The sequence below is a fragment of the Marisediminicola sp. LYQ134 genome (assembly GCF_046599635.1).
Classification (GTDB): Bacteria; Actinomycetota; Actinomycetes; order Actinomycetales; family Microbacteriaceae; genus Marisediminicola.
In genome coordinates this window covers 840,686-938,326 of record NZ_JBKIWP010000002.1, presented here as the reverse complement: position 1 = coordinate 938,326, position 97,641 = coordinate 840,686, and the positions used below count along the sequence as shown (strand labels likewise).

Genomic DNA, 97,641 nt, shown 5'->3' with positions numbered 1-97,641 from the left:
TGGGGACTTCTCCCCATGGTGTGTGGTGTGGTGCGACCGTAGGGTCATCGTGGAGGTGGTGCGACCGTGGGAATGATGTTGCCGAACGAGCTCGTCTGGGTCATGGAAAAACTCGGATTCGAGTGGCCCGACGTCGACGAGGACGAGGTGCGCAAAGGCGCCGTGCTCGTGCGCACCCTCGGATCCGACCTCGAGGGTGTCGTGCAAGCCGTCGACCGGAAAGTCAACGGGGATGTCGCCGGAGCGATGCGCGGCCAAACAGGACCCTCGACCATGAGCGCCTGGAACACCAACCGGTCGCAGAACCTCCAACAACTCATCGACATCATGCCGCCGGCCGCGACCGCGATGGACATCGGAGCGGACGCGATCTTCGCACTGAAGATGAAAGTCATCGTCGATGTCACGACGACGATGATCACCCTGGCCGCGATGCTCACCAACCCGGTCACCGCGGCCGGAGCCGGACCGATGCTGCTGATCAAGAAGAAACTGTTGAACGCCGCGGTCGATATCGCCGTCGAGCAACTGATCATGCAGTTGGCGCCGATGGCCATCGAGCCGCTCGCGGAACAACTGCCCGCCATCATCGACGCGATCCTCGACGCACCGATGGTCGAGGGTCAGGTCGGTGACTCCGACGAGTTCTACGCCGACCTCGAAGCGCTCGAGGATGCCCGCACCGAGATGAAGATCCACGGGGCAGACATCCAAACCATCACCTCGACGTTCTTCACCGAGTTCTCCGCCCTCGACTTCGGAGGCGACGCCTGATGTCCGCAATCAAACCGGTATTCCGCGAACTGAGAGAGGCCGCCCTCAACGGCGGTGTTCACGCGAAAGACAAACTGCACCAGCTCACCGAGAGACTCGACGGCCACTTCGACACGGTCATCCGACAGGTCAAGAACAACGACAGGTACGACGGCCCCGGCGGCAACGGTGGTTCTGGTTCGGGCCCTTCGAATGGCCCGCCGTACAGCCATGGCGTGCGATTCTTCGGAGGCGATCAACTGCACTATTACACGGACTCCAACGCGACCCTCGGTCGGAAGGGTAGCGCCGTGTTCATGATGCCTTCGGAGGACGCCGTCAATGTGGGCAGCCACATGGATGCGGCCATCGAGAGTGGGTTGGCACCGAATGTCACGGAAGCTGTACTGCGGCGTGAACCCGTCTACGGCGCGATGATTCCCGTCGACCACCTGCCCCAGAGGCTGCCCACTGCACAGGACGCGGGCGGATTCACGCACTTCCACCCCGGAGGCTATACAGCGGTCAACGTCGACGGAGTGCACTATGTCAACTCCACTCGCGAGTTCGTCGTCGACGGCGGCACACCGCTTCCCTCCGGGACGGTCGTCTTCGAACTGACCCCGGACGGAGCTTGGGATATCTTGGGGATCTATGAGTGACGACACAGCGCCGGAGTCTTCGCCAGTCGAGCTACTGGCCCTCAAGGCGCAAACCGGCGGGCAGCCTGAACATGATGCGCTGATCAGCGCATTCCTTGACGCCGTTGCCGTCGTGCCGAGTGGGAGTGATCCGGCGAAGGGTGCGTTCGAGCCCGTCCTGGTCGAGATCGACGGCGTCACCCACATGCTCGTCTGCGACTCTCTCGCTGCAGTTCGTGGCGCAACGAACCTCGCTCCGTTCGCGGTGTCCATGCGGGGGATCGACGTGGTCCGGGGAGTGACTCCGGGAAACGCCCTCCTCGTCCGGACGCCGAGAACAGGGTTCGCCATCGACGAGGATCTGCTCAACGAGATCCGCTCGCGATGACGAGTCCGAACGGTGCCTACCCGGGCGCGTGCGAGATCTGCTCCGGGTATTGGGCGACCTACGCGCCGGAGGCGCGAGCTGTGACCATCGGCAATAGCGATGAGTACATGGCGGAGGTGCGGCGTTGCCGGTACTGCGGCACCTATTGGGAGGTCGGGGCCTTCAGCTATCCCCAGGTGATATCGCGTGCGCATGCGAAGCTCGAGCTCCCGAACCTCGACGAGCTCGAGCAGGGCCTGGGTGTCGATTTTCCAACCCCGCCAGGCGAGGGATCCGCCTGAATCAGGGACACGACGCGAAGCGTTCGTGACCACGCTGTTGGTTGCAGGACGAGAAGAAGGAGCGCGAATGCCACATGACGACATGACGGCAAACGACGTGCTCGATCTGGTCCGCGAACATCTGCCCGCAGCGACGAAGGCGCGCATGAGGTCGGATGGCGAGATCAGCTTTGTTTTGTACGACGCCTTCGCCGTCCGCGGCCTCTTCGACGATTACGGCGAGGGCAACTGGGGATTCGGAGTACTGCTCGGCGGCAACGAGTCCGTTTCCTCTCCCCTCGGACGACGGCTGACGATCCGCGGCACTCGGGAGCAAGTTCGAGTAGCTCTCGAGGACATCGACTATTACGTCAGGTTGAGACTCGGATCCGAGTACCTCGCGGCTTACGAAGACGCCTATGGGGCGAGCCAGTCCTGACAATCGACGTCGCAACCGCATGATCCAGAGTCCGCAATCGATCGACGTAGCGAGGGACGGAGTGACCGTCGGCGCGACCGTCGCATGGCGGTACGAATCCTCCGGCTGGGTGGTCCGCCTGGATTCCCCCCACTTCGACCCCATCGAGGCGAGCGCGGATGACGCGTTCGAAGCTCTGTGCGTCGTACGCGACACACTGGAGCCTCTCGGCTGGCGGGTCGGCGTCGTCGGTGCCCAGGCGGATGTCTGGCCGAGCGGCATGGGCCGCGATCAGGGTGGCGGCCTCACCTCCTACCGCATGACGACGGATGGAGCGGCAGGTATCGTCGACACCTTCGAGCCCGTAGATCCGGCCACAGTGACCACCGTTGCAGAGCAGCGCACCGAGATCGACCGCCTGTACGACGAAAGCCAGCGCGGCACGTAGGCCCGGCCATTTCTTCCGACAGCACAATTCGAGGGGCCTGAAGATGAACGTCGACCAGCTCATGCGGATCATCGAAGCCGAACACCTTCCCACCCCTGTCGTCTATGGAATGGGGCGCCTCCACCTCGACGCGGTCGTCCTCGAGCGCGACGGGGAACGGTGGAGGGTGTATCTCGCGGACGAACGGACGCAGCCGTTCGAGACGACGATCCGCACGTTCGCCGACGAAGAAAGTGCTCTCGAGCACGTTCTGGTCAAGCTTCGCGAGGTTGAAAAGTCGCGGCGGTCTTTGCCGCCGTTCTCGAACTGAATCACATCGACCTGCGATGAGGAGCGAGAATGCCGCACGATGACATGACAGCTAACGCCGAGCGCGCACATCGCGAACCTCGAGCTTCCGAACCTCGACGCGCTCGAACAGGCACGGGGAATCGATTCCCCTCCCCCGCCGGCTGGTTGACCTAGGTGAACCGCGGTCCTGACACGCCTCGGAGGCGGGTGGGGACTCCTCCCCATGGTGTGTGGTGCGGTGCGACCGTAGGGTCGTCGGCGAGGTGGTGCAGTCGTGAATCACGAACCGAGAACGGATAGTCCGACGGTGACGTCGATGTTCTCCATGGAGCTCTCCGCCCTGAACTCGAGAGGGGAAGACTGATGTCCGCCATCAAGCCGGTCCTCCGTGAACTGAAGCAAGCCGCACTCAAGGGTGGTGTGCAGGCGAAGGACAAGCTGCACCGGGTCGCCGACAACCTCGATGGGCATCTCGACGCCGTCATCAGGCAGGTCAAGGACAAAGACCGCTTCGATCGGCCGGATATGGATGCCCCGGACGACGCGGTCGCCCGGGGCTGGCTGAAGAACCGAGCGCTGCGCAGGGGAAAGAAAACGGATGCGGGGTGGCACTTTCTTCCCGACAAGGATCGTGCCGCCGCGGGTGACGTGCCCCGGTACCCGGGCGAGTACGTCCTGGATCTGCACGGCTCTCCGCACGCGGTCCAGGGCGGCGACGGGTCGATGATGAATGCCGCCGACTTCGCCGAACAGGTCAGAAAACGAACCGATTGGGACGGCGAGTCACCCATCCGGCTCTTCTCGTGCGACACCGGCTCTGCGCCCGACGGCTTCGCGCAGCAGCTGGCCGATGACCTCGGCGTCACGGTGACCGCGCCCACGAAGCCGGTGTGGTCGACCGCGGGCGGCGCGCCCTTCGTCACGGACATCGATCCGGTCACCGGTGCTCCTGTCTGGCCGCCGAACGGCGGCTGGGTACAATTCCAGTCGAACGGCTAGGCGCCGTTGCCGACTCGGCAGAGAAATGGTGAAAGCGAATGGTCAAGCAGGTTTCTGTCTTCCAGCCGGGTGTGGCCGACACGACCCAGGGTGAGCGGCCGTTGCTCAACGAGGGGAGGCTCTCCGACGAGGAGCAGTCTCTCGTGGGCGCCTACCTCGACGCGGGTGCCGTTGTGATGCACACGACCGCGCGCGGCATCGACATTCTGCGGGGTGACGAGCATGTCGTCCCCCTGACGATCCGGACCGACGGCGAATACGTGTGGACGGGCCCGGTGACCTACTACGTTCAGACCCACGGCGTCGCTCCCGATGAGGGTTTCCTCGAGCACGTGCGTGCGCGTGGCTACGAGAATCGTGTGCCGGATGAGGCCGAGATCCAGGCGGCCGCCCGGGTCTTCACACCCGGGCGCTGACGTCGTCGGCCGGCGCCCGATGTGACCGTGGAAGACCGAGACCTGACCCGCGCCATCGTCGCGTACCTCGGCAAAGGACGGTCGCCCTTCCCCCGAACGGATGAGGACGCCGTCAGAGCGCTCGCGGTCGGCGAGGACGCTGCGGTGCTGCTGACGCGCGGGCGCGCCGTCACCGACGAGATGATGTCGATCAAGATCGACTGGGCGACGAAGACCCTGTCCGAAGGCGGGCGGGAGGCTCAGGAGGTTCTGGTGGCTCGACGTCCGGAGCTTGGTCAGGACGCGCTCGAGGCGCTCTATTGGATGTTCACCTACAAATGGCGTTGACCTGGTCCCGGATGAACGGGTTGTGCCCTCGGCCGGGTCATCCTCGACGCGGGACTCGCTGTGTACGCGTGGTGGACCGCGGCACTCGGCTCGGCACGCCGTCGCTGTCCTAGCCGCACGGCGGGTGGGGACTTCTCCCCATGGTGTGTGGTGTGGTGCGACCGTAGGGTCATCGTGGAGGTGGTGCGACCGTGGGAATGATGTTGCCGAACGAGCTCGTCTGGGTCATGGAAAAACTCGGATTCGAGTGGCCCGACGTCGACGAGGACGAGGTGCGCAAAGGCGCCGTGCTCGTGCGCACCCTCGGATCCGACCTCGAGGGTGTCGTGCAAGCCGTCGACCGGAAAGTCAACGGGGATGTCGCCGGAGCGATGCGCGGCCAAACAGGACCCTCGACCATGAGCGCCTGGAACACCAACCGGTCGCAGAACCTCCAACAACTCATCGACATCATGCCGCCGGCCGCGACCGCGATGGACATCGGAGCGGACGCGATCTTCGCACTGAAGATGAAAGTCATCGTCGATGTCACGACGACGATGATCACCCTGGCCGCGATGCTCACCAACCCGGTCACCGCGGCCGGAGCCGGACCGATGCTGCTGATCAAGAAGAAACTGTTGAACGCCGCGGTCGATATCGCCGTCGAGCAACTGATCATGCAGTTGGCGCCGATGGCCATCGAGCCGCTCGCGGAACAACTGCCCGCCATCATCGACGCGATCCTCGACGCACCGATGGTCGAGGGTCAGGTCGGTGACTCCGACGAGTTCTACGCCGACCTCGAAGCGCTCGAGGATGCCCGCACCGAGATGAAGATCCACGGGGCAGACATCCAAACCATCACCTCGACGTTCTTCACCGAGTTCTCCGCCCTCGACTTCGGAGGCGACGCCTGATGTCCGCAATCAAACCGGTATTCCGCGAACTGAGAGAGGCCGCCCTCAACGGCGGTGTTCACGCGAAAGACAAACTGCACCAGCTCACCGAGAGACTCGACGGCCACTTCGACACGGTCATCCGCCGAACCACCAATAACGACCACTACGACGGCCCGAGCGGGACCGACGCCCCCGTACAAGGGCCGCAAGTTCCCAACCCCGACGGAACCGGCCCCGTCATCTTCGACGTCGTCGACGGAGCAACGCCCGAGGAGATCGCTCAGTTCCACGACTACGTCAACCGCAGCAATCGGTACCTCGCTGACGGCTCGCTGTCGGACTCCGGTCGCGTCAGCACGGCCGAGCAGATCGCCCGCGACGCGCGGCGTGAAGCGCGCCTCGAACGGATTCGCGCGCGCGACGCGGGAACCCCCTACCAGGGAGTCGTCGCACACGTTCCCGACTCCACCTGGGTCGGGCAGGGCAAGCCGCCGGGCTGGGGCGATTACAGTAGTAGAGTCAACTCCAGCCTCGCCGGGCAGGTCAACCGCTACCCGGTGGGATATGACCCGACGATCTTCATTGTGAGGGAATGATGACCGACTGGCCCACAAAGATCGTGGAGTTGGTGCGTGTGAAGGAACGCATTGCGCAACTCGATGTCGATCGCATCTTTCCGTTCACGATTCCGTCGGTAGCCGCCCTATCGAGTCGGCTCGACGAGTACGAGGAACGCACGGGACTCGTGCTCGACCCCGGCCATCGCTCCTTCCTCGAAGCAGCCGACGGTTGGCGGGCGTTCTTCGAGACGCAGGACCTCCTGAGCGTCGAGCAACTCGCAGCCGGGGAGCACCGCGAGGTATTCACCGCGTGGATCGAGACTGCCCCGCCACAGGCCCTGGCCGCGGGGTATTCGGCAGCGACCCTCCTCCCGATCGCCGTCGACCTCGAGATGCCGATGTTCGCCGCCATGCGGGTGATCGATGGACGAGTGGCGAGTGAGGTGCTCTCCCTCGACCCGTCGGGGATCCTCGACGAGTACGCATCCTTCGAGGAGTACTTCGATTCGAGAATTGCGCTGACGGTATTGAACCTCGAGGACTTCGAGTCGGGCGCATACCGCCTGTGAGACCGAGATCGTGGGAGTGCGACCGTCGAGTGGGTGACCACTCGCCGGGGTCGTCCAGCGGGGTCGGGGGCACTCCCTCCTCTGCTTGCGCTCAGCCTGGCAACAAACGCTCATGATCTGGGAGATCGATGAGCGGGAGCGGGCCGTCGAGGGGGTCGACGCCGCGGGACGCCCCGATCCGGCCTACGCCGCTGCCCTCGGTCTGCTGCGGGCACCCTTCGGCCGTCGAGCACTCGCGTACGCGTGCGACGTCACGCTCTGGGTGATCCTGCAGCTCCCCCTGTGGCTCGGTGCGGTTCCGCTGCTGATCAAACTCGCGACGGGTTCCATCTCGTCCTACGGCTTCGTGAACCATCCCGACTTCGTGCTCGGCATCGTCATGGCGTCGATCAGCGTCGCACTCTCGCTCGTGCTCGTCGTCGCCCAACTCGTGCTCCACGGGCGCAGGGGTCGCACGATCGGCAAGTCCCTCGTCGGCATCCGCAGCGTGAACGTGCGCACGCTGGAGCGACCCGGCATCGGCGCCGTGCTGCTGCGCTACCTCATCGTCCTGGCCGCGGGCATAGTTCCCGGCATCGGCTCGGCGCTCATCCTGCTCACCCCGACCTTCGATCCCGACAGACGCGGTCGAGGCTGGCACGACAAGGCGACGGGGGTGTGGCTCGTCGACACACGGCGGGGGCTGAACCCGTTCGACGAGAAGCGGATGCGAATCGCCCGCAAGATGGTGAAGGTCGATCCCCTGCCGGAGCGCTCCGAGCTGCCGTCCCTCGCCACGCGCAGTGCGCCCTCGGCTCAGCCCGAGTACCGTCCCGGGAGCCGCAACAGTGCGGGGGTGCTCGGTGTTTCGAGGCCCGACGATGCGGAGGTGCTCTCGGCGGACTTCGTCGTGGCACCGCCGACACCGCAACCGCTCGCGACGCCCCCGCCGGAGCCCGCGGTTGCGGCGCGCGCTGCGGCCCCCGCACCGGTCGCGCAGCGCCCCGCGCCCGTACCTCCGCCGGTGGCCGCTCCCATCCCTGCGCCCGTGGCTGCGCCCGTTCCCACGCCAGTGGCCGCACCGGCATCCCCGCCCGCCGCGCCTCAGCAGGAGGTGCGCACCGCGCTCTTCTCTCTTCGGCTCGACACCGGTGCGAGCATCCCGGTGTCCGGACCGATCTTCTTGGGGCGTGACCCCGACCCCGCCGACCACCCCGGCGCACGGTCGATCCCCGTTCCGGACCCGAGTCGGTCGATGTCGAAGACGCACCTGCTCGTTCGTCCGGTCGGCGACGGGCTCGAGGTCGTCGATTGGCACTCCACGAACGGGTCGGCGCTCACGCACGACGGAGTCGACCGTGAGCTCGCGCCCGGTGTGCCGGTCTCCGTCGTCGACGGCGACAGCATCCGGCTCGGCGACCGGGTCGCAGACGTGGTCCGGATGTGACACCCCGCGTGACGACGACCTGTGCTGCCGTGCGGCGCATCCACCTCGGAGAAGAGCCATGAGACTGAAGCTGACACTGCACCGCCACGCGAGCGACCCCGCCGACATCGTGATCACCACGGATTCGACCGCCACGGTCGGAGACGTGGCACGCCATGTCGCGGAATCGGATCCCACCCGATCGATCGTTCTCGGCGACGACGACGTGCTGACCCTCGCCGTCGCCCCACCGACCGGCCAGCGCATGGTCTCGCTCTCGCCCCACCTCCCGATCGGCGAGGCGCCGATCGGGTCGGGGTTCGCGGCGTCCATCATCAACTACGGGTCGGGATACACCGCGTCGGCGCAGCGCGAGATCGTGGGGAGGATGCGCGCGATCGCCGGCCCGCTCGCCGGGCAGGAGTTTCCCATCGCGGCCGGCCACGTCTCGCTCGGGCGCGACCCGGAGAACGACATCGTGCTCGCCGATCCGATGGTCTCCAAGCGCCACGCACGGCTCGAGGCCGGTTCGCACGTGGAAGTCGTCGACCTCAACTCCGCCAACGGCGTGCTCGTCGACGGGGTGCAGCTGCAGCGGGTGCGGGTCGAAGAGGGCACACCGTTCGTGATCGGGAGCACCACCCTCGTGTTCCACCTCGCGCGCTCCTTCGACGGCTCCGCAGACGAAGATCCGATCATCGAACGCGGTGGCGGAGTGATGTTCAACCGAAGTCCGCGCGTCGAGGTCCGTTACCCGGGCACGGGATTCAAGCCTCCCCGTCTGCCCACCGAGAAGATCGGCAAGATCTTCCCGTGGCCCATCCTCATCGCACCCATCCTGATGGGAGCCGCGTTGTACGCCCTCAACGGCAACCCGCGGTCGCTTCTCCTCATCGTCATGACCCCGCTCATGGCCCTCGGCAACCTCTTCAACCAATCAGTGCAGAGCAGGAAGAAGCAGAACCACGAGTTCCTCCTCTTCGAGCGTCAGTACGAGCAGCTGGAAGAGGATCTGTTCCGAGGCAAGCCCGAGGAGGAGCGCGCCCGCAACGTCGAGGCCCCGCCGGTAGCCGAGGTGTTCGACCAGGCGATGCGGCTCGGCCCGATGCTCTGGACGAGGCGACCCGAGCACTGGAACTACCTCGGCCTGCGGCTGGGCAGCTGCCGGTTGCCCGCACGCAACTCGATCGACGATGCGGACACCCCCGAGGGACTCCCCGAGTACATCGACCGCGTCGACCGCCTCCGCGAGCGCTACGACTCCGTCGATGACGTGCCCGTGTTCGAGATGCTGTCTGCCGCAGGCTCGATCGGCATAGCCGGACCCCGAGCACTCGTCGCCGACACGATGCGCGGTGTCGCCGTCCAGCTGTTCGGCCTCCACGCCCCCAACGACGTCGTCGCGGTGGCCTTCGCCGACTCGACATGGACGCCCGAGCTGGAGTGGTTGAAGTGGATGCCGCACACGTCGAGCGAGCGCAGCCCCTTTCGCGACCGGCCTCTGGCCGACTCCGCACCGACCAGCGCGGCGCTCTTGAGCTCACTCGAGGAGTACGTCGCTCGTGCCGCCGGTGACGCCGGCAAGCCCGAACCGCGAGGGCCCTTCAAAGAGGACTGGAACCCGCTGCTCTTCGGCACCGACGTCGCGCGCGCGGCAGGTGAGCGACACGTGACTCCGCCGATCTCGATCATCGTGTTCGTCACCGGCGACGCCCCGGTCGACCGTGGTCGGCTGACCGACGTGCTCGAGCGCGGAGCGGATCACGGCGTGCACGCGGTCTTCGTCTCGTCCACCGTCGAATCCCTCCCCGCCGTCTGCCGGAGCTTCGTCGAGCTGACGACCGCCGGCCTCGAAGATGCGCGCGTGGGCCTGGTCCGCACCGGCGAAGCGTTCGACCACGTGCGAGTCGAAGGTGTGTCGAACGCGTACATGGAGATGTTCGCGCGGCGCCTCTCCCCCGTCGTCGACGCGAGCACGGTGGTGCACGACGCATCCGACATCCCGAACTCCGTGATGTTCCTGCAGCTCATCGACCCGGCGATCGCCGAGGATCCGACCGTGGCGATCGAACGATGGCGACAGAACACCACGATCATCGACCGGTCTTCGAACCCCCGGCCGCGGTTGAAGAAAGCGGGCACCCTCCGGGCGATCATCGGGCAGGGCCCGAGCGATGCGATGGCGCTCGACCTGCGCACGCAGGGCCCGCACGCGCTCGTGGGCGGCACGACGGGCGCCGGCAAGTCGGAGTTCCTCCAGGCCTGGGTGCTCGGCATGGCGGCGGCACACAGCCCCGACCGAGTGACGTTCCTCTTCGTCGACTACAAGGGCGGATCCGCCTTCGCCGATTGCGTCGATCTGCCGCACTGCGTGGGGCTCGTGACCGACCTGAGTCCTCACCTCGTGAGCCGCGCTCTCACGAGCCTGCGCGCCGAGCTGCAGCATCGCGAGCATCTGCTCAACCGCAAGAAGGCCAAGGACCTCCTCGAGCTCGAGAAGCGCCAGGATCCGGAGTGTCCCCCGGCGCTCGTTCTCGTCATCGACGAGTTCGCTGCTCTCGCGTCGGAGATGCCGGAGTTCGTCGACGGGGTCGTCGACATCGCGCAGCGCGGGCGGTCGCTCGGCATCCACCTCATCATGGCGACCCAGCGCCCCGCCGGCGTGATCAAGGACAATCTCCGGGCGAACACGAATCTGCGCATCGCGCTTCGGATGGCCGACGAGTCGGATTCCCGGGATGTCGTCGACGACGAGATCGCGGCGAGCTTCTCGGCGAGCATCCCGGGTCGGGCGATCGCCAAGACCGGCCCCGGTCGCCTCGTGCCGTTCCAGTCGGCATACACGGGTGGCTGGACCTCCGACGACGACACCGCCGTCGCCGAGGTGCGCGTCGCTGAGCTCCGGTTCGGTGCCACGCGAGAGTGGGAGCCCGACCGATCCGCGGAATCCGATTCGCACGAGTACGACCTCGGCCCCAACGATCAGAAGCGCATCGTGCAGACCCTCGTGCGAGCGAGCGAAGTCGCGGGCCTCCCACGCCCCCGCCGGCCGTGGCTCGACGACCTGCCGCAGCTCGTCGACCTCGAGCGCCTGCCCGCCGACGGCGACACGAGGATCCCGCTCGCACTGATGGACGTCCCCGAGAAACAGCTGCAGGAATCGGCCGTCTTCGTGCCCGACCGCGACGGGTCGCTCGTGGTCTACGGCACCTCGGGTTCGGGCAAGTCGACGGTGCTCAAGACCATCGGGACCGCGGCGGGGCTGCGCCCGGATCGCGGTCGCGTGCAGGTCTACTGCCTCGACTTCGCGTCCGGCGCGCTCGGAGCCCTGTCGGCCCTCCCCCACGTGGGGTCGGTCGTCGACGGCGCGGATGTGGAACGCATCCAGCGACTGCTTCGCACCCTCGATCAGGAGATGGACCGTCGGGCCGCGGCCTTCGCTACCGCCAGTGCGGCATCCGTTCAGGAGTACCGCGAGCTCGTCGATCCGGCGATGCCGCGCATCATCCTGCTGATCGACAACTACCCGGAGTTCAAGAAGGACTGGGAGGTCGCGCCGGGCAGGGGGCCGTCGTACCGCACGTTCATGCGCATCCTCGGCGAGGGGCGCACCCTGGGTCTGCACACCGTCATCACGGCCGACCGCGGCAACGCGGTGCCGAGCGCCGTCGGCGCCAACATCTCGCGTCGCGTCATCCTGCGGATGGGCGACCAGAGCCAGTACATGCTCCTCGGTGCGCCTCGCAACATCCTCGACGAGCAGTCACCTCCCGGTCGAGCGGTCATCGACGGGCACGAGGCACAGATCGCCGTGCTCGGCGGCACGTCGAACGCCGTCGAGCAGACCAGAGCCCTCGCCGCCCTCGGCGATCGTCTCCGCGGCCTCGGCGTGCGCGACCTGCCGGAGATCGGAGCACTCCCGACGATGGCGCTGGCGGCGGACATGCCCGCGCATGTCGAGGGGATGCCGGTCTTCGGTATTGCAGACGACACACTGGCCCCCCGCGGGTTCGAGCCGATCGGCTCGTTCGTGGTCTCCGGTCCGCCGGCCTCGGGGCGCACGAACGCCCTCAAGGCGCTCGTCGTCGCGATGGAACGCTTCGACCCCGCTGTGCGCCTGTACCACTTCGGGAGCAGGCGCGCCGATCTCAAGGACTTCAGGCCCTGGTTGCGCAGCGCCACACGCCCCGAGGACGAGGCCGAACTGGCGACGGAGCTCGCGGGTCTCGTCGTCAGCGATGCCCCGGGCGAGCGGATCATGATCGTGATCGAAGACATCCCGCACCTCGCTGACGGGCCTGCCGACCGCCCGATGCGCGCGCTGCTTCAAGCGATGGGCAATAGCGAGCATCTTCTCGTCGCCGAGGCCGAGATCAGTCGCGCCAGCGGAAGCATCGGCGTGCTCGGCGAGTGGAAGACCGCCCGGCAGGGAATCGTGCTCAAGCCCGACACCTACGACGGGGAGGCGATCTTCAAGACGGCTTTCGGGCGCGTCAAGCGCTCCGACTTTCCGGTCGGTCGCGGCATTTTCGTGCAGGCGGGCCAGGCGGTCACGATGCAGATGCCCTTCGTCGCGGAGTCTGCGAGCACCGACGCGGCCACGCCGGCGCCGGGCACACGGGCAGCGGCCAGGCAGGCAGCGACACATGGGTAGCGCTCCCCATGTGCACTCGGGCGTTCCTTCGTTAGCCTCAGTTGTGGGGAAGGCCAGACGGGCCTGAACACGACGAACGCTGGGAGGCGGGTTTCATGGCCGGACATGATTTCGGTGCAACATACAGCGAGATGGAGACTGCGGCGCAGCGTCTGCGCGACGGACGCCAGACGGTCACCGACACGCTGAAAGAGCTCGAAGGCATCATCACAGACCTCGTGCAGGACGGCTTCAAGACCGAGAACGCGTCGGAAGCGTATTCCACCGCGTACGCGGAGCTCACGACGTCGCTCGACGACGCCGCCGAGGCCGTCAACGACATGGCTGAGGCGCTCGACCGCATGGCCGACAGGATCCGCGACACGGATGCGGAGATGGCTGGCGGCTGAGCCGACACACCTTCGGAGGTCGTGGTGCGAACGATCGCACCACGACCTCTTTCGTTTCCTCGGGCGATTAGTATCCATGTCATGAACGGAGTGCGGAGCCGATGACACCAGCACAGACCTATTGGTACAACCTGACGACCCAGTCGGTGCAACGAGCCGACGAGCGTCCGTCCGAAGATACGATCGGACCGTTCGCCTCCGCTGAGGAAGCCGAAGAGTCGCCTGCGACTCTGCTCGAGTATGCGCGGGCGTGGCTCGAGAGTGAAGAGAGCGAGCGCTTCCGCGAGATGGGTGCCGAGAGCGACGACGGCACCGACCTCGTGTGAGGTCGGTGAGCAGAAAGTCTCCCCGCCGGGCCGCCGCAGCCGGGGTCGTGGTCGTCGTCGCGAGCCTGACCGCGTGCGCACCCGGTGTGCCTGACACGGTCGTGCCCGACACGACGGTCACGGTGGGCTGGACCGGCGAAATCACGTCGTTCAATGCCGCCGCCTCGCCGACACGCGGCAACATCGACATCGCGGAGGCCACGAGAAGCAGCTTCGGCGACATCGTCGACGGCGAGTTCGTTCCCGACGAGAGCTTCGGGACCGTGACGATCGTGAGCGACATCCCGTTCACCGCCCGCTACGATCTCGCGGAACCGGCATGGTCCGACGGCATCCCGCTCGACGCCGCGGATCTTCTCCTCGGATGGGCAGCGGGAAGCGGACTCCTCGCTCCGGAGGGGGAGACCGAGGACGAAGACGAAGCCGACCTCGACGACGATGCCGAGGTGCAGGAGGCACCGATCGTCCCCGAGCTCGACGAATTCGCGCGCGCGATCGAGGTGACGTCCCCCGAGCCGACGATCGGGTGGCAGAGCGCGATCGAGGCGTCCGTTCCCGCGCACGTGGTCGGCGGGCGTGCCTTCGGCCTCGACGATGCGATGGAGGCGAAGCAAGCGGTCATCCGCGCGATCCAGGACGAGGACGACGCTGCCCTCGAAGCGGTCGGCGAGGCGTGGACCGACACATTCGATGTGACCGAGGTGACGGATGTCCCCGCATACGTGCGCTTGTCGAGCGGGGCGTACCAGGTCGACGGGTTCACCCGCGACGACGACGGACAGAGCGTCACACTCGTGCCCAATCCTCTGTATGCGGGCGCGGCCACGCCGCAGGTCGCGCGCATCGACCTCGTGCCGATGGGAGACGACGGCGTGTCGGCGATCGGCGGGCGGATCGACGTCGTTCAGGTGGCCCCGACACTCCAGAACCGCGCGATCGTCGACGACTTCGAGCGCCGCGACAATCCCGTTCTGACATCGCACGATGGAACCGTGTGGACCGTGCTGCTGCGCCCGGCCGGTGTGTTCGCGGAGCCGGCCGCGCGCACCGCATTTCTCCGCACGGTCCCCGCGCGCGACATCGTGGATCGTGGCGCCGGCGGGTGGGCGTCGACCTACACGGCGACGACCTCGATGCTGTCGGCACCGGGCTCCCCCGCCTACGACATCGTGAACGAGGACTCGGGATTCGCGTCGGTGCTCGGCACGCCGAGCCGCGAGCCGGCCCTCGAGCGCGCAGCCGCCGGCGTCGCAGCGGGCACATCGGTGTGCGTGCTCTACGATCGCGGCAGCGAGTTCGCCGTCGGCGCCTTCGAGGCCCTGAGAGATGCCGTCGGCGCCGAAGGGTGGAACATCGACGACTGCGGGACCGACGACATCGTCGCCGAGATGGACGAACCGGGCTGGGATGCCGCGATCACCCGCGTATCCCTCCCGCAGACGCCCGCTCAGATAGCGGCGCAGTGGGGCAGCGGGAGCGAGACATCCCTCATCGGCGACGCCGATGCCGACCGCGATGAACTCATCACGCAGCTCGATCAGACCGTCGACGTCTACGAGGCCCGGGAGCTGCTCGCCCGGATCGAGTCGAGCATCGTGCGCGCCGCCGTCGCGCGACCGTTCGCCGTCAATCCCACCGTGACCGTCACCGACCGGGCCGTGACGGGCGTCTCCGTGCGCAGCGGGCCGGTGGCGCCTCTCATCCACGACCTCGAGCAGTGGGCGGTCGTGGAGTAGGCGCCCCCGACACGCAGAACGGCCCGCCACCTCGAGGTGACGGGCCGTTCCTTCGTGCGCGAGGGCCTAGTTGTAGGTTCCCGGCGTGTAGTCGTCCGACGAGAAGCTCTCGAAGTCGACGAACGACAGGTCACTCTCGCTGAACACCGACTCATCCGTGAAGATGCGGTTCGGGTAACGCTCGGCCTTGGCTTCTTCCGTCGCCTCGACGTTGACGTTGCGGTACTTCGGCAGACCGGTTCCGGCAGGAATCAGCTTTCCGATGATGACGTTCTCCTTGAGGCCCATGAGCGGGTCGGACTTGCCCTCCATGGCCGCCTGGGTCAGAACCCGGGTGGTCTCCTGGAACGACGCGGCCGACAGCCACGACTCGGTCGCGAGCGACGCCTTGGTGATACCGAGAATCTCCTGACGAGCCGAAGCCGTCTTCTTTCCCTCAGTCAACGCGGCGCGGTTGAGCTCGTTGTACTTCAACCGGTCGACGAGCTCGCCGGGCAGCAGGTCGGTGTCGGCGTGGTCGACGACGGTGACCTTGCGAAGCATCTGGCGGACGATGACCTCGATGTGCTTGTCGTGGATCGGCACACCCTGCGAGCGGTAGACACCCTGCACTCCACCGACGAGGTGCTCCTGAACCGCCCGGACACCGCGAACCCGGAGAACCTCCTTCGGGTCGACGTTGCCGACGTGCAGCTGCTGGCCGAGCTCGACGTGCTCTCCGTCTTCGACGAGGAGCGTCGCGCGCTTGAGCACCGGGTAGGCGATCGGCTCGTCTCCGCTGTCGGGCGTGAGGATGAGCTTGCGGCTGCGGTCGGTGTCTTCGATCGTGATGCGGCCCGCGGCTTCGGCGAGAGGCGACGCACCCTTGGGGGTGCGGGCTTCGAAGAGCTCGGTGACGCGGGGAAGACCCTGCGTGATGTCGTCGGCAGACGCGATACCACCCGTGTGGAAGGTACGCATGGTGAGCTGCGTTCCGGGCTCACCGATCGACTGGGCCGCGATGATACCGACGGCCTCACCGATGTCGACGAGCTTGCCGGTCGCGAGCGAACGGCCGTAGCACGCCGCACACACACCGACAGCGGACTCGCAGGTCAGCACCGAGCGCACGCGAGCGTGCGTGATGCCGGCCTCGATGAGCTGCTCGATGAGCACGTCTCCGATGTCGTCGCCCGCCTTCGCGATGACCGTTCCCGACTCGTCGACCGCATCCTCTGCGAGGCTGCGAGCGTAGAGCGAGTTCTCGATGTTCGGGTCAGGCACGAGAATGCCTTCGGCGTTCGGGGTTCCGACGAGAAGCTTGAGACCGCGCGTGGTGCCACAGTCGTCTTCGCGGATGATGACGTCTTGCGAGACATCCACGAGTCGACGCGTGAGGTACCCCGAGTCGGCCGTGCGGAGCGCGGTGTCGGCGAGGCCCTTGCGAGCACCGTGGGTCGCGATGAAGTACTCGGCGACCGACAGGCCCTCGCGGTAGCTCGAGATGATCGGGCGAGGGATGATCTCACCCTTCGGGTTCGACACGAGACCACGCATACCGGCGATCTGGCGAACCTGCATCCAGTTACCACGAGCCCCCGAGGTGACCATGCGGTTGATCGTGTTGTTCTCGGGCATGTTCGCCTCCATCGCCGTAGCGACCTCGGCGGTGGCCTTGTTCCAGATCTCGATGAGCTCCTGGCGACGCTCGGCGTCGGTCGTGAGTCCCTTCTCGAACTGGGTCTGAACCTTGGCTGCCTGCTTCTCGTAGCTCCCGATGATCTCGCGCTTGTTCGGCGGGGTGAGAACGTCGGAGAGAGCGACGGTCACTCCCGAGCGCGTGGCCCAGTAGAAACCGGCGTCCTTGATGCGGTCGAGAGCTGCCGCGACCTCCACCTTGGGGTAGCGCTCGGCGAGATCGTTGACGATCGCCGAGAGCTTGCCCTTGTCGGCCACCGCGTCGATGAACGGGTAGTCGGTGGGGAGCGCCTCGTTGAAGAGGGCGCGACCGAGGCTCGTCTCGTGCAGCGCCGTCTGGCCCTGCTCGAAGCCCTCGGGAGCGACTTCCTCATCGAGGTAGAGGTTCTCGAGACGGATGCGCACCTTGGCGTTGAGGTCGAGCGAGTGCTGATCGAACGCGAGGATCGCCTCGGCGACCGACGAGAACGCGCGTCCCTCGCCCGTGACACCCTCCTTGAGGGTGGTCAGGTGGTGGAGACCGATGATCATGTCCTGCGTGGGCAGGGTCACCGGGCGACCGTCGGACGGCTTGAGGATGTTGTTCGAGGCGAGCATGAGGATGCGCGCTTCGGCCTGAGCCTCGACCGAGAGCGGCAGGTGGACTGCCATCTGGTCACCGTCGAAGTCGGCGTTGAACGCCGCACACACGAGGGGGTGGAGCTGGATGGCCTTGCCCTCGACGAGCTGAGGCTCGAACGCCTGGATGCCCAGACGGTGGAGGGTGGGCGCGCGGTTGAGCAGCACGGGGCGCTCGCGGATGATCTCCTCGAGCACATCCCACACCTGCGGACGCGAACGCTCGACCATGCGCTTGGCACTCTTGATGTTCTGCGCGTGGCTGAGGTCGATGAGTCGCTTGATCACGAACGGCTTGAATAGCTCGAGAGCCATCTGCTTGGGCAGACCGCACTGGTGGAGCTTGAGCTGCGGTCCGACGATGATGACCGAACGACCCGAGTAGTCGACGCGCTTGCCGAGCAGGTTCTGGCGGAACCGACCCTGCTTTCCCTTGAGCATGTCGCTCAGGGACTTGAGCGCGCGGTTGCCGGTTCCCGTCACGGGGCGACCGCGGCGACCGTTGTCGAACAGTGCGTCGACGGCCTCCTGCAGCATGCGCTTCTCGTTGTTGACGATGATCTCGGGGGCACCGAGGTCCAACAGACGACGCAGACGGTTGTTGCGGTTGATCACACGACGGTAGAGGTCGTTGAGGTCGGAGGTCGCGAAACGACCACCGTCGAGCTGCACCATCGGGCGGAGCTCCGGCGGGATGACCGGAACGACCTCGAGCACCATCGCGGCAGGCGAGTTGCCCGTCTGGAGGAACGAGTTGACCACGCGCAGTCGCTTGATGGCGCGGATCTTCTTCTGACCCTTGCCCTCGGCGATCTGGAGGTGGAGCGACTCGCTCTCGGCCGCGAGGTCGAACGCCTGCAGCCGCTTCTGGATCGCCTCGGCGCCCATGAAGCCCTCGAAGTAGATGCCGAAGCGGTCCTGGAGCTCGTGGAATACGGCGTCCTCGGGCTTGAGGTCTCCGACCTTGAGGCTGCGGAAGTCATCCCACACGCGCTCGAGGTGAGCGATCTGCTCGTCGAACGACTTGCGGGTCTGGCTCATCTCCTTCTCGGCGCCGTCCTTGGTGCGACGCTTCTGGTCGGCCTTCGCCCCCTCGGCCTCGAGGGCAGCGAGGTCGGTCTCGAGCTTCGTCAAGCGGTCGGCGATGCGCGAGTCGCGCTGGCTCTCGAGCTCTTTGATCTCGAGACGCAGCTCGTTCTCGAGGCCGGGCATGTCCGCGTGACGGGCATCCTCGTCGACCGAGATGATCATGTACGCGGCGAAGTAGATGACCTTCTCGAGGTCCTTCGGCGCCATGTCGAGGAGGTACCCGAGACGGCTCGGAACACCCTTGAAGTACCAGATGTGGGTGACGGGCGCGGCGAGCTCGATGTGGCCCATGCGCTCGCGACGCACGGAGGACTTGGTGACCTCCACGCCGCAGCGCTCGCACACGATGCCCTTGAAGCGCACTCGCTTGTACTTACCGCACGAGCACTCCCAGTCACGGCTCGGTCCGAAGATCTGCTCTCCGAAGAGGCCGTCCTTCTCGGGCTTGAGTGTGCGGTAGTTGATCGTCTCGGGCTTCTTGACCTCACCGTGCGACCAGCGACGGATGTCGTCGGCGGTGGCGAGGCCAATACGCAGCTCATCAAACGTTGTTACGTCGAGCAATTTTTCTCCTTGAAGAAGGTCCAGCTAAAAAAGGGCTAAATCAGGTCCGGGTTACCGGCTGGCTCAGATGTCGTCGATGGACGAGTTCTCGAACCGCGTGGAGATGTTGATTCCGAGCTCCTCGGCGGCACGGAAGACCTCGTCGTCCGTGTCGCGCAAGCTCACCGCGGTGCCGTCGGCCGAAAGGACTTCGACGTTGAGGCACAGCGACTGCATCTCCTTGATGAGCACCTTGAAGCTCTCGGGGATGCCGGGCTCCTGGATGTTCTCGCCCTTGACGATCGCCTCGTAGACCTTGACGCGACCGAGGATGTCGTCGGACTTGATCGTGAGCAACTCCTGCAGGGCGTAAGCGGCGCCGTAGGCCTCGAGAGCCCAGACCTCCATCTCACCGAAGCGCTGTCCACCGAACTGCGCCTTACCACCGAGGGGCTGCTGCGTGATCATCGAGTACGGACCCGTCGAACGCGCGTGGATCTTGTCGTCGACGAGGTGGTGGAGCTTCAGGATGTACATGTAGCCCACCGAGACCGGCTCGGGGAACGGCTCACCGGAACGGCCGTCGAAGAGACGGGTCTTTCCGGTCGAGTCGATGAGTCGGTCACCGTCGCGAGTCGGGGTCGTCGAGTCGAGCAGACCCGCGATCTCCTCCTCGAGCGCACCGTCGAACACGGGGGTCGCGACCTTTGTGCCGGGAGCGGCGGAGTGCGCCTGCTCCGGCAGACGGCCGGCCCACTTCGGGCTTCCCTCGACGTTCCAGCCCTGCTTCGCGACCCAACCGAGGTGGGTCTCGAGCACCTGACCGAAGTTCATCCGACCGGGGATACCGAGCGGGTTCAGAACGACGTCGACCGGCGTTCCGTCGGCGAGGAACGGCATGTCCTCGACCGGCAGGATCTTCGAGATGACGCCCTTGTTGCCGTGACGACCTGCGAGCTTGTCGCCCTCGGTGATCTTGCGCTTCTGGGCGATGTACACGACCACGCGCTGGTTGACACCCGAGCCGAGCTCGTCGTCGTTGTCGGCGTTGAACTCCTTGACGGCGATGATCGTGCCCTGCTCACCGTGGGGGACCTTGAGCGAGGTGTCGCGCACTTCGCGGCTCTTCTCGTTGAAGATGGCGCGCAGCAAGCGCTCCTCGGCACTCAGCTCGGTCTCGCCCTTCGGCGTGACCTTGCCGACGAGGATGTCGCCGGGGCGCACCTCGGCTCCGATGCGGATGATGCCGCGGTCGTCGAGGTCGGCGAGCAACTCGGGGCTGACGTTGGGGAGGTCACGCGTGATCTCCTCCTTGCCGAGCTTCGTGTCGCGGGCATCCACCTCGTACTCCTCGATGTGGATCGACGAGAGCACGTCGTCTTTCACGAGGTTCTGGCTCAGGATGATCGCGTCTTCGAAGTTGTGACCCTCCCACGGCATGAACGCCACGAGGAGGTTCTTTCCGAGCGCGAGCTCGCCGTTCTCCGTCGCGGGACCGTCGGCGAGGACCTCGCCGGCTTCGACGCGGTCGCCCGCGCTCACGATCACGCGGTGGTTGTAGCTCGTGCCCTGGTTGGAGCGGTCGAACTTGCGGAGGTAGTAGTCCTTCGTTCCGCCCTCGTCCTGCTGCACGGTGACGACGTCGGCCGAGACCTCGGAGACGACACCGGCCTTGAGGTTGGTGAGCACGTCTCCGGCGTCGATGGCCGCGTAGCCCTCCATACCGGTTCCGACGAGCGGGCTCTCGCTGCGGAGCAGCGGAACAGCCTGACGCTGCATGTTGGCACCCATGAGGGCGCGGTTCGCGTCGTCGTGCTCGAGGAAGGGGATGAGGCTCGTCGCGACCGACACCATCTGGCGAGGCGAGACATCCATGTATCCCACGTCTTCGACGGGGATGAGGTCGACCTCGCCACCCTTCTTGCGGGCGAGAACGCGAGCCTCGGTGAACGAACCATCCGCCTTGAGCGTGGCGTTGGCCTGGGCGACGATGAAGTCGTCCTCTTCGCTCGCGGTGAGGTAGTCGATGGTCTCCGACACGACGCCGTTGGCGACACGACGGTAGGGGGTCTCGATGAACCCGAACGCGTTGATGCGAGCGAACGATGCGAGCGACCCGATCAGACCGATGTTCGGGCCTTCCGGGGTCTCGATCGGGCACATGCGGCCGTAGTGCGAGGGGTGGACGTCTCGCACCTCGACGCCGGCGCGCTCACGGCTCAGACCACCGGGGCCGAGGGCCGAGAGTCGACGCTTGTGCGTCAGGCCCGCGAGAGGGTTGTTCTGGTCCATGAACTGGCTGAGCTGCGACGTTCCGAAGAACTCCTTGATCGCGGCGACGACGGGGCGCACGTTGATCAGGGTCTGCGGGGTGATCGCCTCGATGTCCTGAGTCGTCATGCGCTCGCGGACGACACGCTCCATGCGGCTGAGGCCGGTGCGCACCTGGTTCTGGATGAGCTCGCCCACGGCGCGGATGCGACGGTTGCCGAAGTGGTCGATGTCGTCGACGTCGAGGCGGATGTCGACGGCCTTGCCCTCGCGGACTCCGGCGATCGTCTTCTGCTCGTCGTGGAGCGACACGAGGTACTTGATCGTGCCGATGATGTCTTCGACGGTCAGGACCGAGTTCGACAGCGCGGACTCGATGCCGAGCTTGCGGTTGATCTTGTAGCGACCGACCTTCGCGAGGTCGTAGCGCTTCGAGTTGAAGTAGAAGTTGTCGAGGAGCGCGCGCGCAGCCTCGGCGGCGACCTGCTCTCCCGGGCGGAGCTTGCGGTAGATGTCTTTGAGCGCCTCATCCTTGGTCAGGATGTTGTCTTTCTCGAGGGTCAGCTCGATCGACGAGAAGCCCTTGAACTCCTCGAGGATCTCTTCGCTCGTGAGGCCGAGGGCCTTGAGGAACACCGTGACCGACTGCTTGCGCTTGCGGTCGATGCGAACGCCGACCTGGTCGCGCTTGTCGATCTCGAACTCGAGCCAGGCACCGCGGCTCGGGATGATGCGAGCGGAGTAGATGTCCTTGTCGGAGGTCTTCTCCTGGGCGCGGTCGAAGTAGACGCCGGGGCTACGCACGAGCTGCGAAACGACGACACGCTCGGTGCCGTTGATGATGAACGTTCCCTTTTCGGTCATGAGCGGGAAGTCGCCCATGAAGACCGTCTGGGTCTTGATCTCACCGGTGAGGTGGTTCATGAACTCGGCCTCGACGTAGAGGGGAGCGGAATAGGTCTTGCCGCGCTCCTTGCACTCGTCGATCGTGTACTTCTCGGGCTCGAGCTCGGGCTTCGCGAACGAGAGCTGCATGGTCTCGCCGAGGTCCTCGATCGGGGAGATCTCCTCGAAGATCTCCTCAAGCCCGCTGCGAGTCGCGAGGTCTTGACGACCTGCGGCCTGAGCGTCGGCCACGCGCTGCTTCCAGAGGTCGTTTCCGACCAGCCAATCGAAGCTCTCGGTCTGCAGTGCAAGCAGATCGGGAACCGTCAGGTTGTCAGTGATCTTCGCGAACGAGAGGCGTGACGCCGTCCGTCCGGTCTTGAGGGATCCTGATGTCGAATCGTTCGTCGTGGTTGCGTTTTGCGCAGCAGCCAAGGAAATAACCTCCGGTGGGCCTTGTGGCCAGTTACAGTCGGTGTGATGAGTGCTCCACAGACGAGGCTTGTGGGAGTGATTCCGAACAAACACGAGCCGACCGCAATATGAAGGCGTGGATAGTCTGGGAGCGCAAAGAACAAGCATAGGTCTAAACGACTCGCCTTGTCCACCTGTTCCTTGACCAGATTCTGAGAATCGGCTATAAGGTGCCGCAACCGCCTCGTGGAGCACGCTCTACAGTCGGGATGTGGAACAAAACCCCTCGACCAAACTCGCTCTCAGCGGGCACCACGCGGAGATCACCCCCGACCGCTACGTTCCCGGGAGCTTCACCCTCACCGTCGACGGAACCCCGCAATCGCACGTGGATGTCGGCGACCCCACGCACCTCTTCTTCGAGTACGTGAGGCGCATCGGTCACGTCATCGACGAACTGCGCATGCCGGGCGAGCCCATCACCGCCGTGCACCTCGGCGCCGGCGCGTTCACCCTCCCCCGCTACGTCGAGGCGACGAGGCCGGGGTCGAGGCAGCAGGTCGTCGAGATCGAGAGCGACCTCGTCGACCTCGTGCGCTCCGCCCTCCCCCTCCCGAAGTCGGCGTCGATCCGCGTGCGTCACGGCGACGCCCGCGCCGTGGTCGAGAAACTCCCGCCAGGACTGCGGGACACCGTCGACCTCGTGGTCGTCGACGTCTTCTCCGGGGCACGCACGCCCGCTCACGTGACGAGCCTCGAGTTCTATCGCGAGGTCGCGACGCTCCTGGCCCCGACGGGGGTCGTGGCCATCAACGTCGCCGACGGTCCGGGGCTCGCGTTCGTACGCGGGCAGGCCGCGACCCTGCAGACGGCGCTCGGCCACGTAGCGGCGCTCGCCGACGCCCAGGTGCTCAAGGGGCGACGGTTCGGCAACGTCGTGTTCGTGGCATCCGCCACCGAGCTCCCCCTCGACTGGATGCCGCGACTGCTCGCCGGCGGACCACACCCCTCGAAGGTCTTGAGCGGAACCGAACTCACCGAGTGGATCGCGGGAGCCCCCGTCGTGACCGACGCGACGGCGATCCCCTCGCCGCCGCCGTCGAAGAACATCTTCCAGACCAAACGCGGGTCGTAGCCCGGCGGCGCACCTCCGAATCGACCGGCAATGCCCCGATCGGCACCGGGTCTCGCGTGCCGCTCTTCGAGACTGGAGACTCGACGATCGCCCTGGAGGCACAGCATGCGCCGAGCACTCACCCCGACGACCGCCCTCGGCGGCGCGGCCCTCGCCCTCACCCTCGCGGTGAGCGGGTGCGCATCGCCGGCCGCAGAGCAGCCCACCCCCCTGCCGCCCGCGCCGTCTCCGAGCGAAACCACCGATGCGCCGGCCGCGGGGCCCGTCGAGCCGGTCGGCGAACCGAGCGTCGTCGCGACGGGTCTCGAGGCCCCGTGGTCCATCGCCCCGCTCGCCGACGGGTCGGCGCTCGTGAGCGAACGCGACACCGCGATGATCACGAGCGTTTCGAGCGACGGCGAGGTGGCCGACGTCGGGGTGATCGACGGCGTCACCCCCGGAGGCGAGGGCGGGCTGCTCGGCATCGCGGTTCTCGAGGGCGAGAGGGAGAGCGACGGCGGCGACGACAGCGACGCCACCTGGCTCTACGCCTACTTCACGGCGAGCGCCGACAACCGCATCGTCCGGATGCCCCTCGACGCGGGGGCCGGGGGCGTGACCCTCGGCGCACCCGAGACCGTGCTCGAGGGCATCCCGAAAGCCAACACCCACAACGGCGGTCGCATCGCCTTCGGACCGGACGGACATCTCTATGCGACCGTCGGCGACGCCAACGTCACCGATGCGGCGCAAGACGTCTCGTCGCTGAGCGGCAAGATCCTGCGGATGACACCCGACGGTGCGACACCCGACGACAACCCGTTCGACGATTCGCTCGTCTACTCCCTCGGCCACCGCAACCCGCAGGGCATCGCGTGGGACGACGACGGCCGCCTGTGGGCATCGGAGTTCGGGCAGAACACGTGGGACGAGGTCAACCTCATCGAGCCCGGCGAGAACTACGGATGGCCCGTGGTCGAGGGCATCGGCGACGACCCCGCCTACGTCGACCCCGAATACCAGTGGTCGACCGACGAGGCGAGCCCGAGCGGGCTCGCGCACATCGGCGGCACCCTCTTCATGGCGGCGCTGCGGGGCGAGCGAGTGTGGGCTCTCTACCCCGACGCCGAGGAAGAGGTCGGAGACGGGGGCACCGTTCCGTATTTCCAGGGACAGTTCGGCCGCATCCGCGACGTGGCGGAGGGTCCGGACGGGTCGCTCTGGGTGCTCACCAACAACACCGACGGCCGGGGTGAGCCCCGAGACGGCGACGACCAGATCATCCGCGTTCAACTCGCACCGCTTGTCGCGGACTGAGCGACGAGCGCCCGGGTTACTCTCGTACAAATGATCAGCGACAGCTTTCACGACACCCCCGACGAGACCGCGGCCCGAGCGCGGCTCGACGAGCTGGGCACGGCGCGCAGCACCGCCGCCGTGGCCGAGCGGGCGGAACTCCTGCGTGTGCTGGGTCGACTCGACGACGCTCTCGCGATGGCCGAGGAGAGCTACCGGCTCGCGTTCTTCACGGGCGACCGCGAGCAGCTGACCGAGGCCAGACTGCGGCGAGCACGCGTGTTCCAAGATCAGGGCGCGCTCGAGCGTGCGCTCACCGAAGTGAAGGCGTGCCGCCAGACCGCGCACACCGAGAGCTGGGGCGAGCTCGAGGCATCCGCTCTCTATCAACTCGCGAGTGTTCTCGTCGACCTCGGAAAACTCGACGAGGCGCGCGAAGCCGTGTCGGAGCTCATCCGCTTGCGCGTGGCTCAGGGGGCACCCCCCGAACAACTCGAGGCGCTCGACGGGGCCCTCGAGCTCATCATGCGCCGCATGCTCATCGAGCCGGCGTGATGCTGCCGGCCACCACCGTGTCTTCGGTCAGCACTGTCGGGCGTCTCGGCTAGGTTCGACCCGTGGCTGAACTCGAACGCGTGCGGCACTGGGCCAACGCCCTCATCGCCCTGCACCTCGACGCGTCGTGGTCGTTCTCGTTCGACACCGCGAAGACGCGAGCCGGGCTCTGCAACTACACCCACAAGCGCATCTCGGTGTCGCGCTACCTCGCGGCTCGGTACGACGACGACGAGATCCACCAAGTGCTTCTGCACGAGGTGGCACACGCGATCGCCGGATCGAAGGCGGGTCACGGCGCGACCTGGAAGCGCATCGCCGCCGACCTCGGCTACGAGGGCAAACGTTTGCACGACGGCGCCATCGCCGACGAGTTCGCCCCGTGGGTGGGCACGTGTTCGAACGGTCACACGCACTACCGCTATCGCAAACCCGCTCGCGCCCTCGCGTGCGGTCGGTGCGCCAAACGGTTCGACCCGACCCACCTCATCACCTGGTCGGAGCGCTCGGTCGCCCGAGCGCCCCAACGCCGCGCCGCGGGATAGCCGCTACTCGGTGACCTTCACCTCTTTCCAGAAGGCCACGTAGTTGCTGTAGTCCTTGCCGACGCGGTCGAACGACGTCGGGTAGGGGGTTGGGTAGCTCCACGCGCGGTCGGGGAGCGAGGTGTCGCCGGCCTTCACCGTGAAGTACTGCGTCTCACCCTTCCACGGGCACGTGTATGGGGTGGGCGACTTCTCGAGCAGCTCCTGGTTGACGCTCGACGGCGGGAAGTACCAGTTGCCCTCTATCGAGATGAGGTCGTCTTTCGGGGCCTCGGCGATGACGATTCCGTCGACTGTTGCCTTCATGGTCTCTCCTCGTTACCGGCACGCTCGAGGCGTGTCTCCTGGATGGGTGTGTGAGGTTCGAAACGCTAGGCTCGCGAGCTGAATTCCCGACGGGAATCGCCTCGTGCGGCAACTCATCGGCAGCGTCCGCTGCCCGAACTCGCATCCGCCGCGCACATCTGCCGGGCGGATGCCGAAACGGTCGGCGGATGCCGCGGCGAGCTCGGCGCGGCGCGGGCTCGGGGTCGGGCTCGAGCTCGGGGTCGGGGCAGTGCCGCTCAGGCCGACGGGGCGTGCGCGACATCCGCCTCGGTCACCGAGTCGATCGCGATGGCCGCGTCGACGTCGGAGCGGCGACCTGCCGCGGTGCGCTCCCGGCCGCTCGCGCTCGCGCCGACGAGATGACCTGTCGCGTTGCGCAGCCCCGTGAAGGCCGCGGATGCCGCCGCGGCTTCCGGCGAGCAGTAGTCGATGCCGAGGTCGGCGAGAGCGTCGATCACGGCGCCCGCAGCCAAGAGGTCTTCGACGGCGAAGCGCACCGCACCGGTCGGCCATTCCTCCCCCGCGGCGACGACCGCGACGGCGAACCTGTCTCCCTTGTCTGCCTGCTGCGCGAGTACCCACGCGGCAACCGCGCTCTTGTTCGTGAGCCCCGCGGTGATTACGGGCGCGCCTCGTCCGTCGCGCGAGGCTCGGTCGAGATCGTCACGGAGGGCTGCGGATGAGGGCGACTCGAGCACGTCGACGAGCACGACGACATCCGCCCCCGTGCCGATCGCGGCGGCACCGTCACGCCCCCAGTCGAAGCGCACCTGGTACTGCTGCTGGGATGCGGAAGCCGTCGCGACGGTGGACGCTGGGGCAGGGGCAGGAGCTGGAGCGGTTTCAGGCACCGATCCACGCTAGCCGCGCGCCCGGCGCCGCGCCGTGACATGACACTGCGTGACGCTCTCGCAGCCGCACCGGCCACACTGAACTCATGCGCATCCTCCTCAAACTCGTTCTCGACTGCGATGTCGACGCCGCGTGGACCGCGGTGCGGTCACCCGCGGTGTTCCAGCAGGTGTCGGCCCCGATCATGAGGTTCACCTCCCTCGAGCCGGGCGGCTACCCCGAGTCGTGGCCGGAGGGAGAGCATCCGGTCGCAGCGAAGGCATTCGGCCTCGTGCCCGTGGGCGAGCAGGTGATCCGCATCGGCATCCCGCCCGAGCGGGCCGGCGCCCGACTGGTCGTCGACACGGGCTACGGCGTGAGCGGCATCTTCACGACCGTGACCGCGTGGCACCACACCATGGCCGTCTCTCCGCTCGCCGACGGCCGCACGCTCTACCGCGACGAGCTGCGCTTCGAGGCGGGTCGGGTGACCGCTCTGCTGTGGCCCGTCTACTGGGTGTTCTGGCAGTGGCGCGCGCTGCGCATCTCCCAGCTCGCGCGCATCTGGCAGGCATAGCCGTGCGCTGCGGGGTTAGCCTCGAACGATGACCGCACTCGAGCTCGCCGACTGGCGTCGCAGCGTCTTCGCCCTCTACGCCGACATCCGCCGGGCGACCGACCTGCAGGCGGCTCACGATCAGTGGAGGCGCGAGCGCGACAGGCTCTTCGCCGAGCACCCGTCGAGCCCGTTGCTGCCGGAGGATCTGCTCGAGTTCACCGGCCTCCCGGTGAAACCGTACGACCCCGATTGGCGCTTCGAGGTGGAGGTCGAACCAGCCGAGATCGACCCCGAGACGGGCGGCGCACGCCGCATCGAGGTCGAGACGGGCACCGACGGCACCGTGCCGTTCGAACTCGTCGGGGTAGCGCACGTGCCCTCGGTCGGGAGCCTGGATGTCTGGCGCCTCGCGAGCTACGGGGGCGGACTCTTCCTGCCCGTGAAAGACGCACTCGCGGGAACCCCCGGCGGCACCTACGGCGGCGGCCGCTACCTCCTCGACACCGTCAAGGGCGCCGACCTCGGGCCGGGAGGCACCCCCGAGTCGCTCGTGCTCGACTTCAACTTCGCCTACAACCCGTCGTGCGCCTACGACCCGGCCTGGGCGTGCCCGCTCGCGCAGCCCGGCAACACGGTCGACGTCGAGATCCCCGTGGGCGAGCGCTACAGCGGTATCAGCGGGCACTGAGGGGCCACTGGCGGGCGACCAGCCGGCCGCGAACATCCGCGAGTGCTAGACTGAGATCACTCGCGTGTTCATCACGAACACCGTGCGTCGTGGAACGCTTCCTCTTCTCGCCGCTCAGCATCACTCGCTGACAACGGTTCGTAGACACTTTCTTGCGGCGAACGATTGTGGCCATCGCCACCTTCGCCATCACACCATCGACGGTTCGACAGTCGTGCTTCTGCGCGCCGACACCCGGTATGGATCTGCCCGAAAGGCAAACATCTTGACCGAAACATCCTTCGGCGCGCTCGGCGTGCCGGCTCCCCTCGTCGCCGCGCTCACCGCAGCGGGCATCGACGCCCCCTTCCCCATCCAGCAGGACACCCTGCCGGACACCCTGTCCGGTCGCGACGTCCTCGGCCGTGGAAAAACGGGCTCGGGCAAGACCCTCGCCTTCTCGATCCCGATGATCGCGCGCCTCGGCGGCAAACTCGCCGGCGGCAACCGCCGCGCGGGTCGGCCCCTCGGACTCGTGCTCGCCCCCACGCGCGAGCTCGCCACCCAGATCACGACCGCGATGGAGCCGCTCGCGGCCTCGTACGGCCTCAAGCTCACGACGATCTTCGGCGGCGTCTCACAGCAGCGCCAGGTCGCCGCGCTCAAGGCCGGCGTCGATATCGTCGTGGCCTGCCCCGGCCGACTCGAAGACCTCATGAAGCAGGGCTTCGTGTCGCTCGACGCCGTCGAGATCACGGTTCTCGACGAGGCCGACCACATGGCCGACCTCGGATTCCTCCCCGTCGTCACGCGCATCATGGACAAGACCCCGCAGAGCGGGCAGCGGATGCTGTTCTCCGCAACGCTGGACAACGGCGTCGACAAGCTCGTGCGCAAGTACCTCCACAACCAGGTGCTGCACTCGGTCGACGAGGCCACATCGCACGTCTCGGCGATGACCCACCACGTGTTCGAGGTCGAGTCGGTCGAAGCCAAGCGCCTGCTCATCGAGAAGCTCGCGTCGGGCACCGGTCGCCGCATCCTCTTCATGCGCACCAAACACCACGCCAAGAAGCTCGCGAAGCAGCTGACGGATGCCGGCATCCCCGCCGTCGACCTGCACGGCAACCTGTCGCAGCCGCAGCGCGATCGCAACCTCGCCGCGTTCTCCGACGGCACCTCGCGCGTTCTCGTCGCGACCGACGTCGCCGCCCGTGGCGTGCACGTCGACGACATTGAACTCGTGATCCACGTCGACCCGCCCGCCGAGCACAAGGCATATCTGCACCGCTCGGGTCGCACCGCTCGCGCGGGCAAGGAGGGCGAGGTCGTGACCCTCGTTCTGCCGACGCAGCGCAAAGACACGGCAGCGCTCTTGCGCAAGGCGGCCATCACGGTCACGCCTCAGCAGGTCACCGCGGACTCCGCGGCGGTCAGCGCCCTCGTGGGCGACGTCGCGGCCTACGTCACGCCCGCTCCTCGCGCCGCGGCGCCCGCACGCGGACAGTCGCAGGGCGGACGCTCGCAAGGTGCCAACGCGCAGCGCAAGCGCGCCAACCGCGACGGCGCTCCCGCCGGTGGTGGCCGCTCGGGCGGTCGTTCCGGTGGTGGCCGTTCCGGAGCCTCGGGCTCCGGCGCGGGTCGCCCCGAGCGTGCTGCGGCAGGTGGCTCGCGCCCGTATTACAGCAGCGGCGATGCACCGGCTTCGGGCCGTTCATCCGCCCCTCGCTCGAGCGACCGGTCGAATGACCGAAGCAACGACCGAACCAACGACCGCCCTGCGAGCTCGGATGCTGCACCCGCGCGCCGCTCGGGCGGACCCCGCCGCGCCGGAGCCCCCGGCGGTTCGGGCAAGCTCATGGTCGGCTCGGTCGTGCGCTCCAACGGTGGCGGACAGCGCCGCGGTGGCGGCGGCGGTCGCTGACCTCGAGCACTCGCTGCACCAGAACCAGCAGCAACCAGAACTAGCACCAACCAGAACGGCCCCGGCGCGTTGCGTCGGGGCCGTTCTGTGGTTGCGGATAGCGAGCGTGCGCCGCTAGCCGAGCGCTCCGACCGACGCGAGGCCAGCGCGCACGAGGGCTCCGCGACCGCCCTCCATCTCGGCGGCGATGGCGTCGGATGCGGCATCCGCGGGGCTCATCCAGGTGAGCTCGAGGGCGTCTTGACGCGGGTCGCACGACCCCGTCACGGGCACGACGTAGGCGAGTGACACCGCGTGCTGACGGTCGTCGCGGTACTGCGCGCCCGGGAACGGAAAGTATTCGGCGACCGAGAACGGCACGGCGCTCGCGGGCAGAAGCGGAAACGCCATCGGCCCGAGGTCCTTCTCGAGGTGGCGGAAGAGCGCGTCGCGGAGGGTCTCGCCGTACATCACGCGCCCCGACACGAGGCTGCGCGACATCGCGCCCGCAGCGTTCGCTCGCAAGAGCATGCCGACCTCGGTGATGCGCCCGAGACCGTCGACCCTCACGGGCATCGCCTCGACGTAGAGGATCGGGAGGCGGCGGCGGGTCTCGGCGAGCTCATCGTCGGAGAGCCAGCCAGAGTTCGGGTCGGGGGTGCCTACGGAGCTCATGCTCCATTCTTACCCGACTCCGCCGGTGTGAGCGCCACGGCCCCACCGCAGGCGGATGTCAGGGGTCTGCATGATGATGGGCAGGTGAGCTCTCCGCTCGATCTCTTCTCCCCCGCCACCCGCGAGTGGTTCGCGGGGGCGTTCCCCGCGCCCACCGACGCGCAAGCGGGAGCCTGGAACGCGATCTCGAGCGGGTCGCACGCTCTCGTCGTCGCCCCGACGGGCTCGGGCAAGACCCTTGCGGCCTTCCTCTGGTCGATCGACCGCCTCGCGTCGTCGCCCGCGCCGACCACCACGGCAGACGGCGACGACGCCCCCCGCACTCGCGTGCTCTACATCTCGCCCCTCAAGGCCCTCGGTGTCGACGTCGAACGCAACCTCCGCGCCCCGCTCGTCGGGGTCACCCAGACCGCGAAGCGCCTCGGGATGTCGCCGCCCGACGTGACCGTGGGTGTGCGATCGGGCGACACGACGTCGAGTGATCGCCGCCTGCTGCAGCGCACGCCGCCAGACATCCTCATCACGACTCCCGAGTCGCTCTACCTCATGCTCACCTCGGCCGCGCGCGAGACGCTGCGCGGGGTGCAGACCGTCATCATCGACGAGGTGCACGCGGTCGCGGCGACGAAGCGCGGCGCCCACCTCGCCCTCTCGCTCGAGCGCCTCGACGCCATTCTCGACACCCCCGCGCAACGCATCGGTCTCTCGGCGACCGTGCGTCCTCGCGAAGAGGTCGCGCGCTTCCTCGCCGGCGACGCGCCCGTCACGATCGTCGCGCCCGAGGCGAACAAGAAGTTCGACCTCCGAGTGGTCGTGCCCGTCGACGACATGACCGAGCTCGGCACGGCACCCGTGCGCGAGGGCTCCGCCGCTGCGAGCAGCGAACCGCAGCAGGCATCCATCTGGCCGCACGTCGAAGAGAACATCGTCGACCGCATTCTCGAACACCGCTCCACTATCGTCTTCGCCAACTCCAGACGGTTGGCCGAGCGCCTCACCGCGAGACTCAACGAGATCTTCGTCGAGCGGATGTCTGCGCCCGAGGTCGAGTCGGAGGGTGAGCTGGTCGCGGTGGGGGGCGCGAACCAGACCGCCGTCGCAGGCTCCGTCGGCGCTGGCGTCGCGGGATCGCTTCGCGATCCTCAAAGCTCCAGCGCGGGCGTCGCAGAATCGCTTCGCGATTCTCATAGCTCCAGCGCGGGCGCCGAACCCCTGTTGGCCCGCGCCCACCACGGCTCCGTCTCGAAAGATCAGCGCGCGATCATCGAAGACGACCTCAAGAGCGGTCGTCTGCGCTGCGTCGTCGCGACCTCGTCGCTCGAGCTCGGCATCGACATGGGTGCCGTCGACCTCGTGATCCAGGTCGAGGCGCCGCCCTCGGTCGCGAGCGGCCTGCAGCGTGTCGGACGCGCCGGGCACCAGGTGGGAGAGGTGTCGCGCGGCATCATCTTTCCGAAACACCGTGCCGACCTCATCCACTCGGCGGTCGCGAGCGAGCGGATGCTCTCGGGGCGCATCGAAGCGATCACCGTTCCGACGAACCCCCTCGACGTTCTCGCGCAGCAGACCGTCGCCGCGGTCGCCCTCGACACCCTCGACGTGGAGGAGTGGTTCGACACCGTGCGCAGGTCGGCACCGTTCGCGAGCCTCCCGCGCAGCGCCTACGACGCGACCCTCGACCTGCTGAGCGGGCTCTACCCCTCCGACGAGTTCGCCGAACTGCGCCCCCGCATCGTCTGGGACCGCGTGAAAGGCACCATCACCGGCCGGCCCGGTGCGCAGCGCCTGGCCGTGACGAGCGGCGGAACCATCCCCGACCGCGGGCTCTTCGGTGTGTTCATGGTCGGCTCCGACCCGACGAAGGGCAGCGGCGGTCGCGTCGGCGAGCTCGACGAGGAGATGGTCTACGAGTCGCGCGTCGGCGACGTCTTCGCCCTCGGCGCCACGAGCTGGAAGATCGAAGACATCACGCACGACCGCGTGCTCGTGACCCCCGCGTTCGGGCAACCGGGGCGCGTGCCGTTCTGGAAGGGCGACGGCCTCGGCAGGCCTGCCGAACTCGGCAGAGCGATCGGCGGTTACATCCGCGAGATCGCGTCGAGCTCGCTCGCGGATGCCCGCACGCGCATCGAAGCCGGAGGTCTCGACACTCGCGCCGTCACCAACCTCATCGCCTTCATCGACGACCAGAAGAAGGCGACGGGGCACGTTCCGAACGACCGCACCCTCGTGGTCGAGAGGTTCCGCGACGAGCTCGGCGACTGGCGCGTCATTTTGCACTCGCCGTACGGCGTGCCGGTGCACGCGCCGTGGGCTCTCGCCGTGGGCGCGCGCATCCGCGACCAGTACGGACTCGACGGTGCCGCGATGGCGAGCGACGACGGCGTGATCGCGCGCATTCCCGACACCGACAGCGAACCCCCCGGGGCCGAGCTCTTCGTGTTCGACCCCGACGAGCTCGACGCCATCGTGACCGAGGAGGTCGGCGGTTCGGCGCTCTTCGCGTCGCGGTTCCGCGAGTGCGCGGCCCGCGCCCTGCTGCTCCCCCGCTACAACCCCGGCAAACGCTCGCCGCTGTGGCAGCAGCGCCAGCGCGCCTCGCAACTGCTCTCGGTCGCAGTGAAGTACCCGAGCTTTCCGATCGTTCTCGAAGCGGTGCGCGAGGTGCTTCAGGATGTCTACGACCTCCCGTCACTCATGGAGCTCACGCGCGAGATCGACAACCGCGCCATCCGCATCGTCGAAACCGAGACCGAGCAAGCGTCACCGTTCGCGCGCTCGATGCTCTTCGGCTACGTCGCGGCCTTCATGTACGAGGGCGACTCGCCCCTCGCCGAGCGACGGGCTGCCGCCCTCTCGCTCGACCCCGGCCTGCTCGCCGAACTCCTCGGTCGCGCCGAACTGCGCGAACTCCTCGACGCCGGGGTCATCGAACAGACCGAACTCGAGCTGCAGAGACTCGCACCCGACCGCCGCGCGAAAGGGGCGGAAGGTGTCGTCGACCTCTTGCGCATCCTCGGGCCACTGGACATCGACGAGATCGTCGAGCGCCTCGTTCCCGTCGACACCGTGCCCGTCGCCGAGGGCGCCGTCGCCGACCCCGCGGTGACCCGTTCGGCGGTCGAGACCTGGCTCGGCGAACTCGCGACGGTCAATCGCGTGTGGCGCGCGGGCGCATCCCGCTGGGCCGTCATCGAAGATGCCGGCCGGTTGCGCGATGCGCTCGGCATCCCGCTCCCCATCGGCATCCCCACGGCCTTCATCGATCCGGTCGACGATCCGCTCGGCGACCTCGTGAGTCGATACGCCCGCACGCACGGGCCGTTCACCGTCGCCGACCTCGCCGACCGGCTCGGCATCGGAACGGCGATCGCCTCCGACGCGCTGCGCAGGCTCGAGAAGAAGCGCCGCGTGGTCGAGGGGGAGTTCCGCCCCGCCAGCACGGGGAGTGAGTGGTGCGACGCCGACGTGCTCCGCCGCTTGCGCAGCCGCTCCCTCGCGGCCCTGCGCCAGGATGTCGAACCCGTCGACGCCGCGACCCTCGGCCGGTTCCTCCCGTCGTGGCAGCACGTGAGTGAACCTCTGCGAGGAGTCGACGGGGTCGCGCAGGTGATCGACCAGCTCTCCGGTGTCGCGCTGCCGGCATCCGCGTGGGAGACCCTCGTGCTGCCCGCTCGCGTGCGCGACTACTCGCCCGTGATGCTCGACGAACTCACGGCGACGGGCGAAGTGATCTGGTCGGGCGCGGGATCGCTTCCGGGCGACGACGGATGGATCAGTCTGCACCTCGCCGACAGCGCTCCCGTGACCCTCGCGGAACCCACGGGCGACGAGACGAGCGAGCTCCAGCGCGAGATCCTCGCATCGCTCGCGGGCGGCGGGGCCTACTTCTTCCGGCAGCTCTCCAACTCGGTCGGGAGCACCGACGACAAAGCCCTCACGCTCGCCCTCTGGGATCTCGTGTGGTCGGGGCTCATCACGAACGACACGTTCTCGCCCCTGCGCGCCTACCTCGGTGGCGCTCCCGCCGCACGGCGCCCTGTGCCGCGGGCTCGCGCCTACCGTGGCCGCGCGCGCCCGACCCTGCCGACGCAGGGCGGAACGCCGAACGTCGCCGGGCGCTGGTCGCTGCTCCCTCTCGCCGAACCGGATGCCACCGTGCGGGGCCTCGCCCTCGGTGAGCTGTTGCTCGAACGCCACGGCGTCGTCACGCGCGGCGCTGTCGCGAGCGAAGCCGTGCGCGGAGGGTTCAGCCTCGTCTACAAGGTGCTCAGTGGCTTCGAAGAGAGCGGCCGCGCGCGCCGCGGATACTTCGTCGAGGGGCTCGGTGCCGCGCAGTTCGCCACCGGTGCGACCGTCGACCGATTGCGCGCCTTCACGAGGCAGAGCGATGACGCCGATGACCTCGCCGCGGTGACCCTCGCGGCAACCGACCCCGCCAACCCCTACGGCGCAGCCCTGCCCTGGCCGGGCGCACCCGTGAGCGCGGAGAGCCCCGACGGTGCAGCCGCGCCGGCAGAGAAACGCGGCCACCGCCCCGGGCGCAAGGCCGGAGCCCTCGTGGTGCTCGTCGACGGGCACCTCGTGCTCTACGTCGAGCGCGGGGGCAAAACGGTGCTTACCTTCGGCGCACCCGAACAGTTCATCGAACCGGCGACAGCCTCGCTCGCCACGGCGGTGCGCCGCTCGCTGCGCAGACTCCGCGTCGAGAAGGTCGACGGCGACTTCGTGATCGGCACCACCGTCGGTGACGCCCTTGTGGCCGCGGGGTTCTCGACCACTCCACAAGGGTTGAGGCTCCGTGCCTGAGGGCGACACCGTCTACCGCACCGCCAAGAACCTCCGTGCGGCGATCGAGGGCGCAGTGCTCACGCGGTGCGACATCCGGGTTCCGAAGTTCGCGACCGTCGATCTCACGGGTGAACGGGTCGACGAAGTCCTGAGCCGCGGCAAGCACCTGCTCATGAGGGTCGGGGATGTCAGCATCCACACGCACCTCAAAATGGAGGGATCGTGGCACCTCTACCGCCACGGCACCCGCTGGCGCAGACCTGCCCACTCGGCCCGGATCGTGCTCGAGACCACAGACTGGGTCGCGGTCGGCTACTCCCTCGGCATCACCGAAGTCATCGATCGCGACGACGAGCACACAGTCGTCGGACATCTCGGGCCCGACCTGCTCGGCGACGACTGGAACGCCGACGAAGCCCTGCGCAGGCTCACCGCCGATCCCGACCGCGCCGTCGGACTCGCGCTGCTCGACCAGCGGGTTCTCGCGGGGCTCGGCAATGTCTATCGCGGCGAACTGTGCTTCTTGCGCGGGGTTCTGCCGACCCGGCCCGTCGGCACGATTGAGCACCCCGAGAAGATCATCGCGCTCGCCCACCGCCTCATCCACGCCAACAAAGACCGCGCCGAACGCACGACGACGGGCACCCTCCGCGGCGCGACCGACTGGGTCTACGGGCGCGCGGGCAAACCGTGCCTGCGCTGCGGCACCACGATTCTCGAGGGCCGGCTCGGCGAAACCGAGCTGCAGGAGCGCGAGACCTTCTGGTGCCCACGCTGTCAGACCTGATGGCGCGAGACCGTGTGCGTCGCCGGGCGGCGACACCGTGTCAGGCGCGGCGCGACCTCGCCCGCAAAGAGTGCGCCGCGTAGACGAAGAGGATGCCGACGGCCGTCGCGAGACCGAGCAGGATGAGCATCGGGGCGAGAGCCGACGCCGTCTGCGACAGGTAGAAGTTGAATTCCGCGTTCGCCATCGTGGCTCCACCGGCGCTGTTGAGGGCGACCATGAGCTCAGGAATCCACACCGTCAACCACACACCGACGACGATGAAGACGACGCTGAGCACCCACAGCGCGATGAGGAACGGGTTGGTCGCGACCGACGAGCGCGCCGCGTCGTCGTCGTCCGAATCGTCGCTTTCGACGTCGACGACTCCGAAAGGATCGTCACCCGCGCCGTCGTCGTATGCGCCAGTGTTCGCGGATCGATCTGCATCGTCTCGCTCGACGGCCGCGCGATCATCGCGCGCATCGACGTCGCGGGTGCGGTGCGGGGGTTGCGCGAGCGGAACCGGCGCGGGGGCGAACGTCGACGGGCCCCGCGCGGCACCCGCGGCGGGCTCGTGACCGGGCTCATGGCGAGCCTCATCGCCGGGCTCGTACCCGGGCTGGAACGCCGGGTCGAAACGCGGATCGAATCGGGCAGTGTCGGGGTCTCGCTCGGTCATGGATCGCCTCCGTCGAGCATCGAGTCTATGCGGCCCGGATGTTAGGTTGGCCTAAGTCGTGCTGGCGATACTGCGCCGGTTCTCTGACCGAAAGGGCGCATCGTCGTGAGCTACATCAAATCCCGTCTTCTCGACGAGAAGGGCTTCGTGATCCTGGACAGCTACGACCAGGCACGCGACCCGGATGAGTGGACGGCGCTCGACTACGTCGAATGGAAGTCGTCGGGCGACACGCGATTCGCCCCCCTCACGAGCGCGGCCGGAGAGGTCGAAGCCAACGGGTTCTGGAACCACACTCCCCCACGCACCGACAAAGACGGTGTGTGGGTCGACGAGCAGGTGGCGAAGGCCCCCATTCTCACGCGCCGCGCGAAGGAGCCCGGGGCCAACGTCGGCCGTTGCCGTGTGATCGAACTGCAGCCCAACGACTACGCGGGCACCGTCTACAACCTGCACCAAGACGACAACAACCGCCTCAACCCCGACGGCAGCGGGTGGATCGTTCGCGGGTTCTTCAACCTCAGCGACGACCCCGACTCGTTTCTCGTGCTGCGGGAGGACCGTTTCAATTCGGCCACCGAGATCCGCATCCCACTGCACGCGGGCGCCCAGATCATCGTCGACACGCAGCGTTTCTGGCATGCCGTCTGGCACGTCGGGCCCGAGCCGCGCTACTGCCTCATCACGTCGTGGGAGTCGGGGCCCGAGCTCGACGCCTACATCGAGAAGCACCACGGCCACAACGACCACACCAATCGGCACCTCGACGAGAAGCTCATCGACGAGGCAGGTGCGGAGATGCAGCGTCGGCTCGCTGAGCGTGCCGCGCTGCGTGTCGCCGAGGGTAGGGCGCAGAAGGAATCCGCGGCCGAAGGCTGACACTCCCCGCGCATAAGGGTTCGAAGACCCGCCGTACGTATTCGGGTGGCGAGTGAGCTCAGCGCCCCTGCCGGGGCCGCCGCGCGCGGGTCGGTCGCTTTCCCCGCGACTGAGCCGTGCGCGGCGACGCACTCTGAGCTGCCGCCTTCTTGGCCGCCGCCGCCTTCTTGGCGGAGGCCGTGGGGCGCTCGCTCGGAGCTGCCGGGGTCGCCCGCGAGCTGTTGGCGGTGCGTCCGCGCACGATTCCGATGAAGTCGTCGACGCGGTCGCGTGCGTCGTCGTCGAGCAGGTCGTCGCGCCAGACCAGGGCGACCCTCGTCGCGGGGGCGTCGGCGACGGGCACCGCCGCGACATCGCCGCGCGAGAACAGTCGACCGATCGAGTGCGGCACGACCGTGACGGCGACCCCTGTCGCGACGAGTTCGACGGATGACGACCACTCGCCGTCGACGACGTTCTCGCCCTCGAGGTCGGCGAGCGTGACGGAGTCGGCTCCCGCGAAGCGGTGGTCTTCGGGCACGACGACGACCGCGACCTCCTCATAGAGGGGAATGGCGTTGAGACCGTCGGTGTCGACAGGCAATCTCACGAAGCAGACATCCGCGTCTCCGGTGAGAACGGCGTCGAGCTGCGTCTGCGGCGCCGTGCGCATGACGTCGAGGGGGATGTCGCTGCGCTCGTGCCACGCGCGGGTCCACCGGGTGAGGGTGACGCCGGGCACCGCGGCGACGACGAAAGTGAGCGGTTCGGAGCGCACCGGGCCTCCCGCCACGACCGATCGGGCCGTCTGCATCCGATCGACCTCAGGCTAGACCATGCGGGCGCGGAAGCACGGAGGCGTCGCAGTACGCTGGCACCATGGCCGCCAACACGACACCGCAGACGATGAAGCCCGAAACCGCCGCCAAGAAGCTCGGGATCTTTCTGCCCGCGGCACCCGAGGAGTTCCGCTCGGCGCCGGTGACGCGCGACGAGTTCAACTCGCTGCTCGAGTCGCCGCCGGAGTGGCTCGTCGAACTCCGCAAGAACGGCCCGCACCCGCGTGACGTCGTCGCCCACAAGCTCGGTATCTCGAACAGCGGCCTCGCCCGCTCAGGTGTGACCGACGCGCTCACGACCGAGGAGATCCAAGCCCTCCTGCAGGAGAAGCCCGAGTGGCTCGTCGAGGAGCGCGCCACGCACGCCGAGGTTCAAGACGAGAACGCGAGGGTCAAGGCCCTCAACGCCTACAAGCGTTCGCGCGCCGCCGAGCAGGCCGACGCCGAGCCGACGAAAGCCGACGCCGACGGGCGCGGCAACCGCGCTCCCAAGTAGCGGAAACCCGACCGCGCAGCCCGCCGGAGTCAGCTCACACGTCTTCGGGCGAACCGGGCTTGGGGTGACCGGGGATCGAGTCGCCGCTGAGGTTGAGTTCGCTCGGGTCGACCTCGATGTCGCCGACGTCGTCGGGCCCTCCGGTTCCGGGGAGCACTTCGATCTGATCCTCGTCGACCTCGGCGTCGTCTGTCGCGGTCGTCGACTGGTCGTTCTGCTTGGCCTGGATGTCGCGTTCGCTCGCGGGCGACGTGGTGGTCTCGTCGTCGACGGCGCCATAGGCGCGGCTGTCGTCGTCACTCGCCGCCGTATCGTGCACCGGGTTGTTGAGATCGCTGCTGCTGGTGTCGCTCATGGTTGTGTCCTCACGGTCGTGATGGGTGTTGTCGTGATCGTCGTCGTGGTGATCGTCGTCGTACGGATCGACGCTACGCGGCGGACCCCACGGCCGGCAGCCCTCGACCTGGCCGAGTTTCGGCCGTAGCATCCGACCCGCGGCATCCGGCTCGCAGGTTCAGAACGGCGGCAGGTCGGCGCCCGCCGTTGCCGCCGGTGGCGGGAGCGGATGTCGCGCGTACGACGAACCGGCAGGTCTCGTCGCGGAATCTGAGGTAGCGCTTCAAGTCGGGCGGCACCGCGTAGCGGTCTTTGCCGAACGAGAGCACGACTCCGGTCTCGGGGTGGGTGAGGATGCGGGTGGATGCTCGACGGGGGTGCGGAGTTCGCCCTCGGATGCGCCGGGGGAAGCAACCGTCCGTCGTCGAGAAGAGTGTCGGTGAGGACATCCGCCATCACCTGGGCGAGGGTGCGGGTCTCGCCCTCGACTGCGAGGCCGCGCGCGGTGGCGTGGAGCTTATTGCCGATGGCGACGAGCTCGGGGTTCGGCAGGTAGGCACTCAACCAGCCCATGCCGTCGCGACCGGGTTCGATGACGACCTCGCGGTCACGCCGCGCCCTCTCGTGTTGCTCGGCGATCGGCAACGCGAGGTGCTCGAAGCGAGCGCGCTCGGCGTCGTTCAAGCCTGCCGCTTCGTCGGCCATGATCGTGGCGTGGCGTTCCGTCACGCGGCCGGCGCGAAGCATCGCCATCGTGTTCGGGAGGTTCTCGACGAGGATGCGTGCGCGCCCCATGAGCGTCTCCGCGGCGCGCTCCGAGATCGAGAGAGCCGCGGCGAGGTCCGCCCTCAGGGCCCGCGAGAACATCCCGGCCCCGGTCGCGACGGGCGGCCGCAGACTCGAGGCGGTGGCGACGGAAGAGGTCGTCAGGCACGTCGTCGGGGCTCACGAATGCGCCCCTCGTGTCGACCAGGATCTCTGCTCTCATGCTCAAAGTGAAGCGACCACCACCGACATTCGTGCCCGCCGTCGACACTCGGGCGAACCCGGCGCGACATAGCATTTTCTTTATGCCCCTCACCCCCGAATTGCTCGACCTGCTCCGGCGACCGAGCCCCTGTTTTCTCTCGACCCTCATGGCCGACGGGTCGCCGCAAGTGACCGAGACCTGGGTCGACACCGACGGCGAGCACGTGCTCATCAACACCGTCGTCGGGTACCTCAAGGTGCGCAACGTCGAGCGCGACCCGCGGGTGGCGCTCGCGATTCAAGACCCGCGCAATCCGTTCCGCTACATCCAGGTGCGCGGGCGCGTCGTCGGCCTCGACACGGACGGCGGCGCAGAGAGCATCGAGGCCCTGTCGCAGAAGTACACGGGGCGCCCCTACCCCTGGTACGGCGGGCGAGACCAGCAGCGCGTGGTCCTGGCTATCGAGGCGGAGAAGATCAGCGGCCAGGGCTGACCGGCGCCCCGGCGGGCGGCTCGACGGGCTGCTCGACGGGCGGCCCCACGCTCAGCAGGATCTTGCCGATGTGCGCCGACGACTCCATGCGCTCGTGCGCGGCCGACGCCTCGGCGAGCGCAAAGACCGAGTCGATGATCGGTTGCACGCGACCCGACTCGATGAGCGGCCACAGCCCGTCGGCGACCGCGGCGACGATCTGCGCGCGCTCCCCGATCGGCCGCGACCGCAGGGTGGTCGCCCACACGCGCCCGCGCACGCGCATGAGGGCGCCGACATCCAGCGTGCTCTCGTCGCCGCTCTGGTTGGCAATGACCATGATTCGCCCGCCGATCGCGAGGCAGCGGATGTCGCGCGCGATGTAGTCGCCGCCCACCATGTCGAGCACGACGTCGACGCCCGCGCCGTCGGTGAGGCGGGCGACGGCCTCGACGAAATCCTCGTCGCGATAGCGGATGCCCGCGGCCCCGAGAGACTCGATGACCGCGACCTTCTCGGCACTCCCGGCCGTCGCGATCACCCGGCAGCCGAGCGCGACACCGACCTGGATCGCCATCGTGCCGATACCGCTCGACCCGCCGTGCACGAGGAGGGTGTCGCCGCGCGCGAGCCCGGCGTTCATGACGAGGTTCGACCACACGGTGGCCGCGACCTCGGGTAGCGCCGCGGCGCTCTCGACCGTGACCCCGCGCGGCACCGGCAGCACGAGCCGCTCGTCGACGACGACCGACTCGGCGTAGCCGCCCCCCGAGACGAGCGCGCACACCTCATCGCCGACGGCGAACCCCGTGACCGAACCGCCGACGGCCGAGACCGTTCCCGACACCTCGAGTCCCGGCCAGTCCGGCGCTCCCGGCGGAGGCGGGTAGACCCCGCGACGTTGCGCGAGGTCGGCACCGTTGATGCCCGCCGCGACGACGGCGATGCTGACATCCGTGTCGCCGACCGGGGGTGTCGGGATGTCGGCGAGCTGCAGCACGTCGGCTCCGCCCGGCTGCGTGATGACTACGGCGCGCATGGTGTTCTCTCTGCGGGGTGGTGGGTGGGGCGGTCTTGGCGGGCAGGCACGTCACACACCGTCGACGTAGAACCATCGGCCGTCGATTTTTGCGAAGGCGCTGTTCTCGTGCTGTTCGATGCGCTCGCCGTGACGTCGCGAGTGCGCGACGAACTCCACGGTGCCCTCGGTGTCGAGCATGCCCCCGCGCGTCGTCGAGAGGATGTCGAGCCGGAAGAACGACTGCTCGGGGTCGAGCTCGAGCGTCGGCGGACGAGTCGACGGATGCCACGACTCGAGCACGTAGCGGGCATCGCCGAGGGCGTAGGCCGTGAACCTCGACCGCATGAGTCGCAGGGCGCTCGGCGCGGGCGCAGCTCCCGCGATGATCGGCCCGCAGCACTCGCCGAGGGGGAAGCCGCTGAGGCACGGGCAGCGCCGGGTGTCATCGATCGGGTCCACCCCTCGAGGCTAGCGATGCTCCCGCACGACGACTCAGTGGTTGCTGATGTCGTTGACGTCGTAGAGCATCCGGTTGTTGTCGACGACGGCGACCGAGCCGGTGTCGAGCTCGACCGTCTCGATCTCCTCGAGGGTCACGGCGATTCCGGGGCTCACGAGGGTGCTGACCCGGCCTCTTCCGGCCGCACTGAATTCGACGAAGTCGCCACCCTGGCGCACCGCCGCGGCGATCGCGGACTTCAGTTCCGCGACGTCCTGTTCTTTCATGAGGTAGTACTCGCGCGTTTGGACGAGCAGTCTGTAGGCAGTCACGGGTCTCCTTCCGAGGAGTTTCCCCGACCCTACGCCTCCTCCTCGACGAGCCACACCAGTTGACAGACGGCCCTCTCGGTGCCCCTAGTCGGTGCCGCTGTCGAAAGCGGCGCTCTCGGATGCCGCATCCGTCGCCCGGTCGAGGCGATCCGCCGCGGCATCCGCGGGCTCCACCGCCCCCGCGATCTGAGCGCCGGCCCCGACCTCGAGCTCGCCGACGAGCTCGCCCGTGGCGCCGCCGATGAGGCCGGCGGCGGCGTACTGCTCGAGGCGCGTGCGCGAGTCGGCGATGTCGAGGTTGCGCATCGTGAGCTGACCGATGCGGTCGTCGGGGCCGAACGCGGCGTCGCCGACGCGCTCCATCGACAGCTTGTCGGGCTCGTAGCTGAGGGCGGGGCCCGTCGTGTCGAGGATCGTGTAGTCGTCGCCACGGCGCAGGCGCAGAGTCACTTCACCCGTGACCGCCGATCCGACCCAGCGCTGAATCGACTCGCGCAGCATGAGCGACTGCGGGTCGAGCCAACGGCCCTCGTACATGAGGCGGCCGAGTCGACGACCCTCGGTATGGTAGCTCGCGACGGTGTCTTCGTTGTGGATGGCGTTGAGGAGGCGCTCGTAGACGATGTGGAGGAGCGCCATTCCCGGCGCCTCGTAGATGCCCCGGCTCTTGGCCTCGATGATGCGGTTCTCGATCTGGTCGGAGACGCCGAGGCCGTGACGACCACCGATGGTGTTCGCCTCGAGCACGAGCGCGACAGGGTCGCTGAACTCGATGCCGTTGATCGCGACGGGACGACCGGCCTCGAAGCGCACCGAGACCTCCTCGGTCGCGACCTCGACGTCGTCACGCCACGCCGCGACACCCATGATGGGGTTGATGAGGTCGAGGCCCGACGAGAGCTCTTCGAGCCTCTTGGCCTCATGGGTGGCGCCCCAGATGTTGGCGTCGGTGCTGTAGGCCTTCTCGACCGAGTCGCGGTAGGGGAAGCCGCGGGCGACGAGCCACTCGCTCATCTCGGTGCGGCCGCCGAGCTCGCGCACGAAGTCGGAGTCGAGCCACGGCTTGTAGATGCGCAGTCGCGGGTTGGCGAGCAGACCGTAGCGGTAGAAGCGCTCGATGTCGTTGCCCTTGTAGGTCGATCCGTCACCCCAGATGTCGACGCCGTCGTCTTTCATGGCGCGAACGAGAAGAGTGCCCGTGACGGCACGACCGAGAGGTGTCGTGTTGAAGTAGGTCTTGCCGCCCGAGCGGATGTGGAACGCGCCGCACTGCAGCGCGACGAGCCCCTCTTCGACGAGCGCCGACTTCGCGTCGACGAGTCTCGCGACCTCCGCGCCGTACTCTTTCGCGCGATCGGGCACGACATCGATGTCCGGTTCGTCGTACTGCCCGATGTCCGCCGTGTAGGTGCACGGCACGGCACCCTTCTCACGCATCCACGCGACCGCGCACGAGGTGTCGAGACCTCCCGAGAACGCGATACCGACTCGCTCGCCGACGGGGAGACTGCTCAAGACTTTGGACATAAGGAGAACTCTATTGAGTTCTCGAGCAGCGGTTCGCGCGAGCACCGCTTTCCACGACGGCCCCGTAGCTCAGCCCGGCTGAGCGACGGCGCGGGCGGCCGTGAGTATGCGCGTTTGGGTGCGCGGCGCAAGGGGATGGCCGAAGCCCGCGAGTGCGCGCACAGTCGAAGGCAGGCGGCATCCGCTGCCAACGAGAGAAGTCGGAGCCCCCCATGTACTTCCACGTGCAGAACCTCATCCACGAAATCGCTCAGGACGAGCCCGACCCCGCTGCCGCCAACGCGCTGCAGGAGGGCCTCGGCGGTCAGTTCGGCGAAATGCGCACCATGATGCAGTACCTCTTCCAGGCCATGAACTTCCGCGGCCCCTCCGCCAAGCCCTACCGCGACCTCATCCAGGGCATCGGCACCGAGGAGATCAGCCACGTCGAGCTCATCGGCACAACGATCTCGCGACTGACCGACGGTTCGCCGCGCTACAACGGCAAGCTCACCGACCCGCTCGACACCCCCGGCGCCGGCGGCGCCACCCCCCTCAACGTCGCTCTCGACCAGGGCAACATCCACCACTACCTCGTGGGGGCGCAAGGCGCGTTGCCCGTCGACTCGGTCGGCAACCCGTGGAGCGGCAACTACGTCTACAACTCGGGCAACCTCCCGCTCGACCTGCTCTACAACCTCATGCTCGAGTCGACGGGTCGCCTGCAGAAGAGCCGCATCTACGAGATGACCGACAACAAGACGGCCCGCTCGACCATCGCGTACCTCATCGTGCGCGACCAGGCCCACGAGAACGCCTACGCGAAGGCCCTCGAGTCGCTCGGCGTCAACTGGGGCGCGCTGCTGCCCATCCCGAAGACCAACGCGGAGCAGTTTCCCGAGGTCAAGAAGCTCGTCGACATGGGTCTGCAGAGCAAGCAGTACTCGTTCGACCTCACCGACGCCTCGGAGGCGGGCCGCATCTTCCAGGGCGCGTCACCGTCGAACGACGGCACGACTCTCGACGCGAGCGAGCAGGCCCCCGAGGGCTTCCCGCAGACGATCGCGCCCGAGCGTCTCGAAGAGTTCTCCCCCGGACTCGACGCGTCGCTGCTCGAGCTCATCCAGCAGACCGCCGAGATGGAGCTCGCCGACATCGAGTCGTTCTACGGACCGGTCGCGAAGTAGGTAGCGGCACCACTCGGCACCGACACCACTCGGTGCCACCGGAACGGCGCTCAGCGGGCGGTCGTCGACAGGGCCACGGTCTCGTCGAGGATCGCCCGCACCGCGTCGGGGTCGTGGGCGAACCGGCCGAGAAAGAGCCCGTCGACCGCGTCGCTGATCTGACCGAGTAGCCCGGGGCCGGCACTGCCGCCGTAGAGCACGTCGAGCCGCTCGATCACGGCGTCGCCCGCGAGAGCGGCGGGAAGGTCTCGGCACACGTCGCGGATGTGATCGGCCGATGCCGGCGCGGGCGCCCCGATCGCCCAGTGCGGTTCGTAGGCGACGACGATGCGTCCGCGGTGCGACTTCTCGCGGGCGACGGCGAGCGCGGAACGCACTTGCTCGACGCACTCCGCGAGGGCGTCGGATGCGGGCATCCGCTCGTGTTCGCCGATGCAGAGCACCGGCACGAGCCCGTTCCGCACCGCGGCATCCAGTTTGGCCGCGACGACCTCCTCGGTCTCGCCGAAGAGGGTGCGCCGCTCGGCGTGACCGACCTCGACGAAGCGGCAGCCGATCTCAGCGAGCTCGGCGCCGCTCACCTCACCCGTGAAAGCCCCCTCGTCGGCGGAAGCGAGATCTTGCGCACCGACACCCCACGGCGCGTCGATGTCGAGCACGGCCGGGAGGGACGGGAAGGTCGGCAGCACGAAGACCTCGGTCGTGCCGCCGGTCGTCGCCTCATGCTCGCGGCAGATGTCGCCGACCGCGCGAGCCCACTCGACCGTGCGCGCGTGCGAGAAGTACATCTTGAGGCTCACACCGATGAGGAACTCGGGCTCGGAGCTGTCACGGGTCATGTCTCAGGATCCTGTCGTCTCATCGGCCGGCCCGATCCGTGCCGGGGCCATGCTCGACCCTAAAGCAGCCCGACCCGCGTCGCGGCGCACGGGGCGCACGGGGGGCGGCTGTGCCGTCACGGTGCGGGAGAGCATCGTCGACGCGAAGCGAGTCGCGCGCGACACCGGCCATCAGCGACCGCTACCTCCGTCGGCGCCAGTCCTTGACCCACAGGTAGATCGCGCCCGCCGCACAGACCACGACGAATACGGCCAAGGCGAGGGCGGGCGGGTCGAGGAATGTCCAGGGCACAGTCGATTATCTATCGCGACCGGACGGTGCCCCGCCGTGCACGCGGGGCCGGCATCCGCATCAGTCTCGAGATGCCGCCGCCCGCGCTCGAGCCTTGATGGCCACGATGACCTCGGTCTTGGCGTCGGCGTAGTCGTTCATGTCACTCCACTCGGTGCCCATGAGCTCCCTCTTGGTGTTCTCGTAGAGGGCGCGATCGCCGGCGTCGACACGGAGGTGATCGCGCAGCAGAAAGTACTCTTCGACGGCCGGGTGGCCGCTTTCGAACACGTGAACGTGCGCGTCGCGAGCCGGTGTCCGCACGAGGCGATGCCCGGGTTCGCGCACCCGCAGTTCGTATCCCGCGCCGAGGAGGGCGTCGAGGTAGTCCTCCTCGGCGGTGATGTCGTCGACCGTCACGACGACGTCGATGATCGGTTTCGCCGCAAGCCCGGGCACCGACGTGCTGCCGATGTGCTCGACCTGGATCGCCGCTCCGGCGAGCGCGCCACGGATGCGCTCGCGATGGCTCTCGAAGATACTCACCCACCGTGGGTCGTAGGCATGGAGCTCGAGCGTGAGCGGCTCGACACCGCCGACGAGCTCGAGGGTCGTGACATCCGGTCGACGGGGCTTACTCATGCTTGTCTCCTGCATCGGTCACCACTACGTCAGTCATCGTGTCAGTCCAAATCACGTCAGTCGGCATCATCGAACCGGCGGCGGGCTTGCTCGATGAGGGGCATCTGGGCTTCGGCCCACGCGAGGATGACCTCGACGGGCGGCCGGAGGGTCTTGCCGAGTGGCGAGATGCGGTACTCCACGGCGACGGGTCGGGTGCCGACCACGACCCGATCGACGATGCCGTTGCGCTCGAGTCGTTTCAGTGTCGCTGCAAGTGATTTCGCCGTGACCGAGGGGATGACTCGCCGCAGTTCGTTGAACCGGGCGGGTCGCTCGCACAGCTCGTTGAGCACAGGAAGCGACCATTTGTCGAGCACCTGTTCGAGGAGCTCTCGGTGGGGTGCATCGATCTCGAAGCGCTCGGACGTCGCCCTGCTGGTATCCATCACGACACCAAGTCTCGTTGAAGTGGCCGCCGTGCACCACGTATCCAGGAGATACCGCCTCTACCGATTGGGAGCCTCACATGACCGTTCACCTGACATCGCCCGACAGCCTCATGCAGCCTGTGCCCTACCACCACGTCGCGGTCGCCACGGGCGCGCGCCACGTGCACGTGTCGGGTCAGATCGCTCGCACCGCCGACGCTCGCCCCGTGGCTCCGGGTGATCTGGCGGGCCAGGTCGCTCAGGCCCTCCGCAACACGCACGCTGGTCTCGCGAGTGTGGGCGCCGGCTTCGACGACGTTGTGCGCCTGACCGTCTACGTCACCGACTGGAGCCCAGACAAGATCGACGCGTTCATGTCGGGGATCACGGGCGTCGCCGACGAGATCGGGCTACGGCTCCCCCTGCCGCCGGCGTCGCTCATCGGGGTGAGCTACCTGTTCGAGCCCGACGTCCTCGTCGAGATCGAAGCCACGGCCGTTCTGGACTGACGGCCGCACCGCCGATAGTCGGAAAACGAAGAACGGCCCTCGAAAAACTCGAGGGCCGTTCTCTTCGGGTTTCGCAAACGAATCTCATGAGTTTCGCAAGGAGCCCAGTGGCGGTACCGGTGGGATTTGAACCCACGGTGGGCTTTCACCCACACAACTTTTCGAGAGTTGCACCTTCGGCCGCTCGGACACGGTACCGCCGTCGATCTTAGTACACCTCGAAGCCCCGCCAGAATCGGGTGCCGACGTCGGCGCCGAGAGTTAGAGTGCGAGGGTGAGTCGCCCCCGCCGCAGAGCAACCTTCGTCGCGATCGGCACGTCTGCCGCGATCGGCACCGCCGCGCTCGGAACCGCTGCCGTCGTGGGCCGCAGCCTCGTGCTCCGCCGACGCACCGCCGGGGTGAGCGAGCTCGCCGACAAGATTCCCGAGCACTCCGCCTACTGGCGCGACCAGCGCCGCAAAGGCGGGGAGCTGCTCTACGTCGCCCTCGGAGACTCGGCGGCTCAGGGCATCGGGGGCAGTCGCCCCAACCGGAGCTACGTCGGGCTTCTCGCCAAAACCATCCGCGCGGCGTCGGGTCGCACGGTGCGGGTCGCCAACCTCAGCCAGTCGGGGGCGCGACTGCGCGACGCCATCGAGAAGCAGGTTCCGGCTCTCGCCAAACTCTCCCCCGACATCGTCACGGTGTCGATCGGCGCCAACGACATCGCGTCCTTCGAGCGCGACCGCTTCGAGCGCGAGTTGCGCTACATCCTCGACGCGCTGCCCGCCACCGCGATCGTCGCCGACCTGCCCTCGTTCTACCTCGGCGAGTTCGAGCGACGCGTGCTCGCCGCCAACGAGATCGTGCGCCGCGTCGCCGCCGAACACGGCTACGCCGTCGCCCCCCTGCACTCGACCACGCGCGGCCGCACCGCAGCACGCACCGCCCTGCGCGACGTCGCCAAAGACTTCTTCCACCCCAATGATCGCGGCTACGCCGTGTGGGCGTCCGCCTTCGAGCCGCTCGTGCGCGCTGCCGTCGGCGCTCTGGTCACCCGACCCCGAGCGTAGACACGAGCGGCGGATGCGCGGGCTCCCGACCTGGTCGAAGCGGCGATACGCCGCAGCGTGGAGGGAACGCGCGACCGCCGCGGGGGCACTCACCTACGTCGCGATCGGCGACTCCGCCGCCCAGGGGCTCGGAGCGTCGACGCCGTGGTCCGGATACGTCGGACTCCTCGCCGCGGCAGCCGAGACACGGGCGGGTGCCGCCGTGCGCGTCGTCAACCTGAGCGTGAGCGGCGCGAAGGCGCGAGACGTGCTCGACCTGCAGATCCCCCTCGTGGCCGACCTCGAGCCCGACGTCGTCACGTGCGCCGTCGGAGGCAACGACGTGCGGCGGCTCGACCTCGCCGACTTCCGTGAGACCATGACCGGCATCGTCGAGGCCCTCCCCGAGCACGCGCTCATCGCCGACACCCCGTGCTTCTACGAGGGACGCGGAGAAGAGAAGTCGAGGGCGGCGGCCTCGGTCATCCGCGACATCCTCGCCGACCGCGGCCGGTCGCCCGTCGAATTGCACCGCGCCACCGAGGCCCGCACCCGCGAATACTGGCGCGGCGACTTCGCGCTCGACTTCTTCCACCCGAGCGATCGCGGCTACACGGTGTGGGCGTCGGCGTTCGAGCCACTGCTCCTCGATCGCGTCGACGTCGTGACGAAAACCACGGGAGGCGGGGCCACGGCACCCGGTGTCGGCGGACCGACCTAGGCTGGCCGCATGGCCAAGCAGCAGTCGAACTTCCGGTGCACCGAGTGCGGATGGTCGACCCTCAAGTGGGCTGGCCGCTGCGGCGAATGCCAGTCCTGGGGCACCGTCGTCGAAGCGTCCGAGATCGTCGGGCTCACCCCCAAGGCGGTGCGTCCGGTGACCGTGACGGATGCTCGCGCGGCGAGGTCCATCGTCGACATCGAGTCCGACTCGGTGGCCCACTGGCCGAGCGGGATCGCCGAGTTCGACCGCGTGCTCGGGGGCGGCATCGTCCCCGGCGCCACCATCCTGCTGAGCGGCGAACCGGGCGTCGGCAAATCCACTCTGCTGCTCGAGGTCGCCTCGCGTGCCGCCGCGAGCGGGGCGCGCGTGCTCTACGTCACCGCCGAGGAGTCCGTCAACCAGGTGCGACTGCGGGCGGGGCGCACGGGCGCACTGCAGCCGAGCCTCTTCCTCGCCGCCGAAACCGATCTCGGCACCATCCTCGGTCAGATCGACCAGATCCGACCCCAACTGCTCATCGTCGACTCCGTGCAGACGGTGTCGTCGGCGCTCTCCGACGGGCTCGCGGGGGGCCCCTCCCAAGTGCGCGAAGTGGCCGCGACGCTCATCAGGGTCTCGAAAGACCGCAACCTGCCCATTCTCCTCGTCGGGCACGTGACCAAAGACGGCAGCATCGCCGGGCCGCGCTTGCTCGAACACCTCGTCGACGTCGTGCTGCAGTTCGAGGGCGACAGGCAGACGGCCCTCCGCTTCGTGCGCGCCCACAAGAACCGCTTCGGATCGACAGACGAGGTCGGATGCTTCGAGATGACAGGTGACGGCATCGCCGAAGTGAGCGACCCGAGCGGCCTGTTCCTGTCGCGCGGCACCGTCGCGGTGTCGGGAACGTGCGTGACGATCGCCGTCGACGGCCGCCGCGCCCTGCCGGTGGAGGTTCAGGCTCTCATCGTCAAATCGTCGGCGCCGCAACCGCGCCGTGTGGTCAACGGGGTCGACTCGGCGCGCGTCGCGATGCTCCTCGCGGTGCTCGAGCGCCGCGCCTCGCTCGCGCTCAGCGGCTACGACGTCTACGTGTCGACCGTCGGCGGCATCCGCGTGACGGAGCCGGGAGCCGACCTCGCGATCGCCCTCGCCATCGCAAGCGCCTATAAGGACAAACCGTTCGCGGGGTCGCTCGCCGCCGTCGGCGAGATCAGCCTCGCGGGCGAGGTGCGCCCCGCCTCCTCGACCAAACAGCGCGCCGCCGAAGCGCGCAGGCTCGGCTTCACGACCCTCCTCGACGCGGATGCGGGCCACATCGGCGAAGCGGTGCGCCGCGCCTTCGCGACCGCGACCGCCGCAACCGAGCGCGTCGCGATACCGGAGTTCTGAGAACGGCCGCTGCCGCGCCTAGAGCTTGAGCGCCTTGAGGATCGCCGTGGGGTCGGCTTGCATCGGGAACGGCCCCGCCGGGTCGAACCACATGGTCTCGAGCGAATCGAGGTGCAGCTCGAGAAACTCGGTGAGCAGAGAGCGGTCGTAGCCCAACACCCGAAGATCGGGGTCTTGCGGCAGCATCGCCGCGTAGTTCTCGGCCGTCGAGAACACGAGAAGCGTGAAGAGCTCGGCATCGGGCGCGCGGAAGACGCGCACCTGCGGGGCGCCGTCTGTGGGCAGGAGAGGCACGATGACGACCTCGTTGCGGAGCGCGAACGCGACCGCGGCGGAGTCCCCCGCGGCGAGCGCCGCGATGAGGGCGGGAGACGACAGCGGCGTCGACGGCGGATCCGACGGGTCACCGACACCGTCGCCGCCGGCCGTCACCTCCGAGACCGGGTCGGGGCGGGGAGCGAGAAACGGGTCGCCGACGAACGGATCGTCGGGCATGCCGTCGGGCGCGGCGGGATCGGATTCGGGGGTGGCAGGCATCCCCTCGACGGTACCGACTAGTTGAGCAGGAACGAAACCGGCGCTTCGGCCTCGACATCCCCGACGGACACGTCGAGGTTGTACGTCGCGCCGCCCGCGGGAACGGATGCGGGCTCGGCGTCGCACGCGTCGGGGTCGCTGCGGGTGCGATCCCACGTGATCGGCGTCGGGCTCTGCGGCACGTTCGGTTCGAGGGTCACCGTGGCCTCGACGGTATCGCCCGCGCAGTGCGTCGACGACCAGTAGAGCTCGGCGCCGCTCGTGATCTCATACGACTGCAAGTCGGTCGACACGTCGACGGTGCACGCCGACGACGACGTGTTGGCGATCGTGAACGAGAGCTGCGGGGACTCGCCCGAGCCGTAGGCGTTCTGGTCGGCGACGGCCGTGAGCTCCAGGTTGGACGGATCGCACGGCGCCCCCTCCTCCTGGTCGGCGGTCGGCTCGGCATCCTCACCGTCGTCCGATTCGTCGTCGGCCGCCTCGGCGGGCGCACTCGCGCTCGGGCTCGGCGCGACGGTGGGCGCCGACGCGCCCCCGCCGAAGCGGGAGACGATGAGGACCACGACGACGATCACGGCGACGAGGCCGAGGATGAAAATCAGTCGTCGACGCCAGTACACGCTGCTCGGCTGCGGTCCCACAGGGTTACGGAACGTCGACATGCCCTCAGGCTAGCTACAGATGCTTGATCATCCGGGTATTGCCGAGCGTGTTCGGCTTGACTCGCGCGAGATCGAGGAACTCGGCGACACCCTCGTCGGTGCTGCGGAGCAACTCGGCGTAGACCGAGGGATCCACGGTCTCCTCCCCCATCGGGGTGAAGCCGTGCTTCTCGAAGAAGTCGACCTCGAATGTGAGACAGAACAGTCGGCTGAGGCCGAGGGCGCGAGCATCCGCTTCGAGCCTGTCGAGGATGGCGTGGCCGACCCCCTTGTGCAAGTGGTCGGGCTCCACGGCGAGGGTGCGCACCTCACCGAGGTCTTCCCACAGCGCGTGCAGAGCGCCGCACCCGATGACCGTTCCGTCGGCCGACTCGGCGATGCGGAACTCCTGGATCGAGCCGTAGTAGACGACGGGGTCTTTGCCGAGCAGGATGCGCTTGTTGACGAAGGGCTCGACGAGCTTCTGCACGAGGGGGACGTCGCTCGTGCGAGCCTCGCGCACCGTGAATGACGGTGAATCCATGATGCGCTCCCCAACTGTCGACTGCCGTGCCAGCTGTCGAGCCTACGCGAAAGGGCCGGGAGCATCCGCTCCCGGCCCTTCACACGTGGCGACTGCTAGGTCAGGCTTCGACCGACAGCACGGGCAGCTCCTCGCGGCCCGGCTGGCGCGACGTCGTGAAGACGAACTCGCCCTCGATGTAGTCGACGTGCACGTGGTCTCCCGAGTTGAGTTCACCCTGCAGGATGCGCTCGCTCAGTCGGTCTTCGACCTCGTGCTGCACGGCACGACGCAGAGGACGCGCACCGAGTGACGGGTCGAACCCGACCTTGATGAGCTGCTCCTTGGCGGCGAGGCCGAGCTCGACGGTCATGTCGCGGTCGAGCATGCGCTCGCTCAAACGCTTCACGAAGAGGTCGACGATCTGCAGCAGCTCCTCGGGGCTCAACTGCGGGAAGACGATGGTTTCGTCGACACGGTTGAGGAACTCGGGCTTGAAGTGCTTCTTGAGCTCCTCGACGACCTTGCCGCGCATGCGGTCGTAACCGGTGGCGGTGTCGGATGCCGACGTGAACCCGATCGGCGTTCCCGTGATGTCCTTCGTTCCGAGGTTCGTGGTCATGATGATCACGGTGTTCTTGAAGTCGACGACACGACCCTGACCATCGGTCAGGCGTCCTTCCTCGAGAACCTGCAGAAGCGAGTTGAAGATGTCCGGGTGGGCCTTCTCGATCTCGTCGAAGAGCACCACGGAGAACGGCTTGCGACGCACCTTCTCGGTGAGCTGGCCGCCCTCCTCGAACCCGACGAACCCGGGAGGGGCACCGAAGAGGCGCGACACGGTGTGCTTCTCGCCGTACTCCGACATGTCGAGCGAAATGAGGGCGTCTTCGTCGTCGAACAGGAACTCGGCGAGGGCCTTGGCGAGCTCGGTCTTACCGACACCCGTGGGGCCGGCGAAGATGAACGAACCGCTCGGACGACGCGGGTCCTTGAGACCGGCACGCGTGCGCCTGATGGTCTTCGAGAGAGCCGAGATGGCCTCCTCCTGACCGATGACGCGCTGGTGCAGGGCCTTCTCCATGAAGACGAGACGCGCGGTCTCCTCCTCGGTGAGCTTGAACACGGGGATGCCCGTGGCGGCGGCGAGGACTTCGGCGATCACGCCTTCGTCGACGGTGCCGGTCGAGCCGGCCTCTCCGCTCTTCCACTGCTTCTCGAGGCGCAGTCGCTCGCCGAGGAGCTTCTTCTCCTCGTCGCGCAGGCTCGCGGCCTTCTCGAAGTCCTGATCCTCGATCGCGCCCTCTTTCTGCGTGCGAACACCCGCGATGCGGTCGTCGAACTCGCGCAGCTCCGGGGGTGCCGAGAGGATCGAGAGACGCAGTCGCGCTCCGGCCTCGTCGATCAGGTCGATCGCCTTGTCTGGCAGGAAGCGGTCGGCGACGTAGCGGTCGGCGAGGTTCGCCGCCGCGACGATCGCGCCATCCGTGATCGACACCTTGTGGAAGGACTCGTACTTGTCGCGGAGTCCCTTGAGGATGTTGATCGTGTGCGGCAGGGACGGCTCGTGCACCTGAACGGGCTGGAAGCGACGCTCGAGCGCGGCATCCTTCTCGAAGTGCTTGCGGTACTCGTCGAGGGTCGTGGCTCCGATGGTCTGGAGCTCACCCCGCGCGAGGAGCGGCTTGAGGATGCTCGCGGCGTCGATCGCGCCTTCGGCGGCACCCGCTCCGACGAGCGTGTGGATCTCGTCGATGAACGTGATGATGTCGCCGCGGGTGCGGATCTCCTTCGTGACCTTCTTGAGGCGCTCCTCGAAGTCACCGCGGTAGCGGCTACCGGCGATGAGCGACCCGAGGTCGAGGGTGTAGAGCTGCTTGTCCTTGAGGGTCTCGGGCACGTCGCCGCGCACGATCGCCTGGGCGAGGCCCTCGACGACGGCCGTCTTACCGACGCCGGGCTCACCGATCAGCACGGGGTTGTTCTTGGAGCGACGGGAGAGGATCTGCATGACCCGCTCCATCTCCTTCTCGCGCCCGATCACGGGGTCGAGCTTGCCGTCGCGCGCCGCTTGCGTGAGGTTGCGACCGAACTGGTCGAGCACCTGGCTGCCGGCCTGCTGGGTGGCCTGGTCGTTGCCACCGACAGCGACCTGCTCCTTGCCCTGGTAGCCCGAGAGGAGCTGGATGACCTGCTGGCGCACCTTGTTGAGGTCGGCCCCGAGCTTGACGAGAACCTGCGCCGCGACACCCTCGCCCTCGCGGATGAGACCGAGCAGGATGTGCTCGGTGCCGATGTAGTTGTGTCCGAGCTGCAGAGCCTCGCGGAGGCTGAGCTCGAGCACCTTCTTCGCGCGCGGCGTGAAGGGGATGTGGCCGGTCGGCTGCTGCTGACCCTGGCCGATGATGTCTTGAACCTGCTCGCGCACTGCGTCGAGTGCGATGCCGAGCGACTCGAGGGCCTTGGCTGCGACACCTTCGCCCTCGTGGATGAGGCCGAGCAGGATGTGCTCGGTGCCGATGTAGTTGTGGTTGAGCATCTTCGCCTCTTCTTGGGCGAGGACGACAACACGACGGGCTCGGTCGGTAAATCTTTCAAACATGATTACTCCCTGGGCACGGTGCAGGATTCGTGCCGATGTAAAGACAGTAACGACGGGTTCTGGCTTTTGATGCCCCTGTTCGCCCTAGGCGTGACACTTTGAGCGAATGTCTTGACGCTCATATCGACAATCGTTATGTTAACGACTAACGATAAGGAGCCGACATGACTTTCCGCACCCGCACCACACGCACCCTCGGTCTCGCCGAGAAGGCCATGCTCGGCGTGGTCGCCGGCGCCGCCCTTGCCGCGGCCGCCGTTCTGACGACACTCGTCTCGGTCGCTGTCTGCGCAGCCCTCGCCTGGTTGTGCCTCCGAGTCTTCGTCGGACGCCCGTTCGTCGCGTCGGCGACGGCCGGAATCGGGGTCGTCGCGATTCTCATCGTCGCCGGCGGGCTCGGGTCGTCGTTCCTCACCTCCGTGGCGCACGCGCAGATCGGTGACTACCTCGCGTTGACCGAAGCCGGCGTGCCGCTCTTCGAGCTCAGCGTCGACCTGGCCCCGCTCGGGTGGGGCGTCGCCCTCGCCGTCGTCGCCGGAGCGTTCGAGCTGGGCCAGCGGATGCAGCGCGACACCACCGGACTCGTCTGATGGGCGACGACGACGACGCGAGCGGCGTGCACTGCCGACTCGACGAACTACTCGCCGAACGCGGGATGACCCTCACGAAGCTCTCGGAGATCGTCGGCGTGAGCATCGTGAACCTCTCGGTTCTCAAAAACGACCGGGCACGCGCCATCCGCTTCTCGACACTCAGCGCGATCTGTTCGGCGCTCGACTGCGAGATCGGCGATCTGCTCGTGCGCGTGTGAGTCGCGGGGCACCCTCACGCGACGGGGACTCTAGGAGTCGCTCGGGCTAGGAGTCACTCGGCCGAGGGGTCGCGGCGGGTGGCGCATCGCCGAGCCCGCGCTTGGCGCGCTCCTCGGCCTCGATGCGTGAGTAGACCGCGCGCTCGGTGCGGTCCGCCCGCAAGATGGAGCGGATGACCATCCAGAAAATGAGGCCGACGAGGATCGTCGGCGTCACCGAGAAGACGGCGTTCGCCCAGAAATTCTCCAACACCCCGCCAGGATACGCGGGTCGGCTGGGAGCCGACGTCAGCCGGTGAGGATGCCCCAGATGCCGGTGCCGAGGAAGTAGAGCCCGATGCCGCCGACGGCCACCCACAGGGCGATGCGGCGAGGGGAAATCTCGGCCTTCTTGGCCTGCTTCTCGTCGCGCTTCGCGGCTGCGCGTCGTTCCGCGGCATCCTTCGCAGCGTCGTCGCTCTTCGGCGTTGGGGTGCTCATTCGTCCAGGGTACCCGGGCACACTCGGGGTCTCTCTCTACTTCACGAGAGGGAACAGGATCGTCTCGCGGATTCCGAGGCCCGTGAGAGCCATCATGAGTCGGTCGATGCCCATGCCCATGCCGCCGGTCGGGGGCATGCCGTGCTCGAGCGCGCGCAAGAACTCTTCGTCGAGGAGCATCGCGTCGACGTCTCCCCCGGCCGCGAGCTTCGCTTGCTCCACGAACCTCTCGCGCTGCACGACGGGGTCGACGAGCTCCGAATAGCCGGTGCCGAGCTCGAAGCCGCGGATGTAGAGATCCCACTTCTCGACGACGCCCGGCGTCGAGCGGTGCGCCCGCACGAGGGGTGACGTGTCGACGGGGAAATCGAGAACGAAGGTCGGGCGCTCGAGGCTCGGCTTGACGTAGTGCTCCCAGAGCTCTTCGACGAGCTTGCCGTGGGTCGGGAGGTGCACCTCGATGCCCAGCCGGTCTGCGTGGGCGGTCAGCTCGTCGAACGGCGTCTCGGGCGTGATCTCGACACCGGATGCCGCGCTCAGCGACTCGTACATGCTCACGCGATCCCACTCGCCGCCGAGGTCGTACTCGGTGCCGTCTGCCCACGTCACGACGTGCGACCCGCTCGAGTCGAGCGCGGCGTTCTGCACGAGCTCCTGGGTGAGCGCCGCCATCTGCTCGTAGTCGCCGTAGGCCTGGTATGCCTCGAGCATCGCGAACTCGGGAGAGTGTGTGGAGTCGGCACCCTCGTTGCGGAAGTTGCGGTTGATCTCGAAGACGCGATCGATGCCCCCGACGACGGCGCGCTTGAGAAAGAGCTCGGGAGCGATGCGCAGATAGAGCTCGGTGTCGAAAGCGTTGCTGTGCGTCGCGAACGGCCTCGCCGACGCTCCCCCGTGCATCACCTGGAGCATGGGCGTCTCGACCTCGAGGTAGTCGTGCGCCGCGAACGTGGCCCGCAGCGAGGCCATCGTGCTCGCGCGGGCGCGCACCATCTGGCGGGCACCGTCGCGGGCGATGAGGTCGAGGTAGCGACTGCGCACGCGCGTCTCCTCGCTCAGCTCGGAGTGGAGGTTCGGCAGCGGGCGCAGAGCCTTCGAGGCGATCTGCCACTCGGCGACCATGATCGACAGCTCGCCGCGACGGCTCGAGATGACCTCGCCCGAGACGAACACGTGGTCGCCGAGGTCGACGAGCTCCTTCCAGCTGTCGAGCGACTCGTCGCCGACCGCCGCGAGACTCACCATCGCCTGAATGCGGGACCCGTCGCCCGCCTGGAGCGACGCGAAACAAAGCTTTCCGGTGTTGCGCGAGTGCACGACGCGACCCGCGAGGCCGACGATGCGACCCGTCGTGGAATCGGCCTCGAGCTCGGGGAACTCCGCGCGCACCTCGGGAATCGTCGTCGTGATCGGCACACCCACGGGGTAGGCGCCGACACCGGACTCGATGAGGCGCTCCCTCTTGCCGAGGCGCACCCGCTTCTGCTCGGACTCCTGCGCGGCCGCTTCGGCTTCGGCGGCGGCATCCGTCGCGATGTCGGTCACGGGCGTCTCCGCCGGAGTCGCGGGGGGCGTGGTCAGGTCAGGCATGGGGCTCCCTCGTGGGCGGTGTGCGGGCGACGAGACGCGGTCGGTCGCGCGCCCAGGCAATGCTACCGGCGGGCCCGGCCACCCAGATCAGCCGAGGTAGACGGCGGTGTTGTCGATGAGTCGGGTGTCGCCCACGAGCGCCGCGACGATGACGATCGCGCGCCCGGTCGCGTCGTTCGACACCGGCAGGAAGGTCGACGGCACGACGATCTCGAGGTAGTCGAGACGCACGGTGTCGTCACCCGTGAGCACCGCTTGCGCGGCCGCGCGCACCGCGTCGGGACCGCGATCGGCGGCCGACTCCGCGGCCTCGAGCGAGCGTGACAGTGCCCGCGCGGCGTGGCGTTCTCGCGCGTCGAGAAAGCGATTGCGGCTCGACAGCGCGAGGCCGTCGTCGTCGCGCACCGTCGGCACCGTCGCGACGGCGACGTCGATGTTGAGATCGGCGACCATGCGCTTGACGAGAAATACCTGCTGGGCGTCTTTGTCGCCGAACACGATCGTCTCGGGCTGCACGAGGTTGAGCAGCTTCGCCACGACGGTGAGCACGCCGTCGAAGTGCCCGCGGCGCGTGCGCCCTTCGTAGAGGTCGCCGACGTCGCCCGCGCTCACGGAGGTCTGCACGGCGCCCTTCGGATACATCTCGGATGCCCCGGGTGCGAACACGATCGCGACGTCGAACGGCGCGAGCTTCTCGAGGTCGGCCTCGAGGGTGCGCGGGTAGCGCTCGAGGTCGCCCGCGTCACCGAACTGGAGCGGGTTGACGAACACCGAGACGACGACGATCTCGCCGCGGTCGACGGCCCGCTCGACGAGGGCGAGGTGCCCGTCGTGCAGAGCACCCATGGTCGGAACGAGGGAGACCTTGGGCCGCGTCACCCCGAAGCGCGCCGCATCCGATCGTGCCCGGCGGAGGTGCGAGCGCAAGCTCGCGATGGTTTCGACGACGATTGGCACCCGACGATGCTACTCGCCGCGGACCCGGCCTCGGGTCAGAGGTCGGGTGGCACGAGCGGCGTCGACGGCGACGTCGCCGCGAGGGCGTTCTCGACCGCCGACCGCACGAGCGGCGCGAGAACCCGACCGGGCGCATCGATGCCGATATCGCTGAGGATGCTCGTCGCCTGCTCGACGATCGCGGTCGAGAAGCTCGTCGCGGTGTCGATCGCCTCGGCGTATGCGGCGCGGTCCGCCTCGGCGACGATGACCGGTTCGCCGCCCATCTCGACCACGAGTGCCTGGCCGATCGGGTGCACGGGCGCGGGTGCGGTGACGGCGAAGTAGCAATCGGTGAGTCGCGCGACGTCGATCGACGACCCGGTGAACGCCATCGCGGGATGGAGGGCGATCGGAATCCCGCCGCGCGCGGTCGCGGGAGCGAGCACGGCGGTGCCGTATCGCGCCGCCGTGTGCACGACGAGCTGCCCGGGTTGCCACGCGCCCGTCGCGGCGAGCCCCGCGACGAGGGACTCGAGCTGGTCGGCCGGAACCGCGAGGATCACGAGTTCGCTGCGCTCGACGATCTCGGGGATCGGGAGGATCGGAACACCGGGGAGGATCGCGTCGGCGCGTTCCCGGCTTGCCTCGGAGATGGCGGAGATGCCGACGAGCGCGTGCCCGGCACCGGCCAGCGCCGCCCCGAGCACGGGGCCGACGGCACCGGAGCCGATGATGCCGACGCCGAGGCGACCGGAGCGGTCTTGCGGAGAGGGGGTCACCGGGGCGGCTCGTGGCCGGGCTCGGGCTCGACCGGCGGCTCGGGCGCAGCAGCGGGCGCTGGCTCAGCCGGCGGCGCAGACTCGACAGCCGGCTCACCCTCGCTCGAGCGCCAGCGGTGGGTCGTGTCCGTCGCCGACGTGCTCACCGCGGCATCCGCGACGGTGTCGAAGAGCGTGAGGGCGTCGGCGCGATCGAGACCGCCCAGCTGGGCCGAGATGGGGCCCGCGACGGTGTGCAGGTGCACCCACGCGAGGTCGAGCTTGCGATAGAGGGGCCCCTGGTGGATCGACACGCTCTGCAGCCGCGCGTGGGGAACGATCACGAGCTCGCGCCAGATCGCGCCCTTGCGCAGCAGGATGGCGCTCGGCGCGATCGCGAACCCGTTGCGACGCCACGAGAACCAGCGCACGACCGCGGCCCGCCGGGGTGATGTCGTGAAGCCGTCGTCGGGAGTCGCCTTCGCGAGGCCGCGCCCGGCGAGCGCCTCGGCCGCGGGGTCGACGAAGTCGGGCAGCACGAGGCCGAGCACGCGACGCACGTCGTCGAGCGATCCGACCGGGAGGATCGTGGTGTTCTGCTGCCCCGCGGCACCCGAGGTCGACGAGTGGCCGGCCCTGTTGACCTTGATCTCCCACCAGCCCGCCGGTCGCCACAGCACGGGCTGGCTGACCTTGACCGAGTGGATGCGACCGGGCGGTAGGGTCTCGTTGCTCGTCGTGAGGAGACCGAAACCCACGCGCACGCCGTCGGGGGTTCCCGCGATCGAGTAGCGCAGCGACTTCGTGAACCGCTGCACGTAGAACCCCGCGATACCGATCGCGCTCGGGATGAAGATGAAGAGGCTCACGAGAGCGTCGGGGTTGATGATCGAGGTGACCGTGATGGCGATGATCGCCACGACGAGGAAGAGCGTCCACCCGCTCAGCACGAGCGACCCGATGAGACGTCCGAGGCTCAGTTTGACGACGGACTCCGGTTCGGCGAGGGAGGGGTCGAGTTCGGGCGCGAGCAGTTCGTGCACGCGACGATCGACCACGGAACCAGCACCGGCACCTCCCGCGGCGACGGCCTGCTTCGTCGCGGCGTTGCGCGTGCCCGAGGCGAGGCGCAACACTTCGGCGCGCAAGTCGTCTGCGGCCTTCGACGCGAGGTAGTCGAGCCTCACGTTCGCGTCTTGACCCGCCTGATTGACCTCGAGCCTCGCCGCGCCGAACAGCCGGGCGAAGAACGGCCGCACGATGTTGATGCCCTGGATGCGGTCGAGTCTCGCTTTGCGGTTGGTGCGGAAGAGCACTCCCGAACGCACCTCCACGACCTCGTCGGTGACGCGGAACGTGTGCATGCGCCACGACACGTAGAAGCCCGCGGTGAGCACGAGGAGCACGACGAGGATCGCGAGCAGGGCCCAGCCGACGAACCCGTTCTCGACGATGAGGGCGATCGGATCGCCGTCCGGGTCGTCTTCACCCGGAACGAAGAACTCGATGAGCCTCTCGCGGAGGTTCGCGATGATGACACCGATGATCGCGAGAAGCGCGATGCCGCCCTTGAGAAGCGGAGACGCGGGGTGCAGCCGATGCCACTCGCCGTCGCTCAGGCTCGCGGCGAGGTCGGTGACGGGCGTGCCGGGGAGGGCCGCGGGCGTGCCCTCGACCCTCGACTCGAGGCCCGGCGACTCGGGACGGGGCGTCGCGTTCGCGTCGGTCACAGTCCCGCCCGACGCGACTCGGCGAGCGCGACGAGTCGGTCGCGCAACTGCTCGGCGTCACTCTCGGCGATCCCGGGGATCGCCACGCCGCTCGATGCTGCGGCCGTCACGAACTTGAGGTCGCTGAGCCCGAGCGCACGCGAGAGCGGTCCGCGGTTGATGTCGATGAGCTGCATCCGCCCGTAGGGAACGGCCACGATGCGTCGAAAGAGGATGCCTCGTTTGAAGAGCAGGTCGTCGTCGCGCAGCGCGTACCCGATGGACTTGACCCGTCGCGGGGTGACCGCGGCCTCGAACACGAAGTAGGCGACCACGACTCCCGTGATGATCCACGCGAAGCTCCACCCGAAGAGGTGCGGCAACACCGTGATGCCCACGACGATCACGGCGGACACCGCGAGCCCGATGAATTGACTCACGACGTATTTCGGGGCGACCCCCGTCCACTCGGTGTCGGTCAGCTCGAGACTGGTGCTCACGGTCTTCCTCACGGTCTGCTCGTCGGAACGGATGTTCGGTCACCCACCCTAGGGCGCCCCGGTGACGCGACGCGTAACCCCGGCCGTCACCCGTCGCGCGCGCCGTGTCGTCACGAGCGCGCGCGCACGGGCCCGTCGGAGTCGTCGCGGTCGTCGTCGCGCGGCGGAACCCGGCACATCGCCTCGGCGATGAGCGCTCCCGCGAGCAGCACCGCGGCTCCCACGAGGGTCGCGACCGCGGGAGCGACGGTCGTCAGCGCGGGCGAGACCGCGCGGCTCAGGAGGTAGAGCACGAAGCCGATGCCCGCCCCGACCCCCACGGAGCCGCTGAGGGCGGAGGCTTTCGCGAGCGTCACGACCCTCGCGGCGTAGAAGGGGTCGACGGGCGCGCTGGTTCCGCCGCGCGTCATCCGCCGGATCGGAACGGCCATGACGACCACGATGACGCCGATCGCGGCGAGCGCCACGGGGAGCGTGAGGGGCGGCGCGAAGATCGGGCGCCCGCTCGTGGCGAGCGCGAGCTGCGCGAGGCCGCCGAGCACGGCCCCCGCGAACACGAGCACGACGACCGTCACCGCCGAGGTGCGCTTCACGGTGCACCCCCGAGAAGGGGTGCCGCGGGGTAGATCGCGAGCGCGTCGTCGGGGCCGCGCAAACGCGCCACGAGGTCGACGACCGGTCCCCCGCGCGGAAGCACCGCATCCGGTTCGATCTGCAGCCACGGAACGAGCACGAACGACCGCTTCTGCGCCTCGGGGTGCGGGATCGTGAGACGGTCGCTCTCGAGCTGCTCGTCGCCGATCGCGACGATGTCGAGGTCGATCGTGCGGTCTCCCCACCGTTCGGCGCGCACCCGCCCGAGGTCGCGTTCGATGTCGTTGAGGCGGTCGAGCAAGTGCAGCGGCGCGAGTTCGACCGTGGCCGTCACGACCGCGTTGAGGTAGGCGGGGGCCGAGTCGTCGACCCCGTGAGCCGTGAGCGCCTGCGACTGCACGATGTCCGATGCCGCCGTCACCGTCACGCCGTCGATGCCGTCGATGCTGCGCACCGCCTGGCGCAGCGCACTTTCACGATCACCGAGGTTGCTTCCGAGGGCGATGACGACGCGCCAAGGCTCGATGGGGCCCGTCACGGTCGGGCCCGTCACGGTCGGGCCCGTCACGGTCGTGGCCTCGTGATGGTCACGGCGACGTCGTCGAACGGCACGGTGATGGGCGCCGACGGTTTGTGCACCGTCACCCGAACACTCACGGCGGCGCGATGCTCGAGCACGCGTGAGGCGATGCGCTCGGCGAGGGTCTCGATGAGGTCGACAGGGTCGGCTTCGATCTCCGCGACGACCTGCTCGGCGAGCACCCCGTAGTGCACGGTGCTCTCGAGGTCGTCGGCGGATGCCGCGGGGGCGGTGTCGAGCCACACCGTCGTGTCGACCACGAACTCCTGGCCGTCGCGCCGCTCGTGCTCGAACACCCCGTGCCGTCCGGTCGCTCGCACCCCCGTGAGGGTGATCGAGTCGAGGGGGTCGACCGCGCCCGCCGTCACTCTCGCACGCCCCGCATCGCGCCCCACACGTCGAGCGCGGCCTTGGTGCCGGCGACGTCGTGCACGCGCAGCCCCCAGACTCCCGCGTCGGCCGAGAGCGCGCTGATGATGGATGTCGCCGCGTCACGCTTGCGCGGTTTCGCTCCGGTCGGCAGCAGCTCGGCGAGGAACTTCTTGCGCGAGGCCCCCACGAGGAGGGGATGGCCGAGCTGCGCGAGTTCGGTGAGCGAGCCGAGGAGCTTCCAGTTCTGCTCCGCCGTCTTCGCGAACCCGATGCCCGGGTCGACGATGATCTGCGCGGGGGTGACGCCGCGCGCGAGCAGGGCCGAGACCCGGTGCTCGAGTTCGGCGAGCACGTCGTACACGGGGTCGGCGTAGTCGGTGAGGCTCGCCATCGTCTCGCTCGTGCCGCGAGAGTGCATCGCCACGAAGAGCACGCCGGTGTCGGCGACGACGCGGGCCATGTCGGCATCCGCGGTGCCGCCCGACACGTCGTTGACGATCACGGCCCCGAGCCCGACGGCGACCTCGGCGGTCGCGGCGTTCATCGTGTCGATGCTCACGGGGATGCCGCGGTCGACGAGTTCGCGCACGACCGGGGTGATGCGTGCGAGCTCATCCGCCACGGTGATCCGCCCGGCGCCGGGCCGCGTCGACTCGCCGCCCACGTCGATGATGTCGGCGCCCGATTCGGCGAGGTGCACGCCGAACTCGATGGCCGACGCGGCGTCGTCGTGCGACCCGCCGTCGCTGAACGAGTCGGGCGTGACGTTGAGTATGCCGAGGATCACGGGCCTCGTCGGGGTGGTCGTGCGGTCGGCCATCGCGCGGGCTCGACGAGACGTCGCGGGCGACCCCACGAGGTCGGCGACGCGCTCGTCGCTCGCGGTGCGGCCCGGTCGGCGACGCGCTCCCGCGGTCGTGCGGCGCTCAGCCACGCGGTGCTCCGATCAAGGTCATGATCTCCGTTCGTGCCACGGGGTCGGCGAGCAACCCTCTCGATGCCGTCGTCACGGTCGAGCTGAGCTCTTGGCGCGCCCCTCGTGTGGTCACGCACTGATGAGTCGCGTCGAGAACGACCAGAACTCCGAGGGGTTCGAGTGCACGGTCGATCGTGTCGGCGATCTCGTCACTGAGCCGCTCCTGCAGTTGAAGGCGGGATGCCAGCGTATCGACCACGAGGGGCAGGCGTCCAAGTCCGATGAGTCGCTCCCGCGGTGCGTACGCGATGTGCGCGACCCCGACGAACGGCAACAGGTGGTGTTCGCACATCGAGCGGAAGCGGATGTCGCGCACGAGCACCGTCTCACTCGGAGAGTCGTCGAGCGGGAGGGTCTCGGCGAGGTGCTCGAGAGGGTCGACTCCGACGCCCGAGAAGAACTCGGCGTAGGACTCGGCGACGCGCCGAGGTGTCTCGCGCACGCCCTCACGTTCGGGGTCGTCGCCGATCGCCTCGAGCAGTTGCGCGACCGCCGCGGCGATGCGCGCGGAGTCGACAGCCACGCCGTCGCTCAGGCCGTGGCGATGTCGGGTGATGTGCGCCGCGGCGGGCGCGCCGGTTTGGTCTCGGGCTCGGAGTCGACCGCCCCGTCGGTGGCTCCCGCGTCGATCGGGGCCTTCTCCGGCATGACGATCGGCGGCCGACTCGACACCGGACGCTTCGTGCTCGAGAGCCACTGCGGGCGCTCGGGGAGCTTCTTCACGTCGGCGAAGATCTCTTTGAGCTGGTTCTGATCGAGCGTCTCCTGCTCGAGCAGAGCGAGCGCGAGCCTGTCGAGGATGTCACGGTTGTCGTTGAGCACGGTCCACGCTTCGTCGTGGGCGTTCTCGATGAGCTCGCGCACCTCGGCATCCACTTGCTCCGACAGTCGCTCGGAGTAGTCGCGCTGGCTTCCCATGTCGCGACCGAGGAACATCTCGCTGTTTCCGGAGCCGAGCTTGACCGAGCCGATGCCTGAGCTCATGCCGAACTCGGTGACCATCTTGCGCGCGGTCGACGTGGCCTTCTCGATGTCGTTCGAGGCACCCGTCGTGGGGTCGTGGAAGACGATCTCCTCGGCGACCCGGCCGCCCATGGCGTAGGCGAGCTGGTCGAGCAGTTCGTTGCGGCTCACCGAGTAGCGGTCTTCGACGGGCATGACCATCGTGTAGCCGAGCGCGCGACCGCGCGGCAGGATCGTGATCTTCGTCACGGGGTCGGTGTTGTTCATCGCGGTGGCCACGAGCGCGTGACCGCCCTCGTGGTAGGCGGTGATGAGCTTCTCCTGGTCGCGCATCACTCGCGTGCGACGCTGCGGCCCGGCCATCACGCGGTCGACGGCCTCGTCGAGAGCGCGGTTGTCGATGAGCTGCGCGTTCGAGCGGGCGGTGAGCAGGGCCGCCTCGTTGAGCACGTTGGCGAGATCCGCTCCCGTGAAGCCCGGCGTCTTGCGCGCGAGCACCTCGAGGTCGACGCCCGCGGCGAGAGGCTTGCCTTTGCCGTGAACCTCGAGGATCTGCTTGCGGCCGAGCATGTCGGGGGCGTCGACACCGATCTGGCGGTCGAAACGACCGGGGCGCAGGAGTGCGGGATCGAGGATGTCCGGACGGTTCGTCGCCGCGATGAGGATCACGTTGGTCTTGACGTCGAAGCCGTCCATCTCCACGAGCAACTGGTTGAGCGTCTGCTCGCGCTCGTCGTGACCGCCACCCATACCGGAACCGCGGTGGCGACCGACAGCGTCGATCTCGTCGACGAAGATGATGGCAGGCGAGTTCTCCTTGGCCTGGGTGAAGAGGTCGCGCACGCGACTCGCACCGACACCGACGAACATCTCGACGAAGTCCGAACCGGAGATCGAGTAGAACGGCACGTTCGCCTCGCCGGCCACAGCACGGGCGAGCAGGGTCTTCCCGGTTCCGGGAGGGCCGTAGAGCAGGACGCCCTTGGGGATGCGTGCACCGACCGCCTGGAACTTGGCCGGTTCGCGCAAGAACTCCTTGATCTCGGTGAGCTCTTCGATCGCCTCATCCGACCCGGCGACGTCGTCGAACGTGACCTTCGGGCTCTCCTTCGAGACGAGTTTGGCCTTCGACTTGCCGAACTGCATGACGCGACCGCCGCCGCCCTGCATGCGCATGAACAGGAAGTAAAAGATGACACCGATGATGAGGAAGGGCAGAAGGATGCCGAGGAGCGACGTGAACCAGTTGGCGGTCGTGACCTCGTCGTCGAAGCTCGCGATGTCGCTCGTCGCCGCGATGACCTCTTCGCCTCGCGGCGTCGAATAGTTGAACTGCACCTGGGTGCCGTTCTCCCCCGCCTCGCGCAAGACGAGGTCGACGCGCTGCTCACCGTCGATGACCTTCGCCGACGACACCTGGTCGCCCTGGAGGAGTTCGAGGCCCTCTTGCGTGGTGATCTGACGGAACCCCGACCCGCTCAGCAGGCTGAAGCCGACCGACACGATGACGACGGCGAGGATGATGTAGACGAGCGGTCCACGCAGGAGCTTCTTGAAATCCATAGTGTTCCGGGAGCGGCCCCCGGCGCCTTTCTTACGGGATTGGTGGATGTCAGGCTACTGCCACGCTACCGAGCGGCAGCTATGTGTTCGCTCGAAGCGCTACGGGAGCGCGAGGGCCTAGTTCTCGTAGACGTGCGGGGCGAGAACGCCGATTCCGCGGAGGTTGCGGTACTTGTCGGCGTAGTCGAGGCCGTAGCCGATGACGAACTCGTTCGCGATCTCGAACCCGGCGTAGCGCACGTCCACGTCGACCTTCGCGGCATCCGGTTTGCGCAGCAGAGCGCAGATCTCCACCGACTCCGCACCGCGGCTCTCGAGGTTGGCGCGCAGCCACGAGAGGGTGAGACCGGAGTCGATGATGTCTTCGACGATGAGCACCTTGCGACCCGAGAGGTCGGTGTCGAGGTCTTTGAGGATGCGCACGACCCCCGACGACTGCGTTCCCGAGCCGTAGGACGACACGGCCATCCAGTCCATCTCGATCGGGAGGGTGAGCGCGCGAGCGAGGTCGGCCATGACCATGACGGCGCCCTTGAGCACACCCACGAGCAGCAGGTTCTGCCCGGCGTAGTCGGCGTCGATGCGCGCGGCGAGTTCGGCGATCTTCTCCTGGATCTGCTCCTCGGTGTAGAGGGTCGCGGCGAGGTCGTCGGCGATGTCGCTCAGTTGCATGGAGGCTCCGTGTCGGTGAGGTGCTGTGAGTTTCGAGGCGAGGGGGCTAGGGCGATGCCGTGCCGTGCGACGCCGACTGGAACTCGATGCGGCCGCCGCGCCTGACCACCCTAATGCCGGGCAGGTCGACCGGCCCCTGCCCGTGCCACTCGGTCACGAGCTTCGCGACCTCGAGGGTGTGCGCGCGCGTGAGCGACACGTGGAACTCGCCCTCGACCACGAGCCTGATGAGGCGCTGGCGCAGCGCCGCGGGGTTGTTCGCGAGAGCCGCGACCCCGAGCGCGATGCCCGCTTCGGCAGGCTCGGCGAGCTCCTCGATGATCTCCTCGGCGAAATGGTCGAGGGCCTCGGCGTCTTCACGCACCTGCTCGGCGGTGCGCGCGAGACTCGCGGCGATGCCCGGGCCGAGCTCGCGCTCGAGCACGGGCAGCACCGTCTCCCGTGCCCGCACGCGGGCGAACGCGGGGTCGGCGTTGTGGGGGTCGATCCACGGCTCGAGGCCGGAGTCGGCGCAGAACCGCACGGTCGTCGAGCGCGTGACCCCGAGGAGCGGCCGCACGATCGACCCGCGGCGATGCGGCATCCCCGCGAGGCTCGTCGGTCCGCTGCCGCGCGCGAGCCCGAGCAGCACCGTTTCGGCCTGATCGTCGAGCGTGTGGCCGAGAAGCACGACCGACGCTCCGGTGTCACGCCGGGCACCCTCGATCGCGGCGTAGCGCGCCTCCCGCGCCGCAGCCTCGGGCCCCCCGGCCGAGCCGACCTCGACGGTGCGCACGAGAACGGGGTCGAGGCCGAGCGACGTTGCGTGCGCGGATGCTGCGGACGCGACATCCGCCGACGACTCCTGCAGCCCGTGGTCGACGATCACGGCGCCCGCCCGCAGCCCCGCACGCGGAGCCTCGAACGCGGTCGCCGCGGCGAGCGCGAGGGAGTCGGGTCCGCCGCTCAGGGCGACGAGAACGAGGGTGCCGTCGACTTCGCCCGCGATGCTCTCGCGCACGGCCCGGCGCACGTCGGCGATGGCGGGGGTGAGGCGCGGACGGCGGTCTGACAGCATCCAGTAACGTTATTGCAGCTTTCCGCCGAACCGAGGAGCCCACCATGGCCAGCTACGACGCGATCATCGAGGTGCCCAAGGGCAGCCGCAACAAGTACGAGGTCGACCACGAGACCGGTCGGGTGTTTCTCGACCGCGTGCTCTTCACGAGCATGGTCTACCCCACCGACTACGGCTTCTTCGAGAACACCCTCGGGCTCGACGGCGACCCCGTCGACGTGCTCGTGATCCTCGACCTCCCCCTCTTTCCGGGTGTCGGCGTGAAAGTGCGCCCCGTCGGCGTCTTCAACATGACCGACGACGGCGGCTCCGACGCGAAAGTCATCGCGGTCGTCGCGAAAGACCCGCGCTGGGCGCACATCCAAGACGTCGACGACATCCCCGAGTTCTTGCGCAAAGAGATCGAGCACTTCTTCGAGCACTACAAAGACCTCGAGCCCGGCAAGTGGGTCAAGACCGAAGGATGGGGCGACGCCGCGGAGGCTGAAGCCATCGTGGCCGCGGGCTTCGAGGCGTTCAAGACCGACGAGCACTGAGCGACGGGGGCTGAGCGGGTCGCGCTGCGCGAGTCGCGCCGGCCGCTCAGTCGACGGGCGGCTGCGGGTCGTACTGGATGCCGCGCTTGACCTCGCTCGCACGCTCGACGCTCACGAACCGGCGCACGAGGTGCAGGGCCATGTCGATGCCGGCACTCACGCCCGCGCTCGTGACGATGTCGCCGTCGTCGACCCACCGGTCGTCCCGGCGGGCCTCGATCGTCGGGTCGAGCGCGAGCAGGGCGTCGAACGAACTCCAGTAGGTCGTGGCCGGCCGATCACGCAGAAGGCCGGCCGCGGCGAAGACGAGCGAACCGGTGCACACGCTCGTCATGAGCTCCGTCGTGCTCGCGAGCGAGCGCACCCACTCGAGGTGGGCGGGGTCGCTCGCGAGAGCACGGGTGCCGTGACCGCCGGGGTGCAGGAACACCGTCACGGGCGGGGCATCCGCCACCGACGTGTGCGGTGTGAGCACGAGGCCCTTCGCCGCGGTGACCGGAGCTCCGTCCGACGACACGAGCGACACGGTGTAGCCGTCTTCCGGGTGGTTCTGCGTCCACCACGCGAGAACCTCCCAGGGGCCGACGGCGTCGAGCTCCTCGACACCGTCGAAGATGAGGATCGCGATGTGCTTCACGTCGTTCACCCTGCGAATCGGTGTGTCACGGCGCCCCTCGCGCCGACCGTCACCGTGAACAGCGCGCCGGCCGCCGGCTCGCTGTCGGCGTCGACACCCTCGAGCGACGTCGTGATGTAGAGCTGCGAGCTGCCCTCCCCGGCGAACGCGCATGAGGTCACGTTGCTCGCCGCGACGGTCACGACCTCGCTGAGCTCGCCGCGATCGTCGTACCGGTGCACGGCCTTGCCGCCCCACATCCCCACCCACAGTCCACCCTCGTCGTCGATGGCGAACCCGTCGGGCGACCCTGCGGAGTCTTCGGCGAGCTGCACGAAGGGTCGGGGATCGGTGAGGGTGCCGTCGGACGAGTCGAAATCGTAGGCCGTGATGCGGTTGTCGGCCGTGTCGCAGTGGAACACGGTCGCGCCGTCGGCCGACCACTGCAGACCGTTCGGAATCGTCATCGAGGGGAACACGGTCGACACGGCGCGATCCCGGTCGAGCCGGTAGAGCGCCCCTGCCCCCTCGCCGCCCCCGTAGCCCATCGAGCCGACGTAGAGCCGTCCGTCCGGCCCACACCCGCCCTCGTTGAGACGCACCGCGGTGTCGGCGAAGACGCCGATCGTCTCCTCGAGCACCCAGTTCTCGTCGAGCAGCTGCACGGCCCTCTCGGTCGCGACGACGTATCCCCCCGCCTCGCGCTCACGGATGACCGCGGCCACGTCGTCGACGTGCCTCCGGGTCACCGTGCCGGTCGGCAGGAGGGTGACGATATCGCCCGCGAGCATGTCGACGAACCGCAGCCTTTCGGCACGGGAGTCCCAGAAAGGGCCCTCGCCGTGAAACACGCACCGATCGGTCACCTGTTCTGCTGCCGTCACGAGTCACTCCTCATCGTCATCGTCATCGCGCGCCTCTCGCGCATCCATTATCGGCGCCTAGGCCTCGCGCGCTGGGCCGCCTAGGGTCGGAGGGCGGGCATCGACCCGCCACTCGAATCGACGAAGGAGTCGCCCGTGACCCCCACGACCCTCGACCAGGCCCCCCTCTCCGTGCTCTTCATCGGCGGAACCGGCACGATCAGCGCTTCGAGCGTGCGTCTCGCCGTCGACTCGGGAATGGATGTCTCGCTCCTCACCCGCGGACGCAACTCCTCCGGGCGCGCCGTGCCCGAGACCGTCACGACGCTTCTCGGCGATGCGACCGACACGGTCTCCCTCGCCGCCGCTCTCGACGGCCGCCGCTTCGACGTCGTGGTCAACTTCCTGTCCTTCACGGGAGACGACGCCGCGCGCATGGTCGAGTTCTTCTCGGGCCGCGCGCGCCACTACGTGCACATCAGCACCGCCTCGCTCTACGGCAAGCCCGTGCTGCAGTCGCCGATCGTCGAGTCGACGCCGCGACACAACAGGTTCACCGCCTATTCGCGCGCCAAACTCGACGCCGAGGAGGTGCTCGTCGCCGCACACATCCGCGACGGTTTTCCGGTGACGATCGTGCGACCGTCGCACACCTACGACGAGGCCTCTCCGCCGCTCCCCGGCGGCTGGACCGTCATCGACCGCATCGCGCGCGGCGACGAGATGGTCGTGCACGGCGACGGCACCTCGCTGTGGACTCTCACGCACGCCGAAGACTTCGCTCAGGGGCTCGTGGGCCTCCTCGGCAACCCGCGGGCCATCGGGGAGACGTTCCACATCACGTCGGACGACGTCTACACGTGGGACCAGATCTACACGATCGTCGCCGACGCCCTCGGTGTCGCCCCGCGGCTCGTGCACGCACCGACGGAACTCATCTCCCTCGCCGCGCCCGACTGGTTCTGGTCGGAGCTCATCGCGGGCGACCTCTCGCACAGCGCGGTCTTCGACAACAGCAAGATCCGCCGGTTCGTGCCCGGTTTCACACCCACGCTCACATTCCACCGAGCGGTGCTGCGGATGCTCGCGTGGCGCGAGTCGCACCCCGAGCAGACGGCCGCCGACCCGGAGACCGACGCCGTGCTCGACCGACTCGTGCGCGGCTACCACGGTGCGGCCGCGGCGTTCGCCGCGGTCGCGCCGGGGGAGAAGCCTGCAGGCTAGATGCCGACGCCCTTGCCTCGCAAGAAGGTGACGGGATCGGTCGTGCTGCCGTTGACGCGCACCTCGAAGTGGAGGTGGCATCCGGTCGACGACCCCGTGGTTCCCGTGAGGGCGATCAGTTGGCCCGCCGTGACCTGCTGGCCTCCACCGACGAGGAGACCGCCGTTCTGGATGTGCGCGTAGCCGGTCGTGACGCCGCCACCCGAGACCGAGATGAAGTTGCCGTAGCCGCCGTTGGGGCCCGAGTAGACCACCGTTCCGGACTGGGCCGCATAGATCGGCCAACCGCACGCGGCGCCGAAGTCGGTTCCGGCGTGCAGACGGTAGTCGTGGTAGATCGGGTGCAAGCGGAAGCCGTAGGCACTCACGACGGCGCCACCCGAGGGGCGCGCCCAGCCGCTCGACCCGACCTGCCCACCGGGTGCGGGGGCCGGTGAGGCGCTTCCGCCGCCGCCACCTCCGCCGCCGCCGGTCGAACCGCCGCCGCCGCTGGACCCGCCGCCGCCACCGCCGCCGCCCGCGGCAGCAGCGGCCGCCGCAGCCGCCGCAGCAGCAGCCGCTTCGGCCTCGCGAGCCGCCGCAGCCTGGGCCGCCGCGATGCGTCGCGCCTCGGCCTCGCGGGCACGCTCGCCCGCTTCGAAGTCCGCCTCGGTCGCTTCACGGTCTTCGACGAGAACCTCGAGCTGCGCCTGCATCTGGGCGCGGTTCTCCTGCTCCTCGTCGAGGGCGATCGCCGCCGCCTCGGCGGCCACCTGGGCCGCCTCGAGAGCGTCGGCCGCGGCATCCGCGAGATCACCGAGAGCCGCCTTGGCCACCTCGGCCTGGTCAGTCAGTGACTGGGCCGCGTTCTCGTCGATCGTGGCCTTGTCGTAGATGCCCGCCGACTGGTCGGTGATCTTGCTCGCCATGCCGAGCTGCGAGAGCAGGTCGTCGGCGGACCCGCTGTCGAAGAAGAGCGACGCCGAGACGTCTCCGCCTCCGCGGGCGAGCCTCGCCGCGAGCTGTCCGGCGCGGAGCTTGCTCTCGTCGGCGGTCTCGCGAGCCTCGTCAGCGTCGTTCTGGAGTTGGTTGGCCTTGAAGTCGGCTTCGTCGAACGCCTGCTGCGCCTCGCGCATCTCTTCACCGCGCTCGATCGCCTCGGTCTGAGCGTCGGCGACGTCGTCTTCGAGCTGAGCGAGCAGCGAGCGAATGCGAGTGATCTCTGCGCGTTTGGATGACTCACTCTTGCGAGCCGACTCCACATCGCCCCACGTCGGATAGTCCGCGGCCGACGCGGATTGCGCGGGAGCGCCGATGACGGCGCCCGTGGTCGCGACGGCGACGATGGCGATGGCTGCGAGCAGCGAGCCGGCGCGCCGACGTGCGGCACGACCGAGACGAGTGGTCGGCAGCGTCGCCCCCCGGCGACGTTCGATGTTGTTCATGTTTCCCCGCTTGTCGGTGTGACGATCGCGCACAGAACGCCAGTCACACTGTTAACATCCGCAACAGTAGCAACGTGCGCTTCTGTTGCGCCAGTGCCCGCGGCACGGTGCACCGCACTATCGAGCGGTCCCGCGTCACTGCACTCGCCCGCGACAGGGCCATCCGGAGGCTGACGACTCGAAACTAGCCGGTCGAACGCGCCGACCCCGCGACCATCGCCGGAGTGGCTCGAGACGGGCCTCCCGGGCCCGGTTCGCGGGCGATGCGGGGGCGGTTCGGGGGCGGTTTGGTTAAACCGTCGGGTGTCCGTATGCTTGGCTCTCGGTTGCTACGGAGTTCACAAACTTCACGGCCCCATCGTTTAGTGGCCTAGGACGCCGCCCTTTCACGGCGGTAGCACGGGTTCGAATCCCGTTGGGGTCACGAGCTTGCTCGAGAACGAAAGAACTTAATAGCTTGGCCCTGTAGCGCAGTTGGTTAGCGCGCCGCCCTGTCACGGCGGAGGTCGCCGGTTCAAGTCCGGTCAGGGTCGCTGATGAGGGCCTCTTCGCAAGGAGGGGCCTTTCGTCTCGGACGACGCAGTTCTGCTGCTGCCGTTCGGCTCTGTAGCTCAGTTGGTAGAGCGTTCGACTGAAAATCGAAAGGTCACCGGATCGACGCCGGTCGGAGCCACCGTCTTCACCCGCGTTACGCGGGTTCACTCCCCGCCGTGTCGGGCTCATCGAGCCGATCGAGCTCGCGCAGTGCCTCCTCTGCCCGTTCGAGGCGCTCCGCCTCCGAGGATTCCCACCAGCGCGGACCCCGCTCGCCGAGACCGTGCTTCGCGAGACCCACGCGGGTGCGAGCATCCGCAACCGCTTGCTCGTCACCGTGCGACTTCGCGACGCGCACGCCCGATCGCCCGCGGCCGAGGTGGGACTTCAGTCTCTCGACGACGGGCTCGGGAAGCGACGGATCTGTGCGGCGCCACCGACGACCGTTGACGACGAGCCAGCGCTCGGCCTCGGTGCTCGCGTCGTCATCGGTGCTCCCGTCGTCATCTGTGTTCGCGTCGTCGGCTGCCATTCGTCGAGGGTATGCGGGCGGCCGGTGAATCAGTCGTCGAGCGGCTTGCCCCGCAGGTCGGGCAGGGTGAGGGCCGCGATCGCGGCGACGACGAAGAAGGCCGCGAAGACCGCGAACGGGAGGGCCGTGCCGCCCGCAGCACTCATGATCGGCACGAGCAGCGGCGCGATGATCGACGCGAGGCGACCGAAGCCCGCGGCCCACCCCGCCCCGGTGCCGCGCACGCGCGTCGGATAGAGCTCGGGGGTCACGGCGTAGAGCGCGCCCCACGCGCCGAGATTGAAGAACGAGAGCATCGAGCCGAAGATCAGGATGCTCGTGACGTCATCCGCCGTCGCGAAGAGCCCCGCCGACACCGCGCTGCCCGCGAGGAACACCGCGAGGGTCGCTCGGCGCCCCCAGCGCTCGATGAGGAACGCCGACACCGCGTAGCCGGGAAGCTGCGCGAGCGTGATGATGAGCGTGTACTCGAACGAACGCACGAGGGGGAAGCCCGCAGCGACGAGAAGCGTCGGGAGCCAGATGAAGGCGCCGTAGTACGAGAAGTTGACGCAGAACCAGACGATCCAGAGCGAGATCGTGCGCCCACGGAGCTCGCGCCCGAAGAGGGTCGCGAAAGGTCGGGTCTTCAGGGTGCTTATGCTCGCGGTGCTCACGCTCGCGGTGGGCGCGGGCGTCGCGGCCGGCGCGGGGCGCGCGGGCGAGCCGTCTGCGCGACTCACGCCCGCGGCATCCTCGAACTCGCGCACCGTCGCCTCCGCCTCGGCGCTGCGGCCCGTCGACTCGAGGTAGCGCACCGACTCCGGCATGCGCAGGCGCACGACGATCGCCCACACTGCGGGCGCGGCGCCGATGAGCAGGGCCCAGCGCCATCCGTCCGTCCCCGTCGGCACGACGAAGAACCCGATGAGGGCCGCCGCCGTCCAGCCCACGGCCCAGAACGACTCGAGGATCACGATGACCCGGCCCCGGATGCGCGCGGGGGCGAACTCGCTCACGAGCGTCGACGCGACGGGCAGTTCTGCCCCGAGCCCGAGACCCACGACGAAGCGCAGCAGGATGAGCACACCGACCGACCACGAGAGCGCGGAGAGCCCGGTCGCGACCCCGTAGACGAGCAGGGTGAGCGCGAACACCTGGCGCCGGCCGAGGCGGTCGGCGAGAAGTCCCCCGAGGCTCGCGCCGATCGCCATGCCGAGGAACCCCGCAGACGCGACCCACGAGAGCTCGGATGCCTCGGCACTCCACACGACGGCGAGCTGTGCGATCACGAACGAGATGAGCCCGACATCCATCGCGTCGAGCGCCCATCCGATGCCGGAACCCGCGAGCACCTTCGAGTGCTTGCGCGTCCACGGCAGAGCGTCGAGTCGCTGCGATCGTGTTCGGGTGGCGACGGCGGGTCGGGTCTCGGTCATGGGTCTCCTCGGTCCATCCCAGCCAACAGGTCCGGCGCCCCGGGTCGCGCGTCGAGAGCGACCCGCTCGACCCACCGTTACCGTTTTGTGATCGGCGAGTGTCGTCGGGGCGACAGGCGGGCGCGGAGTAGGACCCGTCTGCCGCCACGCGCGCGCCGCCGCACCCGCGCACCCCACACCCCACACCCCACACCCCACACCCGGCGCGCGATCGTGCCACACTCGGACTGCTCGTCGCGACGGATGTCACCGCCCGGACCCACCCGGACTATCCGCGTCGCTCGGCCCGAAAGCTCCATGCTCACCGTTCTCCTCGGCCTCGGAACCGCGATCTTCTTCGGCGCCGCCGACTTCCTCGGCGGTCTCGCCGCCCGCAGGATCAGCGCGATGCGCGCGACCGCCCTGAGCGCGATCGCGGGACTCGTGGTCTTGAGCCTCGCCCTCCCCGTGCTCGGCGGCACCTGGTCGCCCGGGGCGCTCGGGTGGGGCGTCATCGCCGGGCTCGTGGCCGCGACGACCGTCGCGCTGCTCTACGCGAGCCTCGCGATCGGCCCGATGAGCATCCTCGCTCCCCTCACGGCGGTCATCGCCGCCCTCGTTCCCGCGACCTACGGCCTCGCCGTCGGCGAGCGACTCGGGCTCGCGGGTTACGGCGGCGTCGCGGTCGCCCTCGTGGCCGTCGTGCTCGTGGGCCTCGTGCCCCATCGTGAAGCCGTGCGCCCGCGCATCCTCGGCCTCGTGCTCGCGGCACTCGCGGGCGTCTCGATGGGCAGCGGCATCGTCGTGCTCGACAACACCCCGCCGGACTCCGGCATCGTGCCTCTCGTCGTCGGGCGCGCAGTCGCGGTGGCCGTGACTCTCGGCATCGTCGGAGCGGCGGTCCTCGCGCCGCGCCGCGCAGTCGCCGACCCCGACCCTGCGCGAACCGGGTGGCGCGGCGGCTTGCGCTTCGCTCTCGTCGGCGGCACGCTCGCCGCGACCGCCGACGTGTTCATGATCACGGGGGTGCGCGTCGGCGAAGTCACCATCATCGGGGTGCTCGCCGCCCTCTGCTCCGCCGTGACGATCATCCTCGCCGCGACTCTCTTGCGCGAACGCCTCGCGCCGCCCCAGTGGGTCGGCCTCGCACTCGCCCTCGGAGCCGTCGCCCTCTTCGCCGTCGACTGAGGGCAATGCGGGAATACGCCGTAGCGTGGAGTGTTGTATTCCATTCGCCATCAGGTTCGCATCAGACGATGCCGCGCCGAGAGAATCCAACGGAAACGAGGACACCATGGCCACCATCGCACTGACACACGACGCATTCGAGACCACCGTGACGAGCGAAGGCATCACGATCGTCGACTTCTGGGCCGACTGGTGCGGGCCGTGCAAGCAGTTCGCCCCCGTCTTCGACGCCGCGAGCGAGAAGCACTCCGACGTCACCTTCGCGAAGGTCGACACCGAGGCCGAGCAGGCTCTAGCGGGTGCGGCAGGCATCACGTCGATCCCGACGCTCATGGCGTTCCGCGACGGCATCCTCGTCTTCCAGCAGGCCGGAGCGCTCCCCGCCCCCGCCCTTGAGCAGGTCATCACGGCGGTCAAGGACCTCGACATGGAGCAGGTTCATGCCGAGGTCGCGAAGCAGCGAGCCGCAGCGGAATCCGGAACCCTCAGCGAGTAACCGGCACGCGACCGGTCACCATCGCCGTTCGGATGACTCCCGGATGATCTCGAGCAACGCCGCCCGAGTCGACGGGGTGTCGCTGAGCGACGGGAACACATCGGACTCGAGCGTGCGTGAGGCGCGCCACACCTCGGTGCCGGCATCCGTTCTCTCGACGGAGCGGCGTCGTGCGTCGGCGGGGTCGAGCGTGCGGCGAACGAAGCCGTCGCGCTCGAGACGGTGGATGGTGCGCGACATCGTCTGAGCTTCGACTCGCGCCGCGCGCGCCAGTTCGGTCTGATTGAGCGGGCCTGCGCCCAACAAGTGCAAGACGATGAGCCCGGCGTGGGTGAGGCCGATGCTCTCGAGCGCTTCGCTCCAGGCGTGCTCGACGAGTCGGGCCGCGGTGGAGAGCAATCGGCCCGTCGGCCAGTCGTGCACGTCGTCGGCGGCGGACTCGGGCACGTGCGGCGCGGGGGGCACTGGAGCGCCGGGGAGCGCTGTCGGCTCCGCCGGTGGCTCGGAGGCGTCGTCGGTGGGGGGCATCGTGCACAATCTAGTGCCTCGCACCGTGCCCCTCCGTCGGAAAGTCAGCCGACTGACGGTCTGATATCGTCAATCCATCAGCTAGCTGACGAAAGGGCGATGATGAGCGGCATGACGACCGACGGCGTGGCGAAGAGCGCGACGAGAAACACGACCACCAGCACGGGGCACAACGACACGCTGCGACAGGTCATCGTCGTCGTGAGCGCCGTGCTCGCCATCATCGGCGGGTTCGTCGGCTCCGGAGCCGCGGGAGGCCAGGCCGTGCAGGTCGCCTCGGGCGGAGCGCTCGCCGCCGACGCGACGCCGATCGCGCCCGGCGGCCCCGCGTTCAGCATCTGGAGCGTCATCTACCTCGGACTCGTGGCCTACGCGATCTGGCAGGCGCTGCCCGGTCAACGCACTGTCGAACGTCACCGGCGGCTCGGCTACTGGGTCGCGGCATCCCTCCTCCTCAACGCCGCCTGGATTCTGAGCGTGCAGTTCGACCTGCTGCCCCTGAGCGTGCCGGTCATCGCCCTCCTGCTCGTCGTGCTCGTGCGCGCATTCTTCATCACCCTCGCGACGCGCCCCGAGAACCTCGTCGACACGGTCGTGACCGACGGAACCGTTGGCCTCTACCTCGGCTGGGTGTGCGTCGCGACCGCCGCCAACATCGCCGCCGTGCTCGCGGATGCCGGGTTCCGCGGCTTCGGGCTCGGGCTCGACACCTGGGGCGTCGTGATCATCGCGATCGCGGGAGCCGTCGGCGTCGCCCTCGCTCTCCGCGGACGAGGACGGATCGCCCCGACCCTCTCGCTCTCGTGGGGGCTCAGCTGGGTCGCGGTCGCACGCCTCTCGGGCGACCTCGAGTCGACACCCACGGCGGTCGCCGCGATCGTCGCCGTCATCGCGGTCGTCGTCGCGACGATCGTGCTGCGACTCCGCGAGCGTCGCTCCCCCGAGCTCAGCGCCCGCCGCTAGTCGATGGTCCCTACTCGCTACTCGCCGAGCATCTCGAGCACCATCGGCTTGACCTTCGTGCCGTAGAGCTCGATCGCGTGCATCATCTTCTCGTGCGACAGCGGACCCGCGCTGTACTTGAGGTCGAACCGCTCGATTCCGAGGCCCGACGCGGTCGCCGCGATCTTACGCGCGACCGTCTCCGGTGATCCGACGTAGAGCGAGCCGTGGTCGACCTCGCTGTCGAACTCCGCCTTCTGCATCGCCGGCCAACCGCGGTCGCGTCCGATGCGATCGCGCATGACCTTGTAGTCGCTGAAGAACTCTTCGCGCGCTTGCTCGTCGGTGTCGGCGATGTAGCCGGGCGAGTGCACGCCGATCGGAAGCGTGGGCTGCTCCAGTTGCGCGAGCGCGCGGTGGAACAGGTCGACGTAGGGGGCGAACCGCTGCGGGTCTCCCCCGATGATCGCGAGCATGAGCGGCAGTCCGTAGCGCGCCGCGCGCACGACCGACTCGGGGCTGCCGCCGACACCGATCCACGTCTTGAGCGAACCGGACTCGGTGGTCGGAAAGACGCGCTGTTCCGACAGCGGTGGGCGAGTGGATCCGCTCCACGTCACCGGCTGTTCGGCGAGGAGCTTCGAGAACAGGTCGAGCTTCTCCTCGAAGAGCACCTGGTAGTCCTCTAGCGCGAAACCGAAGAGCGGGAACGACTCCGTGAAAGAGCCGCGACCGAGAATGACCTCGGCGCGACCGTTCGATGCGGCGTCGAGACTCGCGAAGCGCTGGAACACGCGGATGGGGTCATCCGAACTCAGCACGGTGACGGCGGAACCCAGGCGGATGCGCTCGGTGCGACCGGCGATCGCCGCGAGCACGACGTCGGGGGCCGAGATCGCGTAGTCGTCGCGGTGGTGTTCGCCGATGCCGATGAAGTCGAGCCCGACCTGGTCGGCGAGCACGGCTTCGTCGATGACGTTGCGGATCACCTGGGGGTAGTCGACGGGCGCGCCCTGAGCGTCGCTCGTCACGTCTCCGAAGGTGTCGATGCCGAATTGGAGGGCCATGTCGTGCTCCTGTCCTGGCGGCGAGACCGCCGACTCATTTGCATGCGTTTGTATATTACTACTCAACGTGCGGGGCGGAGAAATCATTCCGGCGGAACCGACCGGGCCAGATGAACCGCTAATGATAATCAGGATCGCGGATGCCTCGGCGGCAGTCTCCAGCGTACCCGGCACCTCTGACACCGCATCCATCCGCGCGTCATAACCTGACCTCACGCGTCACCCGGGCGCGCACGATCAAGGAGGATCACATGGCAGGAAACAGAGCGGTCGCCTACAAGGGACCGGGCAAGGTCGAAGTCATCGACATCGACTATCCGACCTTCGAACTCAAAGACGGCCCCGGCGTGAACCCCGCCAACGTCGGACGCAAGGTTCCCCACGGCGTCATCCTCAAGACCGTCGCGACCAACATCTGCGGCTCCGACCAGCATATGGTCCGCGGGCGCACGACGGCACCCGCCAACCTCGTGCTCGGCCACGAGATCACGGGTGAAGTGGTCGAGGTCGGACCGGACGTCGAGTTCGTGAAGGTCGGCGACATCGTGTCAGTTCCGTTCAACATCGCGTGCGGTCGCTGTCGCAACTGCAAGGAGCGCAAGACCGGCATCTGCCTCAACGTCAACCCCGACCGGCCCGGCAGCGCATACGGCTACGTCGACATGGGCGGCTGGGTGGGAGGCCAAGCGGAATACGTGCTCGTGCCGTACGCCGACTGGAACGCCCTCGTCTTCCCCGATCGCGACCAGGCGCTCGAGAAGATCATGGACCTCACGATGCTCTCCGACATCTTCCCGACCGGATTCCACGGCGCGGTGACGGCGGGGGTCGGCGTCGGGTCGACCGTCTACGTCGCGGGTGCCGGACCCGTCGGGCTCGCCGCGGCCGCCGGGGCGATGCTGCTCGGGGCTGCCGCCGTGATCGTCGGCGACATGAACGCCGACCGACTCGCCCAGGCCCGCAGCTTCGGTTGCGAAACCATCGACGTCTCCGCGGGCGACCTCCCCGACCAGATCGAGCAGATCCTCGGCGCGCCCGAGGTCGACTGCGGTGTCGACGCCGTCGGGTTCGAGGCTCGAGGCCACGGCAAAGACGCGGGAGAGGCGCCCGCTACGGTGCTCAACTCGCTCATGGACGTGACGGCGGCGGGAGGCGCGCTCGGCATCCCCGGGCTCTACGTCACCGGCGACCCGGGCGGAGTCGACGAGGCCGCGCAGAAAGGCTCCCTCTCATTGAGCCTCGGCACCGGGTGGGCGAAGTCGCTCTCGTTCACGACCGGCCAGTGCCCGGTCATGAAGTACAACCGCCAGCTCATGATGGCGATCCTGCACGACAAGGTGAGCATCGCGAAGAACGTGAACGCGAACGCAATCACGCTCGAGGATGCTCCGCGCGGGTATGCGGAGTTCGACGCGGGAGCCGCGACCAAGTACGTGCTCAACCCCAACGGGTATCTCGCCGCCTGACGCGCCGCGCGGTGCCCCGGCCCGGCGGTCGACGTGATCGCCGGGCCCGGGCCCCCACAGTGCCTCGTTTCCGCGAGCGTATGCCGGATCCGGCGTACGCTCGCGGAAATCACGCACCGTGGGGCTCGCGTGCGGGGTGCGGGTTCGGTGCGCGAGGTGCAGGCGCGGGGTTAGCCTTCGGGGATGACCAGTGATGTTCACCTCGCCGCCGTCCCCGGTGCCACCCTCCCCCGCGCCGCCGTCCCCGGTGCCGCCCTTCCCCGCGCCACCCCGACCGAGCACGGGATCGACCCGCGCGGCATCCTCGCCTTCCTCGACGCCGTCGAGGCCGCGGCCGACGTCGAGATGCACAGCGTCATGCTCCTGCGACACGGCACCGTCGTGGCGGAGAGCTGGTGGGCTCCCTACGTCGCCGACCGCGTGCACTTGCTCTACTCGCTCAGCAAGACCTTCACATCGACCGCTCTCGGTTTCGCGGTCGCCGAAGGGCTCGTCGACCTCGACGCGACCGTGCTGAGTTACTTTCCCGAACTCGACGCCGACATCACGGATGCTCGCAACCGCGCCACGCTCGTGAGGCATGTCGCCGCCATGGCGAGCGGGCACTCGACCGAGACGATCGACCTCGCGCAGAAAGCCGACCCCGCCGACATCGTGCGGGGGTTTCTGTTGACACCGCCCGAGCACGACCCGGGAACGGTGTTCGCCTACAACCAGCCGTGCACCTTCACGATCGCCGCGATCATCCAGAAACTGACGGGGATGACCCTCACCGACTACCTGCGTCCTCGCCTCTTCGACCCTCTCGGCATCGGCGAGGTCACGTGGCACACCGACACGCGCGGGCGCCAGCTCGGCTACAGCGGTGTGCACGCGACCACGGAGACCGTCGCGAAGCTCGGCCAGCTCTACCTCCGGCGCGGCGAGTGGAACGGTGTGCAGCTGCTGCCACCCAGTTGGGTCGCCGAGGCGACGGAGAAGCACATCGACAACGCCGGGAGCGGCGCCCCCGACTGGGAGCGGGGATACGGTTTCCAGTTCTGGATCGGCCAGCACGGCTACCGCGGTGACGGCGCCTACGGACAGTTCTGCGTCGTGCTGCCTGAACACGACATCGTGCTCGCCGCGACCGGCCAGAGCACAGAAATGCAAGCGGTGCTCACTGCGGTGTGGACACACCTGCTGCCCGCGCTGTCACCGGATGCTCGCGTCGACGACGATGCGGAGCGAGCGGGCCGAGCCGAACTCGAACACCGACTGGGCGTCGCGGCGCTCCCGGTGCGAGACGCGCAGCCAGTCGCTCCGGGGACTCACGTGTTCGCGCCCGGCGAGCGCAACGAGGTCTCGTCGATAACCGAGGTCAGGGTCGATGTGACCTCGGCCCCCGGAACCGCGGCCGCGAAGGTCTTCGTGCACGAGGGGGAGTCCGTCATCCATGCCGAGGTCGGCACCGGTGAGTGGATCGTCACCGACGCAGTCGCGGCGAGCGGCGGAGTCACCTCCGAAGGCTCGACGGTGGTCGACCTCATCTTCGTCGAGACTCCGCACCGCATGATCATCGAGTGCAGCGATGGAGTGTTCGCTGCCCGCTGGCAGACCCCACCGCTGCACACCGAGCTCACCCTCGCCGAGATGCGCTCCCCCGGAGCCTGACCCGCCGGCCGCGCCAGCCCCGCCGACCCGCGTAACCCCCGCCGCCCGAACGCAGTTTCCGCGAGCGAACGTCGGATCCGACGTTCGCTCGCGGAAATTGCGTACTTCGGGGCGTGGGGAGGGGGCTCGGGGCCGGGGCGGCGGGCTAGGCGCCGGTGCCGACGGGGGCGCCGGCGGGAGCGCCGACGGGGGTGCCCTCGCGAACCTCGGCGGGCTCGAGGCGCACCACGACCGCCTTCGAGACGGGCGTGTTGCTCGCCTCCGACGCGCTCGCGAGCGGAACGAGCACGTTCGCCTCGGGGAAATACGCCGCAGCACACCCGCGCGCGGTCGGGTACGACACGACGCGGAACTTGCGCAGCACGCGGTCGGGTTCATCCCTCCACTCGCTGTAGATGTCGACAGACTGACCGTCGTGCAGCCCGAGCTCCTCGATGTCGAGCGGGCTCACGAACACGACGTTGCGACCCTGCTTGATGCCGCGGTAGCGGTCGTTGAGGCTGTAGATGGTCGTGTTGAACTGGTCGTGCGAGCGCAGCGTCTGCAGCAGCAGGCGCCCCTTCGGACGCTCGACGTGCACGAGCTCGTTGACCGTGATCATGGCCTTGCCTGTCGACGTGTTGAAGGTGCGCGAGTCGCGCGGACCGTTCGGGAGGATGAATCCCCCGTCTTGGCGCACCTTGCGGTTGTAGTCCTCGCAGCCGGGCACGACGCGGGAGATGTGCTCGCGGATCGTGTCGTAGTTCGCCTCGAAGCCCTCCCAGTCGACATCCACCCTGTCGCCGAGAACGGCCCGGGCGACGCGCGACACGATCGCGACCTCCGACAGGATGTTCGGCGCGACGGGCTCCACCTTGCCGTACGACGCGTGCACGGCGCACACGGTGTCTTCGACGGTCACGAACTGGTCGCCCGAGTCTTGACGGTCGATCTCTGTGCGGCCGAGGGTCGGCAGGATGAGCGCGGCATCCCCGGTGACGACGTGCGACCTGTTGAGCTTCGTCGACACCTGCACCGTGAGCTGGGTTCCTCGCATGGCGGCTTCGGCGGCGGCGGTGTCGGAGATCGCGGCGACGAGGTTGCCCCCGACGGCGAACCACACCTTGATCTCCCCGCGCTGCATGGCTTCGATGCCCATGAGGCTGTCGACGCCGTGCTTGCGGGGCACCGGGAACGAGAACTCGTTCTCGAGCGCGGAGAGGAAGCTCTCGGGCATCTTCTCCCAGATGCCCATGGTGCGGTCGCCCTGCACGTTGCTGTGCCCGCGGATGGGGCACGCTCCGGCGCCGGGCTTGCCGATGTTGCCGCGCAGCAGGAGCAGGTTGACGATCTCCTTGATGGTCGCGACGGCCTTGGTGTGCTGCGTGATGCCCATCGCCCAGGTGATGATCACGCGGTCGGCCGCGATGTAGCGCGCGGCGAGCTCGTCGATCTCGGCGGAGTCGAGCCCCGTCGCGTCGCGCACGGCCGTCTCGTCGAGGTCGGCGAGGTGCGCGCGCAGTTCGGCGAGACCGTCGGTGTGCTTCTCGAGGAACTCGTGGTCGAGCACGGTGCCGGGGTTGCGGTCTTCGGCGTCGAGCACCCGGCGGGTGACGGCGTGGAGCAGGGCCATGTCGCCGCCGAGGCGCACCTGGAGGAACTGGTCGGCGAGCGGCGTGCCCTTGCCGATGATGCCCTTGACCTTCTGCGGGTTCTTGTAGCGCTGCAGCCCGGCCTCGGGCATCGGGTTGACCGCGACGATCGAGCACCCGTTGGCTTTCGCGTCTTCGAGGGCCGTGAGCATCCGCGGATGATTGGTGCCGGGGTTCTGGCCCATGACGATGATGAGGTCGGCCTTCTCGAAGTCGGAGTAGGCGATCGTCGACTTGCCGACACCGAGCGTCTCGCCCATGGCCGTTCCGGTCGACTCGTGGCACATGTTCGAGCAGTCGGGGAGGTTGTTGGTGCCGAACGCGCGCACGAAGAGGCCGTAGACGAACGCGGCCTCGTTCGAGGTGCGACCGCTCGTGTAGAACGCGGCCTCGTCGGGGCTCGCGAGCGAGTTGAGCGATTCGGAGACGATCTCGAACGCCTCGTCCCAGCTCACGGGGCGGTAGTGGTCTTCACCGGCCGGCTTGTAGACGGGCTCGACGAGCCTGCCCTGCATGCCGAGCCAGTACTCGTCTTTGTCGAGCAGCGAGGTGACCGAGTTCTCGGCCCAGAAGCTCTGCGGCACGGTGACCGGGGTGGCCTCCCACGTGACGGCTTTCGCGCCGTTCTCGCAGAACTCGGCGAGCTTGCGGTGGTCGGGGTCGGGCCAGGCGCAGCTCATGCAATCGAAGCCGCCCTTCTGGTTGAGCGTCGCCATGAGCTTGAGGGTGCGCGGAAACCCCATCTGCGTGATCGCGGGTTGCATCGAGTGCACGACGCCGGGAACCCCCGCCGCCCAGTTCTTCTTCTTGGAGACCTCGAACTCGTTGTCGGTGGAACCCGACATGGGTGGCTTCATCGTCATTGAGCTGTCGCTTTCTCGCGGTGGTCGAGCTGATGGTCGTGCGTGCCGTGCGGATGCGTCGCGCTGAGCGTCGCAGGAAGTAGGGGGCGTCGGGCTGCCGGAGCGGGCGGTCGCGTGGCCGCCCTGTCGATCGGGCCCTCGACCGACTCGTCGACGATGCGGCTTTCGCCCGAGTAGATCACCATCGATTGTCCGCGGAGGAATCCGACGAGGGTCATGCCCAGTTCGGTCGCGAGCTCGGCGGCGAGCGACGACGGCGCAGACACGGCGGCGAGCATCGGGATGCCCGCCATCGAGGCTTTCTGGGTGAGCTCGAAGCTCGCGCGGCCCGACACCATGAGCACCGTTCCGCGAAGCGGCAGCATCCCCTGGGTGAGGGCCCAGCCGACGACCTTGTCGACGGCGTTGTGGCGGCCGACATCCTCGCGCAGCACGAGCAGCTCCCCCGTGACGCCGTCGAAGAGTGCGGCCGCGTGCAGGCCCCCGGTCTTCTCGAACACGGCCTGCTCGGCGCGGAGTTTGTCGGGGAACGACACGAGGGTCTCTGCGGAGACGACGAGAGGGTCGTCGGCGACGGTGAAGCTGGAGAGGGTGCGCACGGCGTCGATGCTCGCTTTGCCGCACAGTCCGCACGAGCTCGTCGTGTAGAAGTTGCGCTCGAGGCTCGGATCGGGCGCAGCGACCCCCGGGGCGAGCGTGACGTCGAGCACGTTGAAGGTGTTGTCGCCGTCGACCGTCGCGCCCGCGCAGTAGCGGGCGGCGAAGTAGTGGTCGGCGCTCGAGATGACTCCCTCGGAGACGAGGAAGCCGGCGGCGAGGTCGAAGTCGTGCCCGGGCGTGCGCATCGTGATGGCGAGCGACGTTCCGCCGACCCGGATCTCGAGGGGCTCCTCGGCCGAGAGGAAGTCCTCGCGTTTCTGCGCGACCGAGCCGACCGTCAGCCGCGTGATTCGCCGTCGAACCGTGATTCGTCCCATCGCCCATGCATAACACCCGCGCCTGGCAGCCACAACCAAGGGTGCGGTTGCCCGGTCACCGTTTCGCGTCAGCGGCGCAGCACCCTGCGGGCGAGACCGTTGCCGAGAAACTGCACGAGTTGCACGAGCACGATGATGACGACGACCACGACGAGCGTCACCTCTCCGTTGAACCGCTGGTAGCCGTAGGAGATCGCGAAGTCGCCGAGCCCGCGCCCGCCGATCGCTCCTGCGATCGCCGACATGTCGACGATCGCGATGAACACGAACGTGTAGCCGAGGATGAGAGGTGCGAGCGTCTCGGGCACGAGCAGGGTGAGGATGATGCGCAGGGGTCCCGCCCCCGCGGCACGCGCCGCCTCGATCGTGCCGGGGTCGATCGTCACGAGGTTCTGCTCGACGATGCGCGAGATGCCGAACGTCGCGCCGACGATCATCGCGAAGATCGCCGCGTTCGGTCCGAGCTGCGTGCCGACGACCGCGCGCGTGACCGGGCCGAGGGTCGCGATGAGGATGATGAACGGGATCGGCCTGACGATGTTCACGGCGACGTTGAGCACGTTGTAGACCACGGCGTTGGCGAGGATGTGGCCGGGCCTCGTCGCGTAGAGCAGCACCCCGAGGATGAGCCCGAGAAACCCGCCGACGATGAGCGTCGTGACGACCATGTAGAGGGTGATCCCGAGATTCTCGACGAGGAGGGGGAAGAGCTGGTTCCAGTCGGTCGTCACCGTGCCACCTCCGTGACGGTCGTGAGGTCGCGTAGGTGACCGATCAACGCGTCGACACCGCCGGTGGGGCCCGTCAGTTCGAGGGTCAGGCTCCCGAACGAGCGTTCCTGGATCGCGCCGATGCCCCCGAAGACGACCTCGAAGTCGACACCGTGGTCGGCGTGCGCGCGCCCGAGCACATGCCCGATCTGCACGGACTCGTGGATGTCGACGGTCACGATGCGCCCCTCGTGCACGCTCTGCAGTCGCTCGAGATCGTCGGCATCCGGCTGGTTGCGGATGACGGTGCCGATGAATCGCTTGGCGATGTCGGTCGACGGGTCGGAGAAGATGTCGAACACGCTGCCCTGCTCGACGATGCGGCCACCCTCGATGACCGCGACCCGGTCGGCGATCGCGCGCACGACATCCATCTCGTGGGTGATGACGACGATCGTGATGCCGAGCTCGCGATTGACTTTGCGCAGCAGACGCAGCACCTCGAGGGTCGTCTCGGGGTCGAGCGCGCTCGTGGCCTCGTCGGCGAGGAGGATGCGGGGGGATGTCGCGAGGGCCCGCGCGATGCCCACCGTCTGCTTCTGGCCTCCCGACAGCTGCTCGGGATAGTCGTGCGCCCGGTCGAGGAGGCCCACGAAGTCGAGCAGCTCCGCGACCCTCCGGTCGCGGTCGGCACGCGGCCAGCCCGCGACGCGCAGAGGGTAGGCGACGTTGCCCGCGACCGTGCGGGACCGGAAGAGGTTGAACTGCTGGAAGATCATCCCGATCTCGAGCCGCACGGCGCGCAGGTCGCGCTCGCGGAGCGAGCCGATGTCGTGCCCGTCGACGGTCAGTGTGCCCGAGCTCAGCCGTTCGAGGCCGTTGATGAGCCGCACGAGCGTGCTCTTGCCCGCCCCCGAGCGACCGATGACGCCGAAGATCTCCCCTTCGTCGATCGTCAGATCGATCTCGTGGAGGGCGTGCACGCGCTGCTGTCTGGTGTCGAAGGATTTGGTGACGCCGCGGAACTCGACGATCGCTGTCATGTCACCCTTCCGCGGTGATCTCGGTCTCGATCTCGGCGAGGAGGTCGCGCAGGTCCTCTACCGAGAATCCCTCGACGACGACCGCCGTGCCCTCCGACGACTCGACGACCGAGTCGAGCACCTCGGGGTCGTGGTAGAGCTCCGCCACTCGCTCGAACACGGGGTCGTCGGCCTCGTCGGCGCGCGCGACGATGAGGTTGATGTAGGGCTGAGCCCCCGCAGACGACGGATCGTCGGCGAAGATCGCCGAGTTCGGATCGATGTCCGCGTCTTTCGCGAAGTTGTTGTTGATGATGGATCCGTCGACCGAGGGAAGCGAGAGGGCCGTCTGCGCCGCGTCGACCGTGATGACGCTCACCCTCGAGGCTTCCGTGTCGATGTCGGCGGGCGTCGGGGCGAACTCGTCGCCCGTGAGCGTCACGAGCCCCGCGGCTTCGAGCACGAAGAGGGCTCTCGCCTGATTCGAGGGGTCGTTGGGGATGGCGATCTCGCCGCCCTCGGGGATCTCGTCGACCGACTCCCACCGCTCCGAGTAGAGACCGAGCGGCACGATGATGGTCGACGCGATGGGCACGAGGTCGTCGCCGGTGTCGACCCGGTGCTGGGCGAGGAACCGCAAGTGCTGGAACGCGTTGAGGTCGACCTGATCGTCGGCGAGCGCGGGGTTCGGCTGCAGGTAGTCGGTGAAGTTGACGGTCTCGATCGTGATGTTCTCGTCGGCGGCCTTCTCCTGCAGGATCGCCCAGTACGGGAGGCTCTCATCGGAGACGCCGATGCGCACGACGGTCGGTTCGGCACCGTCGGCCGCCGCTTCGCTCGAGGACGCGTCGGAGAGGTTGACGACCACGAGGGTGGCCGCCACGAGGCCGGCCGCTGCCGCGAGGGCACCGCCGACGATGAGGGGAGCGCGATTCTTTCTGCGCTCGGGGAGCCGGGGGGCCGACGAGTCGGGTGTTCTCGGGGTTCCGGGGGTGACCGGTGTTCGGGGCGTTTCAGACATCGTCGATCTCTCTTCTGTGCTGGGGTTCGTGGTGCGGACCGTGCTGCGGACTGTGGTGCGGCTCGTTCTGCAGACGACGGGATCGTCGTCGCGGACGATCAGAATCGCGCGGCACTCCCGATCGGCCGAATTCGATGTCGTTGCGCGTCGAACTGTGACGTAACACGGCGGCGAGGGCCGAGAGTTCGCGATGATGGTCGGTCGCGCGCTCGGCGGGGAATGCGCGAGAACGTCGGCCGGTCGCGAGCCCCGGCCGTCGCCTACTCTGGGGAGGTGAGTGACACGACGGAGTCTCCCCGGCCCATGACCTCGACCTCGACCGCCGGCCCTGCCGCCGAGAAAGCACCGGTCGTCGACGCGATCGTGCTCGCGGGCGGTCGATCCAGCCGCTTGGACGGCACCGCGAAGTCGGGGCTCGTCGTCGACGGACGCACCCTGCTCGACCTCGCCGTCGACGCGTGCTCGGGCGCGCGAGCCGTGGCGGTCGTCGGGGACGCCGCCGACCTGCCCCTCGAGGCGCGCCTCTCTGATCGCGTGCTCATCACGCGGGAGGAACCCGAGTTCGGGGGGCCCGCCGCCGGCATCGCGGCCGGAGCGGCGCTGCTGACCGTGCTCGGATCGGAACCGAGCGCCCTGACACTCGTCGTCGCGTGCGACCTCGTGCACGCCTCCGACGCCGTCGAGCGTGTGCTCGACGCCGCCCGCGCGGCCGGGTCGACCGATGGCGTGATCGCCGTCGACTCGACCGGTCGGCGCCAATGGCTTCTCGCGGCATACAGCACCGAGAAGCTCGCCGCGGCTGTCGAAGCGCACGGACCCGACCTCACGGGGGCATCGGTGCACGGGATGCTCGGCGACCTCGAGCTCACCGAGGTCGCCCTGACCGACGGCGTCGCCGACGACGTCGACACGTGGGATGACGCGGAACGCCTCGGCGTCACCGCCCCGGATGCTCGAAAGTGAGCGACGACGCACGAACGAGCCCCGCGCCGAACGAGCGCGCAGCTCTCCTCGCGCAGTGGACCGAACGCCTCGCGACCGAACTCGGCGTGAATGACCTCGACGTCGACATCGACGGTCTGCTCGGGCTCGCGGGTGAAGCCGCGCACTCCGTCGTGCGCCCGGCCGCCCCTCTCACGACCTTCCTCGTCGGATACGCCGCGGGGCTCGCGGCTGCCGACGGCCGACTTCAGCCCGCGTCGGCCGTCGAAGCCGCCTCGGCCTCGGCATCGCAGCTCGCCCAGGCTCACGCTGACGAACAGGCTCGCGAACAGGCTTCCGCGGCCACTGCCCCTCCCGAATGAGCGACCCCGCCGCGCGACGGCCGCCGCGGATGACCTGGCACGAGGCGAGGTGGGCGGCGTTCGCGGCAGCATCCGCTCTCGCGATCGACACGGTGCCGCTCGCCACCGCGGTCGGGCGCACCCTCGCGTCGGACGTGCTTTCGCTCATCGACGTTCCGCACTATGCGTCGGCCGCGATGGACGGCTGGGCTGTCGCGGGCACCCCACCCTGGCGCGTGCTCGACCCGGGCTCGGAGGCGCACCCCACTTCGCAAGCCGCCCTCGACCGCGGCACGGCGGTGCTCATCGTGACCGGCGGTCTCGTGCCCGAGGGGGCCACGGGGGTGCTGCAGAGCGAGTTCGCCCACGTCGACGGCGGGGTGCTGACGGTCGCCGCGGTGCCGGGGGCTCGCGAGCCTTCTGCACTCAAGCACGTGCGGCCGGCGGGCGAGGAGTCCCGTGCGGGCGAGGTGGTGGTCCGCGCCGGCGCGACGCTCACGCCTCCGCGCGTCGCCGTGATCGCGGCATCCGGTCACGACGAGGTGCCGGTCGTGCGCGAACCGCGCGTCGCCCTCGTGCTCACGGGAGACGAGGTGGTCGAGGCGGGGATCCCCGCGCCGGGCCGCGTGCGCGACAGTTTCGGAGTGCAATTGCCCGCCGTCGTGGGGATGCTCGGCGCGACCCTCGACGGAGCAGTGCGCGTGCTCGACGATCGCGACGCCGTCGTCGCGGCGATCGGGGCCGCCGCGAGAGCCGACGTGGTGGTCACGACGGGAGGCACCGGCACGTCGGCCGCCGACCACATCCGAGGGGCGCTGCTCGAGCTCGGCGCGACGATCGTCGTCGAGCGCGTCGCGATGCGGCCGGGCAGCCCGAGCCTGCTCGCGACCCTCCCCGACGGGCGGCTCGTCGTGGGCCTTCCGGGCAACCCCCTCGCGGCGATGATGGGCGTCCTGACACTCCTCGAACCAGTGATCGCGAGTCTGCTCGGCCGCGCGACCCCTCCGCTCGGTGCCGTCGAGCTCGCTGCGGATGTCGCCGCGACCCCTGCGGCGTCGAGGCCGACGCGACTCGTGCCCTACGTGCTCTCGCGCGAGGAGTCGGCGGCGCGATCGGGCGCGGTCGCGACGCCGTGGACCGGGTCGGCGATGCTCCGCGGGCTCGCGGAGGCCGCGGGAGTTCTCGTCATCCCGCCCGACGGCGCGGCGCGAGGCGAGACCGTCGAGGTGCTCCGGCTGCCGTGGACGGCCTGAGCGATCAGCCTCGGGGGCGTGCCGGAGCGAGGCGCGTGAGGGTCACCCTGACCCCGCCGGGCGACCGCGACCGCGACAGCGACGACGACGACGACATCGTGACCACCGCGATCGCTCGGGCGACGGGCGCACCCCGCGAGGCGGTGCGGTGGTCTCGCTCGTGCCCGACGTGCGGGTCGACCGAGCACGGTCGCCCGCTCGTCTCGCGTCCGCGAGGTGTCGCGGTGAGCATGAGTCGTGCGGCCGGGGTGCTCGCCGTCGCTGTTCTCACGGGAACTGCGCTCACGGACGGCGAAACCAGCGACGACGTGAGCCTCGGCCTCGGCGTCGACATCGAGAGCGTCGCCGACGTCGCTCGCCACGATGTCGACGCGGTGCTCGTGCACCCTCTCGAGGTCGCCGAGGTCGGGCCGCGGCGAACCGAGGGAGGACGGATCGCCCGCGCACGCCTCTGGGTCGCGAAGGAGGCGGCGCTCAAGGCGGCGGGGATCGGGTTGCGCACCGAGCCCGCGACCGTGCGGGTGACAGCGGGTGGGCCCGAGGATCCTGAGTCGGCGACGACCGACTCGGGCGCGAGCATCCGGTTCTTCGCGGCGGGTGACGGCCTCGCGGGCGCCGTCGCGGTCGTCGGACCGGGTGGTGACGCGATCGGCGGAGCGGCTGGGCTCGAACTCGAGCTCGAGCTCGAGCTCTTCTGAACGACGCCGACGCCGGCCGGCGACGGGAGTCGGCTCAGCGACCGGCTCTCGGCAGTTTCGGGAGCGCCGACTCGAACACCCACGCGCGCACGAAGTCACCGAGGGGTTCGGGAGAGAACCGGTCGAGATGCTCCACGAAGTCGTCCGTCGTCACCGAGCCGTGGCGGTGGTCGCCGGTCCACGCGCGCAGCATGTCGAAGAAGGTGTCGTCGCCGAGTGTGAGCCGCAGTGCGTGCAGGGTGAGGGCACCGCGCTTGTAGAGCCGGTCGTCGAACATGAGGTCGGGGCCGGGGTCGCCGATCACGATGTCGGTGTCGAGGGCCGAGAGGTTGGCCCAGAACCCGGTCGCGAGCCGCTGCGCCGACGGGCCACCGGAGTGCTCGGACCACAGCCACTCGGCGTAGCACGCGAACCCCTCGTGCAACCAGATGTGCCGCCAGCTCGCCGCGGTCACGCTGTTGCCGAACCACGAGTGCGCGAGCTCGTGCGCGATGAGGCGTTGCGACCCTCCGTGCCCGTCGACGTGGTTGCGTCCGAACGTCGACATGCCTCCGGCCTCGAGCGGAATCTCGAGCTCATCGTCGGTGACGACGACCGTGTACGACGCGAACGGGTAGGGCCCGAACATCCGCTCGAAGAGCTGCATCATGTGCGGTTGCGCCGCGAAGTCGGCCCCGAAGTCGTCGAGGAGATCGCCGGGCACATACGACCGCTGCACGACGGTCGCCGAACCCTCGGGGGTGTCGAGGGCGCGCAGCTGCCGGTAGACCCCGATCTGCACCGTGGCGAGGTAGGTCGACATCGGTTCGGTCATCTCGAACACGCGCGTCGTGCGACTGCCGACCTTGCGGGTCGACGTGCACGAGCCGTTCGCGACGACCGTGTACTCCGACTCGGCGGTCACCGCGATGCGATAGGTCGCCTTGTCGCCGACGACGTCGTTGCACGGAAACCACGTGGGCGCGCCGTTCGGCTGCGCCGCCACGAGCACTCCCTCGGTGAGTTCCTCCCACCCGACCTCGCCCCACGCGCTGTCTCGGGGAGCCGGGTCGCCCGTGTAGCGCACGACGACGGTGAACGCCGTGCCGGTGGCGAGAGGCTCGGCGAGCGTCACCGTGACCGCCGTCGCCCCCTGGCGGTACTGCGCCGGTTTCGCGCCGTCGACGAGCACCTTCGACACCGAGAGACCCTCGAGATCGAGTCGGATGCTCGCGATGTCGCCCCGCGCGACGGCCTCGAGCGTCGCCGTGCCCGTGAGACGGTTCGTGGCGACACGGTAGTCGAGGTCGAGCGAATAGTGGTGCACGCGGTATCCGCTGTCACCGCTGCCCTCGACGTAGTCGTCGGGTCGCGCGGTCACGTCGGACCGGGGATTTCGCTTGGGCACACCAGAGTCTGTCACGCCCGCGGGGCGCGCTCGGAGGCCCACGGCGCGATGGGGTTGCCGACCCACCGACTCGAGGTCGGCACGGTCTCGCCGCGCATGACGAGCGACCCCGGTCCGACGGTCGCGTGGTCGTCGATGCGCGCGGCGGGCAGGATGACGCTGTGCGGCCCGATCGTCGCCCCGGCGGCGAGCTCGACCGAGTCGAGGCCCATGACGCGGTCGTGGAAGAGGTGGGTCTGCACGACGCACCCGCGACCGACCGTCGCGCCGTCGCCGATCGTGACGAGGTCGCACTCCGGCACCCAGTAGGTCTCGACCCAGACGCCGCGCCCCACGGTGACCCCGAGGGTGCGCAACCACACGGCGAGCGCGGGGGTTCCGGTGGCTTGCGCGGCGAACCACGGCGCCGCGACGGTCTCGACGAAGGCATCCGACACCTCGTTGCGCCAGATGAACGACGACCAGAGCGGATGTTCGCGCGCCGAGATGCGCCCCACGAGCACCCATTTGGCGACCGTCGTGACACCGGCGGCGACGGCCCCCGCGGCGAGGAGCACGGCCCCGGAGAGGGCGATGGCGCCGCCGACACCGACCGTGAGCACGAGCGCCTCGAGGGTCGCGAGCACCCCGATCGCGATGATCACGGTCACGACGATGGGAACGAGGCGGCCGAGCTCCCACAGGGCGCGTGCGACGCGCAGCCTGCGGAGCGGATGGAACGTGCGCGTCTCGTCGAACTCGACGGTCGCGCGACGCAACCTCACGGGAGGGTTGCCGAGCCACGACGACCCCGACTTCGCTTTGCGAGGGGCAGCGGAGAGCACGGCGACGAGACCGTTCTTCGGCACGACACGACCGGGTGCGGCGATGCCCGAGTTGCCGAGGAACGCGCGTCGCCCCACGCGCGTCTCGTCGACCCGCATCCACCCTCGCCCGAGTTCGTAGGAGCCGACCATCGTGTCGTCGGCGAGGAAAGCGCCGTCGTCGATGCGCGTGAGCGAGGGCAGGAGGAGCACGGTGGATGCTTCGACCCCCGCCCCCACGCGGGCGCCGAGCAAGCGCAGCCACACGGGTGTGAAGAGGCTCGCGTAGAACGGGAAGAGCAGGGTGCGCGCCGAGTCGAGCAAGCGCTCGGTCATCCACACCGCCCACCCGGTGCGGCTGCGCACAGGAACGGTGCCGGGACGCACCGCGAGCGCGAGCAGTCGCACGGCGGCGACCGTGAGCACGGCGTAGACGACGACGGCCGCGACGACGGCGACGGGCGACCACACGACGGCCGCGAGCGCCGCGGCCGCGAGGGTCGGGGCGGAGACGACGGCGCTCCCGATGATGGCGACGGCTCCCGAGACGGCGACGACGGGCAGCAGCGAGAGGGCGAGCGATCCGGCCGCGAACGCCGCGAGCCACCGTTTGCCCGCGGGCGGTCGCTCGTCGGGCCAGGCGTTCTTGGCCTTGCCGATGCGCTGGGCTGGCGACCCCGCCCAGAGCTGGCCCGCGCGCACGTGCCCGTGCACGACCGATCCGGGCGCGACCTCGGAGTTCTTGCCGACGCGGGCACCGGGCATGAGGGTGCTGCGCGAACCGATCGTCGCGCCCGCGCCGATCTGCACGCGGCCGATGTGCACGGTGTCGCCGTCGACCCAGTAGCCCGAGAGGTCGACCTCGGGCTCGATCGCGGCTCCCGCGCCGACCTTGAGCATGCCCGTGATGGGCGGCAGCGAGTGCAGGTCGACGCCCGGCGCGATCGTGGCACCGAGCGCCCTCGCGTAGTAGCTGATCCACGGGGCACCGGCGATGTTGACGGCGCCGACGAGTCTCGCCACCTGTTCGGCGAGCCACAGCCTCAAGTGCACGCGACCCCCGCGCGGGTACTCCCCCGGGGTCACCCCCGCGAGCAGGAGTCGCGCCGACCCGACGGCGAGCGCCATGCGCCCGAGGGGGGTCACGAGTACGACGAAGCCCGCGACGATCCACCACCACGACACCGTGGGAGCCCACGGCACGTCGGCGACGAGGGCGAGCACGTTGTTGGCGGCGAGGAGGTAGACGATCCACCGAGCACCCGCGAGCACGTGCAGAGGGATGCCGAGGAGGGTCTGGAAGATCTGCGTGCGGCGACGCACGGGCGCGACCGTGCGTTCGAGCGCGGCGACCGCGGGCGCCCTCGCGTCGAGCTCGTCGGCGAGAGCGCCGATGCGCGGGTGGTCGTAGATGTCGGCGACCGTCGTCTCCGGGAATCGCGCGCGGATCGCCGACACCAGCTGGGCGGCCGAAAGCGACCCGCCACCGTGCGCGAAGAAGTCGTCGTCGGGCGACGTGACCGGGATGCCGAGCACCGACGTCCACGCGTCGGCGATCCACAGCGCCGTCGGGCTCAATCGCGACGCCGAGTCGTCGCGCGACCCCGCGTCGCCCGTGCCGGCACCGTGCGCCCCCGCTCCCCCCGACGACGGAGACGGCAGCGGCCACGGCAGTGCCGAGCGGTCGACCTTGCCCGAGGTGCGCGTGGGCAGCGAATCGACGACCGCGAGCA

97 protein-coding genes and 4 tRNA genes (1 of these 101 running past the window's edge) are annotated in these 97,641 nt (G+C 68.6%); 51 read left to right on the top strand and 50 right to left on the bottom strand.

Annotation, left to right across the window (positions count from 1 at the left end):
- Positions 1–72: 72 nt before the first annotated feature.
- The 18 genes from ACLHIH_RS13100 (at position 73) to ACLHIH_RS13015 (ending at position 15,461) form a co-directional block, all read left to right on the top strand.
- Entirely contained in the window at positions 73–774 is a 702-nt protein-coding gene (locus ACLHIH_RS13100; protein ID WP_411317254.1) for a hypothetical protein, read from the top strand.
- The gene (locus tag ACLHIH_RS13095; protein WP_411317263.1) at positions 774–1,415 is read left to right on the top strand and encodes a hypothetical protein; all 642 of its coding nucleotides are present in this window, start codon (positions 774–776) and stop codon (positions 1,413–1,415) included. Before ACLHIH_RS13100 ends, ACLHIH_RS13095 begins: the two co-directional genes overlap by 1 nt.
- Positions 1,408–1,782: a hypothetical protein gene (locus ACLHIH_RS13090; RefSeq protein ID WP_411317262.1), complete on the top strand. Its 375-nt coding sequence runs from the start codon at positions 1,408–1,410 to the stop codon at positions 1,780–1,782. The genes ACLHIH_RS13095 and ACLHIH_RS13090 overlap by 8 nt, the downstream gene beginning before the upstream one ends.
- A gap of 80 nt (positions 1,783–1,862) precedes the next feature.
- Complete coding sequence (locus ACLHIH_RS13085) at positions 1,863–2,063, top strand: hypothetical protein (RefSeq protein WP_411317261.1); 201 nt, start codon at positions 1,863–1,865, stop codon at positions 2,061–2,063.
- 67 nt (positions 2,064–2,130) lie between these two features.
- A complete protein-coding gene (locus ACLHIH_RS13080; RefSeq protein ID WP_411317260.1) occupies positions 2,131–2,481 on the top strand; it encodes a hypothetical protein in 351 nt (116 codons plus the stop codon).
- 61 nt (positions 2,482–2,542) lie between these two features.
- On the top strand, positions 2,543–2,908 hold the full coding sequence (locus ACLHIH_RS13075) for a hypothetical protein (protein WP_411317259.1): 366 nt from the start codon (positions 2,543–2,545) through the stop codon (positions 2,906–2,908).
- A gap of 43 nt (positions 2,909–2,951) precedes the next feature.
- A complete protein-coding gene (locus tag ACLHIH_RS13070; RefSeq protein WP_411317258.1) occupies positions 2,952–3,218 on the top strand; it encodes a hypothetical protein in 267 nt (88 codons plus the stop codon).
- Between the two features lie 344 nt (positions 3,219–3,562).
- Positions 3,563–4,198: a hypothetical protein gene (locus ACLHIH_RS13065; RefSeq protein ID WP_411317257.1), complete on the top strand. Its 636-nt coding sequence runs from the start codon at positions 3,563–3,565 to the stop codon at positions 4,196–4,198.
- A 38-nt stretch (positions 4,199–4,236) separates the two neighbouring features.
- Positions 4,237–4,614, top strand: a complete 378-nt coding sequence (locus ACLHIH_RS13060) for a hypothetical protein (RefSeq protein ID WP_411317256.1) — start codon at positions 4,237–4,239, stop codon at positions 4,612–4,614.
- Between the two features lie 21 nt (positions 4,615–4,635).
- A complete protein-coding gene (locus ACLHIH_RS13055; protein WP_411317255.1) occupies positions 4,636–4,941 on the top strand; it encodes a hypothetical protein in 306 nt (101 codons plus the stop codon).
- A 197-nt stretch (positions 4,942–5,138) separates the two neighbouring features.
- Positions 5,139–5,840 (top strand): hypothetical protein, encoded by a 702-nt coding sequence (locus ACLHIH_RS13050; protein ID WP_411317254.1) that lies wholly within the window; start codon positions 5,139–5,141, stop codon positions 5,838–5,840.
- Positions 5,840–6,418, top strand: a complete 579-nt coding sequence (locus ACLHIH_RS13045) for a hypothetical protein (protein WP_411317253.1) — start codon at positions 5,840–5,842, stop codon at positions 6,416–6,418. Before ACLHIH_RS13050 ends, ACLHIH_RS13045 begins: the two co-directional genes overlap by 1 nt.
- Entirely contained in the window at positions 6,415–6,951 is a 537-nt protein-coding gene (locus ACLHIH_RS13040) for a hypothetical protein (RefSeq protein ID WP_411317252.1), read from the top strand. The genes ACLHIH_RS13045 and ACLHIH_RS13040 overlap by 4 nt, the downstream gene beginning before the upstream one ends.
- Before the next feature lie 112 nt (positions 6,952–7,063).
- A complete protein-coding gene (locus ACLHIH_RS13035) occupies positions 7,064–8,377 on the top strand; it encodes an RDD family protein (protein WP_411317251.1) in 1,314 nt (437 codons plus the stop codon).
- A 58-nt stretch (positions 8,378–8,435) separates the two neighbouring features.
- Positions 8,436–13,010, top strand: coding sequence for an FtsK/SpoIIIE domain-containing protein (locus tag ACLHIH_RS13030; protein WP_411317250.1), 4,575 nt, complete (start codon positions 8,436–8,438; stop codon positions 13,008–13,010).
- 95 nt (positions 13,011–13,105) lie between these two features.
- The gene (locus ACLHIH_RS13025) at positions 13,106–13,399 is read left to right on the top strand and encodes a WXG100 family type VII secretion target (RefSeq protein WP_411317249.1); all 294 of its coding nucleotides are present in this window, start codon (positions 13,106–13,108) and stop codon (positions 13,397–13,399) included.
- A gap of 101 nt (positions 13,400–13,500) precedes the next feature.
- The gene (locus tag ACLHIH_RS13020; protein ID WP_411317248.1) at positions 13,501–13,725 is read left to right on the top strand and encodes a hypothetical protein; all 225 of its coding nucleotides are present in this window, start codon (positions 13,501–13,503) and stop codon (positions 13,723–13,725) included.
- A 5-nt stretch (positions 13,726–13,730) separates the two neighbouring features.
- Complete coding sequence (locus tag ACLHIH_RS13015) at positions 13,731–15,461, top strand: hypothetical protein (RefSeq protein WP_411317247.1); 1,731 nt, start codon at positions 13,731–13,733, stop codon at positions 15,459–15,461.
- A 66-nt stretch (positions 15,462–15,527) separates the two neighbouring features.
- On the opposite strand, the gene ACLHIH_RS13010 is transcribed toward ACLHIH_RS13015, so the two are convergent.
- Positions 15,528–19,409 (bottom strand): DNA-directed RNA polymerase subunit beta', encoded by a 3,882-nt coding sequence (locus ACLHIH_RS13010; RefSeq protein ID WP_411317246.1) that lies wholly within the window; start codon positions 19,407–19,409, stop codon positions 15,528–15,530.
- 63 nt (positions 19,410–19,472) lie between these two features.
- Positions 19,473–22,979 carry a DNA-directed RNA polymerase subunit beta gene (gene rpoB, locus ACLHIH_RS13005; RefSeq protein WP_411317245.1) on the bottom strand — a complete coding sequence of 1,169 codons (3,507 nt, stop codon included), beginning with the start codon at positions 22,977–22,979 and terminating at the stop codon, positions 19,473–19,475.
- 250 nt (positions 22,980–23,229) lie between these two features.
- Between rpoB and ACLHIH_RS13000 the strand changes: the two genes are divergently transcribed.
- From ACLHIH_RS13000 to ACLHIH_RS12985, 4 genes are all read left to right on the top strand, one after another.
- A complete protein-coding gene (locus ACLHIH_RS13000) occupies positions 23,230–24,093 on the top strand; it encodes a spermidine synthase (protein ID WP_411317244.1) in 864 nt (287 codons plus the stop codon).
- Positions 24,094–24,198: 105 nt separating this feature from the next.
- Entirely contained in the window at positions 24,199–25,389 is a 1,191-nt protein-coding gene (locus ACLHIH_RS12995; RefSeq protein ID WP_411317243.1) for a PQQ-dependent sugar dehydrogenase, read from the top strand.
- A 30-nt stretch (positions 25,390–25,419) separates the two neighbouring features.
- Complete coding sequence (locus tag ACLHIH_RS12990) at positions 25,420–25,923, top strand: hypothetical protein (protein ID WP_411317242.1); 504 nt, start codon at positions 25,420–25,422, stop codon at positions 25,921–25,923.
- A gap of 62 nt (positions 25,924–25,985) precedes the next feature.
- On the top strand, positions 25,986–26,468 hold the full coding sequence (locus tag ACLHIH_RS12985) for a SprT-like domain-containing protein (protein WP_411317241.1): 483 nt from the start codon (positions 25,986–25,988) through the stop codon (positions 26,466–26,468).
- Positions 26,469–26,471: 3 nt separating this feature from the next.
- Here ACLHIH_RS12985 and ACLHIH_RS12980 read toward each other — a convergent pair whose 3' ends face one another.
- Entirely contained in the window at positions 26,472–26,774 is a 303-nt protein-coding gene (locus ACLHIH_RS12980) for a DUF427 domain-containing protein (RefSeq protein ID WP_411317240.1), read from the bottom strand.
- 257 nt (positions 26,775–27,031) lie between these two features.
- A complete protein-coding gene (locus ACLHIH_RS12975; RefSeq protein ID WP_411317239.1) occupies positions 27,032–27,646 on the bottom strand; it encodes a 2-phosphosulfolactate phosphatase in 615 nt (204 codons plus the stop codon).
- 86 nt (positions 27,647–27,732) lie between these two features.
- Between ACLHIH_RS12975 and ACLHIH_RS12970 the strand changes: the two genes are divergently transcribed.
- The 3 genes from ACLHIH_RS12970 (at position 27,733) to ACLHIH_RS12960 (ending at position 30,776) form a co-directional block, all read left to right on the top strand.
- On the top strand, positions 27,733–28,203 hold the full coding sequence (locus tag ACLHIH_RS12970; RefSeq protein WP_411317238.1) for a hypothetical protein: 471 nt from the start codon (positions 27,733–27,735) through the stop codon (positions 28,201–28,203).
- Positions 28,204–28,231: 28 nt separating this feature from the next.
- The gene (locus ACLHIH_RS12965; RefSeq protein WP_411317237.1) at positions 28,232–28,873 is read left to right on the top strand and encodes a DUF1684 domain-containing protein; all 642 of its coding nucleotides are present in this window, start codon (positions 28,232–28,234) and stop codon (positions 28,871–28,873) included.
- 265 nt (positions 28,874–29,138) lie between these two features.
- A complete protein-coding gene (locus ACLHIH_RS12960) occupies positions 29,139–30,776 on the top strand; it encodes a DEAD/DEAH box helicase (RefSeq protein WP_411317236.1) in 1,638 nt (545 codons plus the stop codon).
- Positions 30,777–30,890: 114 nt separating this feature from the next.
- Here the strand turns inward: ACLHIH_RS12960 and ACLHIH_RS12955 are convergent, their stop codons facing one another.
- The gene (locus ACLHIH_RS12955; protein WP_411317235.1) at positions 30,891–31,430 is read right to left on the bottom strand and encodes a DUF4916 domain-containing protein; all 540 of its coding nucleotides are present in this window, start codon (positions 31,428–31,430) and stop codon (positions 30,891–30,893) included.
- A gap of 84 nt (positions 31,431–31,514) precedes the next feature.
- Here ACLHIH_RS12955 and ACLHIH_RS12950 point away from each other — a divergent pair, with 84 nt between their 5' ends.
- Together ACLHIH_RS12950 and ACLHIH_RS12945 are read left to right on the top strand one after the other, a co-directional pair.
- Positions 31,515–36,239 (top strand): ATP-dependent helicase, encoded by a 4,725-nt coding sequence (locus tag ACLHIH_RS12950; protein ID WP_411317234.1) that lies wholly within the window; start codon positions 31,515–31,517, stop codon positions 36,237–36,239.
- Complete coding sequence (locus ACLHIH_RS12945) at positions 36,232–37,008, top strand: Fpg/Nei family DNA glycosylase (protein WP_411317233.1); 777 nt, start codon at positions 36,232–36,234, stop codon at positions 37,006–37,008. Before ACLHIH_RS12950 ends, ACLHIH_RS12945 begins: the two co-directional genes overlap by 8 nt.
- A gap of 40 nt (positions 37,009–37,048) precedes the next feature.
- On the opposite strand, the gene ACLHIH_RS12940 is transcribed toward ACLHIH_RS12945, so the two are convergent.
- Entirely contained in the window at positions 37,049–37,669 is a 621-nt protein-coding gene (locus ACLHIH_RS12940; protein ID WP_411317232.1) for a hypothetical protein, read from the bottom strand.
- Positions 37,670–37,774: 105 nt separating this feature from the next.
- On the opposite strand from ACLHIH_RS12940, the gene ACLHIH_RS12935 reads away from it, so the two are divergent.
- Positions 37,775–38,548, top strand: coding sequence for a hypothetical protein (locus tag ACLHIH_RS12935; RefSeq protein WP_411317231.1), 774 nt, complete (start codon positions 37,775–37,777; stop codon positions 38,546–38,548).
- A gap of 58 nt (positions 38,549–38,606) precedes the next feature.
- Here the strand turns inward: ACLHIH_RS12935 and ACLHIH_RS12930 are convergent, their stop codons facing one another.
- Positions 38,607–39,341, bottom strand: a complete 735-nt coding sequence (locus ACLHIH_RS12930) for a LysR family transcriptional regulator substrate-binding protein (protein ID WP_411317230.1) — start codon at positions 39,339–39,341, stop codon at positions 38,607–38,609.
- Between the two features lie 65 nt (positions 39,342–39,406).
- Between ACLHIH_RS12930 and ACLHIH_RS12925 the strand changes: the two genes are divergently transcribed.
- The gene (locus tag ACLHIH_RS12925) at positions 39,407–39,862 is read left to right on the top strand and encodes a DUF5997 family protein (RefSeq protein WP_411317229.1); all 456 of its coding nucleotides are present in this window, start codon (positions 39,407–39,409) and stop codon (positions 39,860–39,862) included.
- Positions 39,863–39,896: 34 nt separating this feature from the next.
- On the opposite strand, the gene ACLHIH_RS12920 is transcribed toward ACLHIH_RS12925, so the two are convergent.
- Together ACLHIH_RS12920 and ACLHIH_RS12915 are read right to left on the bottom strand one after the other, a co-directional pair.
- The gene (locus ACLHIH_RS12920; RefSeq protein WP_411317228.1) at positions 39,897–40,217 is read right to left on the bottom strand and encodes a hypothetical protein; all 321 of its coding nucleotides are present in this window, start codon (positions 40,215–40,217) and stop codon (positions 39,897–39,899) included.
- Complete coding sequence (locus ACLHIH_RS12915) at positions 40,214–41,065, bottom strand: hypothetical protein (protein ID WP_411317227.1); 852 nt, start codon at positions 41,063–41,065, stop codon at positions 40,214–40,216. Before ACLHIH_RS12915 ends, ACLHIH_RS12920 begins: the two co-directional genes overlap by 4 nt.
- Before the next feature lie 203 nt (positions 41,066–41,268).
- Here ACLHIH_RS12915 and ACLHIH_RS12910 point away from each other — a divergent pair, with 203 nt between their 5' ends.
- Positions 41,269–41,661 (top strand): PPOX class F420-dependent oxidoreductase, encoded by a 393-nt coding sequence (locus tag ACLHIH_RS12910; protein ID WP_411317226.1) that lies wholly within the window; start codon positions 41,269–41,271, stop codon positions 41,659–41,661.
- Here the strand turns inward: ACLHIH_RS12910 and ACLHIH_RS12905 are convergent.
- The 4 genes from ACLHIH_RS12905 to argG form a co-directional block, all read right to left on the bottom strand.
- On the bottom strand, positions 41,645–42,679 hold the full coding sequence (locus ACLHIH_RS12905; RefSeq protein WP_411317225.1) for an NAD(P)H-quinone oxidoreductase: 1,035 nt from the start codon (positions 42,677–42,679) through the stop codon (positions 41,645–41,647). The two genes, ACLHIH_RS12910 and ACLHIH_RS12905, sit on opposite strands and share 17 nt — an antisense overlap.
- 51 nt (positions 42,680–42,730) lie before the next feature.
- Complete coding sequence (locus ACLHIH_RS12900) at positions 42,731–43,120, bottom strand: YchJ family protein (protein ID WP_411317224.1); 390 nt, start codon at positions 43,118–43,120, stop codon at positions 42,731–42,733.
- Positions 43,121–43,153: 33 nt separating this feature from the next.
- The gene (locus ACLHIH_RS12895; protein ID WP_411317223.1) at positions 43,154–43,432 is read right to left on the bottom strand and encodes a hypothetical protein; all 279 of its coding nucleotides are present in this window, start codon (positions 43,430–43,432) and stop codon (positions 43,154–43,156) included.
- An 84-nt stretch (positions 43,433–43,516) separates the two neighbouring features.
- Positions 43,517–44,959, bottom strand: a complete 1,443-nt coding sequence (argG, locus tag ACLHIH_RS12890) for an argininosuccinate synthase (RefSeq protein WP_411317222.1) — start codon at positions 44,957–44,959, stop codon at positions 43,517–43,519.
- A 212-nt stretch (positions 44,960–45,171) separates the two neighbouring features.
- Here argG and ACLHIH_RS12885 point away from each other — a divergent pair, with 212 nt between their 5' ends.
- On the top strand, positions 45,172–46,125 hold the full coding sequence (locus ACLHIH_RS12885; RefSeq protein ID WP_411317221.1) for a manganese catalase family protein: 954 nt from the start codon (positions 45,172–45,174) through the stop codon (positions 46,123–46,125).
- Between the two features lie 50 nt (positions 46,126–46,175).
- On the opposite strand, the gene ACLHIH_RS12880 is transcribed toward ACLHIH_RS12885, so the two are convergent.
- The 3 genes from ACLHIH_RS12880 to ACLHIH_RS12870 form a co-directional block, all read right to left on the bottom strand.
- The gene (locus ACLHIH_RS12880; protein WP_411317220.1) at positions 46,176–46,964 is read right to left on the bottom strand and encodes a triose-phosphate isomerase family protein; all 789 of its coding nucleotides are present in this window, start codon (positions 46,962–46,964) and stop codon (positions 46,176–46,178) included.
- A gap of 352 nt (positions 46,965–47,316) precedes the next feature.
- Positions 47,317–47,877 carry a GrpB family protein gene (locus tag ACLHIH_RS12875; protein ID WP_411317219.1) on the bottom strand — a complete coding sequence of 187 codons (561 nt, stop codon included), beginning with the start codon at positions 47,875–47,877 and terminating at the stop codon, positions 47,317–47,319.
- 56 nt (positions 47,878–47,933) lie between these two features.
- Positions 47,934–48,305, bottom strand: coding sequence for a winged helix-turn-helix transcriptional regulator (locus ACLHIH_RS12870; protein WP_411317292.1), 372 nt, complete (start codon positions 48,303–48,305; stop codon positions 47,934–47,936).
- 80 nt (positions 48,306–48,385) lie between these two features.
- Here ACLHIH_RS12870 and ACLHIH_RS12865 point away from each other — a divergent pair, with 80 nt between their 5' ends.
- The gene (locus ACLHIH_RS12865) at positions 48,386–48,796 is read left to right on the top strand and encodes a RidA family protein (protein WP_411317218.1); all 411 of its coding nucleotides are present in this window, start codon (positions 48,386–48,388) and stop codon (positions 48,794–48,796) included.
- A gap of 108 nt (positions 48,797–48,904) precedes the next feature.
- Here ACLHIH_RS12865 and ACLHIH_RS12860 read toward each other — a convergent pair.
- Positions 48,905–48,994, bottom strand: a tRNA-Ser gene (locus ACLHIH_RS12860).
- A gap of 76 nt (positions 48,995–49,070) precedes the next feature.
- Between ACLHIH_RS12860 and ACLHIH_RS12855 the strand changes: the two genes are divergently transcribed.
- From ACLHIH_RS12855 to radA, 3 genes are read left to right on the top strand one after another with little or no spacing between them, the layout of a single operon-like run.
- Positions 49,071–49,850 carry an SGNH/GDSL hydrolase family protein gene (locus tag ACLHIH_RS12855; RefSeq protein ID WP_411317217.1) on the top strand — a complete coding sequence of 260 codons (780 nt, stop codon included), beginning with the start codon at positions 49,071–49,073 and terminating at the stop codon, positions 49,848–49,850.
- 13 nt (positions 49,851–49,863) lie between these two features.
- Positions 49,864–50,550 (top strand): SGNH/GDSL hydrolase family protein, encoded by a 687-nt coding sequence (locus tag ACLHIH_RS12850; protein WP_411317216.1) that lies wholly within the window; start codon positions 49,864–49,866, stop codon positions 50,548–50,550.
- A 9-nt stretch (positions 50,551–50,559) separates the two neighbouring features.
- The gene (radA, locus tag ACLHIH_RS12845; protein WP_411317215.1) at positions 50,560–51,924 is read left to right on the top strand and encodes a DNA repair protein RadA; all 1,365 of its coding nucleotides are present in this window, start codon (positions 50,560–50,562) and stop codon (positions 51,922–51,924) included.
- Between the two features lie 18 nt (positions 51,925–51,942).
- Here the strand turns inward: radA and ACLHIH_RS12840 are convergent, their stop codons facing one another.
- The 4 genes from ACLHIH_RS12840 to ACLHIH_RS12825 form a co-directional block, all read right to left on the bottom strand.
- Positions 51,943–52,461 (bottom strand): dehydrogenase, encoded by a 519-nt coding sequence (locus tag ACLHIH_RS12840; protein WP_411317214.1) that lies wholly within the window; start codon positions 52,459–52,461, stop codon positions 51,943–51,945.
- A gap of 17 nt (positions 52,462–52,478) precedes the next feature.
- A complete protein-coding gene (locus ACLHIH_RS12835) occupies positions 52,479–53,126 on the bottom strand; it encodes a hypothetical protein (protein WP_411317213.1) in 648 nt (215 codons plus the stop codon).
- A gap of 13 nt (positions 53,127–53,139) precedes the next feature.
- Positions 53,140–53,649: an amino-acid N-acetyltransferase gene (locus ACLHIH_RS12830; RefSeq protein WP_411317212.1), complete on the bottom strand. Its 510-nt coding sequence runs from the start codon at positions 53,647–53,649 to the stop codon at positions 53,140–53,142.
- Between the two features lie 100 nt (positions 53,650–53,749).
- The gene (locus ACLHIH_RS12825) at positions 53,750–56,230 is read right to left on the bottom strand and encodes an ATP-dependent Clp protease ATP-binding subunit (protein WP_411317211.1); all 2,481 of its coding nucleotides are present in this window, start codon (positions 56,228–56,230) and stop codon (positions 53,750–53,752) included.
- Positions 56,231–56,394: 164 nt separating this feature from the next.
- On the opposite strand from ACLHIH_RS12825, the gene ACLHIH_RS12820 reads away from it, so the two are divergent.
- Both ACLHIH_RS12820 and ACLHIH_RS12815 read left to right on the top strand, forming a co-directional pair.
- On the top strand, positions 56,395–56,820 hold the full coding sequence (locus tag ACLHIH_RS12820; RefSeq protein ID WP_411317210.1) for a hypothetical protein: 426 nt from the start codon (positions 56,395–56,397) through the stop codon (positions 56,818–56,820).
- Complete coding sequence (locus ACLHIH_RS12815; protein WP_411317209.1) at positions 56,820–57,041, top strand: helix-turn-helix domain-containing protein; 222 nt, start codon at positions 56,820–56,822, stop codon at positions 57,039–57,041. Before ACLHIH_RS12820 ends, ACLHIH_RS12815 begins: the two co-directional genes overlap by 1 nt.
- A gap of 46 nt (positions 57,042–57,087) precedes the next feature.
- Here ACLHIH_RS12815 and ACLHIH_RS12810 read toward each other — a convergent pair whose 3' ends face one another.
- From ACLHIH_RS12810 to tilS, 15 genes are all read right to left on the bottom strand, one after another.
- Positions 57,088–57,294 carry a hypothetical protein gene (locus tag ACLHIH_RS12810; protein WP_411317208.1) on the bottom strand — a complete coding sequence of 69 codons (207 nt, stop codon included), beginning with the start codon at positions 57,292–57,294 and terminating at the stop codon, positions 57,088–57,090.
- A gap of 35 nt (positions 57,295–57,329) precedes the next feature.
- Positions 57,330–57,521, bottom strand: coding sequence for a hypothetical protein (locus ACLHIH_RS12805; RefSeq protein ID WP_411317207.1), 192 nt, complete (start codon positions 57,519–57,521; stop codon positions 57,330–57,332).
- A 36-nt stretch (positions 57,522–57,557) separates the two neighbouring features.
- Positions 57,558–59,111: a lysine--tRNA ligase gene (lysS, locus tag ACLHIH_RS12800; RefSeq protein WP_411317206.1), complete on the bottom strand. Its 1,554-nt coding sequence runs from the start codon at positions 59,109–59,111 to the stop codon at positions 57,558–57,560.
- Positions 59,112–59,198: 87 nt separating this feature from the next.
- On the bottom strand, positions 59,199–60,068 hold the full coding sequence (gene panC / locus ACLHIH_RS12795) for a pantoate--beta-alanine ligase (protein ID WP_411317205.1): 870 nt from the start codon (positions 60,066–60,068) through the stop codon (positions 59,199–59,201).
- 35 nt (positions 60,069–60,103) lie between these two features.
- Positions 60,104–60,829, bottom strand: coding sequence for a Rossmann-like and DUF2520 domain-containing protein (locus ACLHIH_RS12790; RefSeq protein ID WP_411317204.1), 726 nt, complete (start codon positions 60,827–60,829; stop codon positions 60,104–60,106).
- The gene (locus tag ACLHIH_RS12785) at positions 60,826–62,538 is read right to left on the bottom strand and encodes a PH domain-containing protein (RefSeq protein WP_411317203.1); all 1,713 of its coding nucleotides are present in this window, start codon (positions 62,536–62,538) and stop codon (positions 60,826–60,828) included. Before ACLHIH_RS12785 ends, ACLHIH_RS12790 begins: the two co-directional genes overlap by 4 nt.
- Positions 62,535–63,017, bottom strand: coding sequence for a PH domain-containing protein (locus ACLHIH_RS12780; protein WP_411317202.1), 483 nt, complete (start codon positions 63,015–63,017; stop codon positions 62,535–62,537). The genes ACLHIH_RS12785 and ACLHIH_RS12780 overlap by 4 nt, the downstream gene beginning before the upstream one ends.
- Positions 63,018–63,127: 110 nt before the next feature.
- Complete coding sequence (locus tag ACLHIH_RS12775) at positions 63,128–63,610, bottom strand: DUF3180 domain-containing protein (protein WP_411317201.1); 483 nt, start codon at positions 63,608–63,610, stop codon at positions 63,128–63,130.
- Positions 63,607–64,179, bottom strand: a complete 573-nt coding sequence (gene folK, locus ACLHIH_RS12770; protein ID WP_411317200.1) for a 2-amino-4-hydroxy-6-hydroxymethyldihydropteridine diphosphokinase — start codon at positions 64,177–64,179, stop codon at positions 63,607–63,609. The genes ACLHIH_RS12775 and folK overlap by 4 nt, the downstream gene beginning before the upstream one ends.
- The gene (gene folB / locus ACLHIH_RS12765; RefSeq protein ID WP_411317199.1) at positions 64,176–64,559 is read right to left on the bottom strand and encodes a dihydroneopterin aldolase; all 384 of its coding nucleotides are present in this window, start codon (positions 64,557–64,559) and stop codon (positions 64,176–64,178) included. The genes folK and folB overlap by 4 nt, the downstream gene beginning before the upstream one ends.
- Positions 64,556–65,497, bottom strand: a complete 942-nt coding sequence (folP, locus tag ACLHIH_RS12760) for a dihydropteroate synthase (RefSeq protein ID WP_411317198.1) — start codon at positions 65,495–65,497, stop codon at positions 64,556–64,558. The genes folB and folP overlap by 4 nt, the downstream gene beginning before the upstream one ends.
- Positions 65,490–66,062, bottom strand: a complete 573-nt coding sequence (folE, locus tag ACLHIH_RS12755) for a GTP cyclohydrolase I FolE (RefSeq protein ID WP_411317197.1) — start codon at positions 66,060–66,062, stop codon at positions 65,490–65,492. The genes folP and folE overlap by 8 nt, the downstream gene beginning before the upstream one ends.
- Positions 66,063–66,070: 8 nt before the next feature.
- Positions 66,071–68,065, bottom strand: coding sequence for an ATP-dependent zinc metalloprotease FtsH (gene ftsH, locus ACLHIH_RS12750; protein WP_411317196.1), 1,995 nt, complete (start codon positions 68,063–68,065; stop codon positions 66,071–66,073).
- A 117-nt stretch (positions 68,066–68,182) separates the two neighbouring features.
- A complete protein-coding gene (hpt, locus tag ACLHIH_RS12745) occupies positions 68,183–68,737 on the bottom strand; it encodes a hypoxanthine phosphoribosyltransferase (protein WP_411317195.1) in 555 nt (184 codons plus the stop codon).
- Between the two features lie 46 nt (positions 68,738–68,783).
- Positions 68,784–69,794, bottom strand: a complete 1,011-nt coding sequence (gene tilS / locus ACLHIH_RS12740) for a tRNA lysidine(34) synthetase TilS (protein WP_411317194.1) — start codon at positions 69,792–69,794, stop codon at positions 68,784–68,786.
- A 44-nt stretch (positions 69,795–69,838) separates the two neighbouring features.
- On the opposite strand from tilS, the gene ppa reads away from it, so the two are divergent.
- Entirely contained in the window at positions 69,839–70,330 is a 492-nt protein-coding gene (ppa, locus tag ACLHIH_RS12735) for an inorganic diphosphatase (protein ID WP_411317193.1), read from the top strand.
- Between the two features lie 46 nt (positions 70,331–70,376).
- Here the strand turns inward: ppa and ACLHIH_RS12730 are convergent, their stop codons facing one another.
- Both ACLHIH_RS12730 and ACLHIH_RS12725 read right to left on the bottom strand, forming a co-directional pair.
- A complete protein-coding gene (locus ACLHIH_RS12730; protein WP_411317192.1) occupies positions 70,377–70,967 on the bottom strand; it encodes a DJ-1/PfpI family protein in 591 nt (196 codons plus the stop codon).
- A 5-nt stretch (positions 70,968–70,972) separates the two neighbouring features.
- A complete protein-coding gene (locus ACLHIH_RS12725; protein ID WP_411317191.1) occupies positions 70,973–71,830 on the bottom strand; it encodes an SMP-30/gluconolactonase/LRE family protein in 858 nt (285 codons plus the stop codon).
- Positions 71,831–71,965: 135 nt separating this feature from the next.
- Between ACLHIH_RS12725 and ACLHIH_RS12720 the strand changes: the two genes are divergently transcribed.
- Positions 71,966–73,033, top strand: a complete 1,068-nt coding sequence (locus ACLHIH_RS12720; RefSeq protein WP_411317190.1) for an NAD-dependent epimerase/dehydratase family protein — start codon at positions 71,966–71,968, stop codon at positions 73,031–73,033.
- Here ACLHIH_RS12720 and ACLHIH_RS12715 read toward each other — a convergent pair.
- A complete protein-coding gene (locus tag ACLHIH_RS12715; protein ID WP_411317189.1) occupies positions 73,030–74,457 on the bottom strand; it encodes a peptidoglycan DD-metalloendopeptidase family protein in 1,428 nt (475 codons plus the stop codon). The genes ACLHIH_RS12720 and ACLHIH_RS12715 overlap by 4 nt on opposite strands.
- Before the next feature lie 351 nt (positions 74,458–74,808).
- Here ACLHIH_RS12715 and ACLHIH_RS12710 point away from each other — a divergent pair.
- The 3 genes from ACLHIH_RS12710 to ACLHIH_RS12700 all read left to right on the top strand — a co-directional run bounded on the left by ACLHIH_RS12710 (position 74,809) and on the right by ACLHIH_RS12700 (position 75,130).
- Positions 74,809–74,881, top strand: a tRNA-Glu gene (locus ACLHIH_RS12710).
- A 35-nt stretch (positions 74,882–74,916) separates the two neighbouring features.
- Positions 74,917–74,990: transfer RNA gene (locus ACLHIH_RS12705), tRNA-Asp, on the top strand.
- Between the two features lie 67 nt (positions 74,991–75,057).
- Positions 75,058–75,130, top strand: a tRNA-Phe gene (locus ACLHIH_RS12700).
- A 15-nt stretch (positions 75,131–75,145) separates the two neighbouring features.
- Here ACLHIH_RS12700 and ACLHIH_RS12695 read toward each other — a convergent pair.
- On the bottom strand, positions 75,146–75,523 hold the full coding sequence (locus ACLHIH_RS12695) for a biopolymer transporter Tol (RefSeq protein ID WP_411317188.1): 378 nt from the start codon (positions 75,521–75,523) through the stop codon (positions 75,146–75,148).
- Between the two features lie 29 nt (positions 75,524–75,552).
- On the bottom strand, positions 75,553–76,941 hold the full coding sequence (locus tag ACLHIH_RS12690; RefSeq protein WP_411317187.1) for an MFS transporter: 1,389 nt from the start codon (positions 76,939–76,941) through the stop codon (positions 75,553–75,555).
- 297 nt (positions 76,942–77,238) lie between these two features.
- Between ACLHIH_RS12690 and ACLHIH_RS12685 the strand changes: the two genes are divergently transcribed.
- Complete coding sequence (locus tag ACLHIH_RS12685) at positions 77,239–78,108, top strand: EamA family transporter (RefSeq protein WP_411317186.1); 870 nt, start codon at positions 77,239–77,241, stop codon at positions 78,106–78,108.
- A gap of 106 nt (positions 78,109–78,214) precedes the next feature.
- A complete protein-coding gene (gene trxA / locus ACLHIH_RS12680; RefSeq protein ID WP_411317185.1) occupies positions 78,215–78,604 on the top strand; it encodes a thioredoxin in 390 nt (129 codons plus the stop codon).
- A 15-nt stretch (positions 78,605–78,619) separates the two neighbouring features.
- Here trxA and ACLHIH_RS12675 read toward each other — a convergent pair whose 3' ends face one another.
- Positions 78,620–79,132, bottom strand: a complete 513-nt coding sequence (locus ACLHIH_RS12675) for a MarR family winged helix-turn-helix transcriptional regulator (protein WP_411317184.1) — start codon at positions 79,130–79,132, stop codon at positions 78,620–78,622.
- A 111-nt stretch (positions 79,133–79,243) separates the two neighbouring features.
- On the opposite strand from ACLHIH_RS12675, the gene ACLHIH_RS12670 reads away from it, so the two are divergent.
- Positions 79,244–80,095 carry a tryptophan-rich sensory protein gene (locus tag ACLHIH_RS12670; protein WP_411317183.1) on the top strand — a complete coding sequence of 284 codons (852 nt, stop codon included), beginning with the start codon at positions 79,244–79,246 and terminating at the stop codon, positions 80,093–80,095.
- Between the two features lie 17 nt (positions 80,096–80,112).
- On the opposite strand, the gene ACLHIH_RS12665 is transcribed toward ACLHIH_RS12670, so the two are convergent.
- The gene (locus tag ACLHIH_RS12665; protein WP_411317182.1) at positions 80,113–81,141 is read right to left on the bottom strand and encodes an LLM class flavin-dependent oxidoreductase; all 1,029 of its coding nucleotides are present in this window, start codon (positions 81,139–81,141) and stop codon (positions 80,113–80,115) included.
- 251 nt (positions 81,142–81,392) lie between these two features.
- On the opposite strand from ACLHIH_RS12665, the gene fdhA reads away from it, so the two are divergent.
- On the top strand, positions 81,393–82,607 hold the full coding sequence (fdhA, locus tag ACLHIH_RS12660) for a formaldehyde dehydrogenase, glutathione-independent (RefSeq protein ID WP_411317181.1): 1,215 nt from the start codon (positions 81,393–81,395) through the stop codon (positions 82,605–82,607).
- 183 nt (positions 82,608–82,790) lie between these two features.
- Positions 82,791–84,260, top strand: a complete 1,470-nt coding sequence (locus ACLHIH_RS12655; protein WP_411317180.1) for a serine hydrolase domain-containing protein — start codon at positions 82,791–82,793, stop codon at positions 84,258–84,260.
- A 145-nt stretch (positions 84,261–84,405) separates the two neighbouring features.
- On the opposite strand, the gene ACLHIH_RS12650 is transcribed toward ACLHIH_RS12655, so the two are convergent.
- The 5 genes from ACLHIH_RS12650 to ACLHIH_RS12630 form a co-directional block, all read right to left on the bottom strand.
- Positions 84,406–86,754 (bottom strand): FdhF/YdeP family oxidoreductase, encoded by a 2,349-nt coding sequence (locus ACLHIH_RS12650; RefSeq protein WP_411317179.1) that lies wholly within the window; start codon positions 86,752–86,754, stop codon positions 84,406–84,408.
- Positions 86,751–87,731: a formate dehydrogenase accessory sulfurtransferase FdhD gene (gene fdhD / locus ACLHIH_RS12645; RefSeq protein ID WP_411317178.1), complete on the bottom strand. Its 981-nt coding sequence runs from the start codon at positions 87,729–87,731 to the stop codon at positions 86,751–86,753. Before fdhD ends, ACLHIH_RS12650 begins: the two co-directional genes overlap by 4 nt.
- A gap of 68 nt (positions 87,732–87,799) precedes the next feature.
- The gene (locus tag ACLHIH_RS12640; protein ID WP_411317291.1) at positions 87,800–88,399 is read right to left on the bottom strand and encodes a methionine ABC transporter permease; all 600 of its coding nucleotides are present in this window, start codon (positions 88,397–88,399) and stop codon (positions 87,800–87,802) included.
- A gap of 59 nt (positions 88,400–88,458) precedes the next feature.
- Positions 88,459–89,484, bottom strand: a complete 1,026-nt coding sequence (locus tag ACLHIH_RS12635) for a methionine ABC transporter ATP-binding protein (RefSeq protein ID WP_411317177.1) — start codon at positions 89,482–89,484, stop codon at positions 88,459–88,461.
- 1 nt (position 89,485) lies between these two features.
- Complete coding sequence (locus tag ACLHIH_RS12630; RefSeq protein WP_411317176.1) at positions 89,486–90,484, bottom strand: MetQ/NlpA family ABC transporter substrate-binding protein; 999 nt, start codon at positions 90,482–90,484, stop codon at positions 89,486–89,488.
- A 273-nt stretch (positions 90,485–90,757) separates the two neighbouring features.
- On the opposite strand from ACLHIH_RS12630, the gene ACLHIH_RS12625 reads away from it, so the two are divergent.
- The 4 genes from ACLHIH_RS12625 to ACLHIH_RS12610 are packed head-to-tail and all read left to right on the top strand — an operon-like array spanning position 90,758 to position 93,718.
- Complete coding sequence (locus ACLHIH_RS12625; RefSeq protein WP_411317175.1) at positions 90,758–91,447, top strand: molybdenum cofactor guanylyltransferase; 690 nt, start codon at positions 90,758–90,760, stop codon at positions 91,445–91,447.
- Complete coding sequence (locus ACLHIH_RS12620; protein ID WP_411317174.1) at positions 91,444–91,788, top strand: DUF6457 domain-containing protein; 345 nt, start codon at positions 91,444–91,446, stop codon at positions 91,786–91,788. Before ACLHIH_RS12625 ends, ACLHIH_RS12620 begins: the two co-directional genes overlap by 4 nt.
- On the top strand, positions 91,785–93,020 hold the full coding sequence (locus tag ACLHIH_RS12615; RefSeq protein ID WP_411317173.1) for a molybdopterin molybdotransferase MoeA: 1,236 nt from the start codon (positions 91,785–91,787) through the stop codon (positions 93,018–93,020). Before ACLHIH_RS12620 ends, ACLHIH_RS12615 begins: the two co-directional genes overlap by 4 nt.
- A 35-nt stretch (positions 93,021–93,055) precedes the next feature.
- Positions 93,056–93,718 carry a 4'-phosphopantetheinyl transferase family protein gene (locus ACLHIH_RS12610; RefSeq protein ID WP_411317172.1) on the top strand — a complete coding sequence of 221 codons (663 nt, stop codon included), beginning with the start codon at positions 93,056–93,058 and terminating at the stop codon, positions 93,716–93,718.
- A 34-nt stretch (positions 93,719–93,752) separates the two neighbouring features.
- Here ACLHIH_RS12610 and ACLHIH_RS12605 read toward each other — a convergent pair whose 3' ends face one another.
- Both ACLHIH_RS12605 and ACLHIH_RS12600 read right to left on the bottom strand, forming a co-directional pair.
- Positions 93,753–95,105: a M1 family metallopeptidase gene (locus tag ACLHIH_RS12605; RefSeq protein WP_411317171.1), complete on the bottom strand. Its 1,353-nt coding sequence runs from the start codon at positions 95,103–95,105 to the stop codon at positions 93,753–93,755.
- 11 nt (positions 95,106–95,116) lie between these two features.
- Positions 95,117–97,641: the 3' portion of a Pls/PosA family non-ribosomal peptide synthetase gene (locus tag ACLHIH_RS12600; RefSeq protein WP_411317170.1), read on the bottom strand. 1,483 nt of this gene lie beyond the right edge of the window; the window shows 2,525 of its 4,008 coding nt (coding positions 1,484–4,008); its start codon lies beyond the right edge, outside the window — the gene reads right to left on this strand; the stop codon is at positions 95,117–95,119.

What these genes read in the sequence shown, in the direction of transcription:
- ACLHIH_RS13100 (WP_411317254.1), top strand. Translation starts at nt 73, where the DNA reads ATGATGTTGCCGAACGAGCTCGTCTGGGTCATGGAAAAACTCGGATTC.
- ACLHIH_RS13095 (WP_411317263.1), top strand. Translation starts at nt 774, where the DNA reads ATGTCCGCAATCAAACCGGTATTCCGCGAACTGAGAGAGGCCGCCCTC.
- ACLHIH_RS13090 (WP_411317262.1), top strand. Translation starts at nt 1,408, where the DNA reads ATGAGTGACGACACAGCGCCGGAGTCTTCGCCAGTCGAGCTACTGGCC.
- ACLHIH_RS13080 (WP_411317260.1), top strand. Translation starts at nt 2,131, where the DNA reads ATGCCACATGACGACATGACGGCAAACGACGTGCTCGATCTGGTCCGC.
- ACLHIH_RS13070 (WP_411317258.1), top strand. Translation starts at nt 2,952, where the DNA reads ATGAACGTCGACCAGCTCATGCGGATCATCGAAGCCGAACACCTTCCC.
- ACLHIH_RS13065 (WP_411317257.1), top strand. Translation starts at nt 3,563, where the DNA reads ATGTCCGCCATCAAGCCGGTCCTCCGTGAACTGAAGCAAGCCGCACTC.
- ACLHIH_RS13060 (WP_411317256.1), top strand. Translation starts at nt 4,237, where the DNA reads ATGGTCAAGCAGGTTTCTGTCTTCCAGCCGGGTGTGGCCGACACGACC.
- ACLHIH_RS13050 (WP_411317254.1), top strand. Translation starts at nt 5,139, where the DNA reads ATGATGTTGCCGAACGAGCTCGTCTGGGTCATGGAAAAACTCGGATTC.
- ACLHIH_RS13045 (WP_411317253.1), top strand. Translation starts at nt 5,840, where the DNA reads ATGTCCGCAATCAAACCGGTATTCCGCGAACTGAGAGAGGCCGCCCTC.
- ACLHIH_RS13040 (WP_411317252.1), top strand. Translation starts at nt 6,415, where the DNA reads ATGATGACCGACTGGCCCACAAAGATCGTGGAGTTGGTGCGTGTGAAG.
- ACLHIH_RS13035 (WP_411317251.1), top strand. Translation starts at nt 7,064, where the DNA reads ATGATCTGGGAGATCGATGAGCGGGAGCGGGCCGTCGAGGGGGTCGAC.
- ACLHIH_RS13030 (WP_411317250.1), top strand. Translation starts at nt 8,436, where the DNA reads ATGAGACTGAAGCTGACACTGCACCGCCACGCGAGCGACCCCGCCGAC.
- ACLHIH_RS13025 (WP_411317249.1), top strand. Translation starts at nt 13,106, where the DNA reads ATGGCCGGACATGATTTCGGTGCAACATACAGCGAGATGGAGACTGCG.
- ACLHIH_RS13020 (WP_411317248.1), top strand. Translation starts at nt 13,501, where the DNA reads ATGACACCAGCACAGACCTATTGGTACAACCTGACGACCCAGTCGGTG.
- ACLHIH_RS12995 (WP_411317243.1), top strand. Translation starts at nt 24,199, where the DNA reads ATGCGCCGAGCACTCACCCCGACGACCGCCCTCGGCGGCGCGGCCCTC.
- ACLHIH_RS12990 (WP_411317242.1), top strand. Translation starts at nt 25,420, where the DNA reads ATGATCAGCGACAGCTTTCACGACACCCCCGACGAGACCGCGGCCCGA.
- ACLHIH_RS12980 (WP_411317240.1), bottom strand. Translation starts at nt 26,774, where the DNA reads ATGAAGGCAACAGTCGACGGAATCGTCATCGCCGAGGCCCCGAAAGAC.
- ACLHIH_RS12970 (WP_411317238.1), top strand. Translation starts at nt 27,733, where the DNA reads ATGCGCATCCTCCTCAAACTCGTTCTCGACTGCGATGTCGACGCCGCG.
- ACLHIH_RS12965 (WP_411317237.1), top strand. Translation starts at nt 28,232, where the DNA reads ATGACCGCACTCGAGCTCGCCGACTGGCGTCGCAGCGTCTTCGCCCTC.
- ACLHIH_RS12955 (WP_411317235.1), bottom strand. Translation starts at nt 31,430, where the DNA reads ATGAGCTCCGTAGGCACCCCCGACCCGAACTCTGGCTGGCTCTCCGAC.
- ACLHIH_RS12940 (WP_411317232.1), bottom strand. Translation starts at nt 37,669, where the DNA reads ATGACCGAGCGAGACCCCGACACTGCCCGATTCGATCCGCGTTTCGAC.
- ACLHIH_RS12930 (WP_411317230.1), bottom strand. Translation starts at nt 39,341, where the DNA reads ATGCAGACGGCCCGATCGGTCGTGGCGGGAGGCCCGGTGCGCTCCGAA.
- ACLHIH_RS12925 (WP_411317229.1), top strand. Translation starts at nt 39,407, where the DNA reads ATGGCCGCCAACACGACACCGCAGACGATGAAGCCCGAAACCGCCGCC.
- ACLHIH_RS12920 (WP_411317228.1), bottom strand. Translation starts at nt 40,217, where the DNA reads ATGAGCGACACCAGCAGCAGCGATCTCAACAACCCGGTGCACGATACG.
- ACLHIH_RS12915 (WP_411317227.1), bottom strand. Translation starts at nt 41,065, where the DNA reads ATGTTCTCGCGGGCCCTGAGGGCGGACCTCGCCGCGGCTCTCTCGATC.
- ACLHIH_RS12910 (WP_411317226.1), top strand. Translation starts at nt 41,269, where the DNA reads ATGCCCCTCACCCCCGAATTGCTCGACCTGCTCCGGCGACCGAGCCCC.
- ACLHIH_RS12905 (WP_411317225.1), bottom strand. Translation starts at nt 42,679, where the DNA reads ATGCGCGCCGTAGTCATCACGCAGCCGGGCGGAGCCGACGTGCTGCAG.
- argG (WP_411317222.1), bottom strand. Translation starts at nt 44,959, where the DNA reads ATGTCCAAAGTCTTGAGCAGTCTCCCCGTCGGCGAGCGAGTCGGTATC.
- ACLHIH_RS12885 (WP_411317221.1), top strand. Translation starts at nt 45,172, where the DNA reads ATGTACTTCCACGTGCAGAACCTCATCCACGAAATCGCTCAGGACGAG.
- ACLHIH_RS12880 (WP_411317220.1), bottom strand. Translation starts at nt 46,964, where the DNA reads ATGACCCGTGACAGCTCCGAGCCCGAGTTCCTCATCGGTGTGAGCCTC.
- ACLHIH_RS12875 (WP_411317219.1), bottom strand. Translation starts at nt 47,877, where the DNA reads ATGAGTAAGCCCCGTCGACCGGATGTCACGACCCTCGAGCTCGTCGGC.
- ACLHIH_RS12870 (WP_411317292.1), bottom strand. Translation starts at nt 48,305, where the DNA reads ATGGATACCAGCAGGGCGACGTCCGAGCGCTTCGAGATCGATGCACCC.
- ACLHIH_RS12865 (WP_411317218.1), top strand. Translation starts at nt 48,386, where the DNA reads ATGACCGTTCACCTGACATCGCCCGACAGCCTCATGCAGCCTGTGCCC.
- ACLHIH_RS12850 (WP_411317216.1), top strand. Translation starts at nt 49,864, where the DNA reads ATGCGCGGGCTCCCGACCTGGTCGAAGCGGCGATACGCCGCAGCGTGG.
- radA (WP_411317215.1), top strand. Translation starts at nt 50,560, where the DNA reads ATGGCCAAGCAGCAGTCGAACTTCCGGTGCACCGAGTGCGGATGGTCG.
- ACLHIH_RS12840 (WP_411317214.1), bottom strand. Translation starts at nt 52,461, where the DNA reads ATGCCTGCCACCCCCGAATCCGATCCCGCCGCGCCCGACGGCATGCCC.
- ACLHIH_RS12835 (WP_411317213.1), bottom strand. Translation starts at nt 53,126, where the DNA reads ATGTCGACGTTCCGTAACCCTGTGGGACCGCAGCCGAGCAGCGTGTAC.
- ACLHIH_RS12830 (WP_411317212.1), bottom strand. Translation starts at nt 53,649, where the DNA reads ATGGATTCACCGTCATTCACGGTGCGCGAGGCTCGCACGAGCGACGTC.
- ACLHIH_RS12825 (WP_411317211.1), bottom strand. Translation starts at nt 56,230, where the DNA reads ATGTTTGAAAGATTTACCGACCGAGCCCGTCGTGTTGTCGTCCTCGCC.
- ACLHIH_RS12820 (WP_411317210.1), top strand. Translation starts at nt 56,395, where the DNA reads ATGACTTTCCGCACCCGCACCACACGCACCCTCGGTCTCGCCGAGAAG.
- ACLHIH_RS12815 (WP_411317209.1), top strand. Translation starts at nt 56,820, where the DNA reads ATGGGCGACGACGACGACGCGAGCGGCGTGCACTGCCGACTCGACGAA.
- ACLHIH_RS12805 (WP_411317207.1), bottom strand. Translation starts at nt 57,521, where the DNA reads ATGAGCACCCCAACGCCGAAGAGCGACGACGCTGCGAAGGATGCCGCG.
- lysS (WP_411317206.1), bottom strand. Translation starts at nt 59,111, where the DNA reads ATGCCTGACCTGACCACGCCCCCCGCGACTCCGGCGGAGACGCCCGTG.
- ftsH (WP_411317196.1), bottom strand. Translation starts at nt 68,065, where the DNA reads ATGGATTTCAAGAAGCTCCTGCGTGGACCGCTCGTCTACATCATCCTC.
- hpt (WP_411317195.1), bottom strand. Translation starts at nt 68,737, where the DNA reads ATGCAACTGAGCGACATCGCCGACGACCTCGCCGCGACCCTCTACACC.
- tilS (WP_411317194.1), bottom strand. Translation starts at nt 69,794, where the DNA reads ATGCTGTCAGACCGCCGTCCGCGCCTCACCCCCGCCATCGCCGACGTG.
- ppa (WP_411317193.1), top strand. Translation starts at nt 69,839, where the DNA reads ATGGCCAGCTACGACGCGATCATCGAGGTGCCCAAGGGCAGCCGCAAC.
- ACLHIH_RS12715 (WP_411317189.1), bottom strand. Translation starts at nt 74,457, where the DNA reads ATGAACAACATCGAACGTCGCCGGGGGGCGACGCTGCCGACCACTCGT.
- ACLHIH_RS12695 (WP_411317188.1), bottom strand. Translation starts at nt 75,523, where the DNA reads ATGGCAGCCGACGACGCGAACACAGATGACGACGGGAGCACCGATGAC.
- ACLHIH_RS12690 (WP_411317187.1), bottom strand. Translation starts at nt 76,941, where the DNA reads ATGACCGAGACCCGACCCGCCGTCGCCACCCGAACACGATCGCAGCGA.
- ACLHIH_RS12685 (WP_411317186.1), top strand. Translation starts at nt 77,239, where the DNA reads ATGCTCACCGTTCTCCTCGGCCTCGGAACCGCGATCTTCTTCGGCGCC.
- trxA (WP_411317185.1), top strand. Translation starts at nt 78,215, where the DNA reads ATGGCCACCATCGCACTGACACACGACGCATTCGAGACCACCGTGACG.
- ACLHIH_RS12675 (WP_411317184.1), bottom strand. Translation starts at nt 79,132, where the DNA reads ATGCCCCCCACCGACGACGCCTCCGAGCCACCGGCGGAGCCGACAGCG.
- ACLHIH_RS12670 (WP_411317183.1), top strand. Translation starts at nt 79,244, where the DNA reads ATGACGACCGACGGCGTGGCGAAGAGCGCGACGAGAAACACGACCACC.
- ACLHIH_RS12665 (WP_411317182.1), bottom strand. Translation starts at nt 81,141, where the DNA reads ATGGCCCTCCAATTCGGCATCGACACCTTCGGAGACGTGACGAGCGAC.
- fdhA (WP_411317181.1), top strand. Translation starts at nt 81,393, where the DNA reads ATGGCAGGAAACAGAGCGGTCGCCTACAAGGGACCGGGCAAGGTCGAA.
- ACLHIH_RS12655 (WP_411317180.1), top strand. Translation starts at nt 82,791, where the DNA reads ATGACCAGTGATGTTCACCTCGCCGCCGTCCCCGGTGCCACCCTCCCC.
- ACLHIH_RS12650 (WP_411317179.1), bottom strand. Translation starts at nt 86,754, where the DNA reads ATGACGATGAAGCCACCCATGTCGGGTTCCACCGACAACGAGTTCGAG.
- fdhD (WP_411317178.1), bottom strand. Translation starts at nt 87,731, where the DNA reads ATGGGACGAATCACGGTTCGACGGCGAATCACGCGGCTGACGGTCGGC.
- ACLHIH_RS12640 (WP_411317291.1), bottom strand. Translation starts at nt 88,399, where the DNA reads ATGGTCGTCACGACGCTCATCGTCGGCGGGTTTCTCGGGCTCATCCTC.
- ACLHIH_RS12635 (WP_411317177.1), bottom strand. Translation starts at nt 89,484, where the DNA reads ATGACAGCGATCGTCGAGTTCCGCGGCGTCACCAAATCCTTCGACACC.
- ACLHIH_RS12630 (WP_411317176.1), bottom strand. Translation starts at nt 90,484, where the DNA reads ATGTCTGAAACGCCCCGAACACCGGTCACCCCCGGAACCCCGAGAACA.
- ACLHIH_RS12615 (WP_411317173.1), top strand. Translation starts at nt 91,785, where the DNA reads ATGAGCGACCCCGCCGCGCGACGGCCGCCGCGGATGACCTGGCACGAG.